Source organism: Terrimonas pollutisoli, assembly GCF_029360765.1.
GTDB lineage: Bacteria > Bacteroidota > Bacteroidia > Chitinophagales > Chitinophagaceae > Terrimonas_B > Terrimonas_B pollutisoli.
In genome coordinates this window covers 114,365-229,707 of record NZ_JARKNA010000005.1, presented here as the reverse complement: position 1 = coordinate 229,707, position 115,343 = coordinate 114,365, and the positions used below count along the sequence as shown (strand labels likewise).

Below are 115,343 nucleotides of genomic sequence, written 5' to 3'. Positions count from 1 at the left end.
GGTGGTGGAAACCATCCCACGCAAAAGATGAAGTTGCGGATCGTTTATTCAAAAATTTAGTGGAAAACCTTTAAATATTGAATAGTATCGGGTGCTATCTTTGCACCCGATTTATTTTATAGACTAACCCATATTTTAAAACTTAAAGTTTATCTATGCCTTACTTGTTTACTTCTGAAAGTGTTTCTGAAGGCCACCCGGACAAGATAGCCGACCAGATCTCAGATGCTTTGATTGATAATTTTCTCGCTTTTGATCCACAAAGCAAAGTTGCCTGCGAAACGTTGGTAACTACCGGCCAGGTTATGTTGGCAGGCGAAGTAAAGTCGAGGGCGTATTTGGATGTCCAGGAAATTGCCCGTGAAGTTATTCGTAAGATCGGTTATACCAAAAGCGAATATATGTTTGAGGCCAGTTCCTGCGGCGTGTTATCCGCTATACATGAGCAATCGGCCGATATCAACCAGGGTGTTGACCGTAAGAAAAAAGAAGAACAAGGTGCAGGTGACCAGGGAATGATGTTTGGCTATGCCAGCAATGAGACAGCAGACTATATGCCTCTCGCATTAGACATTGCTCATAAATTGTTGATAGAACTGGCTGCGTTAAGAAGAGAAAATAAGCAGATCAAATATTTGCGTCCTGATGCTAAAAGCCAGGTCACGCTGGAATATGATGATAATAACAAGCCCGTTCGTATTGATGCGATTGTTGTATCAACCCAGCACGATGATTTTGATTCTGAATCAAAAATGTTGGCAAAGATTAAGGCGGATATCATCAATATTCTGATCCCCCGTGTAAAATCGAAGTATAAGAAGTACGCCAAATTGTTCAATGATGATATCAAATACCACATCAATCCTACAGGAAAGTTTGTAATTGGTGGACCGCATGGTGATACAGGATTGACAGGTCGTAAGATCATTGTAGATACCTACGGCGGTAAGGGTGCACATGGTGGTGGTGCTTTCAGCGGTAAGGACCCCAGCAAGGTAGATCGCAGTGCGGCATACGCCACAAGACATATAGCCAAAAACCTGGTAGCTGCCGGTCTTGCTGATGAAGTATTGGTACAGGTGTCATATGCAATTGGTGTGGCTCAGCCTACCAGTATCAATGTAAATACGTATGGTACTGCAAAGGTTGAAATGACCGATGGACAAATAAGCAAAATAGTAGAGTCCATCTTCGACATGCGTCCTTATTTTATTGAGCAGCGTTTGAAATTGCGCAATCCTATGTATAGCGAAACAGCAGCCTATGGACACATGGGCCGTGAATCTAAAATTGTTGAGAAAACGTTTGTTTCTCCCGATGGTAAGAAAGTCACAAAGAAAGTTGAGTTGTTTACCTGGGAGAAACTGGATTATGTTGCAAAAGTTAAAAAGGCCTTTGGATTAAAATAAGGCCCCTCTAAATCTCCCCCGGAAGGGGAGACTTAAAGACCCTGCAGATTTGAAAGTTCTGCAGGGTTTATTTTTTATTTTTATCAAATGGAAACACAAACAAACCCCTGGCAGATCATTTCAGAAAATGAAATCTATGATAACAAATGGATCAACGTGACACAGTATGATGTCATTAATCCGAATGGAGGCAAGGGAATTTATGGAAAGGTGCATTTTAAAAATTTAGCCATCGGAATAGTTGTACTGGATGAGGGCCTGGATACTTACCTCGTCGGCCAATATCGGTTTGCCATAAACGAATACAGTTGGGAAATACCGGAGGGTGGAGGGCCATTAGAGATGGACCCACTAGACTCGGCTAAGAGAGAGTTGCTCGAAGAAACCGGGCTTATTGCTCACGATTGGACCGTGCTCTTGAAAATGCACCTCTCTAATTCGGTTTCAGACGAATATTCGATTATCTACCTTGCCCGCCAATTGGAACAGCATACGTCTATGCCTGAAGAAACAGAGCAATTAGTGGTAAAAAAAATCCCCTTTGAAGAAGCATGGAAAATGCTGGAGCAAGGAAAAATAACAGATGCTATGTCAATAGCAGCTATCCAAAAAGTAAAATGGATGTTATCATCAGGCGAACTCTCCTAAAATATGAATATGCATCTTCTATAACTCTTTTTCTCTTTTGAGCTCTTGGCCTTTTATGCTTTCTTTGCTTTGTGAAAAATTTCAGACATCAGCAGCGTCCTAAAAAAAGTTCGTTAATCATTGGTCAAAGGCAGGTAACAGAGGCTTTGAAAAGCGGTCAGCAACTTGATAAAATCTATCTTGACTCCAAAGCACAGGGCCAGGATATTGCTGAGATAAAACGCCTGGCCGCACAGCAGGGGGTGCCCGTCAACCTTGTGCCGGCAGCTAAATTAAACAGTTTTAACGTCAGCAATCACGAAGGTTGCGTCGCCCAGATCGCAAGAGTTCAGTACTACGATTTGCAACAGGTAATTTCATTTGTTACGGACAAAGGAGAAGTGCCACTCTTTCTCATACTCGATGGGATTACAGACATTAGAAATATTGGTGGCATTGCCCGAACTGCATTTTGCACCGGTGTTCATGCTATCATTATTCCTGACAAGGGGGTAGGTGCATTAAATGATGATGCTATTCTTACTTCTGCCGGCGCATTGGAAAAAATACCGGTTTGTCGTGTTAATAGTTTAATGAAGGCGGTAGATGAATTGCACCTGAATGGCATAAAAGTTTTTGCCAGTGAGATGACTGCAAAAAAAAATATTTACGACTGTGATTTCACAGAACCGTCTGCGATTGTAATGGGAGGTGAAGAACATGGGATCTATCCTGCCTTAATGAAAATATGTGATGAAAAAATTAAGATTCCCATGAAAAATGAATTTGAAAGCCTGAACGTGTCGGTAGCAACCGGCATGATTCTATATGAGGTCATGAAACAGCGACTTTAATTTTGTATTAGTAGTATAAAAGATCCAATTTGTTTTGTTGCAGGTTGCTCCTGCTTCCATTTATTCTGAATTTCTTTCTCCTTTTTTTGTTAGAGAACAAACCGCTTATGAGTCCCGCTCCACCGAGCACGGCACTCAAGATCACGGATGCTCTAAAGTCTTTTGTTTCGAAAAGACGGTCAGCAAAATTACAGTCGCCATTAGGGTCATCACAAGCTGCCAAACCAATCGAAAACCCAATAAAGCCTCCCACAAGTGCGCCAAGGCCCATGCTTGCTGCTGTGGAAATGTCGCCATGGTTTTTTCTTTCAATAGTTCTGATTTGCTCAGCAGGTATTAATTGCTGATAATAGACCAATTGATCATTGAGGTTTTTTCTTTTTACTAGAATTACGAAGCTGTCGGTCATCCCTAGAATATGTCCCCTTATTTTATCGCCATTGCCATAATAGATAGTACTAAGTCTTTTTTTGCCTGGCAAGGTATCAATTGATGCGGCACTTGTTTCCTGAAACAGGAAAATATACAAGCAAAGTAAAAATATCCGAACGACGCACCGCATGTGACCAGGTTGTTTTAAACTTTTCAGTCGTCTTTGTTTTTTTCAGGCGTGTACAAGAGCCCGGCAAAAAGACCATTGCTGTCGTGTGTGGGATTTCTTTTGATGCCAGCAATATTTCCATTTGAAACATGAAAATGCCTGATACCGGACTGGAGTGTAAGTGTAGGCGATAATTTTATTACTACACCGATTCCGTACTTAGGGGTGAAATTAAAACGGGTTCCCACCCTGGCAGTATCTGCCTTCCAGCCTGTTCCCGTCAACGGGAATTTTTCAATGCTGTATACTATTCCTGCTCCGTATTCAAAAAACAACTTCGTCTTTGATGTTACCAGCGGATACCATCTTGCAAATGGCCGGAAGCCGAAACCGCATGTACTATTTATTCTATCTTTAAAATAAACCGCATTCCATCCAAAACCTGCGGACAGCCATTTCCGAAGATCATACAACACACCAATTTCATTTTGAATAACACGGGTGTACGGAAATTTGTAGCCAAAACCATATCCGGCTTCCTGGTAGAAAGCAATTCTCTTTTGAAATGACGGATCTTTTTTTGAAAAAATAATACTGGCGGCCAGGCCGGCAGAACCCCAAACAAAACCAAACGCCGATGATAATTCAAGTGGCTTTAGCCCTAAGGGATCCTGGTACCATTTTGTAAAAGGAGGGTAAAGCGATTGGCACTTTCCCTCCCGGATGGTTAATGATAGTGCAACAAGTACATACAGAACTGTTGTTTGGCCATATTTAAACAAAGAGAACATCACTTTAATTTGGTATTGCCCCTGACTGAAATTCCAAATGAGAAATTATCTGAAGATCGGTGAAGCGAAGAATTTGTCAGGTCAGAGGAATGACTGTATTGCAGGGTAAACATAATATTCTTCCAACCCGCCCGAAACAGTAAGGCAGGTTCCCACATCAAATGAACAGGTTCATCGTACAAACTTCTTAATTGTTTACCACTGAATTGTTCCCTGTCGGTGATAAACAGCGTATCAGTAACATTGAAATTTACCCCGGCAAACCTTGAAGCAAACACCAATTGAACAGTCTTGTCATCATTACCGACGGCTATAGCCGGTTGAATAAAATAATGGCCAGGTTTTATTGTGGAGTGTCCTGTATAGTGATAATTGGTAATTTTCCCGGTTCCCAGCCCGGCATAGGTTTCAAAGGCCCAGAGCCTGTCAATTTTTTTGATATACCCCCACATCAATTCAAATCGATTATACTCCATCATTTTCAGTCCTCCCTCTTTGTGTCTCCCGGTGGACACACTTACTCCAAGCGCCATCTTTTTCCATGGCATATAGGCGGCTTGTGCTTCCAGGCCATTGAACTTATTGCCCGAAGCTCTTAGTAAATTAAAATTCAAATCCTGTTTTTCTAAAACCATTGGCAAATGTGGCGCAGCAGGAACATAGTAGGTGTTTTCCCTTTGCCTGTCCTCGTTTACATAATAAGGATCATCAATAACACCACCTGGAGAACAGGAACAAAACAGTGTAAGAAGTGTCATTGCCAGGGCAATAGTATTTTGCCAGGTTATTACCTTTTTCATAATAAAAAGTTTTAGGAGATCGCTACTTTTTTTGCGGTTTTCGGCACGCCCCGTTCTGATACGATAAAGGATTATTTCTTTGTCAACCGCATCATCAGCTCAGCCTGGAGATCGCGGAATTTTTCTTTTTTGCCCTCAATGATGAATTTCTTTTTGACTAATGCCCCAACTATGGTCCCTACAATGGCCCCTGTGACGCCGAGTCCGATGCCACCGCCGACAGCTTTTTCCCCGGCAGTCATTGCAAAAGAATTTTGGATGCCGGCGGCCAAGGTTCCAAGGCCCAAAAAATCTGTGGAAGGATCAGGATAAGGAGCAATAGGGTCGTCTCCACTTGCCAGTCCTATTACTACGCCCGTTACAGCACCAATGCCAAGCCCAATCAATGCTCCCTTCAGAACACTATTTTTCCGCTTGATGGTGAAGGATTGGATGTTTTCGGCAGGTATGCTCATTGTTTCAGCCGGAGACAATGAGTTGACATTTGTTTTTGTGAACCGGCTTATTGCCAACCCATCGGTGGTAATGATGGGATAGACAAGACCTTTTATGGACCTGTTATCCGTGGTTTTGATCTTTGCAATGAAGTGTTTAAACTTTTTTTCGGTTTGCGCTGAATCAGTTTGCGCCGCGGCTATGATTGAAGAAAGACCGGCGATAAGCAGAAGAAGCTTTCTCATAACTGGGTGGTTTAGGTTACTAATGGTTTGCAGCATAAAGCTATTTTGCTTCTTTGCAGCTTCCTAATTGAGAAATAAGTGACCCGCCATCGGCTTTTGCTAAATAACACATAGTGGGTATGTTTTGAAAATCGGGAATTGGATTTTGCTAAAATTGAGGTTACATTTATATAAGAGTCGCACAGTTTGCAAAACAAGAAACACCCGGTTTGCAATTTTTACTAAAAAAGCCACTATGTCACCGGAGGCTGTTCAACAGGTTTTTTTTAATCACATTAAAAGCATTCTGCCTCATCATCTGTCAATAGTAGATGAAGTCGCCAGTCTTTTAGATATAAGCAATGACAGTGCTTACCGGAGAATGCGAGGAGATAAGCCATTAACATTCGAAGAGGTTCAAAAGCTCTGCGTCCATTTCAACATTTCACTCGATAGCATTTTCCATCTTGATACAGACACCTACATTTTTTCCGGCAAATTGGTGAGCCCGGGCAATTTTCATTTCGAATTATACCTGAAAAAGATGTTGGCGGATATCGAAATGATTAAATCCTTCGAGGGAGCGGAGTTCTTTTTTTTGAATAAAGATGTGCCGCTTTTCTATCTGTTCCAGGTACCGGAATTGGCTGCGTTTAAATTTTTCTTTTTTATGAAAACCATACTCAGCTATCCCGACCTGGTGACTGAACGGTTTTCGACCAGTAAGATTCCAGAATCACTCAAGACGATCGGCAAAAAAATTACGGAGACTTATTGCCAGGTATCATCCACAGAAATCTGGAACCTGCATGCGATTGATACTACGCTTCAGCAAATCGATTATTACCGTGATAGCAGGGTTTTTGAAAAAAAGGAAGACTTGTTGTATACGTACGATTGCGTAAAAGAAGTAATAAAGCATGTTGAGAAAATGGCTGCCATTGGCAAAAAATACCCCTTATTTCTGAACGAAAATTGGGGTGGGGCATCGTATAAACTTTACAATAACGAAGTATACCTCGGCGACAACACCATATTAGTTGATGCCCGGCGTTTCAAAATTGCTTTTATCAATCACAGTGTCATCAATTATCTTGGGAGCCGAAATGCTGAATTCTGCAATCACATCTATCACTCTATTCAGAATATAATGCAGCGGTCAATGCTCATCAGTTCTACCGGTGAAAAAGAACGGGCAAGATTTTTTAATCAAATGCGGGAGAATATAGATCGCCGGCGGAGGATCGCTGAACAGATGGACTACTGATCTGTTTCTCAAATAATCGTTATTGATTTATCATGCTTGGGCTAAAGAAGTATGCTGCGCCAAAAAGAGAATCTCCGATGCCCGGAGATTCTGTATCGATTACGGTTTTTTGGGACCTAATCATCGGATGTTATGCCCCGATCATTTTAATGTCAGGTCCAGCAATTCGGCCTGAAACTGTTTAAATGTTTCTTTTAAAAAGCTGTCGGCATCGGTTCCGTAATTTACCAGCAGGGAGTGAGTAACTGCTGCCCTTCCGTTTACAGGCGGGAAGTAAAAGAGGTTAGCTGTATAACCAAGATCTCGGCCCGAATGACCCCATCCCGCATGAGGCTCCCTTTCAATAAATTTTTTCATTATTCCATAACCATACCTGTTCGTTCCATCTGATTTGCCAGTACGCATCATAGTATTTAATGAGGCCTGGGATAACAATGTTTTACTTATCAACAGGGCATCCAGAAAGTGATATAGGTCCACTACATTGGAATAAACCCCGTTATAACCCGCTCCGTTTCCGGTCATAAAATTCGATACATTGATGAGTGTATGATTTCGATACAAATCATAATAGCCCTGGGCTGTATAATCAGGTAATGCATCATTGGGATGGTAAAAAGTGCTAGTCAACCCCAACCTGTCTATTACTCTTTCCCGTAATAAATCGGCGTGATTTCGTCCGGAAATTTTATCAATAATCATCGCTAACAATAAGGTGTTGGTGTTGGAATAGATGGCTGTGTCACCTGGGTTAAAAACAGCCGGAGTGCCGCTAACAAATTTTAATAATTCTGTTTGTGTCCATAGTTTATTTGGCTTATTCAATACCTCAAGATAAAAATCATTTTCTTCGGCAACATCGGGAATACCCGATTCATGATTCATCAATTGCCCAAGAGTAGCCAGGCTGCCGTTCGGAACATTTTTTAGGATCGATTCCGGAAGCCAATTGCTTATTTTTCGATTAAGATCACTATACCTCAAATTTGTATTTACGGAATCTTCCATCATTAGGAAAACCAATGAGCCTATCATCAGTTTGGTTATACTGGCTACTTTTGAAACCTGGCAAGGGGCAAAATCTATATTGTTTTTTATATCGGCTTTTCCCACCGAACCTATCCAGGTGCCGTATCGGTCATTAATCAGAAGTGCAATCCCTGGCAATCCTAGTTTGTTGTACTTAACAATAAGCTTTCTATAGGCATCATTATTCGGGTGTAGTGTACTGCTGTCTATCCATGGAATTTGCGAAGTACCAAAGCCAGTAGGTGGAATTAAAGGTTTTTTACACGAGCTGATAAAAAACAATAATAGCAGTGTATATGTAGTTGGTTTCATAATTAGTTGTTTTTATTTTTTAATGGTATAGCCAAACCTGCCTTCATGATATTGTAAGGAAGAAGAGGAACATAAGAATGAATAAATGGGGTTTGAACACGCTGCTGGTAATGCAGGAAAAGAGTGCAGCCAGAAAGACTATTGAATTTTTTGCCAATTCCAAAACAGAGAGAAGCAGTAGCTTGTGATCGGCCAGAGCTAATTTTACTATACTGTTTGCTGTCTTCGATGCCATCAGAAAAAGTCTGGGTGGCAACAATTGCCCTCATATACCCGCCTCCCAGTTTTGATTCGATTGAAAAGCCAGCCGGAAGTTTGTACCGATAGCCCAACTCGGTATATAAGGTAATACTATGTTGTACCCATCTGTGGTATGAATACCCGAAACTGAAAGTTTGTGTCCAATCATGCTTTGGTCTTGTTTTCCAGTTAAAGCCGGTAGATAATTCAATCCCCGGGTGGTAATTGCCGGTGACTAGCTTCGTGAGTTTGCTAAATGGCATGGAGGGTTGTGAATTGGTAAAGGCAATGCTGACCGTGTGAAGTTTTCGGTTTTTAAATGGCGCTGGTTTTTGTGCAGCACTGGCGATGCTTAAAATTGTTACAAGCACCCACATTGATACAGGTTTTGGTCTCATGGTCGTTGGTTTAGTGGTGAATGATCTTGTTAATTTTAGGGTATTTAAGGGAGGCTATCGAAGCTATTTATAAAGCCCTGGCTCCAGGTGACCCAGTTTTTTGATTATATCTTTTTTTACTTCTTCCTTATTGGCATAGGAGCCTGCCCGGATCAAAAGGTTTCCATACATGTCCATCGTTACGGGATTAATGCTTGCGAAGCAGTTGGTAAGGGCATTATATTCATTCCATTTTCCCATATTCCTCCAGGCAGGCTGATAACAAATATCCCTGAACAGTTTACGACGCGGATATCCTGCTACTGCAGCTCTTTTCAAAAAAAGACCTGGTTTTGTCATTACCCAACTTTCACTGCCATAGATATTAGCTGCTTTTAGAATTCTTCCCAACGCAATCATCAGGGAGTCTCCATTCATTCGGGATTTATCATTGTAATCAACCGAATAACGATAGTAGGTCGCTCCTCCATAGCAGGAACCAATTACAATTTTTGTTTTATTACCTGAGTAAGCAGCAAGCTGCTGCAAAGGCTTAACTAGAGTGGAATCTTTCAGGGTATAATAACTTATTTCGTCCTTGCCTATAAAAAACAGAGAATATCCCTTTTTATACATTCCATGTGAGTCGAACCAGAGGGTACCAATGCGTGCATCAAGCTTTTTTAATTTGCGTTGCATCTTTGCACTGGCATGTTTTGCATCCCTTGCAACGATAGCTACAAACTTCCTTTTCCGAAATAGGCCTTTCAATTTTCCCCTGAGTATATTGAACCGGGAAGCGAGGTCGGGTTTCCCTTGTTTAGGCTTGCTTATGACAAAAAAGTTGAGTTTTCTTTCTCCGCCTGAGGCGACGATTTCTTTGTCAATGTCGGTATCATAAGCACCGGCTTGTAATTGACAATAACAACTATTGTAAATAAGGATACAGGTAAGCAGGGGGAAGATGGTTTTGGCTACTTGCATGGTTTTGATTTTTGTTCATTAATAATTCTTGATCAAAAATCAGTTGCTTTATGAGCGATACCTAAATGAAAATAGCGACGGTGCGATAGTGAGTTAGCAGTTTTTCGTTGTCGCCTATATCAAAAGGAGCATTAACCCAAAAATCAATAGCGAAATCATAAACATGAACAATGAGTTGCAGATGTCCGTAAATGACCTTTATAGTTTTACGGATTTTCCGTAATTTCCAATAAGCATGGAGACCAACGAACTGCAACAACAACTCTTCACTTATCTGAAAGAGAACATACCGCCGCATATTTCACTGGTGGATGAATTGTGTGATCTTCTTGACTTAAGTACCGACAGTGTCTATCGTCGCATACGAGGGGAAAAACCCATTTCATTGGCCGAATTAAAAAAAATATGCGAGCATTACCATCTTTCTATTGATCAGCTATTACAATTGCAGAACGACTCCGTACTATTCGATGCTCCGGGTATGAACACTGTGCCGGGAGAGTTTGTCGAATACGTAAAAGGGATGCTGAAGCAGTTCACCTATTTTAATTCTTTTAAATCAAAGGAGTTCTTATACCTGTGCAAGGATGTGCCCATCTGGTACTTTTATCTTTTTCCCGAAATGGCGGCTTTCAAGACTTTTTTCTGGTCTAAAACCATCAATAATCATCCGGCGCTCACACATAAGTCATTTTCACTGAAAGAATATCCTTATGAGGATTGTTTTGCTGTCGGGCAACAGGTATTGCAACTCCATAACCTGATTCCTTCGATCGAGTTATGGAACCTCGAAAGTATACACAGCACCATCAACCAGGTATCATATTATAAGGACGCCGGAAATTTCACAAGTTTCGATGATCTTAATGCGGTAATAAACTCATTTCATCAAATGCTCGCTCATTTGGAGTTGCAATCTGAAAAGGGAGTGAAATTTATGCCAGGGGCGACGGATGTTGCCTATAAAGCTCCAATCCAGTTTTATGTAAATGAATTGATTCTTGGCAATAATACCATGCTGCTACACCTTGATGATAAAAAGCTATCTATGGTCTCGTATAGCGTTTTCAACTATCTTTTTACAAGAGATGAACGGTTTTCGAATAAAATTGCAAATACGTTCAACACCCTGTTAAGCCGCTCCACTCTGATCAGCAAGACCGGTGAAAAGGACAGAAACCGTTTTTTTAATGCGCTTCGGGACAAGGTGAATTCCCTGAGAAAATAATCTTGCTGTTTCAATTATTACCTTTGTGTTTTCATGGATAACTCATTCATTAAACTTATTGAATGCCCACGGGATGCTATGCAGGGCTGGAAGACATTTATTCCCACCGAAAAAAAAGTAACTTATATCAACTCACTGTTGAAGGTAGGATTTGATACCATTGATTTTGGAAGTTTTGTTTCGCCAAAGGCTATCCCCCAAATGGCTGATACTGCTGAAGTGCTAAAAAAATTGCAGCTGGATGATAGCAAATCAAAATTACTTGCCATTGTAGCAAATCAACGTGGAGCCGAAGACGCAAGCGTATATAATGAAATAACTTACCTGGGGTTTCCTTTTTCCGTTTCTGAAACTTTTCAGCAACGCAACACAAACTCGTCTATCGCAGAATCACTCAGCCGGGTAGAAGAGATGCAAAACCTTTGCATCAAAACGGGAAAGGAGCTGGTGGTGTATATATCTATGGGCTTTGGCAATCCATACGGCGACCCATACGACGAAGACTTTGTTTTTGAATGGGTCAACCAGTTGGTAGCATTGGATATTAAAACCATTTCACTGGCTGATACGGTTGGAATTGCTGAAGTGGGGCAGGTGTATGATATGACCAATTACCTGGTTGAGTCGTTGCCGGGGATAGAGATTGGTGTTCACCTTCATTCTACTCCTGCTAATTGGGAGGAAAAATTACAGGCCGCTGTTAATGCAGGATGCAAGCGCTTTGACGGCGCTTTGAAAGGAATAGGAGGTTGTCCCATGGCGGATGACGAGCTGGTCGGCAATATGAATTCTGAATTAATGATTGAATATTTCAGGCAAAAAGGTCTGCTACCTCCATTGAATGAAGATGCATTAAAAGAAAGTTTGCGGATAGCAGGCGAGATCTTTGTGTAAGGAACAAGATACAAGGTACAGGACATTTAAACTTATCAATCACGATGGATTTCATGTTGAATTTTGAACCTAAAAAGCTATCAAGGCCGATCAATTACCAGGATAAATTACTGTTAATAGGATCCTGTTTTACGGAGCATATCGGTAATGCATTAGGCGATGCAAAATTTTCATTGTTGCAAAACCCCAATGGTATTTTATTTGACCCGGTAAGTGTTTGCAACAGCCTTATTTCTTACATCCACAATAAAAAATATACCGGGGCTGATCTGTTTCAACTAAATGAAGTATGGAATAGTTGGCAACATCATAGTCGGTTTTCTCATATAGATAAAAACGAAGGATTGCGCATAATTAATGATTCGCAACAAAGAGCCCATGAATTTTTAAAGCAAGCAGATTGGGTGATTATAACATTGGGTTCTGCATTTTACTATTTGCTCACAGACCAGGCGCAAAAAACAAACGAGGTTTCGAAAAGCGGGGTTGGAGCGATGGTGGTCCCGACAATATGTCGGGATCGGGAGGGGGTTGCCAATTGTCACCGGGCGCCGGCGCAATGGTTCAATAAATATTTGCTGACCATTCCGGAGATCATTGAGTCCCTCGACCTCTGTATGCACCAGTTACTTCAATTTAATTCAAAACTGCAGATCATTTTCACTATCAGCCCGGTCAGGCACTTGCGGGATGGCGTGGTAGAGAATAATCGCAGTAAGGCGAGGTTGATCGAAGCTGTCCATCACATGGTTAATAAATTTGACAAACTGCATTATTTTCCGGCTTATGAACTGGTGATCGATGTATTGCGTGATTACCGCTTTTACGATATTGATTTTGCTCATCCTAATTATTTGGCGACAGATTTTGTCTTACAAAAATTTAGTGCATCCTGTCTTGATGATGAGGCAAGGCAAATAATGGAAGAGTTGAAAAAGATCAGCATTGCCAGGAAGCACAGACCTGTTCAACCGGCGACTAATGCACATAAGCAATTTTTGAAGTCACAGGCTGATAAAACAAGGGAGTTGCAGTCAAAATATCCTTTTCTTGATTTGAAAGAAGAGCTGGAATATTTTAGCTCTTAGTATCAGGACTCAGTTACTTTGTACATCGTGCTGGTATGATATGTTTCTCCCGGTCGCAGTATCGTACCTGGAAATGCGGGAATATTGATTGCGTTCGGCTGCTTTTGTGTTTCAAAACAAAATCCACTAAAAGGCCCGTAACTTTTAGTGGTGATACCGTTTAATTGCGGTATCCATTTACCGGTATAAAAATGAACCACAGGTTCGTTAGTGTACACTTCAAGTTTCAGCCCGGATTGATTGGAGTAAGCAGTTGCAGCAAGTGTTAGCTTATCCGCATCTTCATTATCTAATACAAAAGTTTGATCATATCCATCAGCAGCAATCCAGTCCTTGTCTATTTGCTTAAAATTGCGAAAGTCATATTGCGTGTTAGCTACAGCTATGCTTTTACCGGTCACAACAAAGTTGTCATCCTGCTCCAGTATTGACCCAGCATTGATCTTTACCATATGTTTACCGATCGTACCCTCTCCATTGTCAAGATTGAAGTAGCTATGGTGAGTCAGGTTAACAGCGGTTGGTTGATCTGTTTTTGCAGTATACTCATAGATCAGCTCATCATTATTTGTAAGTTCAAATTCAATTGTCACGTCAAGATTGCCCGGGTATCCTTCTTCGCCATCGGCACTCCGGTATTTTAATGCAAGCTTGTTGTCCGTATGGGAAAGAGGTGTCCATACTTTCTTGTCGAAACCTTCATGCCCGCCATGCAGATGATCGGTGATTTTATTTTTTGCCACCGAATAGGTTTTCCCGTCAATGCTGAATTCACCACCCTTGATCCGGTTGGCATACCGGCCGATGGCAGCGCCAAAATAGGGATAGCCATCCAGATATTCTTTTGATAAATAATCTTCGACCTTGTCAAACCCCAATACAATATCATTAATGGTCCCATCCGTTTGTTTGACTTTGAAAGAGGTGATGATGGCTCCATAGTTGGCAATAGAAACTTCCGTTCCTTTAGCATTGCTTAATGTAAACAAATAAATATCTTCACCCCGCGAATTTGTGAAACAATATTTCTTATTCGGCTTTTTCATGGCTTAAAAATAACGCAAGACAGATGACAAAAAGTGAATTGCAGGAAAACTTCCGCAATCGTTTCCATAAAGATGCTACTGATTTTTTCTTTTGCCCCGGACGTGTTAATTTAATTGGCGAACATATCGACTATAACGGTGGGAAAGTGATGCCCTGTGCTATTTCAAGAGGAACTTTCCTGGCTATTGCAAAGAATACTGACAAAAAGCTGAGATTGCAATGTCTTAATTTTCCTGAAACGGCAGAGTTGCACCTGCAGACTTCCTATGCAAAAACAGGAAAAGAATGGTTTAATTATCCGCTGGGCTCTCTTAACCAATTGTTGCAGGAAGGACATACCATTTCCGGATTGGATATGTTGTTTTACGGCAACCTGCCTATCGGCGCCGGGCTTTCTTCATCGGCTTCTATCGAAGTGCTGACGATGTTTGCGGCAAATGAGCTCTTTCAGCTCGATATTTCCAATATCGAAATTGCAAAGCTTGGTAAGAAAGTAGAGAATGAGTTTATTGGTCTTAATTCCGGTATTATGGATCAGTTTGCCGTTGCAATGGGAAGGAAAAATAAGGCGATCTTGCTAAACTGTGATTCACTGGAATACGAATACCTTCCTTTTGAAATTGGCGATTATGTGTTAGCTATTATTAATAGCAATAAGCCCCGGACATTAGCCGATTCGAAATACAACGAACGATTCAGGGAATGCGGTGCCGCTTTAAAGCTTTTGAAAAAGGAACTTACGGTTACTCACTTATGCGATATTGATTCCAGCACTTTTCATACGCATAAACATTTGATAAACGACGCCGTTCTCGAAAAAAGGGCGTTGCATGTTATCACTGAAAACGAAAGAGTGAAAGAGGCCAAAAATGCGTTGCAATTAAATCAGCTGGATCGGTTTGGGGAGTTGATGTATGCATCCCATCAGTCTTTGCAAGAGTTGTACGAGGTATCCGGAAAGGAGCTAGATACTATAGTTGAATTTTGCAAAACTCACGATGGCTGTATTGGTGCAAGGATGACTGGGGCAGGGTTTGGTGGTTGCGCTATTGCCCTGGTAAAAAAAGACAGCTTCAATGATTTTTCAAAAAAACTGGTTAGCTATTATAAAGAGAAGATAGGATATGAACCGGAAGTATTTGCATCAGTGATCGGTGATGGAGTGAAAAGTATATAATTTTAATGTATCCTGTCGCCCCTTACTTCCAGGCTGCTCATTATTGCCGTTTCATAGTCCAGCCACTCCGTCCAGCGACGACGAACTTTTTCTTTGTCAATATAGGTTTCGGCAAGGTCTATAAAAAGGGTATAATGTCCTGCTTCACTTTCCATGAAGCGACGATAGAAGTTTTTCAGATATTCATCATCCAGTCCCTCGCTAAGGCGTTTAAACCGCTCACAGCTCCGGGCTTCAATCAGGGCCATCATCAGCAACTTGTCAAGAAATCGTGACTCTTCGCTGCCACCCTTGGCTTCAAATTTCAATAGCTCGTTTACATAAAGGTCCTTGCGTTGACGCCCCAGTTTGAGCTTACGTTTATGTAATTCAGCCAGCACCAAACGAAAATGCCCCCATTCTTCGGTCACAATCGGAGATAGTTCTACAACGAGCTTTTCCTTTTCGCTGTAGCGTTGAATTAGAGAAATACAGGTTAATGCGGCCTTTTGCTCACAATAGGCATGGTCGGTTAATATCTCTTCCAGGGATTTTTCGGCCAAGTTCACCCACCGCGGGTCGGTAGGAAGCTGAAGACCAAGGATGTTTTTAGTGTCTTGCGAAAGCTCCATCCGGCAAAAATAAGCAGGAGAAGGTAAAAAGGCTTTAATTTACGGGTTCCAGGTCAATTTTTGCCATCCTTTCTTTTGCCATTAAATTTAGTTGCCTTACCTTTGCCGCCACAAAATATTTAGGTTACTAATCGGATGAAAATTTAAAAAAGACAAAGATGCCTTTAACAAAAGAAAAAACAGCCAACATTTTCAAAGAATTTGGTGGTTCTGCTACAAACACTGGTTCTATCGAAGGACAGATCGCTCAATTGACCGAGCGCATCAGCCAGATCAGTGCCCATCTTCAGCAAAACAAAAAAGATTTCTCTACTCACCGCGGTTTGATGGTAATGGTTGGAAAACGCAAGAGCTTGTTGAACTACCTGCAAAAACACAACCTGACTGGTTATCGTCAATTGATTGAGAAACTTGGAATAAGAAAATAAGACGGCCGATCCCCATTGAAGGGGAGTTAGGATGGTCTTTTATTCTGAAGTTTCTTTATCCAAAATATAAAGAACAGAATTATTATAAATGATTATTCCCAACCTCTTCAAGGATGTTGGGAATAACTGTTTTTGGTACACAGGTGTTTTACCGCCTTGTAGCTTCAACAAATTGCAAACTTTATCCTGAAATCGTTTGACTAATTCTATGTCAAACTTCAAACTTCACAAACTATGTTACAACAACCTATTCGTAAAACATTTGATATAGGCGATGGCCGCCAGGTTACTATTGAAACAGGCAGGCTGGCCCGCCAGGCTGATGGCGCCGTCACAGTTTCTATGGGCAACTGTATGTTATTAGCTACCGTGGTAGCAACTCAGGAGCCAAAAGAGGGGCAAAGCTTTTTCCCTTTATCTGTAGACTACCAGGAAAAATTTGCTGCTGCAGGCCGCATTCCCGGTTCGTTCTTTAAAAGAGAAGCTCGCCTAAACGACTATGAAGTGCTGGTAAGCCGGTTAATTGACCGTGCATTAAGACCTTTATTCCCCGAAGATTATTTCTGCGAAGTACAGGTATTGGTATCACTGATATCAAGTGATGATCAAATCTTGCCTGACGCTCTTGCTTGCCTGGCAGCATCTGCTGCTTTAGCGGTTTCAGATATTCCCATTAAAGAAATCATTTCAGAAGTAAGAGTGGGAAGAGTAAACGGGCAGTTGAAGATCAACCCCAGCCGTGAAGAGATGGAGAAATCAGATCTTGATTTTATAGTGGCGGCTACTGATAAAAACCTGATGATGGTGGAAGGTGAAGCCAAAGAATGTAGTGAGGCTGAATTGGTGAGTGTGTTACAAGCAGCCCACGACGCCATTCGCATACAGGTAAAGGCGCAGGAAGAACTGAGAGCTCTAAAAGGAATTACAGCAAAAAGAGAATATACCAAACCTGAAACTGATCCAGCTCTTGAAGAAAAAGTGTATGCTTTTGCGAAGCAAAAAGTTTATGAGGTAGCAAAAGCTAAATTCAGCAAACACGAACGTAGCGACAAATTCGCTGCCATCAAAGATGAACTGATGGAGCATTTGAAAGCAGGTTTGGCTGAAGGAGAGGAAATGCCTGATCTGACAAAAAAACTCGCAAATAATTATTATAACGACCTGCAATACTATGTTGTTCGTGACATGATATTGGATGAAAAAGTTCGTCTCGATGGACGTGGACTTGAAGATGTTCGTGCCCTCGATATGGAAGTAAATGTGTTACCATCACCCCACGGTTCTTCTTTATTCACGAGAGGCGAAACACAATCATTAACCACTGTCACTTTAGGTACGGCGTTAGATGATTTGTTGGTGGAGAGTGCCGCAAAATCGGTTGACTCAAAGTTCTACCTGCATTATAATTTCCCTCCTTTCTCTACCGGTGAAGTGAAAATGATGAGGGGGCAGAGCCGTCGTGAAGTTGGTCACGGAAATCTGGCCATGCGTTCATTAAAGCAAATGATGCCTTCTGGCGATTTTGCATACACCGTTCGTGTTGTGAGTGATATCCTTGAGTCAAATGGTTCGTCTTCGATGGCGACAGTTTGCGCCGGCTCATTAGCGTTGATGGATGCGGGTGTTCCTATTCCGAAACACGTTTCCGGTGTGGCAATGGGTTTGATCACTAAAGGCGATAAATATTCTGTTTTAACAGATATACTGGGCGACGAAGATCACCTTGGTGATATGGATTTTAAAGTAACCGGTACCCGTGATGGTATTTGCGGTGTTCAAATGGATATCAAAGTGGATGGCCTTAGCATGGAAGTAATGAAGCAGGCCCTTGACCAGGCACGCCGTGGTCGTTTACATATTTTGGATGCGATGTATAATTGCATTCCTGCGGCTAACGCTGAGGTGAAAGAACATGCACCACGTATGGTGAAAATGTTTATTGACCGTGAATTTATCGGGGCTGTTATCGGACCAGGCGGTAAAGTGATCCAGGAAATGCAAAGAGAGACAGGTACTACTATCAATATTGAAGAAAAGAATAACAGGGGAGAAGTGAGTGTGTTTGGTGTGAATAAACTAGGTGTTGAAAAAGCCGTATCAATCATCAAAGGCATTGTAGCCATACCAACCGTCGGTGATGTTTATGATGCAACGGTAAAATCAATTATGCCATTCGGTGCGTTTGTTGAATTCCTGCCTGGTAAACAAGGATTGGTTCATATCTCTGAGATAAGCTGGAAACGATTGGAAACATTGGAAGGAATCGTAAAAGAGGGTGATACTTTCAAAGTTAAGCTGATCGGAACAGATCCAAAATCAGGTAAATTCAAATTATCAAGGAAGGCTTTGATCCCAAAGCCTGAGATGAAGCCGAGGGAAGAATCGCCAAAAGGTGAATAACAAAATAAAAAATAAAACCCTGACTAGTTCAGGGTTTTTAATTTTTCATAAATGGGGCAGTATATCCAAATCGAATTTCAACATATATCGCAGGAACAATCTGATATCCTTATTGCCCAATTGAGTCAAATCGGGTTCGATGGATTTGAAGAAGGTGAACATGTGCTGAAAGCTTTTATCAGCTCTGATGACTATGATGAAAATTTGCTTAAAACAATTGCAGCGTCAGGAGGATTAAATTTTTCAAAAACAATTATTGAAGAAACCAACTGGAACCAACTTTGGGAATCTAGTTTTTCACCCGTGGTTGTTGGCGACTTTGTCGCTGTACGAGCCGATTTTCATGAACCAATTGAAGAGGTAAAGTTTGAAGTGGTCATCACACCGAAGATGAGTTTTGGGACAGGCCATCATGCAACCACCTATTTGATGATGCAACAGATGGAACAACTGGATTTCGCAGACAAAAACGTTTTGGACTTTGGCACAGGTACCGGTGTGCTGGCAATTCTTGCCGGGAAATTGGGTGCAAATAAAATCGTAGCGATCGACAACGACAAATGGAGCATAGAGAACGCAGCCGAAAATATCAAACGAAATACCTGCTCAAGAGTTGACTTGCAGTTGAGGGATAGCGCAAGTTTGCAGGACAAGTTTGATATTATATTGGCCAATATCAATAAGAACGTAATACTCGACAACCTTGAGACTATTGCCAGGCAAATTAATCCCGGTGGAACTATTCTTCTCAGCGGATTATTGACTGATGATGAGCAGGATATTTTGATACAAGCCCGCAATTTTGGCCTTAAGTTTCGCCAAAGAGCTGAAAGAGATAATTGGTTGCTTCTTAATCTTTCACCGTAATTTCTGCAGATTTTTCTGTTAAATTAACGTTACCTTCTTGGTGATTTTGTTGTATTTTCGTTATTCAACATCAACACCAAAGATTCTATGAACGAACTATTAGTCATCGTTCTCGCTTATTTAATTGGTAGCATTCCTACATCAGTTTGGGTTAGCCGATCTTTTTTTGGAATTGATATTCGTGAATATGGTAGCGGCAATGCCGGCGCTACTAATACCTTTCGTGTTTTGGGACCCAAATGGGGTACGGTGGTCATGATCGTTGACATGCTCAAGGGCACAGTAGCTGTTAATCTTGTTTTATTACTTCCTCAATACGCAGATAGCGAAACGCTTTCTTTAAATCTTCAGATCTGCCTTGGTCTTGCAGCAGTTCTGGGGCATATTTTCCCTATTTGGGCTGAGTTCCGCGGGGGTAAGGGTGTGGCTACATTATTTGGCCTGGTGTTGGGCATTTCTCCATGGACTGCATTATCCTGTTCAGGAGTTTTTCTTTTGGTCCTGTTTCTTACACGCTTTGTTTCTTTAAGTTCTATAATGGCCAGTATAGCATTTCCGATTTTCATATTGGTGATTTTTAATGTCGATAATCCCGTCTACAGGGTATTTGCGATTGCAGTTGCCCTGATGGTAATTCTCACCCATCAAAAGAACATTGGCCGTCTCCTCAGAGGCAGTGAGAGCAAAGTACCGGTGTTAAAACATCGTGATCGTCGCCGGCAGCGCCGCAGGGAAAATGCTGCTTTTCGTAATCAATAAGTAAGTCCTTAAAAAAAAATCTTAACATCTTAACGAAGTAGTTGCGTTGTATTTTGGTACAATGATTGAATTTTGTACTATAAACAGTTTAAAATGCTAAAAAGAATAAGCTATTTTTTATTAATCAGTACTGTTGTTATTGCCTGTTCAAAGAATACGATAACAGGACGTAGCCAATTAAAACTTTTGCCTGAATCACAGTTGCAGGCAATGGCTACAGAGCAGTACCAGCAATTTTTGAATACCAACAAAGTAGTTAGTGCTTCATCTAACCGGGATGCTGAAATGGTAACTAGAGTTGGCCAGAGAATTTCTAGAGCGGTGGAACAATTCTATGCTTCTAAAGGATTGTCGGGTGAGTTAGAGGGTTATAAATGGGAATATAAGTTGGTAGAAAGTAAAGATGTAAATGCATGGTGTATGCCAGGCGGTAAAATTGTCGTCTATACAGGTCTGCTGCCAATTACCCAAAATGAAGCTGCTTTGGCAGCGGTTATGGGTCACGAGGTTTCACATGCTATTTTTAACCATGGCAATGAAAGAATGAGCCAGGCAATGGGAGCCGAAGCGGTCGGCATGGGTTTGCAGGTTGCTCTCGCTAATAAACCAGCCGCCACTCAAAATCTTTTTCTGCAGGCTTTTGGTCTGGGATCACAGGTTGGAGTATTGCTACCCTTTTCCCGTAAGCATGAACTCGAGGCTGACCGCTATGGATTAATTTGGGCGGCTATGGCGGGCTATAATCCCCGTGAAGCCATTGCTCTTTGGGAAAGAATGGAAAAGGCCTCAAATGGCCAAAAACCACCTGAGTTTTTAAGTTCCCACCCCTCTGAAGGAACCAGGAGAGAACAGCTGGAAAGGTACATGCCGGAAGCGCTTAAATATTATAAACCGGTTAACCGATAAAATAGATTTGCATCAAGTAATCCCGTCCAAATTCAGTCTGGACGGGATTTTTATTTGATTCAGGCTGGTTAAACCGGCCATTTTCACCTATCTTTGCACTCCCGTTAATGAAAACTCTGACAATGGGCACTATGCGTAGTGTAATTGTCTGAAACTCTTTAAAATAACTTGAAAAGTATGTCTCAAACAGTATTTGAAAAGTTACAACTGGCAGACGAAAAGAATTTATTGATTCAGGGTTTGCCTTCCTCCATCGAAAAGCAATTCAGCAAATTATCCTTCGCCAAAAACATGACCCCGCTTCTGAAAAACAGGAAGATTGATTTTGCCTTGGTGTTTGCTGTGAATGAAAATCAATTAAATGGTATTTTAAAAGACGTAATGCCGTCATTAAAAGGAGAAAGTAAGTTTTGGGTAGCCTATCCAAAAACTACTTCAAAAATCGTTACCGATCTTAATCGTGAGTGCAGCTGGAACAGGCTCACCTGCGAAGGTTATGAAAGTATTGAAAGAGTTGAACTTGATCATGTTTGGAGTGCTATGCGTTTTGTGAAGGGGGAGGATACAACTGAAGTTACCCCTGCGAGAAAAAGAAAGGCGGCCGCACTAGCAGAATAATTTATTCGTTAAAACTTAATTAGGTTTGTTGTTTATCAGCAAACCTTTTTTTATGCCTTTTTTGAACGTAGAAATAAAAGCCAGATGTAGTAACCCAGGAGCTATTCGAAGCTATTTAAACCAACAGAAAGCTGATTTCAGGGGTATAGACGAACAGGTAGACACTTATTTTTCGGTCCGAAATGGCCGGTTGAAACTGCGTGAGGGAAATATCGAGAATAACCTGATCTTTTACGAACGGGAAAATCAATCAGGCCCCAAACAATCTCATTTTGACCTCGTGAAAATCGGGGATGTTGCCGGGCTAAAAGCGGTACTCACAAAATCAATCGGTGTAAAAGTGGTTGTTAAAAAAATCCGGGAAATCTATTTTATTGACAATGTAAAATTTCATATTGACGAAGTGCCGGGACTCGGATCATTTGCAGAAATAGAAGCCAGCAATATCAATGCTGATCTTTCCAGGCAGCAACTTCAGGAGCAATGTGATTTCTATATGAAAGAATTTGAAGTAAAGCCGGAGGACCTGCTTCAGTTTTCTTATAGTGATATGCTGTTGGAGAAAGATACAATTATTGAAGACCAAACATATTAATAGCGTTTTAAAGTTATATACCTGTTTTTATTCTGGTTGGATCAATGCGATGGCGCAGGATGCCTGCTACTGAGATACAAGAACAATAAGATACCCCATCTATATCTTTCGATTTGGGTCTTTCCGGTTTGGTAAAATGAGTTTCTTTCCCCTTTTTTGTTATAACTAAATGATCAATTCAAGCCGGGCCGTTTAGCATTATCGTTCATATCATGATCTTGCATTTTGTTGAGGTGCTGATATAGCTTTTTTATTCTGTCATACAAAACGGCGGAGTCATTTACAAGCACGGTTTGATGTTTTGCCCAATCCGTGTATTGATCCAGACACGTTTCCTGCAGGTTGGCAATTGCCATCCATTTTGCACGAAACTCATTCATATCTTCATCAAAACAGCGGATATCAATTTCCATGATTTCACAATTGCTGAAAAGTGGCTCCGTAAATTCTTTTTCAAAAAGCTCGACTTTATCATCAAAGTCTGTGAATCTTTTGTATACCACGTTGAACTGGTTATGCATCGGTAGCATAATGCCCCAATAGCTACTGCGTATGTTTTGAAATTCATTCAGCACTTTGTTGATTTCCTCCGGCCGGATGTTGAAAGGACCTGGAGTAACTTCATTTTCTGCTCCTATGCCGATCATGCATTCAGTTCGTATGATCTTCTCACGAAGTTTATCAAAGGCCTTTTTTACATTTTTGAATTCTGCAGCTACTATTTCAATTACGGGGTTCAGTTGCAGCAACTGGTTTTTAATGGTGGCCAATTCATCGTGCAGTTCCTTATATCGTTCAATGAATATGGTTTCGAATTGGCTGAGGGTGGCTTCAGATTTATAGCTGAAGTGGATCCGTTTTAGCGGATGGAGGATAACGGTGGGTTTCATAAAATATGGTTTTTAAGAATTGGATATTTAAAAATAACTAATATGAAAATCTAAATTGTGAGTATTACTACGTGATTTTCCACGATAATGTTACGCTTGATACTGCGTAGAAATAATTGGCAATGCAACCGGCTGGGAAAATATCGCATCAGACTTACAAACAGTGGGGTTACTACAAATTGCTCTAAAGCACCTCATTATTTACATTGACACGGAAAATGAGTATGTTTAAATTAAAAAAATAACTATGCGCAGTTTTCTTTCTGTACTGCTATTATTAATGATAGGCGATGCTGCCGTCTCCCAGCAATTAAGCCAGGCTAGTTTTTCAGGCGCCAGCACCTTAACTTATTTTAGTTTTCTTACCGATCAGGATGTGCTTATACGTGTTTCTGAAGATGGTAGATTATTGGAATGGGGGACAGAACTGAGATCAGAACGGAACAATAATTATTATGCGCCCAAACTACAGCCATTTATGGGGAGGGTTGACTACTACGGCAATGAATCTGATACGGCTTTCAAAGGCAAGGTAAAAAATATCGGCACCTGTACGATCACTTATTACGGGCCATTGGAAACACCCGGTAAAGCCGGAAAATTAAAAACAATTGGCCGGATCAGTCTTGATTATTATACCAATTATGACAACGCTGCATTAAAAGGTAAACTTAGGTTTATAGGTACGCAGATTTTAGAATATTATTCATCGGTAGAAAATGAGGCCATCAGGGGAAAGTTAAAATCGATTGGGAACACGCCTATTACTTACTTCTCGTCATTTGATGATAAAATGTTGAGAGGAAAAATAAAAAGCATCGGTACTCTCATTTTGCAATGGTATACGTCGCTTGATCGCCAGGGACTCGGAGGTTCGCTGAAGTCAGGATTGTACCGGCAAAATGTAAATGGCATAACTTATATTCTGCGATAGCGGACCTTGGCCGAATCCAATCTCAATAGGTTATTTTTCTCTGTTCAAAATATAACTGAAGTCCTCATCGCCGGTTAATGGGTGTCCATTTTCATCGGTAAAAAGAAGGATGTTTTCATCCGCTTTTAAAAGCTTTAGAAATATTTTGCTGTTTTCATCCTTTAACTCGTATATGAATTGTCCATCTTTTGTCGAACGAATTTTCCAGCGGCCTGTTTTGCCATCTACTTTTCGCCAGGGTGTTCCCCATACCTTATAGGTCGTCGGTTTATGGTTGGCTGCATCAGCATAGAACACAAGTTTCCATTTCAGTTTATAACATGAAGTTCCATTGGGAATGATACCAGGCACGGCACATGGCGTTCTTCCGGTGTACAGCATTGAGTCCGGTAAGCTGGCTGTTTGGGCTGTTATATTGAGTTTGCTGGTTTCGACCGGTGATAAGCTGTTTAGCACATAACTCCAGCCTGAGTTTCCGATTAAAAGATTATTGTTGAAATCTGCGAGATGAAGTAAGTTCTCATTCAATTCCAACAGTTTTAGTTCCTTTCCATTTTTTAAAAGGATATAAAAATTATTATCGTGCCTGCATTCGCCTGTAAACTGTACCGACTTGCCACCGCTTATAAACCCATTGGTATTGGGCTTGCCCACTCCATAGTTACAAATCAGGGTATAATTGTTTTTATCAATTAATAATTTCCACCGCATAAAATCAATCGAGTCTGCTGGAGGGATGCCGAAGAAAGATCGGACAACAGCACCAACAGGAGTGCTTCCTGTGTACGATTTTTCTTTGCTGTTTACGCAGGACGAAAACAGGATCAAAACAAACGCAAGAATGAATCGCATACTATTGAATTTAGGTCTAAACTTCGGATTGTTTTCTTGATCTTCTACGCTAAGTTCCACTAAGGGACCGGTTTTCTTGACGAAAGGAATAGTATGGTTGCCATGTTGTCGCAAACAACCTTTTTATTGTCGCTTTCACACAGCCGATAGAACATACGGTTGCCAGATATTTGTAACGTAAAACGAAATAATAAAAAAAATACAGCAATGGAAACACAAGAAAAAACCATCATCACAGTAGAAAATACCGTGAATGCACCGGTACAAAAAGTATGGGAGTACTGGACAAAGCCTGAGCATATTACACAATGGAACAACGCTTCGGATGACTGGCACACACCATGGGCAAAAACCGATCTTCGGGAAGGTGGAAGTTTTAGTGCCCGTATGGAAGCAAAGGATGGTAGCATGGGCTTTGAGTTTGCAGGTGTTTACGACGTTTTGCGGATCAATGAGTATATCGAATACACGCTTGGCGATGGCCGGAAAGTGACAATTAGCTTTACACCTGCCGGCAATACGACCAAAGTAGTAGAAAGTTTTGAAGCGGAAGGCACTCATTCCATTGAAATGCAAAAAGGCGGCTGGCAGGCGATTCTCGATAATTTTAAAAAATATACTGAAGCGAATTAACCTGAGCCTTTGACTTCGTTTGTATAAAGTATGTCTTGATGCGACATACTTTATTAGTTTTCCGAATAATCATTGCATGTCAAATTCCCATACAGTTCGATAAGTTCCATGCTGCTCTACATAGGTCAAAAACGCATTATAAAAAGCGTCGGCGCCAATTGTTGCGCTGTCACCAATTACAAAGAGCTGCTCCTTGGCCCTTGTTATCGCTACGTTCATCCGGCGATAATCTTTCAGAAAGCCGATATCACCCTCATCATTACTACGCACCAGTGACAGAATTATGTTTTGTTTTTCCTGTCCCTGGAAACTATCAATGGTGCTGATGCGGATCGTTTTTGGCAGCAGTTCCCTGGCGGCAATAACCTGTCCTGAATAAGGAGAAATAAAAGCTGTTGATAAATTGTCCAGTGCTTCCATCTGAATTAATTGGTTGGCAATACTCAATTCGCCTTCGTTTTGCAGGCTGGTGCCATCGGGACCATGCTTCTCGTTATAACCAGAACCGGCTGTATCAATAAAGGTGAGATGTGTTCCTGTATTGATTAAATGCGCAGCGGTTTGCAACAAGCCGTTATAAAAATAATGACTACTAAAGCCGGCAATGGCCTGCCGCATTCTGTATTGAGTATTCAGCAGGAAAATTGCATTCACGGCTGATATAGCTATTTCAAGAATAGACCTGTTAAAGCCAAGCTTCGCAGCCTCGTCACTTAATACAGTAGGTGGCAACTGCCAATGATCACCGGCTAATACAATTTTATTGGCTAATGGGAAAATGCACCATGCCAATGGTTCGATGCATTGCCCCGCCTCATCTATCACCAGGGTTTGAAAATGTAAATGGTCTATACCTGCATCATACAAACCAATTGGTGTGCCTGCTATGACGTCGGCTTCTGTAAAAAGTTTTTCTTCGTTATAGGCTTGCAGCTTTTTTATTTCGTTACGGATATTTTTTACTTCTTTAAATAAAAGATTGCGTTGTTCCCGTTCCGCTTTGCCAAAACTCCGTTTATACTTCAATGCCATTTTGCGGAATTCTTCGGCTCTTATCTTTAATTGTTTGATTTCTTTCTGTTGTTTACTGTTGGCCAGCCGGCCTTCAGGCGTATGAGAAAAGATCGTTTGGTCTACTTTACTCATATTCCCAACACGCAAAACATTTATACCATTTTCAATTAATCCTTTGGCGATATTATCGACGGCCGTATTACTGGGTGCCGACACCAACACTTTTTCACCATTGTGAACGAGTTGTCCAATTGCTTCCACCAACGTTGTTGTCTTTCCTGTTCCCGGCGGACCGTGCACAATCGTGATTTCTTCATTTTGTACAATAGCGGCCACTGCATCCTGCTGGCTTTGATTCAACTGCTTATTTCGAAAAGCTAAAGAAAATGATTGTATGTTGGTCGTTCCGTTTGTTAGTACTATCCCGTCCCTGTGCAGTTGTTCAAAAAGTTTGAACAGCCTTTTATCCGATTCCAGTTCGTTCAGTACTTTTTTCATGATGCTGGTGGTACGTGTATCGGGCGCCAATTTGATGCCCACACCATCATCTTCGATCCAATCAGGAAAATCAGGGGCAAATAACCTGAACTCACCGGTTTTCCCATCAAGGCTCATCAGTATACCTTTTACAGGTTCTTCGCCGGCAATAAAGCATTCGATTGCGGCTCCATCTTTAAATAGATTAGCTTCCGGTGGAAAACCTAGTTTGAAACTGATCTCGGGATAATCAGCATAGCCAAAACTCTTGCGGGTGACAATGATCGGGTGCAGGGCAAGGCCTTCAGCTTTCAAGGCTTTAAGGGTATGTTGCTGATCTAAGCTAAATTTCCTGACCTGCTCTTTTTCTTCCAGGTCTATACATTTCAATAGCGTCTGTACATGCGAATGCATGCGGTGAAAATAGTCAGTAATTATCGCTTAAAAAAAATAGTTGTTCCTGCAGATCTATTGCCAAACCAATACCATAATGACTACGATTCATTCAGGTCTATGTTTGGAAGCAGCGAAACATTATGGAAATTGATCGAATAGGAAGAAGCCAACTCAGTTATCTCACTAAGACGGCCGTTCCCTTCTCCCGGTACACTTTATTATCTACGCCGACACCTTCGGCTATCCATACAAACACCTGGGAACTTTGTGGCTTACCTCCAACAGTGCCATCCCATCCCCGGGGGTTAGAACGAATATCAAAAATAAATTGTCCCCAGCGATTGTATATTCTGAAATACTTCAGCTCTTTGAAGCCCATGGGGATGGGTTTTAAATAATCATTCAGGCCGTCATTATTGGGCGTAAAAGCAGTCGGCACATACACTTTTAACTCTTTTGCAATTTTTACCATTTGGGTATCGATGGTTACGCAGCCACCTTTTGTTTCAATGGTTACGGTATACAAAATATCTTCTGCGCCATTGAAAACAGGAGTAAAGCTAAATGAGTTATCCAGGTAAGTAGCAGGAGTCCATTCGCTTTTAACACCAAAATCTCTTGCGGTTAACTGCAGTGGATATTCTACAATCGCATACTGTACCGGGTACGTAATACCGGGAATGGGGTTTTCAATCGCGATATTCTTTTCGCCTGTTTCAATGCTGCAACCATCATCATTAATGAGCAGCGCTTTGTATGCTCCAGATTTAATGACCTTATAGGTAGGAAGAGTGGCTCCGGGAATAGCTGTGTTGTCTTTATACCATTGGATGCGCTGTGTTGGTTGAATGGAAAGTACAGCGCTGTCGCCGCTGGTGACACAAAAGGCCTCCTTTCCCAATACCGATATCGCCGTATCAATAATAGAAGCTATGACAAGGACCGTATCATTATTTGCACAGCCTCCTCCCAGGCTCCTGGTAGTAAGAACGTAATTAGTAGTAGCAGAGGGTGTGGCCATCGGGTTAGAAATTGAAGGATTAGATAGCCCTTCCGGCGGACTCCAGCTATACGAAAAGCCAGGCTTGGGGTTTAAGCCGATCTGCACTTCTTCGCGGTTGCACGAGAGTGTGTCTTTCCCGGCTTGAGAAATTACTTTTAAGGTATCCACCATAGTTGTGTAGAGTGTATCTAAACAGCCATATCCATTGTACGGGACTACTTCAACAGCCACGGTTGTGCCAAGCGGTGGAGGTGGTTCGATGCGAAGCGTTTGATCCGTTCCAAGTTTTTGAGTAAAGCCGCTGTTAAACCAGGTGTAGTTTTGATACCCCCATGGCGCCGTTATTTGTATAGCCGTATCCTGCGGACAGTATACGTCACCTACAAACTCACTGCTGCATTCGGTGTTAACGTCGACATAGGCATATCCAAAATGGCGGATAAATGTGCAATCAGCTGTTTTAAAAAAAAGCCGGATCGTTTTGCCCGCATTGCCATTTAAATTAATCGAAACAGCGGACCAATCTTTGCACCAGATATTGGTTGTATCCCGCTGGATCGGTGAGATAAAGAAGCCGGGAAGAAGAGACCCATAAGGAATAAAAGTAAAAGATGAGCAGAGGATGAGCTGGTTGTCTGTGACGTTGGTGATTTCCAATTCCAGCCGCGGTTGCTGAAATTGCTGGTGATTGGGATCCTGGAACACGACGGCATAATGATATATGAGCGAATAATTATTTTGATTTGGTGGAATAGTAAATTCATATGAGATACCTTCTGCTTGCCCGCCAGCTTCATCATTTCCCAACCTGATAGAATAGCCACTTCCATTGGGACAGACTACAGGAAAATTACCATAAGGATCTCTATCATTTCCATTTTGTTGCCTGGAATACATGGTGTGTTGGTTAAAGGCAGGTCCATTTGACGGGTAGATATTAATACGATTTTGACCAGAGACCCCCGAAACAGATCCGGCATAACATGTCCAGTTGGCAAATGTGCCTGTTTCAAAATCGATATTGGGTGGGCAAACTTGTGCATCCAAAACATTCCATCCCGATACAGCAATTAGAAGGGGTAAAAATCGTACGGACAAATAAAAAGAACGATTCACATTTATATGAAATCCGCCCGGGTTTTGCACATGTGTTTGTTGAATGTATAAGTTACGAAAAACTTGCGTTAGTCAAAACGGTATTCTTCATTTTTTGGTTGTCTGGGTAAAAACAATTGTTGAGACCCGGATATCCGGAAGTAACGTACAAATCCCATTTGTCTCCTTTTGATAAATGGTCGGTATTTTAAAACCATAGAAACTAAATTGCTTTAGCAGCACATCTATTCAAAAACACAGTTTAAGCTATAATGATGACTAAGAAAATTTACGTTTTCGCTTTGCTCATTTTGACAGATTATAGCTGTACTAATGAATGTCGTTTCAATAAAGAGAGGGACACAGAGGCAATAACTGCATTATTACAGCAGGAGCGCAAAGCACATTTCGACCGGAACGCAGAACTCTTTATGTCGGAGTTCGCGGACAGCATGCTATCGGTTAATAAGGGAAAGGTTTCTGTAGTAAGCCCGGATGAAAACAAAAAAAGGATCACTTCTTATTTTGGAAGTGTTCAATTCATTAAATGGGATGATTCCGCTGCACCTATTATCCGTTTTTCAGATGATGGATCTCTTGCTTATGCAATTGTTCAAAAGCAAGTCATATTAATCCGTCCGGACAGTCTCGGAAAATTATTAACTGATACCACTGATTATGCCTGGGTGTCGATCTATCGGAAAGAAAAAGAGGGATGGAAAATCGAATGTAATGCATCAACCAATAAGTAAGCTATGGTCATGCTTATAAAAATTTCTTCCTGGGTTTAAAAGAGTGAAAAGCCGGCTGGCTTCGGCTTTTCACTCTTATCAAAGAATAGTTATTTAGAACTAAGATCTGTGCGGTAAAAAAGAATTTCACTCCATCGCTTTTCTACATTTTTGGCAAAATCTTCCTGAAACACATCCCAGCTTCCTTCGCCGTTGGCAGCTGTATATCTTTCAGGGAAGGGTTTGCGATAACCGGCTCCTAATTCTTTGAGTCCGGCCTTTAGCCTTGTAACAACAAGAATCTCCGGGGCACCTGAATTACGGGCCTCATACACGGCGATCGATTGTTTACCATCGGTCCATGCTTTTTTCATCTTCTTACCCATATCTAAAACATTTTGAATTTTACCGGGTAATGGCAGGATATGATTAATGATAATCTTTTCCGAATAATCTGTTATTCCTACTGTGCTCAACTCTTCATTGAACTCGGCATAGGAAGAGGTGCCGCGATCTGCCGTGTAAGGCATTACATTTTTTGCCCAATCAGCGGTATGTTCTGCTCCAAGGTTACCGCGGGTATCAAACTCGTCCCAGCTTAGCGGGCCCTCCACTACCATAAATCCGCCTGCATCCGGGCCTGATTGTATATCAAACACACGCCATTTCCAATTACCCACATGATACTTTTGTGCATGCGAGATAAAAGCTTTTTCAAATTCAAGTGACTTGTCAATTTTGGGAAAAACCCGGAATGTGCTTACAATAGTTTTGTTCTGGCTCATTCCAACTGCAGGAATAAGCAGGCAGAGAAGAAAGAACTTTCTCATGATCTGATTTTTTTAAATGATTAAAAAATTAGAGGGTAGTGTTGGGATAGGGGTGGAGCAGAGACAAAAGTTAGCAATAATTGCGAATCTTACCATAATTTTTTTCAGTGCGACTTTCGCTAATATTAAATAGATTGCTTCAATGATTAGTATTCGTTTTGCAACAGGCGGGGATGCCGAATTAATCGCGGATATGAGCCGGCAAACTTTCTATGATACGTTTGCATCTCAAAACACCGTGGAGGATATGAACAAATTTTTGAACGAACAATTTACCCGGGAAGCTTTGATACAAGAGGTGAATACAAAAGATAATATTTTCCTGTTGGCTTATGACCAGGAAGAGCCTGTTGGTTATGCGAGGTTGCGTGAGAATAATAACCCGCCATCTTTGGGAAGTGCCAATGCCATTGAGTTGGCAAGAATTTATGCCACTTCCAACTCGATAGGAAAAGGAGTCGGAAAGGCCTTAATGGAAAAGTGTATCGGGTTGGCAGAAAGAGGTAAAAAAGATTTTATCTGGCTGGGTGTTTGGGAAAAAAATCAGCGGGCCATCGATTTTTATATCAGATGGGGATTCGAAAAATTCGCTGACCATGATTTTGTGTTAGGTAATGACGTGCAAAAAGATTGGCTGATGAAAAAGAAAATTTAGTTATAAAGCGTAAACACATGACTACGAAAATAAAGATATGTTGTATTGCTTCAGTTGAAGAAGCAGCGATGGCCATTGCTCACGGCGCCAATGCCGTTGGTCTTGTCGCAAAAATGCCGAGCGGGCCTGGACCAATAGCCGATGAATTGATAGCAGAGATTGCTGAAACAATTCCTGCGGGGATTGAATCATTCTTATTAACAAGTGAACAGTCTTCACAAAAAATAATTGACCATGTAAACAGAGCCGGTACAACGACAGTGCAGATAGTAGATGAATTGTCGGAAGGGAAATATGAGCACATCCGCGAAGCATTGCCCAAATTAAAAATTGTGCAGGTCATTCATGTGATGGATGAAGAGGCTATCGACCTGGCTGTGCAGCTACAGGAATATGTCGATTATTTTTTGCTGGATAGTGGAAACCCCAAAGCTGCGATCAAAACATTGGGCGGCACAGGCAACACTCATAACTGGGATATTAGCCGGGAATTAGTAAGGGCCGTGAAAGTTCCTGTCTTTCTTGCTGGTGGGTTAAATGCCGGAAATGTAAGCGAAGCCATTCAAAAAGTGCAGCCCTATGGCGTTGATATTTGCAGCGGTGTAAGAACGGAAGGCAAGCTGCATAAACAAAAGCTGGTTGACTTCATTAGGGCCGTACAATCAAACTGATTGTCTTTTTGTTTTTATATCAGCGATTATCCTTTCGGCATGTTCTCTTGAGTTTTCAATAAAAAGACGGTGAGTGTTCATTCCGCCGCAGATCACTCCTGCGAGATATATGTTTTTAATATTTGTTTCGTGGGTTGCTTCGTCATACAGAGGTTTCATCACCTCATCCTGGGATAAACTTATACCGATCCTTTTTAGAAAATCAAGATTAGGTTGATAGCCAGTCAGGGCAATTACCCAATCATTGGCTATCGTAATCATTCCATCAGGGGTATTAATATCGACTTCATGTTCGCGGACAGCAGCAATGGTTGAATTAGTATAAGCAGTAATAGAGCCTTCTTTTATCCGGTTGACAATGTCAGGTCTAACCCAGTATTTTACCCGCTCACCAATATCCTCTTTGCGGATAATCATTGTTACTTCAGCTCCTTTGCGCCAGGTTTCCAGTGCGGCGTCAACGGCCGAGTTTTGTGCGCCCACAACCAATACTTTTTGAAAGGCATAAAAGTGCGGGTCTTTATAATAATGGGTGACTTTAGGGAGACCTTCTCCCGGCACATTTAATAAATAGGGGATGTCATAAAAGCCGGTTGCAATGATTATGTGATCAGCAGTGTAATTTCCCTTACTTGTAATTACCGAGAATGCTGCTCCGGGTTTATTGGTACCAGCAGCGAGTTGATTTACTTCAAGTACTTCCTCAAACAAGTGAATATTTAAATGATGAGAAGTGGTTACACGCCGATAATATTCTAACGATTCGGACCGGGTTGGCTTCGCATTATTGGAAACAAAAGGAACGCCGCCTACTTCAAGCCGTTCTGAGGTAGAAAAAAAAGTCATGTTGACGGGATAGTTGTACAATGAGTTAACCAACGATCCTTTTTCAATAATTAAATAATCCACACCAGCCTTTTTTGCTTCAATGCCACAGGCTAATCCAATAGGTCCACCGCCGATAATAATAATAGGAAAATGAGATGAAGACATAAGCAAATATAAAGAAGACGGGAGTCTGAGACCGGAAGTCAGAAATCCATCGAGGATTAATTTAATCCGTGGACGCATCTTTGAAATTCAGCCTCTTGAATTCCAGCATCTAACCACATTCCTTTTTAGGTTTTATCCGTTCACTCACTTAAATTTGCCCGACTTTTAAAAAGCGTATATACATGGCAAGAACAATCGCATTTCGTGATGCACTTCGTGAAGCAATGTCGGAAGAGATGAGAAGAGATGATAGAGTTTTTTTAATGGGTGAAGAAGTGGCGGAGTACAATGGTGCTTATAAAGTAAGCCAGGGTATGCTAGCCGAATTCGGACCAAAAAGAGTGATCGATACACCCATTGCTGAGCTTGGTTTTGCGGCAGTTGGTGTGGGAGCTGCTCAAAATGGCCTTCGTCCTATTGTTGAGTTTATGACCTGGAATTTTGCTGTATTAGCCTTGGATCAAATTTTAAATACGGCTTCTAAGATGCTGGCAATGAGCGGCGGACAAGTGTCTTGTCCCATTGTTTTTAGAGGAGGAAATGGTTCAGCCGGACAATTGGGTGCTCAGCACTCTACAGCGTTTGAAAGCCTTTATGCCAATATTCCCGGTATTAAAGTAGTATCGCCAAGTAACGGTTATGATGCCAAGGGCCTTCTAAAACAAGCGATCCGTTACGAGGAAGACCCGATAATGTTCATGGAAAGCGAACAGATGTATGGAGATAAAATGGAAGTACCTGAAGAGGAATATTATATTGAGATCGGCAAAGCTGATATAAAGAAACAAGGAAAAGATGTAACAATTGTTTCCTTTAATAAAATGATGAAAGTGGCCATGGCTGCAGCAGCAGAGCTGGAAAAGGAGAATATCAGCGCTGAAGTAATTGATTTGCGTACCATCCGCCCGTTAGACTGGAAAACCATCCTTGAAAGCGTAAAAAAGACTAACCGGCTTGTAATTGTAGAAGAACAGTGGCCTTTTGCATCGGTATCTTCAGAAATCACTTACCAGATTCAAAAAGAAGGCTTTGATTACCTGGATGCACCCATCCGCCGTATTACTGCTGCCGATGCTCCTCTTCACTATGCGCCGAATCTTGTTGCCGGAGCTTTGCCCAGTGTTCCCCGTACAGTAAAAATGGTTAAAGAAGTGATGTACCAGAAAAAATAGTTGACCTATTAAGAGTAAGCCAAGCCCGACAGTCAAGACTGCCGGGCTTATTTTTTGGGACACGTAGTTTTACGCATAATTTTTTTTGCTAATCATGCAGCGTTTTGGGTCTAAATGTGCATCTTTGTTATGGTTTTTCATAGGATATTGGATTTTAAAACGAGGCTGGATTTCTATCCGGCCTCTTATTTTTTACAAACCCCAACCCCTAAAGGGGAGTTAAGAAAACATTCTCTACTATAAGAAATCCCTGACCGAAGCTCGTAGCTCACAGCTGATAGCTCGTAGCTTCTCCCTATTTTTGCCCCCTAAAATCTTTTTGAATGGCTGATATATTGATCATTGACGATGAAAAGGCGATCCGTAAGACCCTTACCGAAATTCTTTCTTTTGAAGGATATAAGCTCGAAGAGGCAGCAGATGGTGAAGAGGGATTGAAGAAATTTAAGGAAAAGGCTTTTGACCTCGTATTGTGTGATATTAAGATGCCCAAACTGGACGGCATTGAGTTTTTACAAAAAGCTGGAGAAACAAATCCCGATGTTCCCATCATTATGATCTCGGGTCATGGAAATATAGAAACGGCAGTGGAAGCTGTTAAGAAAGGAGCGTATGATTTTATTTCTAAGCCACCGGACCTTAATCGTCTACTAATTACCATTCGTAATGCTATGGAACGTAGTAGTCTTGTAACCGAGACTAAAGTGCTGAAAAGAAAAGTGAGCCGTGTGCAAGAGATGATTGGGGAATCGCAACCTATTCAGCGAATAAAAGATACCATTGAAAAAGTAGCACCCACGGATGCCCGCATTCTTATCACAGGTGAAAACGGTGTGGGAAAAGAGTTGGTAGCTCGTTGGATACATGAGAAAAGTAATCGTGTAAGTGGACCTTTGGTAGAGGTAAACTGTGCAGCCATTCCGACGGAGCTGATAGAAAGTGAATTGTTTGGACATGAAAAAGGTTCGTTTACATCAGCTGTAAAACAGCGGATCGGTAAGTTTGAGCAAGCTAATGGCGGCACTTTGTTCCTGGACGAAATTGGTGACATGAGCCTCAGTGCACAGGCCAAAGTATTGCGGGCTTTGCAGGAAGGAAAGATCACCAGGGTAGGTGCCGATAAAGATATTAATGTAGATGTACGGGTGATTGCAGCTACCAATAAGGATCTGCTGAAAGAAGTAGATGAAAAATTATTCCGTCTCGATCTCTATCACCGCCTAAGTGTAATATTGATTCATGTGCCGTCATTAAATGAAAGACGTGATGATATTCCTGTTTTGGTTGACCAGTTTTTGCAGGACATCTGCAGCGACTATGGTATTGCCAAGAAAAATATTGATGAGGATGCCATTCGTTTATTGCAGGATTATGATTGGACCGGTAATATTCGTGAATTAAGAAACGTGGTAGAACGACTGGTTATTCTTTCCGCTAAAACCATTACCAGCGAAGATGTCAAAAGCTATGTAATGCCGAGATAAGTTTTGATGTTTTAAAGTTCTGAGTTGCAGATGCCGGCCGAATTTTCTGAAATAAAAACTGTTGACGTCTTGACATAAACAGTTCAGGACTTTAAAACTACCTTTCACTCTCTTTCACAAAACTTTCATCCACACAATTTTGATGAGCCAATTATTATAATACTTTTGACCCTTAAATAAAACCAGGCTCATGCCTTTACAACATTTACTCATTATTTATCTTATCGGTACTTTACTTGTTTTCCTCCCTTCATTTGGTTTGGCAAAGCTGTTTACAAAAGCAGGTGAGCAATCCTGGAAAGCTTATGTGCCTTTTTATAATACCTGGGTGATGCAGGATATTGCTAAACGTCCAAAGCACTGGGTTTTCTGGCAATTTATTCCCGTAGTTGGTTGGTTTATTTCTCCCGGTATATTTATTGAATTCGCCAAGGTATTTGGAAAGTTTTCACTGGGTCATCATACGATGGCGGCTTTGTTAGCTCCTTTTTATTTTCCCTGGTTGGCAAATCATAAAGACACGAGGTTTGTCGGAGCTGAAGTGGCAAGAAAACAGAAGAAAGCCGTGTGGAGAGAGTGGGTGGATGCAGCCATTTTTGCGATTGTCGCCGCTACCTTGATCCGTACATTTATTTTCGAAGCCTATACCATTCCATCCGGATCAATGGAAAAAACGTTGCTGGTAAGAGATTTCCTTTTTGTCAGCAAATTGAGTTATGGGCCCCGTATTCCTAACACACCATTATCGGTTCCATTTGTACATAATTACCTGCCTGTTACAAATGGTAAATCTTATTCAGAAATGATCAAGCTTCCTTATACCAGGTGGTTTGCGGCAATGCCAAAAAGAGGAGATGTGGTAGTATTTAATTTTCCTGCGGGTGATACGGTGATCCATGCCGAAGGGTTTGAATCAGCTTACCCATATTATGATATTAAGCGTAAAGCTGCAGCGGGTTCAAGGGATGATCAAATGATTCTTGCTGATCCGCAAAACTTCCCCATAGTAGTTCATCCGGTTGACAAAACGGATAATTATATTAAACGGTGCGTCGGCGTTGCTGGTGACACGTTGGAAGTAAAAGAAAACATTGTATATATAAATGGAGTGAAGCAGGAACTTCCGCCACATTCAGAAATGTATTACCTGGTGACGCTTAATGCAACTTCGCTTGACGAAGATGTGATGCGGGATGAGTATAATCTTGATATAGATAAAGGCGATTATGGCCTTACAGGAAGGCCCGGAGAATATCGTATGCTTCTTACTGCAGCTGCCAAAGAAAAAATGCAAAAAAATGGGTTGATAAAAACAATTGTCACTGATGTTAATTATCCTGGCAGCGCTGGTGTTTTTCCGTATGACACAGTTGCGTCGCACAATGCGTGGACAAGGGATAATGTCGGCCCGATTTGGATCCCTAAAAAAGGAGCTTCATTGAAACTTACGCCGGAAAATTATTCGATCTATGAACGAGCTATTCGTGTGTACGAAAGAAACGATTTTGTCAGCAGGGATGGCAAATTTTTCCTGAATGGAAAAGAAGTTACAGACTATACTTTTAAAATGGATTATTTCTGGATGATGGGAGATAACCGGCAGGGATCGCAGGATAGCCGTTACTGGGGATTTGTGCCAGAGGACAGGATTGTTGGAAAAGCCTGGATGATCTGGTTTAGCTGGGAAGGCGGCCCCCGATGGAGCAGATTCTTCAATATTGTCAAATAACAATTCGAACCCTCTGGCATACCAGAGGGTTTTGTTTTAAATACTTAGTATCTTAAAGCCATGAGCGAACACAAATTCGAATTTGCTTACGAGGTATATAACAACATAGGTGAATTGACAAAAGAAGATGCTGATCTTTTAATGAAAGCGAGATCGGTAACGAAACAGGCGTATGCTCCTTATTCTAATTTCTTTGTTGGTGCGGCTGCCAAATTAATGAATGGAGAAATTGTATTTGGTACCAACCAGGAAAATGCTTCTTATCCTGTTGGCATTTGTGCCGAAAGAGTTTTATTGGGTAATGCAGCAACCTTATTCCCCAACATCGCTATTGATACGATAGCTATCAGCTATGATAGTAAGGAAGTAAAAAGTGATCACCCCATTTCTCCCTGTGGCATGTGCAGGCAGGCTTTGCTGGAGTATGAAACGAGGACGCATAAATCGATACGATTAATTCTTGCCGGCCAGGAAGGAGAAATTTATGTGGTTAAAACTGCTGGTTATTTGCTGCCATTCGCTTTTAATAGCAGTGAGTTGATATAAGACGTTTGTGGCTCTTTGTTTATGCATCAATTGATACCTGATAGCTGTAAGAAATATTCAATCGTTTATGAAACAAAAAACCATAAACTAGAAAAGCGTTTGCACCCCATATGCCACTTTCATCTCGTGTTCCAATAACCATTTCTTTCGCCATAGACCACCACCATATCCGATCAACTCCCTGTTAGCGCCAATTACCCGGTGACAGGGCACAACAATGGCGATGTTATTTTTTCCATTAGCACTAGCTACGGCTCTTGTGGCTTTTGGGTCGCCGGTCTTGATAGCCAGTTGGAGATAGCTAATCGTTTTGCCATAAGGAATCGTCATTAAGCAGTTCCATGTTTCCTGTTGAAAGGCTGTGCCGGGTTGGTTGATAGGAAAATCAAAGACTCTTCTTTCACCATTAAAATATTGAATCAACTGTTCAACGCATTGTATCAGCAATGGAGGCATTTCTTTTTTGCTGCCGGGCTGTTTTTGGGTGGCGTCATGAAAACTTATCTCACTGATATATTCAGGAGTGCCGGATATTTTTAATATACCGACCGGAGAATGATAATATGTGGTATAGGTTTCAGCCAACTTTCATCCCGTTTGTAACAGGCTTTCCGGGTTGTAATAAAATTACATTTTTGTTTTCATCATACACACCCAGCACAAGACATTCACTGACAAAATCCGCAATCTGTTTAGGCGGGAAGTTGACCACTGCAATCACTTGCCTGTTCAATAGTTCTTCCCTGGTGTAAAGGGCAGTGATTTGAGCAGAAGATCTTTTTAACCCGATCCCGTTTCCAAAATCAACTACCAGTTTATAAGCAGGTTTACGGGCTTTAGGAAAATCATTTACTTCTACGATCGTGCCTGCACGCATATCAATTTTTTCAAAATCATCCCAGCTTATCATGGATTGTTTATGGTTTATTTATTGAATAAATGAAGTCACTTAAACTAACAATAGTTATCTTAAAAAGATTATTAAAATCACTTCTTTCACGAAACTAAAAACACTAAACTAAAAGGGATAATCATTTTTATATTACCTTAAAGCCCAAAATTTTTGCCGTATGAATAACAGGAAGAAAAAGATTTCCCGCCGTGATTTTCTCCGTAACTCTTCAGTCTTCGGCGCCGGTGTTCTTATTCTTCCCCGCCACGTTTTAGGAGGCAAAGGTTTTATTGCCCCCAGTGATAAATTAAATATTGCTGCCATTGGCGCAGGAGGAAAAGGCTCCTATAATATTCAACAAGCATTTAATAAAGGCGCTGAAAATATCGTGGCCCTATGTGACGTGGATGATCGCATGGCCGCAGATAGCCGCAAAAAACATCCTGGCGCAACCTATCATAAAGATTTCAGAGTGATGCTCGACAAGCAGGCGAAAGAAATTGATGCCGTCATCATCAGCACACCCGATCATATGCATGCTGTCCAGGCGCTGCCCTGTATGCAATTGGGAAAGCATGTGTATTTAGAAAAACCTTTGACGCACGACATCTATGAAGCCAGGATATTGACACAGGCCGAAAGGAAATATAAAGTGGTTACGCAAATGGGTAACCAGGGAAGCAGTGGTGATGATACAAGAAATATTGAAACATGGGTTCAGACCGGATTGATTGGGAACGTTCATACCGTGGATGTATGGACCAACAGACCGGTGTGGCCTCAAGGTATTTCAAGACCAACGGGCCAATTTGAGGTGCCGAAAGAATTAGATTGGAGCCTATGGCTTGGTACAGCTCCTGTGAGAGATTATAATCCCATTTATGTACCGGCTAACTGGCGTGGTTGGGTTGACTTCGGTACTGGTTCACTCGGTGACATGGGTTGTCACTTTATGGATGTTCCTTACAGAGCGCTGAAACTTGGTTACCCGGTATCAGTTGAGTGCAGTGTCAGTTCTGTATTTACTGGTTTTTTCCAGGAAGTATTTAATACCGATAGTTACCCTCCGTCCTCTAAAACACATATACAATTTCCAAAACGTAATAATTTACCAGCAGTCGAGATGATCTGGTATGATGGCGGCATCAAACCCAAGCGGCCGGTTGAATTATTGCCTGATGAAGAAATGGGAGAGTGGGATGGCGGCATCATCTTCGAAGGAACGAAAGGAAAAATCATGGCAGGTCTCTGGGGAAGAAACCCAACCCTGTTGCCAACCCGCAAGATGAAAGAAGTTAAACTGCCATCCTCCAAAAGGCCCAAAGTAGAACGTGGTGTAGAAGGTCATCAAACACAATGGACCAATGCCTGTAAAAAAGGATATGGTGCCTATACCAGTTCGCCCTTTTCCGAAGCCGGACCGCTGACTGAAACGGTATTGATGGGCAATCTGGCTGTGTTAAGTTATAACCAGGTTGTGAAAGATGCAAAAGGAGATAATAAATTTCCTGGGCGGAAAAAACTCTTATGGGACGGGGCCAATATGAAGATTACCAACTTTGAACCAGCTAATCAATTTGTAAAAAGAAATTATGCCCATGATTGGAAGCTGGAATTATAAGCAGGAAATGTTGATTTAAACCAGCCATGGCAATCAACCTTAAGCAGACCCTGAACTTTTTAATTCACAGAACTCCTAGCTAAAACCTTATAGCTTTGTTTTTTCGAACAATTTCTTAGTTATATTGCATTTCATAAACTCTAACAAGAAAAAATAACAATTGCCGATGAAAAAGAAAAACAATGTTTCGGATTCCCGTCGCAGGTTTATCAGGAACACCTCTGTAGCTGCTGCCGGTTTTTTTATTGTGCCTCGTCATGTATTGGGAAGAGGATTTGTTGCACCGAGTGATAAACTGAATATCGCCGGGATAGGTGTTGGCGGTAAGGGTCAAAGCGATTTAACTGAATTTGCCAAAAGCCCGAATGTAAACATTGTTGCTTTGTGTGACGTAGACGACAGGCAGGCAGTGAAGTCTAGAGAAAGATTTCCCAAGGCAAATTATTACAAAGATTTCCGTGAAATGCTGGCAAAAGAAAAAAATAATTTCGATGCCTGCTCTATTTCAACCCCCGATCATACTCATGCCGTGGCAACATTAGCTGCTATGCAACTGGGTAAACATGTGTACACGCAGAAGCCACTCACTCACGATATTTATGAGGCCCGGATATTAGCACAGGCTGCAAAAAAATATAAAGTAGTAACCCAAATGGGTAACCAGGGTGGTTCTGGTAATGGTGTTAGACAAGCGAAAGAAATGTATAACGCAGGAATGATTGGTGATATCGTTGAAGCACATGCATGGACCAACAGGCCGGTTTGGCCACAAGGTCTTCCAACTCCAACGGGGAAATTTGATATTCCAAAAGAACTGGATTGGGATCTGTGGTTGGGCACTGCAAAAGCAATGGATTTTAACCCTGCTTATCTTCCATTTAACTGGCGTGGCTGGTGGGCTTTTGGTACCGGTGCTTTGGGTGATATGGCTTGTCATATCATGGATCCTATTTATCGCATCCTGCCAATTGATTATCCTGATTCTGCTGAGTGCAGTGTAGCCAACATTTGGAAAGATATGTGGGCCGAGGGAAACTATGTTGATAGCTGCCCTCCATCATCCATCATTCATCTGAACTATCCACGGAAAGATAAAAAAGGAAATATCAAAGTATCCTGGCATGATGGTGGTTTATTGCCGCAACGCCCTGATGAGTTATTACCCGGTGAAGCATTCGGCAACTGGGATGGTGGTGTATTGCTGGTGGGTACCAAAGGAAAAATGTTGATGGACTGCTATGGTGCAAATCCAAGGCTACTGCCGACTATGTTGATGAAAGAAAAAACAATGCCCAAAGAAACCATCAAACGTGTGCCTGAAGGACATTACCTGCAATGGGTAAATGCTTGTATCGCCGGTTATGGAAAAGGTGAAACCAGTTCACCATTTGAATATGCAGGACCATTTACTGAAAGTATTTTGATGGGTAACCTGGCTATCCGTAGTTCAATGATGGTGAATCCTAAACTGAAAGGTTGGGAAGACAAATATTTGGGCCGTAAGAAATTGTTGTGGGATGCAAAAAATATGAAGATCACCAATTTTGATGAAGCCAATCAATTTGTAAAAAGAGAATACAGGGACGGCTGGAGCTTAACCTTGTAAAATGTAATAAGAAATGAAAGCCCGGTATTGAAAAATGCCGGGCTTTTTATTTAGTCACTCACGATCTTTTTTGATTTTTTCATGTACCGTACAAGCAAGTAGAGAAAGAGCAGAAGCACAAGTAACATAATAAATGTTCTGACATTTCCCTGGAAGTCGAAGCGGTCATCATGATTGTAAAAATGTTTTGCTACAATTAGTACGGCTCCTGACATCCAAATATAAGTGGACGTGTATTCCCTGATCACAACCCGCTTCCATTTGAATTCCATGCTGGCCATTGTTTTTCCAATACCAGAAAGATTGGGTATCCATCGATTCACCCTGCTGCAATAATCGTCGAAATCCTGGCCAAATTTATTTCGCAGAAAATTTTCTTCGGCTAATACAATGGCCTGGTAAAAGAATAAAAAAAGCGGTGTGGCAATAGCCATAAAAATTAGCGAGTTAGAAGCAACGCCCAGACCTGCGAGAATAAGGATATTGCCTACATACAAGGGATTGCGGCAATGCGAAAAAATGCCGGTTGTCACTAATGTCTCTGCATGCACCCGGCGATTTTTTCCACCGCGGATAATATATACCAGGCCGATGGTGATGATGCGAATCAACTGGCCGATTAGCGTTATAGTAAATCCGATCGCCATAGCAGTTACAGGGTCACTAAAAACTTCAGGTGAGGGAATAAAAAGAATTAAATAAAAAAGCGGGAACAACCAGTTGCGGTTGTGAAAAAGTAAGTTACCGAGCTTAACCATTGTTGTTGAATTTCTATTTTACGGCGATCATGCCGCAGAAGTTATACCATTTAAAAAATGTTTCGACATGGCGGAATCCTTTATTAAAAAGCAGCTCGCGGTTTTCCATCAGCTTATAGGGGATCAGCACATTTTCAAGTGCCTCCCGCTTCTGCGCAATTTCCATGTCATTGTAATGATTTCTTCTTTTGAAATCATAATAGTATTTAATAAACTGGCGGTTGAAAAGCGAATCTTCACCCAGCACTTTTTCGATTAAAATAAAGCAACCATTATCATTCATTTGCCGGTGAATTTCTTCTACCAATTTTTCGCGGTATAAAGGTCGTATGAACTGCAAGGTGAGACACATGATCACTACTGAGGCGTTTTCAATAGTAACTCCTTTGTTGAGGTCGGCATACTGTAACTCAAAATTTCTTTTCACTCCATTAGATTCAAAATTGGTCCGGCACTTTGCCAGCATTTCTTCGCTGTTATCGAGGCCGATAAAGTCGATATCAGGTGGCATTACCTTATCAAGATTGATCAATGTAGTACCGGTAGAACAGCCGAGATCGTAAATGCGGGTGCCAGGGACAGCGAAATCAGCAGCTATTTCGGTCATCATCCTTTGCATCTCCAGGTAAAAAGGAACTGACCGGGTCACCATATCGTCAAATACCTGGACTACGTTGTTGCCAAACTTAAAATCTTCTGCCTCTTTTGGCCGTTTAAAAATATCATCTTGCATGTAAATACAATTTCAGGAAACAATGGGGCGAAAGATACAGTATATCATTGAAAACTGCGCGGCGTATGGTCAATTTCTGTTCTTCGTATCGACAGCAATAGTTAATCCAAAAGCGATGCCAGCTCCAATAGTTCTTTTTGTTTATAGAATTCCTTTTCGTTATCGAAGCATTTAGCAAACTCTTCCAATAATTGAATGATGACCTGCTTGTTCATTTGGGGTTTGAAATAGGCGTCTACCGGGTGAACAGATATTCGTTTAAGATAGCTTTCAACATCCTGGTGCGTAAAAACCTGGCCAGATGTTGGATCGATAAAGAACTCAACTTTATGTAACGGGTCAGGGAGATTTTCTTCAGAATAACCGGGTTTGAAATAGGCGATCACAAATTGTTTGGGTAAATGAATTGCCCTCACCGGTATATCCAGTAATTCGCAGAGAAGAAGATAAAGGATACCATTACTGATTTGATTGCCTCTTTTTGCTTCCAATGTTTTATGGAGCAAAAATTCATTAGGCTCGGTGTAATTTGTTTCACTTCCCTTCAGCCCATAATAGCTGTAAAGAATACTTGTTACAATATTTACCTGTTCCAGCGGCGTCAGGTAATTATTTAATTCAAGCCAGATATTGCGGCGGATCTTTTCGATTTCCTGCAGCACTGGTGTAGTAGAAAGATCAGGATATTGAAACTTGGCCACCAGCAATGCGCCTAGCATTAAATCGTGATGCCCGGAAATATTCCACTGCCGAAAGTCCTCGGTAAGATCTTTAAAGTGTAACCGATGTATTAATAATTCAATTCTTTCCTGCGTATGTTCCTCGGGGGTTGTTTCCCACAAATGTTCCAGGTTGGGAATGATGGGTTTGCCATAGTCGACGATCTTTTCCGATACAACATCAAAAACCTCCTGGTCGGGGTCATCCAACAATTGAAGCAGTGCTGTTATCTCATTATTTGTATCCATCGCCGTTTACTGCACAAGGTCTCTATTGCCGATGAAAATTAATAGTTAAACTTTTCCACAGGGGTGAAGAAGGTTTATGATGATAATAAAAATCTTCATACTCTTCAAATGTCCTGTGGGGCTATTAGCATTAATAACAACCTTTAGTCAATGCAAAATTAACGCCACTCATAAAAATCGTCATTGCCATCAAAATATTCAATTATAAGCCCACATAAGGGTAAGACATATATTCAACAACCGGCAATGCATTTCCTTTAAAATCAAAAAAAGCATTGTTTTCCCAGGATGAACCCTTTCCCCAACCGTCATTCAGATTGGAACTTATCCAGGCCGGCTCCCAATACATGATCCCGGTTCCTCCCCCGTTGATGATTGCCTGCACAAGGTCCTTCATATATCGGTATTGCTCCTCCGGAGAAATATTGTATCCTGCAGCTTTGTCATTCGCCGAGATGATGTTGTTATAACTATCGGCATTATCTCCTGACCACGGGTAGGCTGTTTCTACCACCATTACCTGTTTGCCATATTTCGTTTTCAATGCCCTGATATTTTTTTCTACCTCATCCATTGTTTGGATTGTTGACCATTTTGCATAGTGGGAAAGCCCCAGGATGTCAAAATCAGTCACGGCATTTATAGTAAGGTTATTGGCCCAATACTCCGCATTTTGTAGTTGGGCTACGTGCAATATGATCTTTGGCTGAATAGGGGAATGACGGGAAAAATCTCTTACAGCTTTGATCCCGCTATTAAGCAAAGCAGCAAAATTTTTAAAATTATTGTTGTCCGTTTTCCCAACCGGCCAAAGCATGCCGTTATTTGTTTCGTTGCCTACCTGTACCATTTCGGGAACAAGATTTTTATCTTTCAGATAGTTTAAAACAAAGAGTGTATAGTTGTAAACCGAATCTTTCAGCGTTTCAATTGGAAGGCCTTTCCAGGCTGCCGGAGTTTCCTGGTGAGCCGGATCAGCCCAGCGATCAGAATAATGGATGTCGAGATTGACGGCCATTCCGTTTTCTTTGGCCCGCCGTATTGTTTTTTCTACGCCGTTGAGGTCATTATAGTTTTTTCCGTTGTTAAGGTCAGCCACCCATTTCGGATCATGCCACAATCTCACTCTCACCGTATTAGCACCCCGATCTTTTAAAAGCTTAAATGGGTCCTTCATTTTCCCGGAATCCCGGTATATGCCGCCATAATCTTCCACCTGGTTCACATACGAAAGATCGACCCCCATGCAAAACTGTCCCCATCGATAAAACTTCCGGTTGGTATCCTTATCCGGCACATTTTTTTTACAGGTATTAGCCGATAACAACAGGGCCAAAACCGTAATAAGATAAAAGGGATATTTCATCCGTATATTTTTTATTGATTTTGGCTGGTACCTGTCCCGAACTGGCTTCGGGATGGAACGCCCTATCAATCCCCTCCATGTTTCCAAAACTTTATATGGACGTTTCATGTTGCAGGTATTGCGAACGATTTAGAATCCGAAAATTTTATCCACAAAATACATTTTTGGTTCGTTTTCTGAGGCTTTTATACAACCCACTTGTAGTCCAGCCTTCATCCACCTTCCACCGCACGGTGTACTCATGAAGCTTCTCTCGTACCGCGAACTATTTAATTGGTTTATTCAAAGAACTCATCAGGAAAAAGGTTTCTATACAATATTCCATACTTTATTTATACCTGTGAAAACAAACCCAAAAAAGCCCCGCATTTACGGGGCTTTGCTATTATTAAAATACTACACAGAACTTTATTGAGAGGCTTGCTGGTACAATACCAGTTTCCAAAGTTCTGACATGACCATTTCCCTGTTCTTGTCAATGGACGAAAATAGCTTATCAACGCTTACTTTGGGAAAAACTTTTTTCAGCGCTTCAGGATATTTGCCATCCACCATCATATCGAGATTGTCATAAAAATTGGCACAAACGAAATTGTAAGGAGTACTGGTATTGTACGGCATCCAAAGTGAATAAAAACCCCATTGACTCATCGCATTTAATTTGATTCGTTCTTTATGGATGAGCCGGAAAGTATCCATTTCCATTTTGACATATTGATTTTCCCGGTTTGGTTTTGATTTCATAAATGCCAGTTCAATGTATTGATTGGGCGGAGATTTCTGCAAGGCCGCGGAATCAGCAAAGCCAATGGCGCCATAGATTTGGCGTTTAACGAATGTGCGGTTTTCCCTTGACTGCGTATAAAAATCATCGAAGAATTTTTCGTCACGGCCGGCAAATGCTTTGTGCAGGGCGCTATCAAAAGGATAGGGATCTTCGAAGAGATTTTTAAATTTATTGGTGATACTAACAGTTGCATAGTCATATTCAGTTTCACTACCCGTAGGCATTAATACCCGGTAAAAATACCACGCAAGCCAATGGCCGCTTTTGCATCGTTCCTGCTGTACCTTACTGTTTACTTCTCTCATTTGTTTTAAGAACTGGTCATTTTTTCCCGGGTTTACTTTAAAAAACATGACACTGGTATACACAGCCTGTCCTTCCTGTGCATAAACAATTTTGAAATGAAATAGCAGGAAAACAAAAAGAATGAGGGACGCCCGGCGAATGGCAGCAAGTGATAGCTGTACGCCTCTGTGAGTTTGTTTCATAATAATTTGTTTTAAAACAGTTAACAAATGAAACACTTCAGGACCGTAGATTTTGACGGGGTAGAGGTTGTCGGGAGGATTGGCTACTAATTCGAAGTATTAAACCGGGAGGATTGATAGATGTGTGTTAAGTTACAGCTTTATCATTTGCTGAAAAACTTTTTATCAGATTTTGTTTGCAATCCCAAAATGGATCTATTGACAATTACTTTTCACAAAATAATACCCCGCTGTATTTGTAATGCGGTACTCATTATTACTTTCGGGATCTCTTTTGAACGTAAATCTTTGTTTTGGCCTGTCTTGATAAAAAAGAGTAAGTATATTTTTATTTAATTCATATCGGCCGGTGAGTAATTCGATTTCTTTTAATTTTGAATTATAGTCGTAAAATTCGAATGTACTATCTTTCGAGAAGGAGATTGTAATATTTCCTTCCCGGATTGCCGCCCAGCAGCCTGCCAATGTATCCAAAGTAGATTCAAGATTTTCAAAGTAATCATCTGATTTTACTGATGCACCTCTAAGGTCAATCGTGTCGTAATCAGTTAACGAATCTTTGCTGGCTTGGCCAACCGGTTTTTCGTCCATGTTATTGCAAGCAACCAGGCTTAAGATTGCCAGGAAGATCAAAACACCAAAGTGAATTTTCATATTTGTTAATCCTATGGGGGTTAGCTGTAAGTAGTTTTTGGCAGAATAATTTTCAAAAAACCATTACTTTTTTTTCTTCGCCGCCTTCTTCGAAGCTGCTTTTTTAGCAGCAGCGTTCTTCGCTGCCGGTTTCTTTTCTTTTTTTGCAAAAGCACCCGGTATTTCCGTTTCAATCATTTTTTTGACATCATCAAGGCTAAGTGCTGCAGCTTCTTCCGCTGTGTATTTACTTTCATCTGCTTTGCGTCCCATCTTCACCATCTTTTTACCAAAGCGGATAAAAGGTCCCCAGCGACCATTTTCCAAAGCGATTTTTTCGTCCGGCCATTGTTGTATAAACCGGTTGGCTTCCTTTTTTACTTTAGCATCGATCAGCTCATTGATGTCAGCTTGTTTCAGGTTATCAAAGTCATAACGACGGGGCACGTTAATAAACATTCCTTCCCACTTGATGAAAGGTCCAAACCTGCCTTTTCCTTTTGTGACCGGTTTTCCATCGTACATTGCCACCGGGGCATCTGCTTTTTTCTTTTCTTCGATTAATTCAATAGCCCGGTCGATGTCAACAGTTGCCAGGTCTGTTCCTCTTGGTATTGAAATAAAATCGTCGCCCCACTTTACATACGGACCAAAACGCCCCACGTTCACTGAAATGTCTTTATCCTCGTGTTGTCCCAGCGTTCCCTGTATCTTGAACAGGTCCATGGCCTCGTCGTATGTAATAGTCTCAATGCTCTGGCCGGTGGGTATTTTGGCAAAGCGGGGTTTTTCCTCATCATCCGCATGGCCTATTTGTACCATTGGGCCGTAACGTCCCATCCGGGCAACAACAGGTTTACCGCTTTCAGGATCGGTGCCTAATTCTCTTTCCCCTTTTATCCGCTCGGCTGTTTCAATTGTTTTTTCTACATCTTTTTTAAAAGGTTTATAGAAATCCTTCAGCATTTCATTCCACTTCATCTTTCCTTCAGCTACCTCATCAAACTCTTCCTCGATGCGGGCAGTGAATCCATAGTCCATGATATCATCAAAATACTGTTTCAAAAAGTCGGTCACTACCAACCCAAGATCGGAAGGGAAAAGTTTTGATTTCTCTGCTCCCGTATTTTCGTGTTCAATCTCCTTACTGACGTTATCTTTTTTCAGTTTCAAAACACGATACTCCCGGCGAATCCCTTCCTTGTCCCTTTTTTCAACATAACCTCTTTTTAATACCGTAGAGATAGTGGGTGCATAAGTGGAAGGACGACCAATACCCAACTCTTCTAATTTCTTTACTAACGATGCTTCCGTATAGCGGGGTAGCGGTCTGCTGAAACGTTCAGTTGCTTTCATTTCTTTTAAAGGCAGTGACTGGCCAACTTGTAATGGTGGCAACATACCTTCCTGTCCTGAGCCTGCCGAAGGATCGTCTTCATTATCATCATCATCCCTGTCCTCACGATATACTTTTAGAAAACCATCAAACTTCAATACTTCTCCTGATGCGGTTAATTCCTCTTTATTGGTTGAAATAGAAATTTTTGCAATGGTTTTCTCCAATTCTGCATCAGCCATTTGGCTGGCCATTGTTCGTTTCCAGATCAGCTCATACAATCGTTTCCAATCGGCCTCTTCCACGGTAGTATTGCTCATGTAGGTAGGGCGGATCGCTTCGTGGGCCTCCTGTGCACTTTCATTTTTGTTTTTATACTTCCTGAACTGGTGATATTTTTCACCGTACATGGATTTTACATTCTTGGTAATGTCACCCAAAGCCGTATCACTCAGGTTCACACTATCGGTACGCATATAGCTGATATACCCGTTCTCATACAGTTTTTGAGCGATCAGCATGGTTCGGCTTACACCGTAGCCTAGCTTTCTCGAGGCTTCCTGCTGCAATGTAGAAGTGGTAAAAGGCGGGGCAGGAGAACGTTTGCCTGGCTTCACCTGTATATCGTTGACTTTATACTCAGCACCGACGCAGCTTTTCAGAAAAGCTTCTGCATCGTCCGCCGTATTTTGTTTTTTTCCCTCAACCACAAATGTTACTGGCTTATCAGAAAGATCATGTGCAGTAAAAAGCCCCTCTATTTTAAACGTGCTGGTAGGAACAAAGGCGTTGATCTCTCTTTCTCTTTCCGCAATCAAACGTACAGCTACGCTTTGCACCCGCCCCGCACTCAGGTTATTGCGCATACTCATTTTGCGCCATAGTACGGGACTAAGTTCAAATCCTACAATACGATCGAGTATCCTGCGGGCTTGTTGCGCATTCACCAGGTTCATGTCCAATCTGCGTGGATTCGCTACGGCTTGTTTTATCGCCGGCTTGGTAATCTCATGGAAAACAATCCGCTTTGTTTTATTTGGATCAAGACCTAATACTTCGCATAAATGCCAGCTGATGGCTTCACCTTCACGGTCCTCATCCGTGGCGAGCCAAACTTCGTTCGACTTGCCAGCCAGCGTCTTTAATTCTTTCACCACTTTTTCTTTGTCCTCGGAAACTTTATAGCGTGGTTCGAAATTTTTTTCCAGGTCAATGCCCATTCCCGCTTTTTCAAGATCACGTATATGACCAAAACAGCTTTTTACCTGGAAATCACTTCCCAGGATTTTTTCAATCGTTTTTGCTTTCGCAGGGCTCTCTACTATTAACAGGTTTTTCGCCATAATCACTCCATTATTATATATATGCTACAACACCAAAAACAAGGGCTTCAAAAATCAAAAAAACCGCTGTCCGGCGGCCGCAAGTTAGAACAAGAATAATAATTTTTTCTGGAAACCAGCTTTCGCAGCATTGTGCATCGCCTGTTGCGTCGCCCTCTTGCACGTCCCAAACGCTTATCAGCTAAGAATTTCAGGCAATACAGAACGACCGTTAATTCATTGTAAATGATTTTTAAAATAAATTTTCGTGGGACCCGCTCATTACAAAAAATCTATAATTCTGATTTTATTATCTCAGCTACGGCTTTGGCCCATTTTGCGTACTCTTTAGCCGAAGGGTGGAGACCATCCCCTGCGAGCAATGTAGTATCAGTAGCAGCTTCCCGTGTGCCCGGTGTAATATCAACATAATAGACCCGGTATTGTTGGGCAATTGATTTATTGGCAGTATTATAAGCATCAATTTCCCGGGCAATTTGATTTCTATCTCTTCCTTGTGCAAACGGAGTAACTCCCCAGTCCGGAATCGATAAAACGATGACATGGTCGGCCTTGTCGCCAGCAAACTGAATGGCTTTTTTAAGCAAAGCTTCAAATTGTGGTTTATAATCTTCAACCGACCGGCCGCGATATTGGTTATTTACACCAATTAATAATGAAACAAAATCATAGGAAGAGAGCAGCGGATCAGCGACGTTTGCCGACACGATGCCGGCTTCCAACTCATCCGTTGTCCAGCCTGTTCTGGCAATAATCCTGGCTGGTTGGAAACTCGTTTGACCATTATTCAGCAGGCTTATTGTTTGATTCGGAAAATTATTGGCGGCCGGCACACTTTCTCCAATAGTATAAGAGTCCCCTAATGCCAGGTAAGAATATTTTTTTTCCGTCGGCGGAGAAGTCGGAATTACAGGAACTGAAGGCATGGTCTCATTATTCTTCTTTTGACAGGTACTACTGCCTGCAACAAAAATCAATATTAAGAAAATTAACCTCATGCAGTGTGAACAAAATAGGTGGTTGGTTGAGCCCGGTAAATCAATAGGAAAGTTACGTATGGAATGGTCATACGGATTTAAATAATGCAAGCGGTCATTATTTACGGTAGTCACTCATCCGATGATTGACACACATCAAACAAAATCTGTAATGGTTTTGGTTACCTGTGAATCCCGATAGATGCGTCTATGTCCAAGCCCTTTTGTAATAACAAACCGGATATTGGGATGCGATTCCTTTTTGATCGGGTACACATCTTTTAATGGAGTGATTTTATCGTCCTCATCGTGTAGCCACAAAATCTTTGCTTTTATTTTTTGCAATGTTCGCCTGATAGAAAACCAGGATACCTGCTGGCCGCTCATCTTCACAATTATTTTTTCAAACTCGTCCCTTACGGCTCCATCATTGATATGTATAAATTTAAAAAAATGATCCAATGCCGTACTCGTTTCCGAAGCAGGAGCGATCAATATAACCCGGTAGTTGGCGTCATGTTTTATTTCGGCTAAAGCCATCATCACTGCCAGACCGCCAAAAGAATGGGCAATGAAAGTTTGTATCGGGCCATATTTCTGGTGAATATATTTGATAAAATCCCGGTAGATAATGGCGTTTATTTGTTTGCCGGTACTTTTTCCATGTGCCGGGGCATCAAATGCCAATACTTCATATCCTTTTTTAACCAGGGCATTTACATATCGGTCAAAATTAACCGCCGAAGATTCAAACCCGTGGGCGATCAAAGCTGTTCGGCTGGCGCCTTTATTCCAACGATATCCCACAATGGAAAACTGTTGAAATTTGAATTGCAACTTTTCTCCTTCTTTAAAAACAGCCGGCAATTCTTTAACATGCCTGGATTGCGGGGTGCAAAAAAGTTCGAATGCGTTCTCAGCAGCTTTCTTTTTGGAGATGGAAGAAAGAAGTTTGAATTTTGTCCGGATATAACGAAGGGCTACTCTTTGTGTAAATTTCATAAACAAATTGTTGATAAACGATTGACCCGGGTTATAGCCTACAAATCTATTTAATCATTTGCTAAAACAAGCAGCGGAGGCATCGGCATGGATATCGCAATAATCGGATCAGGAAATACAGCAGCAGTATTAGGACGAAAATTCATCTCAGCAAAACATAAGATCGTACAAATCGTTAGCCGCAATGCAAGTGCTGCCAGCCAGCTTGCTTATGAGTGGGACACCGAGTCGGCTAATTATATGAGCCTGGTTGCAAAAAATGCTGATGTATACATCATAGCTGTTTCTGATAATGCGCTGCAGGAAGTAGTCAGTGATTTAAAACTACCCGGTAAAGTAGTTGCACATACGGCAGGCTCTGTATCTAAAGATGTATTGCAACATGTTTCCAAACATTATGGCGTTTTTTATCCCCTGCAAAGTCTGCGAAAAGAAATAGCAGGTCTGCCGGATATCCCCATATTTTTCGAAGGAAGTGATGACAAGGCGACAAAAACTTTGCAACGTCTCGCCGAATCAATTTCGTTTGAGAAGCCAGGTCTCGCGGCGAGCGAAGACAGGTTGAAATTACACGTAGCAGCGGTTATTGTAAATAATTTCACCAATCATCTTTATGTTTTGGCGGAAAGATATTGTCAAAGCGAGGGTTTGGATTTTCACCAACTGCTACCTCTGATAGAAGAAACTGTAAAACGTTTGAAGACAATATCACCTGCTGCTGCAATGACAGGGCCAGCTGTCCGGCATGACCAGGATACTATTCAAAAACACCTGGAACTGCTTGCGAAGCATCCGCAACTTCAAAAGATTTACCGCTTGCTTACAGAAAGTATCCAGGAGACCAGGCAGTAGATGCAATTAAGAATAACCTTTTATGAACTATTTTGATCAAAGGCCATATTGTTTTTACAATACATTTGCAGCCTGAAGGGAAATAGATGTATGCGGTTAGTTTTAGATTTGCGCAAGAATTGGAACGCTGAAAATGGCATGAAATATTTTGAAAAGATGAACAGGAGAGAGGAGAATTATCTAAAAAGAGTAGAAAATGCCAAGGCAGATTCAAGACTGGGCTGTCAATCGTTGTTATTGGAAGGCGAAGATGATATTGACATCCTGGTACCGGTTCAAACATAAAACGGCGCCAAAAAATAAAGTTTGATTATTGTTAACTGTCTTTAAAAAGATAATAACTATCCTGACGTAAAAGATGAACGCTACTGATCTTTTTGAAAATATTACCACTTTTATTTTTGACGTTGACGGCGTGTTGACCGACGGTACAGTGTTGGTTTTGGAAAATGGCTTGCAGGCCCGGCGAATGAGTATTAAAGATGGATATGCCCTTCAGCTTGCTGTCAAAAAAAAATACCGTTTGTTGGTGCTGTCGGGTGCCGCAGCGTCGCCGGTTACGGACAGGCTGCATAAATTAGGTATTACAGATGTCTTTATGGGTATTGGCGATAAAAGAACTTTTATCAGTCATTATATTGCCAACCACAGCTTAAGTGCAGGGCAGGTTTTATATATGGGCGATGATATCCCAGATCTGCCAGCGATGAAATTAGTTGGTTTGCCAGTCTGCCCCTCTGATGCTGTACAGGAAGTAAGGGATGCGGCAAAATATATTTCACCAGCATTCGGCGGCAGGGGCTGTGTCAGGGACGTTATTGAAAAAGTATTAAAAGCACAAAATAACTGGCAGCATATTGATGACCTTGCTTCCAGGTAAAGAGTGGTTCGCAGTTGTTATGTATCTTTCCAAAAAATAATTCATGAGATTGATCGCAGCATTTTTTAAAATGATCCGCCTGCAAAATCTTGTGTTTATTGCACTGACCCAGGTGCTCTTTCAGGTTTGCATTTATTACCCGCTCTATGAAGGAAACATACCCCCACATGACACCCGCAATTTTATTTTATTGGTGATTGCCTCATTGGTCATTGCTGCAGCCGGTTATATTATCAACGACTATTTTGATATCAATATTGACGAAGTGAATAAGCCGGAGAAAATGGTAGTTGATAAAGTGATCAGCAGGCGTTGGGCCATAGCCTGGCATTTTATCCTCAGCAGCGCCGGTATAGTGGCTACAGCGCTTGCATTACCGGTGTTTGAAAAGTGGTATTTACTGGCAGGGAATATTCTTTGCGTGATCTTATTGTGGTTATATTCTACCACGTTCAAACAGAAGCTGCTGATTGGAAATATTATCATCTCTCTTTTAGCAGGCTGGACTATCCTTTTAATATTTTTTTCCAAGGTTTCAATAGCAGATGCTTTTACGACAGATCACCCGGGGCAGCCAAAATTGTTTCGCTTTGCATTTTTATACGCCGGTTTTGCTTTCATCATATCATTGATCAGGGAAGCGATAAAAGATATAGAAGATATGCCGGGTGATGCCCGCTATGGTTGCCGTACCATGCCTATAGTATGGGGAGTAAATGCAACGAAAGTCTATGTTGCCGTTTGGATGATAATATTGCTTGCCATCCTGGTGGTAATCCAGGTATATGTGCTGCAATTCAGATGGTGGTGGGCTGTGGCGTATTGTATATTATTTATCATATTGCCACTGACATTAATTTTTTTAAAATTGTTTAAGGCATCTTCCACCGCCGACTATCATAAACTTAGTAGCCTTACCAAAAGAGCAATGCTTACCGGTATACTTTCCATGGTCTTTTTTTATTTCTACTTATGAACTCCAGGATAATTCTTGCATCACAGTCGCCCAGAAGAAAACAATTGCTCGAATGGGCCGAAGTGCCTTTTGAAATTGTAGTGAAGGAAACAGATGAGTCATATCCAAATGGTTTAGCCACTGAGGCTGTAGCGGTGCATATAGCCCGAAACAAAGCAATAGCCGTTCAGTCGATCGTAGCGGCTGATTCTGTTATCCTGGCTGCAGATACAATCGTGGTATTAAATGACCGTATTATCGGGAAACCCAAAAGCAGGGAAGAAGCTATATCGATTCTTCGTGATCTTTCCGGTCATAAACATGCCGTGATAACAGGAGTAGTTATCCGGCAGGAGCAAAAGGAAATTGCATTTGCCGATACAACAGATGTTTATTTTCATGAACTATCAGATGGGCAAATCGAATTTTATGTAGATAAGTATAAGCCATACGATAAGGCCGGCGCTTACGCAATCCAGGAGTGGATTGGTGTTGTAGGTATTAAATCTGTAGAAGGGGATTTTTACAACGTCATGGGACTACCGGTAAGCAGGGTGGTCCGGGAATTGCAAAAATTTTAAGCCGTTAAGTTTGGCGGATGAGTTGTTCAAATTGAAATGGTTTCATAACTTAAGGAAGTCAAAACCATTAAACCTTGCCTGTCACCGAACGTTTACTACAATTCATCTGGCGGTTCCAATACTTTAATAAGGCAGAACTAATCACTGCAGAGGGCGAAAGATTGCAAATAATCTTGCCCGGGCAGTATAATAATAACCAGGGACCTGATTTCACCAATGCAAAGATTGTTATTGGCAATACTACCTGGGCTGGCACGATAGAACTCCATATTAAAACATCCGATTGGCGAAAGCATAAGCATGAACGTGATAAGAACTATGATAGCGTTGTCCTGCATGTAGTTTGGGACGATGATAGCCCTGGCCACTCACCTGAAGAAGTAAATACTATTCCTGTGCTGGAACTCAAAAACCGGGTGGCAAAGGTATTGCTGGACCGGTACGAGGAGCTGATGCATTCACCGGCGTTTATACCATGCGAAAAAAGCATACATCTTGTTCGGGATATTACCTGGAACAGCTGGAAAGAAAGGCTATTGGCGGAACGTTTATTAAGAAAAGCCGCTATTGCAGAAAATTATCTTCAGCAAAATAACTCTCATTGGGAGGAAGTTTTTTGGTGGATGCTTGCAAAAAACTTTGGAATGAAAGTAAATGCCGAAGCATTTGAAGCAATGGCAAGGTCACTCTCATTAAACATACTGGCAAAACATAAAAATCAAATTCACCAGGTTGAAGCGTTGTTGATGGGACAAACGGGTCTTTTAGACAAAAATTTTGAAGATGATTATCCCGCTCTTTTAAAAAGGGAATATAAATTCCTGAAATCAAAATACAATCTTGAGCCCATTCATATCTCTTTATATTCTTTGCGCATGAGACCGGGAAATTTTCCTGTCATTCGCCTGGCTCAACTGGCGATGCTTGTACACCAATCATCGCATTTGTTTTCAAAAATTAAGGAGACTGAATCTGCAAAAGAAATCCGGGAATTATTTGATGTAACTGCAAATGATTATTGGCATTATCATTACCAGTTTGATGAAGCATCTTCTTTCAGAAAGAAAAAAACCGGGGTGTCCATGGTCGATAATATAATCATCAATACGGTAACGCCGATACTTTTCGCGTATGGTAGCTATCACAATGAAAATAAATATAAAGAAAAAGCCCTGCATTGTCTTGAACAGGTTTCACCGGAAAAGAACGTCATTACAAAAGGCTTTGAGAAGTTGAACGTTGAAAATAAAAATGCCTGGGATTCCCAGGCACTGATTGAACTAAAGAATGAATACTGTTCTAAACATAAATGTCTTAGCTGCGCTACCGGCAATGCAATTCTTAAACAGCCGGCATAAGAATGGTTAACATTTATTGTTTAAAGATTGTCTGGGCAAAATGGTTTGTTTTGGTCATCATGTGAATAATATAAACACCAGACTCAATATGATCCAGCACTGATATTTTTAATTGATTAGCAGTATCCAGCCGCGATTTTGTTATGCTAATATTTCGTCCAGCCATATCTGTTAGTATTATCTTTTCAGGACACATCCCAGCAGCATACGTGATAAAAAAAATATTGTCAAAAGGTATTGGATGAACCGTAATTTGTGAGTGACTTCTGTTTTGGATTTTCGCGGCTTTACTATAAAAAGTTCTGCCGGTTGTTGGATCTATATAGGTGATCATATAGTAATTATTTCCTGGTAAAGGTGTTTTGTCAATAAAAGAAAATGATGTTGCATTTGAATTGCCACCTGTCACACTATCGATAATGTGATAGTTAACTCCATTGGCCGATCGTTTTACAACAAATATTCCTACTGGTGCAGCGGCGGCTAATTGCCAGTTCAGCTTATTGCCATCAACGGTGGCAACTGTGTTAAATGACTTAAACTGTACCGGCAAGACGAAGAATCCATTACAGTTATTGCAATTGGAAAAAACCTGCGCAGCTCCCCAGTTATTAGGCTGGCATCCCCACGGAATACAACTTGCGTCAGAACTATGACTGGCTCCAAGACAAGCATATAAACCGGAGCTATTGGTCAACCTATTATAAAACTGCGAAAATTGGTATACCTGCAAACAGGCATTGCCAGAGGGAACAGTATAGGTGTCTATGACTTTATTTATCAATACAGCCATTCTGGTGTTGCTTCCATTACCCATACAAACGGAGCCAGTCGCAGCTTGGGGATCCGTTATAATTCCCCAGAACTCCGCATTGCCATTATTGACAAACCACGAGTAAGGGTTATTGATCACAAAATATTGATTTGACATTTTGAAAACCGATGACGGCGTCGCATTGATAACCAGGTTAGGATTTACTGAAGTTGCGCCATTATCCAGGGATAAGTTTCTTTGAATTTCACAAGTACCATAATTGTAGATGTAAGAATTTCCTCTCAAAACCAAGCCGGCGCCAATCCCCGAAGTAATGACTAGCCTGGCTCCGGGTCTTACATAAATAGTCCCGCTATTCATGTAAAATTGAGTAATAGAAAGATCGCCGCATACTACCAACGTGCCCCCGTTTAAAGTAAGGCTATTCATCATGACGGTAGCTCCATAATACCATTTTGTATTGCCGGTATTGAGTGTCTCGTTGTCCGTCAACAGCGGCTCTGTGCCATCACAAGCAGGCGGTGGTAATGCGGTCAGGCACTGGGCAGAAAGAAAAAATGGTTTTGTGAAAAGGAAAAAAAGAAACAGAAAGCTGGCTTTGTACATAGGGTGACTTTTAGGGTTCAATCACGAAAAAGCAATGCCGCAATCTTTGCTACTAAAAATTGTGGGTTTAAGAGCCTTAATGTGATCCGTGCAATTGGATGTTTACAATTCTAAACTATACATTGCGACAGGCCCGGTCAAGCAAGGCTGCAGTAACTAACCCAATTCATGCATGAAGTGCAAAAAAATCTGCATGAAATAACTATTGCCAGGAAGTCTTTAATTATTTATCAAGCCACTCTTTAAAATCGTGTACTCTTTTCCTGCTTACAATAATTTCCTTATCCGCTGCAGGTGACAGGTAAAGTTTTAAGCGGTTGCCAAAATAAGCATGTATCTCCTTCACCGTAGGCAGAGAGATAATATGCGATCTGTTGATGCGGAAGAAAGTATCTGGTGAAAGAAGTTTTTCTAATTGCTCAATACGGTATTCCACCAAAAATTTTTGATTATCAAAAGTCTTTAAAAAAATAAACCGTTCTTGCGAAAAGAAATAGGCAACCTGTCCGACAGGAATGGATAACAGGCGTTGTCCCTGTTTTACCAGGAATCGCTCTTTAAAAGAACCAGTAATAGTATCCTTATCAATACTGTTAAGATATTTTTTATTGGTTCCCGTGGCCTTGACTTTTTCATTGTTTGCGTTCAGTAGACGACGCATCGTTTTGTATCTATAGGCAGCGAAATTATACTCTTCAGAAATGGTCGAAAAAGTAACAACGGCCTTTACGTGCCGTGATCTTTTTGAATGCATGAATGGAACAACTTCTTCATTCGCTAAAATGATATCCGGCTCTTTATTCTTTGCAAGCCATGCCGCCGCTGTTTGCATGTTATCTGTTATACCGATTACCTGGATGGAATCATCGATTTGAGAAAGAAGATCTTTAATTTTTTGAGCCTTTGTTTTTTCGTACTCAATCACAAGGACATTCATATCAAGTGGATTAACCTTAAAAAGCAAATGTTAACCAGCAAAAATGATATTCAAAAGAATATAAGCATCAAGTGCTTAAAGAAGTGAATGAGTTGCCTTTGGGCTTAACGATCAGGAAAGATTGTTTGCTAAGGATTCCGCCGACAAATGTTATGTTATTTGGTTTTGGGAAAAATGCTTTCGGTCGCCGGGGGAACTTTTATAGTTTTCAAAGCCAGTAGTGAATTTCCGGTAAATCGGAGCCACCAGCAACGGTTTTAATTTCTTTTGATAGTGATAGGTTGCAGAGCTAGTCGGGACTGGGCTTATTCGTTGCTTTTGTTATTCACAGGGGCATCCGTTTCGAGGTTTGATCCGTATTGTAGATGGGTGCAGATAGATTTTATCTCGCCGTTTTAAACTACAACGGAGGTCATTTCAATTTTTGCCCTAAATTTACGTTACTAATATAAACAGACGATTTGTGAAGAAACTCAGCCTGACCATCATTATTGCCCTTATTGGTGTTGCCTCTTTTGCGCAAACCAACAGGGAACAAAAAAGAGAAAGAAAAGAAGCGAAACGTCAGAGGATAAACGAGATGGTCCGACAAGCGGAGGAGGGGGTTTTAGTTTACCAAAAGCAAAGCATTTTTGGTATTCAATTGCGAACAAATGGGTACGGTGCTTTCTATGAACTTGGCAAGATGAAAAGCAACCGCAAGACCAATATCTACCGTCTCGACATTACAGAAATTAAGAATAGCAAAGAAGAAAAGGGGCTTGGCCAAAATTTCATATTTGGCAATCCCTACATCTATGGAAAAATCAACAATTTCTACCAGGCGACTCTCGGTTTTGGACAACAGTATATTTTTGGCCAAAAAGGAAATAAGAATGGTGTTGCAGTAACCGGAATTTATAATGCGGGGCTTGCAATTGGATTATTGCGACCCTATTATTTAAATGTCAGCGAGGGTGGAGAAGAAAGAGCTATCAAATATACCACCGAGGACAGTGCATTATTTCTTGATCAAAGTGCCATCGTCTCTGGTGGTGGATTTGGTAAGGGTTGGGGAGAGATGAAAATAAAACCGGGAGCCTTTGCTAAAGTTGCCATGCGGTTTGATTACGGACGATATAATGAGACCGTGTCAGCTTTAGAAATCGGCATGAGCCTGGAAGCTTACGCCTCCAAAATCCCTATTATGGCGTTGCAGGAAGACAAACGAATGTTTTTCCAGGGTTATGTAGCCATACTTTTTGGCCGCCGAAAATGATCTAAACCCGCTAAATAGTTATCTTCCCGATTCCTCGTATTTTTGCTAAATGACAGAACTTCCAGTTGTTGCGATAAATGATGAAAAAGCTACCCGGGTGAAAAAGCCAGATTGGCTTCGTGTAAAACTTCCCATCGGCGAAAGCTATAAACATGTTCGCAATCTCGTAGACACGCATAAACTTCATACCATTTGTGAGAGTGGTAATTGTCCTAACATGGGTGAATGCTGGGGGGCAGGTACCGCAACTTTTATGATCCTTGGCAACGTATGCACCAGGAGCTGCGGTTTTTGTGCTGTAGCGACAGGGCGGCCAGAAGCAGTTGATTGGGATGAACCCCAGCGAGTGGCCGAGGCCATCCACTTAATGAAGGTGAAACATGCCGTTATTACCTCAGTTGATAGAGATGAATTAAAAGACGGTGGGTCTATTATCTGGCAAAATACTATTCGTGCTGTCAAAGCTCTCAATCCCGAAACGACACTTGAAACCCTGATTCCTGACTTTAAAGGAAAAAAAGAAGATATCGACCGAATTATCGAGGCAGCACCCGAAGTCGTTTCGCACAATATCGAAACGGTAGAAAGGCTGACTCGCCAGGTTCGCATCCAGGCAAAATATTGGAGGAGCATGGAGGTAATAAGAATTCTCAAAGAGGGTGGCAGAAGAACTAAAAGTGGGATCATGCTTGGCCTCGGGGAGAAAAAAGAAGAAGTAATTCAAACCATCAGGGACCTCAAAGATAACGGGTGCGATGTCATTACCATCGGTCAATACCTGCAACCAACCGCCAAACATTTACCCGTACAACGATTTGTACACCCGGACGAGTTTGCTGAATACCGGGAGATTGGCTACTCTTTAGGCCTTGATTATGTCGAAAGCGGCCCGTTAGTCCGGTCCTCTTATCACAGTGAAAGGCATGTTTACGCAGGGCTTGGCAGAAAAGAGTGGGAGATGAGTAAAGCAATCGCTTGATTTAAAAGTATTTACTTTCCTTTTATTCCTTTTGTTTTTCAAAGATTCTTCATCTTAGTAAAAACCCTAATTTAAGTGAGGGTAAAAATACCCAATTTTATTTTTAAGGGTTTTCTGGTTGTAGAATATTTTTCCGAACAAGTTGTTTGGCACAATTTTGCGTGTCTTAACAAAAAATTCATCCTACATGAAAAGGCTCGGTTATCCTTTAGCAGTGGTATTTGTTTCTCTTGTTTTTGTGGTTTTTTTTACTACAATAACAGCAATGACATTTGCATCGTATTCCAAGTCTGACAAGGCTAGTTCTGTTATTAAAGAACGGCTGAGTGGCTTTGGTGCGACCGTAAGAAGGTAAAAACGACCTGTACATAACCAAATTACCTGATCGTCGCTGAGATGAAAGGGGTAAATAATTGAGAATCCAATTCTATTAAACATCTTGAAAAAAAAGCCCGGCTAAACCGGGCTTTATCAATTTATAGCAAGACTTGTCTATAATAATGTTTCTTACAGGTGAACAATCTTTCTTCCCCGGGCTATTTTTACCTTATTAAGCGCTTTTAGCACTTCTTTCTTTTGCAGTTCCAGCGATTTCATTGTAACATCCGAATCAGGAATACAATTTTGATTAGCTTGTTTTAGTTCCTTTTGAATAGTGGAGAGATTGCTGATTGCAGTTGAGTAAGCGTGTTGAAGACTGTCTAGTTTTATTTCGGCCAGGGCGGTGTTTAACTGCTCATTGACTTTATTCCAATTGATTTCCTCGTAGGCTATTTTGAGTTTGTCCTGGATATTTTCCCAATCAATCTTATTTACAGCCTTTTTATATTCGCCTTTGAGTTTTTCTTTTTCATTTTGCGTCATGACTTCCGCAATGCTTTTTTCCACCACTTTCCATTGATCTTCCACCATTACTTTTTTGGACGCTGCAAGTGCTTCTTCTACTTGCTTCACAGCGGTTTCGTCCAACTCAGGAATGATCTCCTCAACATAGTTTACGTTGACAAACGGTGCACTGTTGATCGATGGATTTGAAACGGGAATAGCGATCGCATCTTGCTGGCCGCTGTTGGCTTCAACTACTTTCCCAACGCCCGGGAGAGCTGCGTGATTAACCACCGGGTCTTTGGCGATTTCAATTGAAGGCGTTTTCTCCTGGCTGTATATTTCTTTTTCCGGACTAATAAAAGCAAACGGACCTGAAGCATCCGTCAGTAAACCAGGATTAAGTTTTGTCTCTATGCCGGACTTGCTTAACAATAATACTGCATTCAAACTAACAAAGCAGAATAAGGCAGCCACAACGCCAGCTATCCTGTTAAATGAAAACACTGGCTTTTTATTTATACCGAGAATACACTCAATCCTGTTCAACAGCTCATTCTTTTTTCCTCCGGATGCTGCCACCGCCAATGATTGCGGGAGATGAGCAGCCTTTTCTAATGCAAGCAGAGCGGATGCATAGCCGTAGGGCTCATATTGAAACTGCAATACAATTTCATCGCAGTTTTTTTCCCTTTCCGTTTCAATAATCTTAGAAAAAGCTTTGACAAACGGGTTGAAATAAAGAACTGTTTGAATGATTCTTGTCAGAAGATTTACCAGATAATCGAAGCGCCTGATATGCGAGAGTTCATGCAGTAAAACAGCTTCAATTTGGTGAACAGTCAAATGGTTGACAGCTGCGGCTGGTAAAAGAATAATTGGCTTGAGATAACCAACGGTAACCGGAGATTTTACAAATTCGGAAACCCAGATATGCACTTTTTTCTTTATTCCCATTTGCGCAGCAATTTTCTGCACAAACATCCGCCAGCGAACCTCGGCCTTTAGAAGCCCTGAACTACGGATGGCTTGAACATAGCGGTAATTGCGAATAAAATTCAAAACAGGAAAGATCAGTAAAGAAAGATACAGAATGGATCCTATTGGCAACAACCTGGAAAACCATGAGCTTACTTCAGCATTTCCATTGATCGTAATGAACGCACTGACGCTGGCAACAGGACTTTCAATCAGTAGAACAAAAAAGGTGAATACAAACCAGCCAAAACCCATAAACAAAAGGAAAGCAGCCAGTGAGTTCTTTTGTGAGGAAGTTAATTTCCTGAATAAAGCAGTCGCTAATTGGTAAACCACCCACAACAATGCCATTTGCCACAAGCTGTTAATAACAGCCCATCCCAATGCCTGCAGAAAGTTGGATTGACCGAATGCAAACATTTTTATTGTTTTTTCAGATCATTTAATAAGGCTTGTATTTTTTCAAGCTCATCCGGGCTGGCTTTGTGTTCGCCCAGAGCCTGTATCACCAGTTGAGTAGGGGAGCCGCCAAACAGGTTGTCGATCATTTTACCCAGCAAATGTTTTTGTGTTTTTTCTTTATTTACCGCGGCCTGGTAAACATGTGTCCGCATTGAATCATCTCTTTTCACTAAGCCTTTTTCATTCATGATCTGCATTAGCTTAAGAGTAGTAGTGTAACCGACATCTTTGGTTGCGGCTAAGCCTTCATGCACCTCCCGCACCGTCGCTAATCCTTTTACCCAAAGTATCTGTAGTATCTCTAATTCACTTTCAGTTGGTTTTATACTTTTTATCGTTGACATGGGTTTTAAGTTTTACCTGTCGAATATACGACTATTTTCGTATTGACATAATTCTGTAACCTTTTTTAATTTTTTTTAACAGTGATTAACTATGAAACGGAGCTGCTTACAAAAGGTTACAGGCAGGTATAATTTTATTCGTTCAGCTTTTGTTCGATCGTTATAACTACTTCGGTAATGGTGCCATTTCCGGGTGAACTATTAATGATATAAGTACCGCCCATCATGATGGCCCGTTCACGCATACCGACCAGGCCCAACGTTTTTTTGTGTTCAACAAGAGAAGTATTAAATCCTTTTCCGTCATCTTCGATAAGCATGATAATTTCTCCTTCCTGGATATTTAAAGAGATGTCGACCCTTGTAGCTTCGGCGTGTCGGGCAATATTGGTAAGAGATTCCTGGAATATGCGAAAAAGACCTATACGCTTGTTATCTGCCAGGGTTATTTCTGTAAAGTCGGTTGTGAACGTTGTTTTCAACCCGGTTCTTTTTTCAAAATCCCTGCTATGCCATTCCATTGCCGGTACAAGACCTAGTTGATCCAGCACATTCGGTCGCAGTTCGTGGGATATTTTCCTTACCGCTTTTACCATCTCATTGATCAGGTCGAGTACTTTATTAAATTCTGTTGAGAGCCTGGTATCGTTCCCCGCAATGCTTTTATCGAGTAACGAAACATTCATTTTTAATACAGTCAGGTGTTGCCCCAGTTCATCATGAATTTCCCGGGCAATATGTAGTCTTTCTTCTTCTCTCACGTTTTCCAGGTGATTGCTAAGCAGGCGGAGATCTTCTCTTGATTGTATCAGTTCCATCTCCACTTTCTTTGCTTCTGTTGTATCTCTTACAAGGGCCAATACATCATCTGTTTGATGGGGTACAAATCTCGCTTCATAACTTCTAATGGACCCATCAACTTCTAATTGATAACTATAACTCAGTACCTGGCCTGTACGCAAAACTTTGCCAACAAACCTCATGATATTAGACGCTACGGGCTGGGGAAGCACTTCGGCTACCTTTCGCATCATAAATTGTTCAGGGCTCATAAGCGTTTGCAGCCCGATAGTGTTACTATAATCAACAATGCGTCCTTCCTTATCGATTACATACAGCATATCGGGAAGCGCATTGACGATCGCTTTATTTCTTTTTTCGCTTTTATCCAGCTCAGCTGTTCGTTCGTCCACCAATTTTTTTAATCGCAAAGGTGTCTTGCTGGCATAGCTGGCGAATATGCTTCCCAGTATTGATAATATAAGACCTAAAATGGCTACGGGCATAGCTGCCAGGAAAGCCTTGTGACCTTTGACCGGTACAACCGACAGTCTCCATTCCCCGTCAGGAACTGATACAGACGCTTCATATTGGCTTGTTGAAAAACCTCTCAGCGGAAGAAAGAATTCTTCCTTGTTGGTGTCCGGGTTGATTTTGGATAGCTGAAAATAGTAACCTGACTTCCCGGTAGTATCTATGCCCGCCGCGTTTAGCAGCGTTGTCAGCCGGATAACAACAGCCGAGAATCCCCAGAAATTATTATTAATAAAAACAGGCAGTCTGCCTACTACACCAACTCCACCTTGTTTTAACTCAAGCGGACCGGCAAAGAATAATTCTTTTTTTTCGATGGCTTTATAGGCTTCTTTATTGCGTGTCAGATCTTCCAGTATGTTATACCCGATCACCTCCTTATTCTCTTCTGTTGGATAGACATATTTGATAATACCACCAGGAACAAGTTGTAAGGCATCAATGTTTTTATGTGTTTTATAAATAAGAGGAGCAATAGAATCAAAATTGTGTACAGTACCATTTTGATCGATTAATAAAGACATGGCCTGTGTAGCTGACAAACTATATTGAAGTCCTGTTGACAAACGGCTATGCACTGACTCTGTTACATCATATGCCTTTTCCCTTTCCTCATTTGCAACAATTTTATACCTCTGATAGGTGAGGAAGGCGGTAACGGAAGCCAGTAAAACAAAAGTTAGTAACCCGGCCCAAAAAGGCTGGATGAACAATCCTGTTGATGAAGCATTCCTTTTTCCCGGACTCATTTTGCTGGAATTAAGCGAATCAATGCTGTAAAATTGCGGCAGGCTCGTTATCTATTGTAAGCTACAACAATTTTGTGCTTCATTATAAAGCAAGTGTTGTGCGGCAGTTCCTATAAAAAAATAGCCCCCCTGTAGAAACAGCGGGACTATGTGATAATGGTTCTGATTAAGATCTTCTAACTATTTATACTGAACTGCATTTTCTTTTTTGATCATAGCAGTTTCGCTTTCATTTTTTAATTCTACTTTTTTAGCTTCGGCATGTGTTTGATGTGTTCCGCTTATTTGCGACAATGTCGGAGCAATAACCAAAGATACAATAGACATCAATTTAATAAGAATATTCATTGAAGGCCCTGAAGTATCTTTAAATGGATCTCCAACCGTATCACCAGTTACAGAGGCTTTATGCGGCTCTGATTTTTTGTAATACATTTCACCATTTATTTCCACGCCTTTTTCAAATGACTTCTTTGCATTATCCCAGGCACCACCGGCATTGTTTTGAAACATACCCATCAACACCCCGCTTACAGTAGCACCTGCAAGGAAGCCACCTAATGCTTCAGCACCTAAGCCAGGAACAAAACCAATAATAAGAGGAGAGATGATAGCGATAGCACCTGGCAGCATCATTTTTTTAATAGAAGCCTGGGTTGAAATGGCAACGCATTTGTCATATTCAGGTTTACCTGTTCCTTCCATGATACCGGGAATAGTTTTGAACTGGCGTCTTACTTCTTCCACCATCGCCATAGCAGCTTGTCCAACCGCACGAATAGCTAAAGAAGAAAAGATAAATGGAATCATGGCGCCGACAAACAAACAAGCCAATACATTCGCTTTATAAATATCGATGCCCGTAATTCCGGCAACACCAACAAACGCTGCAAACAAAGCCAACGCTGTTAAAGCAGCAGAGGCAATGGCAAAACCTTTACCTGTTGCAGCGGTTGTATTACCTACTGCGTCGAGAACATCGGTTTTTTCACGCACATCAGCAGGCAGTTCACTCATCTCGGCAATGCCACCTGCATTGTCAGCAATAGGTCCAAAGGCATCGATTGCTAATTGCATAGCTGTTGTGGCCATCATACCGGCCGCAGCAATAGCTACACCATATAAACCGGCACACTCATAAGAACCCCAGATACCACCAGCCAAAACCAATATTGGTAAAAAAGTCGATTCCATGCCGATAGCCAAACCTCCGATCACATTCGTTGCATGACCTGTTGATGATTGGCGAATAATGGATAATACGGGACGCTTACCCATGGCAGTATAGTATTCAGTAATGATACTCATCAATGCGCCTACCAAAAGACCCACGCCGATAGCACCCATTACACCCCATTTGGTAAACAAGGTGCCACGCAGTTCCATTGTTTCGGGAAGCAGCCAATAAACAAGGCCAAAGGCTGCAAAAGCTGTTAATATTATCGATCCCCAGTTACCCATGTTCAATGCTTTTTGAACGGTATTGGTATTGATACCGGCAGAGTCACTGATACGAACGAATAATGTACCTATAATAGAAAACAAGATACCGACACCTGCAATCAACATTGGCAACACAACCGGTGAAAAACCGCCTAAGGTATCTTCATCAATAATTCTTGTTTGTTGTCCCAAAACAATTGTAGCTAATACAGTAGCAACATAAGAACCAAAAAGGTCAGCACCCATACCAGCAACATCACCCACATTATCACCTACGTTGTCCGCGATGGTAGCAGGGTTTCTTGGATCATCTTCAGGAATACCGGCTTCCACTTTTCCTACGAGGTCGGCGCCTACGTCAGCGGCTTTTGTATAAATACCACCACCTACACGGGCAAAAAGAGCAATAGACTCTGCACCTAATGAAAAGCCAGTCAATACTTCGATCGTACGGATCATTTCATCCGAGTTGAGCGCCGCATCAGGAGCAAAACAATATTTTAATACGATATATAAACCTCCCAAACCAAATACCGCAAGACCGGCAACACCTACGCCCATTACAGCACCACCCGTAAAAGATACATTCAATGCTTTGCTTAAACTTGTACGGGCAGCCTGGGCCGTACGTACATTAGCCTTCGTGGCAGCTTTCATACCTATATATCCGGCGGTAGCGCTTAATACGGCACCAATCACAAAGGCTATTGCAATCGCCCAATGAGAATGGGGATTAGCAGTTGCCATTACTGCCAGCAAAATGCCAACTATAACTACGAAATAACCTAATACTTTCCATTCAGCTCTTAAAAATGCCATTGCACCTTCAGCAATATAATTGCTGATTTCTTTCATACGGTCTGTTCCCGCATCCTGCTTTTCAACCCACTTAAACTTGGCAAGGGTATACAACAACCCGATAATGCCCATAATGGGAACGAGATAGATCAGTTTGTCCATAAGCGTAGCTTCTTAATAAAAATTTAAAGGAGGGCAAAGATAGGGGTTGGGAGCTTAATTTGGGAATTTGCATTTTGGGAATTTGCTAGCCCTGCAACCTGTTGCAACGCCTTGATTGGGCCTTGGTTGCGACGCCTCATTCAGGGTCCTGTCCGCTATTGATTAAGTTTATTTAGTAGTTGAATCTAAAGCGATGGTGTTTGAAGGCTCGAAGATTAGTTGTCCACAGTCACAATCGCATCCTTTTGGTTTAAGAGTTTCTGTTTTTTTTATTTCCGCATCAATATTCTTTATTTCAATATCGGTTTGTCTTATGGCCCTGGCATTTTTTGAATCTGATACGCCAATATAAAGCCGGCCAAGGCTGATATTCTGAATAGCCGAGCGGAATTGTTCTTTTGTTGCAGCTTTTAAGGATATATCGAATTGTTGTTGTCGTCCTGTTGTAAATTCCTTTAAAGCAAATGCTATGCTTGATTCCGTTTCTGTTACAGCCATTATATATGCTTTGACATTTTGAGGTAATGGCAGCTTACCATTTTTATAAAAGAACGCAAACTCACTTGGGCTTCTTTCCGCCGGCCCGCCTTCTCCGTAAACTTTGGCGGATGGAATAATCAGAAAGACTTTGACCTTTTCATAGTACTCACCAATTATTCTTACAAATAACTCACTTTCCTCTACGCCATTTACATCTTTTAATAATACATCAATATTGAACCAACCGAAACTTTCAATGGTAAATTGGTAGTAAACTGCATCATAATTTTGAGGAGAAACCTTTTCTTCAAAATCAATGGGAAGAGGTGAAGCCATATTTGAAGTATCAGGTATTGTGGAATCAGGTGTTATATCAACGAGAGGGCCATTATCCTTAATAAGACCTTTTCTTTTTTGCTCAGCAATTTGCTTTTCGTATTGAAGGTTGCTGACCCTTTCTTTATAAAGTTTGCAACTGTCAATGCAATCATCCAAAACCACATGGGATGGCATTGGCAAATCCCTCTCATTGCTTTCATTTTGAATATATCTATATACTCCGAAAATATTTTCATATGTTAAGTCGGGAAAAAGAGTAGCGATTGAGCCATACCTTTTCCACATGTTACAATTGTACAATGCCCCATAACTAAAATGATAATACCGCTCTCCTGATTCAATAGTGAAGAATTCGCCGCTATTACTGTGTTTTGAAATGCTAAAATGAAAATTAGGGTAGCCATCTTCGGCATCAATGTAAGGTCTTTTTAGAATGTTGGCAAGATCAGGTCCTGTACCATCCTTACCAATTGAATGGCAGGAGGTGCATTTGGTTTCAAACAAAAATCTCCCTTGTTCAATTTGATTCATTTGCTTGTTTTCCGGTAGAGTTATGGGGTTATTCCAATTAATTTCCCCATCTCCCGCTTGTTCACCCTTAAATAACTGCATGTTATTGGCAAGATAGTTTGTAGGTATGGCAACTTTTATTGCCTGTTTGATGGTCACATTTTGTCCGGCTGCAGCATTTATGTAGATCATACCGCCGCTTGAAAGCGGCTCGCCGTTCGATTGTGTAGTAAGTCCTGCCTGAATCATTTGCTGAATTGAATAGGCTTCCCTTATTTCCAGTGTTACAGTATTTCCTTCATTAGTAGCTAACGAACCTTTTGGAATTTTAAAAAGTGCTCCATTCTTTGTTACAAGCGTCGTGTCCCTATCTATATTGATGACATATTCATCAGCAATCATATCATCCGGTTTCGAAAGAAAATTTGTTTTTCTATCAGTATTGCAGCTAGTAATTAAGGTTAAAAAGGTAAGGAAGGTGATAATGTATTTCATAAATAGTTTTAGGAAAGAGAGTCTTTGTTTACAATTTTACACAAAAATTGAATCTGTAGATAGCTTTTCATGAGGAACTAGTTCCCCATCAAGATTTATTTCTTACTCAAAAACAGTTGTTTAAATCATGTTTTCTGCTTAAAATTTCGGTGGCACATAGCTTGTGCTTTCAATAGTATGCGGACGTGTATTATAATCTCAGTACTCTTAGGACTCCACCTATCAGGAATCAGCCAGGAGACAGACAGTAGTCAAATTGTAGCAGATAGTATAACGGTGTCGGTAGATAACACACAGCCAGTCGTGGCTATACCAGTTGCCAGACAAAGTCCCGTCTATAAATTAAGAGCCGGCTCTGATATTCCCATAACAGCAGTCGGTACCGGATGGAGCTTATATGCCTTTGGCCAGATTTACAGCAAGGATAAGTCGACTGAAGAAAAAATACTAAGTCTTGACAAGAGCAATATCCCTTCTTTCGACAGGCATGGAGCAAGTGTATACCACGACAAGGCCAATGATGTGGGAAACATGATATTTTATGGTTCCATGCCACTACCGGTAATATTGATGTTTGACAAAAAGATTCGCAAAGACGCTTTTAAGATTGCTACGCTGTATCTTGAATCAATGGCTGTAACCGGGTTGTTATATACGGGTTCCGTTTATTTAACCGACCGGTACAGGCCTTATGCTTATAACCCGAATGTGGATATGGCCACAAGAATGAGAGGCGGCGCTAAGAATTCATTTTTTGCCGGGCATGTAGCCCTTGTTGGAACCTCCACTTTCTTTATTGCAAAAGTTCTGAACGATTATCATCCTGAGTCAAACGTAAAATGGTTGCCATTTACACTCGCAGGAATCACAACTGGTACTACCGCTTATTTACGCTATAGAGGAGGGCAGCATTTTCTTTCTGATATTTTAATTGGTACTGCAGTTGGTACGCTTTCAGGCATTTTAGTTCCGCATGTACACAAGAATAAAGACCTTGCGGAAAGGAGGTTGTCGTTTACCGCATCTTACCTGGGAAACACTCCACAATTTGGCTTTACATATAAACTTACTAAATAGAGAGCTGGAGGAAAGCTTCCGGTATTTGTTCAATAATATCGCCGGCGATCATTGCTTCCATCGAATACATTTCGGCAGCCATATCGCCGGTCAGGCCATGCAGGTAAACACCGAGTATTGCTGCTTGTTCGGCAGTATATCCCTGGGCCAGTAAACCGGTAAGTATTCCTGTGAGCACATCGCCACTGCCGCCGGTTGCCATGCCTGCATTTCCCGTGGTATTAAAAAAAGTCTTGTCGCCAGGTGTTGCAATGAGTGTATGATGACCTTTTAAAACAATTATCACTTTAAGTTCTTTGGCTTTTTGGATAGCCAGTTCTATTCTTTCAAATTCATCGGCAGTTTCTCCAAATAAACGTTCAAATTCTTTTGGATGGGGTGTTAATATCGAACCAGCAGGAAGAAGATGTAGCAGTTCTCTATCAGCCGCCAGGTTGTTGAGGGCATCTGCATCCAGCACCACCGGTTTTTTGTAAGCGGATAAAAATTCTTTCAGCATGTTTCTGGTTTCCGATGCGGTACCGATACCCGGGCCTATTCCTATTGCCTTGTATTTTGACAGATCGTCTTCCAGCTTTGTAATAAACGAAGAATTGAAATCCGTCATGACCATTGCTTCCGGCAATGCCGTTTGTATAATATCATAGCCACATGTAGGAATATGACAGGATAGTAGCCCAACACCGCTACGCAGGCAGGCTTTTGAAGATAGAACTGCTGCACCCATTTTACCATAACTGCCCGCTATCATCAATGCATGACCAAAGTTTCCTTTGTGGCTAAAACGATTTCTTTTTTTATAAATCGACCGTACATTGTTATCATCAATGGTTTCCTGTGTAGAAGATGTCGATTGATAGAAACCGGTATGTAAACCGATATCCAGTATATGCACGTCGCCAATAAATTCACTATTCTCGGCTACGAGAAATGCTTTTTTATAACATTGAAAGCTTAAAGTAAGGTCAGCTTTGATTATTATTTGCCCCCTGGATGAACGATCGGTAAATAAGCCGCTTGGGATATCGATTGCAATAATTTTACAACCTGACTGGTTGATGTGATCGACGAGCTTTGCTGTGACCCCTTCCAGACCCCGGTTTAAGCCAGAACCAAATAAGGCATCAATAATAATTTCATCAGGATTAATGGGATGAAATTGTTCTTCTGTTTGAATAAACCGGATTTCGACTTCAGGCTGTTGATGAAGCCTCGCCAGGTTGATTTGAAAGTCGTCTGTTCCTTTATGACCAAACTCGAGAATGTAAACGGTAACGGGACATTGCATCGCGGCCAGCAGGCGGGCGATAGCTAATCCATCGCCACCGTTATTGCCTTTGCCACAAAAAATATGAACCGGTTTACCAACAAAGTCATTTCGCTCCAGCCAATCTACACATTTTGTAGCGGCTCTCTCCATCAGGTCAACGGAAGACACAGGTTCATTTTCGATTGTGTATTGATCCCATTGGCGTATTTGTTCTGCCGAAAATAGTTTCATCCGTTTATTTTTTATTGTTTTTGGACCGGATGTCTGTCCCGATTTTTGTCGGGAGAACGCCAAAAGCATTCACTATGTTTTCAAAAATCTTACATGGCGTTTCATGTATCCCGTTTTACAGGATGAATGACACATGTAATTGCTTAAATTTTTTTCGTTAAAATTAATTTACGAAAATACTTTATGGCGCCTTTAAGCGCTTTAAAGGTGAGAAACTATTTTCAAAAAAACAGGTGATTATTTTGCAGCGTGTTTAGCGATGGCCGCCGATTTACCGGGGGATCCTAAGTTGTCGTCATTTTCTGAATCATATTCCTCCTTATCATATTTTTGGTCGTAGTTCCCAAAAATATCATAGGCCTTGTTGGCTACACGGTAAATATTACTGTTGTATTTATTGCCGAGAATAATAATGGTTACTCTTTCGTCGGTTAACCTGGCGAAGGCGGCATTGAAACCATGCCAGCGGCCAAAATGATAGATCACCTTTTTGCCATTACGAAAATTCAGCATTCTCCAGCCCAGGCCATAATTGTGAACCGAGGGTCTTTCATTACTGTTTGGCTGGAAGGCGGAATCCAATAATGCTTTGCTTAAAAATTGTTCGGTATATAGTGCCTGGTCCCATTTCAACAAATCCTGTGGTGTTGAATAAATATTTTTATCCCCATAGGTAGCTTCCATCATATCATTTTGCCAAACGCCACCATAGTGATTAAAAGAATGAACGGCTTTCGCTGTATCCGCCATTGAAAAAACGTAAGTGTTAGTCATTTGCAGCGGCGTAAATATCTTCTCCTTCATAAATGCTGAAAAAGTTTGGCCCGATATCTTTTCAATGATTAATGCCAGCAAGACAAAATTGGTATTGCTGTAGCTGAAACGACGATTAGGGGTAAAGCTGCGGGCAGGTTTTTTATCGTACAGATAAGCTAAGACATCATTATTAGTCACATATTTATCCTTGTACTCTTTCACATTTGCCAAAAAATAAACATAGTTGGGCATTCCGCTGCGATGGTTCAGCAACATTCTTACAGTAACTCCGGGATAGGGGAGATCAGGGAAGAATTTTTGAATAGAATCGTCTAACGAAAGTTTGTTCTCCTGCACCAATTTTAACACAGCCATTGCTGTAAGTGTTTTTCCGGTGGAGGCGATATGCAAGGGGGTGTTGCTGGTCAGTGAATCTCTTTTACGGAGGTCTGCAAAACCGGCATATTTTTCATAAATAACCGCCCCGTCTTTGGCCACCAATATACTTCCGTTAAACCCACGTTTCAGTAAGTGCGACTCAAAAAAAGCCGATAACTCACGTTGATACTGGCGAAATTCCTGCTGACTTAATCTCTTGGGGGTAGGGGGATAGTATTGCAGAGAATCTTCCTCCAACGCAGCGATGTTTTTAGAAGATGCATCGTTACAACCATAGATAACTACCAACAGGCCAAGAATGTAAAAAATGGTTTTCAATAGAGATCAGTTTAAACGAAATTATCTTATGCAGAAATGAGGCCAAACCCCAAGTTTTCCACATGCGCTAATTTATCTTAATAACGTGATAGTTATATTTGCAGTATGTCAATAAAAGAAAAAACTAGCTATCCAAAAGAAAAAATACGCATACTCTTCCTGGAAAACATCAGTGATCTCGCCGTAAAAAACTTTAAACAACAGGGTTATACGCAGGTAGAAAAGATTACCAAAGCGCTGACCGAAGAAGAATTAATCAAAGAAGTAAGTGATGTTCATATTCTTGGCATTCGATCCAAGACCCAAATCACTCCCAAAGTACTGGAAGCCGCTAAAAAGCTACAGGCAATCGGCTGCTTTTGTATAGGGGTAAACCAGGTAAACCTGAAAGCTGCCACCAAACAGGGGGTAGTAGTGTTTAATGCTCCCTATTCCAACACAAGATCGGTGGCCGAACTGGTCATCGGTTTATCTATCATGCTCATCCGCCGTATTCCCGATAAAAACAAAGCTGCGCATGAAGGCATCTGGATGAAAGATGCAAAAGGCAGTTATGAATTGCGGGGAAAAACCTTAGGCATCATTGGTTATGGTAATATCGGCAGCCAGGTGAGCGTACTGGCTGAGGCATTGGGTATGAAGGTTATTTTTTACGATGTGGAAACCAAGCTGCCATTGGGCAACGCTACCGATGGAAAAACATTGAAAGATGTATTGTCAAAATCAGATGTAGTGACCCTGCATGTGCCTGAAACCAGCCAGACAAAAAACCTGATCAATAAAACAAACCTGAAATACTTCAAAAAAGGCTCGATACTTATCAACTACGCAAGAGGTGAAGTAGTTGACCTTGATGCTTTGCGAAAATCAATTGAAGAAGGAGCGATCAGTGGCGCTGCCATCGATGTTTTTCCCTGGGAGCCTGAAAAAAATGGTGATCGTTTTCAAACGCCGCTGCAGGATCTTCCCAACGTCATCCTGACACCCCATATTGGTGGTTCTACCGAAGAGGCACAACAGAATATCGGCGAGGATGTGAGCATCAAACTATTTAATTATCTCGAAAAGGGTATCACTTTTGGCTCGCATACAGTGCCTGCACTGGCCTTACCACCGCAGGAAGGCTCGCACAGGATATTGCATATACATAATAATGTACCCGGCGTTTTATCAGCTATCAATACCCAACTATCCAAACATAATATCAATATCGTTGGTCAATACTTAAAAACCAATGAGGATATTGGCTACGTGGTATTGGATGTCGATAAACAACTTTCTAATAAGGCCCTCCAACTTTTAAAAGAAGTAAAGGAGACAATCAAGGTAAGAATGCTGTATTAGTCCGTCTATGACAAACGAGATCATAAAAAATTTACTGGAGGCCCTGGCTGTATCGCCCGAGAATGTGCCGTTGCGTATTCATATTGCAGAGTTGATGCTGGCAGAAAATATGTATGAAGAGGCCGGTGAACAATTCAGGGAGGTTCTTAATAGAAGCTACGGAAATACAAAGGCCCAGTTGGGATTGGCGAGTTGCTATTTTCATACAAAAAAATATTCTGCAGCTATCATTATTTATGAGCAGTTGCAGCATCAACTTCCACCAACCGACCAGATTTATTTTATAAAATGCCTGGTCAGGGAAAACTCCCTTCAGCAAGCTGTTGAACTATACCAGCGGGTGATTGCAGTCAATCCTGAATTCAAAGACGAGGAAATTGATTCGCTTCTGCGAATGCCAACTATGCAGCATGCGGGTAATGGCGATTGGGAGGACGAAAGTGATGACAGCAATGCTTATTTCATGGAAAAACCCAAAACAAAATTTGCCGATGTTGGCGGCATGCAGCGGGTGAAGGAAGAAATTTCCATGAAGATCATTCAGCCAATGAAAAACCCTGATCTGTACAAGGCATTTGGAAAAAAGATCGGCGGCGGTATTTTAATGTATGGTCCGCCGGGTTGTGGCAAGACTTATATTGCCAAAGCAACGGCCGGCGAAATAAATGCAAAGTTTATTAATATAGGTCTGCATGATATCCTTGACATGTGGATCGGTAATAGTGAAAAAAATCTTCACGAAATTTTTGAAACGGCCCGGCGCAATGCTCCTTGTGTATTGTTTTTTGATGAGGTAGACGCCATGGGCGCCAGTCGCAGCGACCTGAAGCAATCAGCCATGCGACATGTCATCAACCAGTTTCTGGCGGAAATGGATGGCGTAGAGTCAGACAACGAAGGCGTATTGATATTGGCTGCTACCAACGCACCCTGGAGCGTCGATCCGGCCTTCAGAAGGCCAGGTCGTTTTGATCGTATCATATTTGTAGAACCACCCGATACGGCAGCAAAAGAAGAAATCCTTAACTCGTTGTTACAAGGAAAGCCTGTTGGCGAGGTTGATATAAAAAAAGTAGCACAGGCCGCCACTGATTATTCCGGTGCCGATTTGAAAGCACTGCTGGACATTGCGATAGAGGAAAAACTCCGGGAGTCCATGTCAAAAGGATCAATACAGCCGCTTGGTACAAAAGACTTATTGAAAGCATTAAAGCAACATCGTTCTACGGTGACGGAATGGTTTGGCTCTGCCCGTAATTATGCATTGTATGCAAATGAATCCGGGTTGTATGATGATATTCTGAGGTATTTAAAAATCAGGAAGTAAATATGGTGGATGTAAGTATACTGCTTGATCGTGCCGATCTTTTATTGCAGCAAGACCGTCATCGTGATGCGGAAGCAAGCATCAAACAGGCATTGGAACAGGAGCCGGAAAATGATTATGCTTTATCCTTGCTGGCCCGTTGCTATTTTGATCAGAAAAAAATTGAAGAAGGGATTGAGGTAATACTACGTGCCATTGCGTTGGATCCGGATAACAGCTTTTATTTCTATCTGCTGGCTTTTGGATATTATCAAAGCAATAAGTCCTTTGCTGCCATTGATAATTTAAACAAAGCGGTTCAGTTAAATCCATGGGTCGCTGAATACTATGGTTTGCTGGCTTATGTATTAATTGATGAAAGAGAATTTCAAAAAGCACTCGATAAGGCGAATGAAGGCTTAGCTATCGACGCCGAAAATATTACCAGCCTGCAAGCCAGGTCACGAGCATTAAATAAGCTCAACCGGACCGATGATGCGATTGAAACCATGCAGAATGCACTGGCGCAGGATCCGGATAATGAATCAACGCATGCCACCGTTGGCTGGAATTACCTGGAAAAAGGCCGGCACCAGGAAGCTGGCAAACATTTTCGTGAAGCCCTGCGACTGGACCCTAATCACGCCTCATCCAAACAGGGATTAAAAGAAGCGTTGAAATCGAAACTTCCACCTTACCGCTGGTTACTACAGTATAGTTTTTGGGTGCATAACAAAGGCAAAAACCTGCAGACCATTTTGCCGGTTGCATTATATATTGTTTTTCGGGTATTGATCAGCCTGACAAAAGGAAATGAAAGCACGGCGGGCCTGGCATGGATATTATTGGCTGTTTACCTGCTGTTTGTCGTTACGTCATGGACAATTAATTCTATTGCCAACTTTATGTTGCTCTTTCATCCGGATGGAAAATATGCAGTAACCATCACCGAACGCTGGTCATCTATCGCAGTAGTAACAGCTATGATAACAGGGCTTGCCATACTGGTCCTTTCACAGGCAAGTGGAATAGTGATGGGTACCGTGTATGCAGACAATTTTTTTTATGCCGGTTTGCTTTGTTTATCACTTGCATTGCCATTGAGTGAAATGGAATTCCCGGTGCAGGTTAAGAATGGCAGGGGATGGAGAGAATGGTTTACTTTGGCACTTGTTGCATTTGGTTTGTTCACTTTACTATTATTTATCGCATCACCAGTCATTTCATATGGATGCTTCGTCGCTTATGGAATAGCTTTTATTATTTATAACTGGACGGGGCTGGGGAAATAATTTTCAGGGTGTGCTGAGCAGCTGTTTGTACAATTCCATTTTATTACTTGTGGTTAAAGCTTGCGACTCATGGTCAGGGACTTTTAAAGTTCGGGCAAAACTTCAATGAATGAACGGATGGATAATATTCACTACAAAACCGATACACCACACTTATTCGTCACAGGTTAATACAATGTTATTTGCGCAGGTATAAAAAATAGTAGTAAGGCCGGAAATATTTTCCTTTTTGTTTTACTAAAATTAACTTAACTTAATAGTGTTCTAAAGCCATATGATATGGGTACTGTAAGAAATATTCTGCAAACCAAGGGTAATGCAGTCTATACTGTCAGCCCTGAAAGTTCTGTGTACGAAGCACTGGAGGAACTTGAAAATAACAACCTGGGTTCCCTGGTTGTAGTTGATAACGGAAAGCTAATCGGCATTTTTACCGAACGTGACTATGCCCGCAAAATCATTCTCAAAGGACGCTCCTCCAGAGAAACACATGTAAAGGACATCATGACTGAACGCCCCTTGTTTGTAAGTCCTGATACCAGCATTGATGCATGCATGCAATTAATGAGCAGCAAATTTGTTCGACATTTACCCGTAATCGATAATGATCAACTGGTTGGTGTTATATCCATTGGTGATGTAGTAAAATATATTATCAATGAAAAGGATTTCATTATTGAAAACCTGGAGCATTACATCGTCAGTTAAGCGGGATTATAGCAAGCTGCTTGTACACTTCGTTATAGTTAGTAGTTATTGCATGTTTCACAACATGGCCCAAATGTTGTGGAAAGTGACAGGTTGTACCTGTGTATTTGTCAATAATGAAAAGTATTTTATGATGCCGGGAAACAATATTCTTAGTATTCCCTTATGGCCTTTGCTGCTGTATGCAGCGTTGGTCGGAGTGCTGCTTACAGTCATTCTTTCACTGTCATATATATTGGGTCAGCATCACAAGGACAGAGCCACCGATGAACCTTATGAAGGAGGCATTTTACAGGCCGGTTCTGCAAGGTTGAGATTCTCCGCTCAATTTTATCTTGTCGCCATGTTATTTGTGATTTTCGATGTAGAAACAGTATTTATTATGCTGTGGGCACTCGGCTTTTATGAATTAGGATGGCCGGGTTATATCGGCGCTGCCATTTTCATCGGGCAACTGGTTGTGGTTTTAATATATGAGTGGGGTATAGGAGCATTGGATGTTGGGCCAAATGCAAAAAAAATACTGAAAGCCTATAAAAAGAAAATAATGAAGTAGTATATGCAAACAGGCAAATGTGAAAATATGCGAATTAATCTTATCTAAGGCGACTATTGGTATTCAACAATTATTAACCATTTGCCATTGTTGATGGTTAATATTTGACATTTATAAATTAAAAAATTCCCCTTTAGGGGATAGGGGTATGAAATGGTGGCTTAGCAAACCAGGCGATTCTGCCGGAAATATAAAAGGCACAGGCAGCATGGAAGATGCAGTCAGCAAAAGTATTATGCTTACATCGATGCAGAGTCTGCTGGCATGGGGCCGCAGAAATTCTATGTGGCCTTTTCATTTTGGGTTAAGCTGCTGCTTTGTAGAAATGGCCACCAGCATTACGAGTAAATATGATGTGGCCCGCTTTGGTGCGGAAGTGATAAGAGGAACACCGAGAGAAGCCGATGTAATGGTAATTGCCGGAACGGTGTTTATAAAAATGGTTCCGGTCATTAAACGACTTCATGAGCAAATGATGGAACCACGCTGGGTGATCTCCATGGGCAGTTGCGCAAACAGCGGTGGCATGTATGATATATATAGCGTAGTGCAGGGAGTTGACAAGTTTTTACCAGTAGATGTATACGTACCCGGTTGCCCGCCCCGGCCTGATGCCTTTATGCAAGGGCTCGTGTTATTAAGTGAGTCAGTGGGAAAAGAAAAACGTCCCCTGAGCTGGGTTATCGGTGAGCAGGGTGTTATCAAACCACAACTCACGTCAATGAAAGATCGTAAAAGAGATGAGAGGATGGGTATGGTGGATTTCAGACCGGTGGATGAAATTTAGATATATTGATGATGCAATATATAGTGTTGGTATGCTAAGAGGGGAATATAAAAATTAAAACGGTTCTAAAAACTCAACGATTATGATCGAAGTCTGAATGACTTAATAGTAAGTAATCACATCCGTAGTTTTTATTAACTATGGGCCATTCAAGATTGGCGACCCGGGCTTTACGATACTCAAGATATGCAGGATGCTACCAACATATTATTACAGCACTTGCAACAGCGCTTCGGTGCTGAAACATTTTCCCAGCAGCAAACTGTTGATGGAATTCCGACATTTTGGATCCCCGAGGACAAATTGGTAGCCATTATCCGGCATCTTAAAACAGGCATTGATCAGCCTTTTATTTCACTCTATGATATTTGTGGTATTGATGAACGTGACAAAGCAAAAAAAGAAGAACCTGCCAAAGATTTTACCGTTGTTTATCACCTGCTGTCATTTGAACGCAATCTTTTCATTCGCCTCAAAGTTGCACTGCAGGGCGAGTATCCATCGTTATCCTCCGTTACTTCAATTTTTAAAAATGCCAACTGGTACGAACGTGAAGTGTATGACATGTTTGGTATTCGCTTTGAAGGTCATCCGCATTTGCAGCGAATCCTGATGCCAATTACATGGAAGGGACATCCGCTTCGAAAAGAACATCCGGCAAGAGCTACAGAAATGGGGCCTTTTCAATTGTGGGATGAAAAGCAGGACCGGGAGCAGGAAGCATTACAGTTTAAACCTGAAGAATGGGGCATGGAGCGCCAAACAGAGGATACTGACTTTATGTTCCTGAACATTGGCCCGCAACACCCCGGCACTCATGGCGTGCTTCGCATCATACTTCAATTAGATGGTGAAGACATTGTGGATGCTGTGCCCGAGATCGGGTTTCATCACCGCGGTGCAGAAAAGATGGGAGAACGGCAAAGCTGGCATACGTATATTCCTTATACTGACCGGGTAGATTATCTGGGCGGCGTAATGAACAATCTCGCCTATTTATTGGCGGTAGAGAAATTGGCTGGCATTGAAGTGCCGGATAGAGTGAAAGTGATTCGTGTCATGTTATGTGAATTATTCCGCATCAACAGCCACCTTGTTTGGTTTGGCACCTTTGCACAGGACCTGGGACAACTATCTCCCGTGTTTTACATGTTCACTGATCGTGAAAAGGTATTCGATATCATTGAAGCTATCTGTGGTGGACGCATGCATCCCAACTGGTTTCGCATTGGCGGTGTAGCGCAGGATCTGCCAAAAGGCTGGGATAAGCTTGTGCGGGATTTTGTACAATATTTCCCTGGGCAACTCCGCGAATACAATAATATGGTAATGCGCAACAGTCTCTTCAAAGCCCGTACAAAAGGTATTGGTATTTATACTTTGGAAGAGGCATTTGAATGGGGCGTCACCGGTCCTGGCTTGCGGGCCTGTGGCTTTGATTGGGACTTCCGCAAAAAGCAACCATACTCCGGTTATGAAATGTTTGACTTCGCAATTCCTACTGCACAAAACGGCGATTGCTTCGACCGTGCCGTTGTGAGAGTAGAAGAAATGCGGCAAAGCCTTCGTATTGTAGAACAATGTCTCAATAATATGCCGGAAGGAAATTATAAAGCTGATCATCCGCTCACGACACCACCACTTAAAAAATACACGATGCAGGATATAGAAACACTGATCACACATTTTCTCAATGTGAGTTGGGGACCGGTGATACCAACTGGTGAAGCGATGAGTTGCATTGAAGCTACCAAAGGAGCCAATAGTTATTACTTAATTAGTGATGGAAACACGGCTGCATACCGGGTTCGCATCCGTGCCCCATCGTTCCCGCACATGCAGATGGTACCGTATATCAGCAAAGGATACACCGTAGCTGATCTGTTAGCGATATTGGGTAGTGTGGATTATGTATTGGCGGATATTGATCGTTAATGTGCTGATGTGCAAATGTTCGGATTTGCGAATTAAGAAACTATAAAATTGAAGTGACCAGGGTGGGTTTTAGTAATTGAGAGTATATAATGTTTGAAAAATTAATGTCGGATCAAAATCAAAATATTAATTCAATGCCATTGTCTGGAGTAACAACAAAACTTTCAGAGCAAGAATTACATTTAATTGATCATGAAATACAACTGGTGCCCTATAAAAAAGCAGCCGTTATTGAAGCATTAAAGATAGTTCAGCAACATCGTGGCTGGATCAGCGATGAGAGTGTGGAAGTCATTGCAGATTATTTGGGAATGAGCCCGGCAGAAGTAGACAGTGTGGCCACATTTTACAATCTTATTTTCCGTAAACCTGTTGGCCGTCATGTGATCCTGCTGTGTGACAGCATTTCTTGTTATGTAATGGGTTATCAAAAAATTTATGAGGCATTGCAACAAAGGCTTAAAATAAAATTTGGTGAAACTAATAACCCCCCTTTAGGGGATGGGGGCTTCACTTTGCTGCCCAATTGCTGTCTTGGTTGCTGCGATCATGCACCCGCATTAATGATCGATGAGGATTTATACCAGGATATATCAATAGAAATGCTTGATGATATTTTGAAGCGATACGAATAATATGCAAACCTGTCTGCCGACAGGCAGGTGTGAAAATGTACTGATATGCTAATTGATAAAATAAAGAATGAGTTCAAAAATTAATATTTCAAAACTCCCCTTTAGGGGCTGAGTATATGGAACGGCCATTAACTAAACATATCAATTTAAACGAAGCGCCACCTGATTTGGCAGCTTATAAAAAAACGGGTGGTTATGAAGCCCTGCAAAAGGCATTAAAAATGTCGCCGCAGGAAGTTCAGAAACTTGTGCAGGATAGTAACCTGAAAGGTCGTGGTGGTGCAGGATTTAGCACAGGTATGAAATGGAGCTTTGTACCGATGGGTGATGATGCGCCGCATCCAAAATATATTATTGTCAACGCAGATGAAATGGAACCGGGAACATTTAAAGACCGGCTGTTACTCGAAGGAAATCCGCACCAGTTGCTCGAAGGAATGATTGTGGCTGCCTATGCCATCCAGGCTGATATCGGTTATGTTTTTTTGAGATGGGCTTATCGCAAAGCCGCTCAACTGATCCGGAAAAGTATTGATGAAGCATACGCCGCTGGTTATCTCGGAAAAAATATTCTCGGCAGCGGCTTCAGTTTAGAAATGTATTTACACACCGGTGTTGGCCGCTATATGTGTGGCGAGGAAACTGCTTTATTAAATGCACTGGAAGGCAAAAGAGCTACCCCAAGGGCCAAACCTCCTTTTCCGCAGGTGAGCGGATTATTTGGAAAGCCCACCATCGTGAATAATGTAGAAACCCTCTGTTGTGTTTCGCATATTATAAATAATGGCGCCGATTGGTTTAAAGGTTTAAGTAAAAGTGAAGATGGTGGTACAAAAATTTATGGAGTAAGTGGAAAGGTAAACCGTCCCGGTGCATGGGAACTTCCAATGGGTGTTACCATGAGAGAGTTAATTGAAGAACATGCAGGAGGAATGAAGAATGGTTATAAGTTAAAAGGGGTGTTGCCTGGTGGCGCTTCCACAGATTTTTTAACGGAACAACATCTCGATGTCAAAATGGATTTTAAATCTGTAGCTGCTGCAGGCAGCCGTTTAGGTACTGGCACTATGATAGTGATGGATGATGCCACTTGTCCCGTTGGTTTTGTACACAACCTGCAACATTTTTTTGCGCAGGAAAGCTGTGGCTGGTGTACCCCCTGTCGTGAAGGATTACCGTGGGTAGAAAAAATTTTATTAAGCATTGAAAAAGGAGAAGGGAGAGCGGAAGATCTTGAGATATTAGAAATGCATGGTGAACTGCTTGGTCCCGGCAATACTTTTTGCGCATTAGCTCCCGGAGCAATGGAGCCGTTGCAAAGCGCATTGAAATATTATAAAGAGGATTTTGAAAGACATATAAAAGAAAAGGGGTGTCCGTACGATCATTAAGGCCTCATCCCGACCTTCTCCGAACGAGAAGGCCATCAATGCACAGTCCTCGCTTTTCGGAGACTCCAAATCATATTGGAGTCTTTGAAAATGGCGGGTAGCGATATGAAGCCGATGTGGTAGATATGAAGTTTGGATTTGTAATGCACCGCCGCTCCCTCTCTTTTTGGAGAGGGAGAAGGAGGGAGAGGTTGAAATAGCGGACAGAAAGTTGGAAATGTGCGGCGCAACGAAGCCGATAGCTGTATTGCAGCTCGTATCATAAAAAACAAAAAGATCACAGTGCCAAAAATTTTTATCGATAACAAACCTTACGAAGTAAAAGCTGGTAAAAACCTGCTGGAGTCCTGTTTGAGCCTGGGTTTTGACCTGCCTTATTTCTGCTGGCATCCTGCATTGGGTAGTGTTGGTGCGTGCCGGCAATGCGCAATAAAAATTTTCAAAGACGAAAATGATACCCAGGGCAAATTGATGATGAGTTGCATGGAATCAGTGAAAGATGGTTTGCGTATGTCAATCGACCACCCGGGAGCGAAAGCTTTTCGTGAACAGGTTATTGAATGGCTGATGACCAATCACCCGCACGATTGCCCCGTTTGTGACGAAGGAGGCAGTTGTCACCTGCAGGACATGACCGTGATGACGGGCCATGATTACCGACGCTTCAATTACAAGAAACGTACTTATCAAAATCAATATCTCGGTCCGCTTATTCATCATGAAATGAACCGCTGCATACAATGTTATCGCTGTGTACGCTTTTACAGGGACTATGCCGGTGGCGATGATTTGAATGTTTTTGCGGCGCATAATCATGTTTACTTTGGAAGAGAAAAGGATGGTGTATTGCAAAGCCCGTTCAGTGGTAACCTGGCTGAGGTTTGTCCAACCGGAGTTTTTACTGATAAAACGCTTAAAGAACATTATACCCGTAAATGGGATCTTACATCAGGTCCATCTGTTTGCCAGCATTGCAGTCTTGGGTGCAATGTTATTGCTGGAGAACGCTATGGACAATTACGTTGCATCACCAACCGGTACAACAGTGAAGTGAATGGCTATTTTCTTTGCGATCGCGGAAGATTTGGTTATGAGTTTGTGAACAGTGAAAACAGAATTACTCAACCTCTCATACGTAACCGTGCGGGCGAAGCTGTGAATGAAATTGTTTTAGAAGAGCACCTGGAAACTATTCTTAGCAATCATTCTATAATTGGGATTGGCTCACCCCGGGCATCTGTTGAAACTAATTTTTCCCTGATGCAGTTAGTGGGCGAAGAAAATTTTTACCAGGGGGTGAATGCGGATGAAGCTTACCTGGGTAAACTAGTTGTTGATATTTTAAGTAGCGGCACTGTGCATAGTCCTTCTCTCAAAGAAATAGAACAGGCCGATGCGGTACTGGTATTGGGAGAAGATATCTGGAACACAGCTCCCGTTATGGCATTGGCCGTTCGACAATCAGTAATGAAAACCGCGGCGGCTGATGCAACGCAGCAGGTGCCCATACCTGTATGGAACGATGCGGCCGTAAAAGAATTAGTACAGGAAAATAAAGGGTTTCTTGCAAATTGCACTGTTGTTGCTTCGCCACTGGATGAAATAGCAACCACTGTGTATCGTGCTGCGCCGGATGATATTGCCCGGTTAGGTTTTATCATTGCTCATCAACTTAACCCTTCTTTGCCGCCGGTGGAAAATGCTGATGAGGTTTTGTTATCGAGAGCAAAGATGATTGCTGATGCTCTGCAAAAAGCCAAACACCCTGTAATTATTAGTGGCATTTCCTCTTACAATGAAGCGGTCATCCGGGCAAGCTTTGATGTTGCTGCTGCATTGGATATTGCAGAAAGAAGATCAGGGCTTTGTTATATTTTACCGGAATGTAACAGTATGGGTCTGGCCATGATGCAGGCTTCTTCATTTGATGAAGCTATTACCAGGGTGCAACGGGAAGAAAACATAACCGCCATCATTGTGGAGAACGATGTTTATCGTCATATAACTCCTGACAAAGCCAATACATTTTTTAACCGGTGTAAAAATATTGTGGTATTAGATTCCTTGCACAACCGTACAACGGAAAAAGCTTCGGTGCTCATTCCTGTTTCCACTTTTGCCGAGGCAGATGGGACATTGATCAACAATGAAGGACGTGCCCAACGTTTCTACCAGTCATTTATGCCTTCAGCAAAGTATATAAAGGAAAGCTGGAAATGGTTGGGACAAATGAAAACATCGCTGACAAAATTGGTTAATGGCCAGCCACATCACCCGGATGAATGGCTTGAAAAACTGGAAAAACTATTGCCGCAATTTGAAGGTATTGCCCAATCAGCGCCGCCGCATGATTTCCGTATACGCGGGCAACTCATTCCAAGGGAACCTCACCGATATAGCGGCCGCACCGCTATGCTTGCCAATAAGAATGTTAGTGAACCAAAACCTTTACAGGATGGTGATTCACCACTCACCTTTACTATGGAAGGATATAAAGGAATCCCACCTGGCCCCGTGAGCCCTTTCTTTTGGTCGCCGGGATGGAATTCGGTACAATCAGTTGCCAAATACCAGGAAGAGGTTGGCGGGTCATTACGAGGCGGTAGTTCCGGTGTGAGATTATTCAAAGAAAAAAAAGAAACAACAGTTTCATTTTTTAAAGACAGGCCCGAAGCATTTATGTCAAGAGTTCAAAAATGGCTGTTGCTGCCACAGTATCATGTTTTTGGTTCCGACGAATTGAGTGTATATACCAGGGCTATCGAAGAACTTTCACCGGAGCCCTATATCGCGTTGTCAAAAGCGGATATGGATCAACTGGGAGTAGCAGAAGGTTCTGCTGTTGAGATAGTAGCTGAAGAAAGAAAATATTCATTGCCGGTAAAAATGAAAAAAGAATTGTGTAATGGAATTGCTCTTGTATCCGCCGGACTAAGAGGAGCAGAAGCAATGAATTGGGGAAGCTGGGTGAGAATTAATGTGCAGAGATGAAATGTGCAAATATGAAAATGAGTAAATGTGCAAATAACATGACATGCGAATTATAATAACCAATGATCAATTGAGTGAAAGGTTCATGGCTCGAAGCTATTCACATTGACAACTCACGACTATGACGGTCATGCAACACATATGGATTGTTCTCGGCGTATTGTTCGTGCTGTTAAATATAGCGGCAGGACTTATCTGGGTTGAACGAAGATTGTTGGCCTTATGGCAGGACAGGTTGGGACCTAACCGTGCGGGACCATTAGGGATTTTTATTGTATTAGCTGATACGTTGAAACTATTTTTTAAAGAAGACTGGATACCACCATTTGCAGACAAATGGGTATTCATCACGGCGCCGGCCATAGTAGTTGCCAGTGTGCTGATGAGTTTTGTTATTATTCCCTTTGCTCCCAATATTGTAGTAGCTGACTTGAATATTGGCTTGTTATTTTTCCTGGCCATGTCATCATTAGGCGTTTATAGTATTGTGCTGGGCGGGTGGGCATCGAACAATAAATATTCACTGCTGGGAGCATTGCGTGGTGCCTCGCAAATGATCGCTTATGAAGTATTCATGGGATTGTCGCTGATGGGGGTGGTGATGCTTACCGGTTCGTTTAATTTGAGTGAAATTGTATTAGCTCAAAAAAACATGTGGTTCATCGTCACACAACCATTGGGCTTTATCATTTTTTTCATAGCCGGTATAGCGGAAACCCACCGTTTGCCCTTTGATATTCCTGAAGCGGAAAGTGAATTGATTGCCGGTTATCATGCAGAATATTCCGGAATGAAATTCGGGATGTTTTTTATTGGTGAGTACCTGGGGATTACATTGATCTCGGCAATGACGGTTACCATGTTTTTTGGCGGATGGTTGGGCCCTTCATTTTTACCGCCGTGGGCATGGTTCTTCCTGAAGACATTTGGGTTCATTGCATTGTTCATATTGCTGCGGGCATCGCTTCCCCGGCCACGTTATGATCAACTGATGGAGTATGGCTGGAAATGGTTATTGCCGTTAGTTCTATTGAATTTATTGGTAACGGGTGCAGTGGCATTGTGGATGAAATAAAACCCATGTCTCCGCCGCGGTGGAGAACTTAGGGTGAAAAGTTCTTATAAATAAAATCAAGCTTCAAAGTTGAAGAGTGAAATGAAACCTCAAATGACCGTTCCGAATTTTTAGGTATGATAGGCTTGATTATAGTCGTTGAAAAAGATATAAGGCCAGGTCTCTATTTTTTGATAAGGAAATTAATAAATGATTTACGATAGATGTATTTCGAATAAGAAAATCGAAATAAATAAGTAGTTAGGAAAACAAATTTATTCATTAAAAAAACCGCCTAAAGATGTGAATTAAAACTCCTCTTTAGGGGATGGGGGCATTAATTATGATAAGTCATATCAGAACAATGTGGTTGGTTTTTTTACACCTGTTTCGTAAAAAAGCTACCATTGAGTATCCCGAAGAAAAAGTGAAGCTGCATCCCCGTTATAAGGGGCGTATTGTATTGACAAAAGATCCCGACGGAGGTGAACGTTGTGTAGGTTGTTATTTGTGTGCGGCAGCCTGTCCCGTTGATTGCATTGCATTGCAGGCCACCGAGGATGAGAACGGTCGGCGGTACCCTGAATTTTTCCGCATCAATTTTTCCCGATGCATTTTTTGCGGCTATTGTGAAGAAGCATGCCCTACTTATGCAATCCAGTTGATTCCTGATTTTGAAATGGCTGAATACAACCGCCAAAACCTCGTGTTTGAAAAAGAAGATTTGTTGATTGACAGCCAGGGTAAATATCCGGGATATAATTTTTATAAAGTGGCAGGAATGGATGCTGGCGTGAAAGAACCGGGCACTGGGGACAATGAGGAAAAGCCTGTTGATATAAAGAGTTTGTTGCCATAAGAATCCAATGTGCCAATTATGCAAATGTGCGAATTTGAAAATTTGAAAACGGGTACAATAATTAAAATGAGAGGGGCTTTGCTCACGGCTCGTAGCTCATAGCTCACAGCTTGAACATTTAACTTTTTTCTTGTCAATCCTTTTCTACATATCATCCCTCGTTGCGATCGTCGCCACTATCATGGTGATAACCCGTTACACACCTATTCATGCTTTGCTGTACCTGGTTGTTTCGTTTTTGGCAGTCGCCATGATCTTTTTGTCATTGGGCGCACCATTTGTCTCGGTACTGGAGGTGATCGTTTATGCCGGCGCCATTATCGTATTGTTCATTTTTGTCGTAATGATGCTAAACCTGGGCAGGGATACTGCCCTGCAGGAAAAACAATGGCTGCAGCCAAAAGTGTGGATAGGTCCATCAATCCTTGTAATGATATTGTTAGCAGAGATGATCCTATTACTGGCAAAAGGAAATGATTCTTCTTTTGCTGGTTCAGTGGTGAATCCAAAAAAGGTGGCGCTTTCACTTTATCGTGAATACATTATTGCACTGGAATTAGCCGGTTTCCTCCTGATGGCAGGGATAGTAGGAGCTGCACATATCGGACAGCATAAGAAAAGAACATTGCATAGGTTTTTGGAAGAGGATGAAGAGTCAGGAGTCATTAGTCAGGAGCTGGGAGTAGAGAAAAAGGAAAATGTGCAAATGTGAAAATGAAAAATAACAGGTATTAGATTTTAGTGAGATAAAAATGCAGAATAAAAAATGAGAAACTGTGAAATTCTTAATTTAAAAACACTCCGCCTGCGGCGGAGATGGGGGCATGAACTCTTTTAGCGCAGATACTGTATTGATTGTTGCCGCCATTCTTTTTGTATTGGGGCTTATCGGGGTGCTGACACGAAAGAATATCATTTTTATTCTGATTTCAATAGAGGTGATGTTAAATGCAGCAGGCCTGGCATTTGTAGCGGCCGGATCAAAATGGCAACAACCCGATGGACAGGTGATGTTCCTGTTCATATTAGCGATGGCAGCGGCGGAAGTTTCTATAGGATTGGCGCTGGTGCTGCAGGCTTATCACCAGCACAAGACGCTGGATGTAGAACAACTAAAGGAATTGAAAGATGCCCCCATCCCCTAATGGGGTGTATTAAATTTTAAATACAGGTGTTCCGGTATTTAAAATCCTGGCATTGAAAATTTCGGCTTGACGGCAGGTCGGAAATATTGTTTTTTTAAAACCTGAGTCTAACAATTCACTCATGAATAACTTGCTTGCATTAATCCCCGCATTGCCCCTGGCCGGCTTCCTGGTGCTGGCGCTGGCAGGAAGAGCTTTGCACAAAAATGCGATTGCATGGATTGGTGCAGGTAGTGTTAGCATTGCGGCAATTATCGCAATGATTGCGGGTGTTGAGTTCTTACAAACTCCCCCTGACGGTGGTGCATACACACAGACTCTCTGGCAATGGATGAGCACTGAAAATTTATCTATCGCTATCAGCTTGCGGTTAGATGCATTGTCGCTGGTGTTTGTATTCATTATCACATTTGTTGGAGCTCTAATTCATATTTATTCTACCGCTTTTATGCGCAGCGACCGGGACTATTCCCGCTTTTTTGCCTGCATGAATCTGTTTGTATTTGCGATGCTGTTACTCGTATTGGCTGATAACCTGGTGCTGATGTACCTGGGATGGGAAGGGGTGGGGCTCTGCAGTTATTTACTCATCGGTTTCTGGTATGAAACACCTGCTAATTGCCGGGCTGCCAATAAAGCTTTCTACATTACACGTATAGGTGATACAGCTATGGCTATCGGACTGTTCCTTTTATTTAAAGAATTAGGAACCCTGGATATTCCTGGTATTCTTCAACAATCTCCACAGCATTTTGCAAACAGTTCTTCAAACATTACGCTTATCGCATTATTACTGCTTGCAGGCGGCATGGGTAAATCAGCGCAACTACCATTGCAAACCTGGCTACCGGATGCAATGGCAGGCCCTTCACCGGTGAGTGCATTGATACATGCAGCTACCATGGTGACAGCCGGTGTTTATCTTATTGCACGGATGCATACAGTATTTCAACTTTCGCCAATGGCAATGGATGTCACAGCTATTGTTGGCGCATTGACTTTACTCATTGCCGGCTGCAGTGCGATGGTGCAAACAGATATCAAACGAATATTGGCTTATTCTACAATCAGCCAGATCGGGTATATGTTCCTGGCATTAGGAATAGGCGCCTGGAGTGCAGGCATCTTTCATTTTTTCACCCATGCTTTTTTCAAAGCGTTATTATTTCTTGCCGCAGGAGCAATTATAGAGTCCCTGCATCACGAACATGATATTTTCAAAATGGGAGGACTTAAAAACAGAATGCCCGTTGTGTTTCGTTGCTTCCTTGCGGGTGCAGCCGCATTGGCTGCATTGCCACTGATCAGTGCAGGCTTTTTTAGTAAAGATCAAATTTTGTGGTATGCCTGGAGTGCGGGTAATGGAAATGCTATGCTTTGGATAATTGCTTTGATGGGTGCGTTCATCACTGCTCTTTATACCACCCGGTTAATGCTGGTTGTTTTTTGGGGTGAATTGAAAACCCCGGTCAGTGCATATCCCGGGAGGTTAATGACTGTTCCATTGATCATTCTTGCGATCTTATCCATTGTGGCAGGATTTATTGAATGGCCTCATAACCTTATCCACCTGACGCTATTTTCAGATTTTGCTCAAAAGGTTTTACCTGCAACTGTTCTAAAAGACGGTGTTCCCCCTGAGATCATTTTTCAATTGATTGCTGCTGTTCTTACACTCCTGGCGGTGTATACCGGGTATGTGTTGTATTACCGCAACAGAACATTGATGGAAAAATGGAAGGAATTACCTGGCATGATGGGCATGCGGAACTTTTTCTTTAAAGGTTGGGGATTTGATCAACTATATGAGACCCTGTTTGTAAAACCATTTGTATTTATAACAGGCATTAATAAGGCTGATGTATTTGATAAATTATATAATGGTATCGCAAAAGCAAATCAAACATTGAATCGTTTATTATCGGTGTCGCAAAACGGTTCTTTGCGCTGGTATATTGCAGGGGTGTTGATCGGGATCTTGTTTATTTTGACTTTGCAATTGTTGTCATAAGACCTCACCTAACCTCTCCAAAGGAGAGGAACAACACACAGCCCTTGCTTTTCGAAGTCTCTACAGTTTTCGGGGACTTCAAAAGTGATGAACAATGAGCTAAAGCTGATGTGGTAGTTATGAAGTTTGGATTTGCAATGCAGCGCCGTCCCTTCTCCTTGGGAGAAGGGGAAGAGGGATGAGGCCGCGATCAGAACGATGAAGTGTGCCCTTCGACAAGCTCAGGGTAAACTGCAACAGACGATGACCAAGGATACAAAAGTTGGGAACATAAAAACAATTGATTCTATTTTATGATACTCGCATGGATGATATGCATATTGTTAATTGGCGGGCTGCTGTGCTGGCTGATATCACGCTGGAACAACCAACTGGCAAAATGGATTGCTTTGATTGCCGTAATCATTGACTTTATTATTATCTGCAATTTATGGATACAACAGCAGGCATCAGTAACCGGTGCTGAAAGCTGGTTCATCAATTACCAGGTGAGCTGGATCCCTTCTTTCGGTATCAGTTTTCATTTGGCAATGGATGGATTAAGCACTGTATTGCTGTTGCTGACTTTTTTCCTCGGTATATTATCGGTGCTTTGTTCATGGAATGAGATCAAAGAAAGAATTGGTTTTTATTTTTTCAACCTGCTATGGACGCTGGCCGGTATTGCTGGTGTATTTGTGGCGATGGACCTTTTCCTGTTTTATTTTTTCTGGGAAGTGATGTTGGTGCCCATGTATTTTTTGATTGCTCTCTGGGGCGATAGCAACCGTCGTTATGCCTCGTATAAATTTTTCATTTTTACGCAGGCGGGAGGTCTGCTGATGTTACTGGCCATTCTTGCTCTGTATATCATCCACGGCCAGCAAAGCGGAACGTATACATATGATTATTTTAGTTTGCTTAATACAACGTTGGAGCCTTCTACCGCCAAATGGATCATGATGGGATTTTTAATTGCGTTTGCAGTGAAGTTGCCGGTAGTGCCGCTGCATAATTGGTTGCCCGATGCACATAGTGAAGCGCCTACAGCCGGCAGCCTGATATTAGCGGGTTTATTGTTGAAGACCGGGGCTTATGGTATCATCCGTTTTGTGCTAACATTATTTCCGCAGGCAGCTGTAGAGATTGCCTGGTGGGCCATGTTGTTTGGTGTAATAGGGATTGTGTATGGCGCCATGCTTGCTTTTGCACAAACCGACCTCAAGCGGCTGATCGCTTATACTTCAGTAAGCCATATGGGGTTTGTGCTGCTCGGCATTTTTGCTTTCCGTGAAATGGCCATGCAGGGCGTGGTGATGCAAATGCTTACTCACGGTATCAGTACAGGAGCCTTGTTCGTTTTAGCCGGAATGCTGAAAGAAAGATTGCATACAAGAGATATCAATCAAATGGGTGGATTATGGACATCCATACCCGCCATGGGTGGCGTGGCGATTTTATTTACGATGGCTTCACTGGGACTACCAGTGCTGGGCAATTTCGTTGCTGAGTTTTTGATTTTGATGAGTACGTTCTCAGTAAATAGTACACTTACTGTTATTGCCAGCCTGGGATTGGTATTCTCAGCCTTGTATTCACTGCGTATGATGCAGAAAGTTTTTCTTGGACCACCTGCTGCTACCGGGCACCTGAAAGATTTTAGTGCAAGAGAATTGATTGTGATGGCGGCGCTAAGTATCAGCATTGTAGTGTTGGGGTTGTATCCGCAACCGGTGATGGAGACGGTAAAAGGATTTATTCAACAGTTAGTGATGAAGTAATAAATAATAGAAAACCTGAGTTGAACATTGAGCATTGAAAATTGGAAATTGAACATTTTCTTCAGTAGCGATAAATGTTCATTACTTAACGCTCAATTTTCAATGTTCAATAAAAAAAGCTTATGTAAACGACATTAAGACACTATTCACCACATGACCCACGATCAACTTCTTGCGTTTCTTCCTTTTATTGTACTGGCGACAGCTTCGATAGTTGTGATACTGCTGACTGCTTTTCGCTTAAGTCATACGGTAATACAGGTGACAGGGTTCCTGATGATGTGTATGGTGATATTTGCCATGTGGTATGTAAGGGATGTTTTGCCGGAATCAATAATGCCTTTGTTTATAGTGGACGGATTTGGCGCTTTATTCACGGGCTTGATTATTTTTTCAGTATTGACAATCGGCTTGTTTTCCTTTATTTATTTTGAAGAAAAAGAAGAAAATCCAAAGGAATATTATATCCTCTTATTCCTCGGAACACTGGGTTCAGCGTTGCTTACCGTCAGCCGGCATTTTATTTCTTTCTTTCTGGGATTGGAATTATTGAGTGTCAGTTTGTATGCGTTAATCGCCTACCTGCGCAACCGCAATAACGCCGTGGAAGCCGGAATGAAATACCTGGTGCTGGCGGCGCTGACATCGGCTTTTTTATTATTTGGTATGGCACTGATCTATATGGATACGGGCAGCATGGAATTTGCGGCCATTGCGCAAAAAATAAATATTTCATCTGCACTGTTTATTACCGGGGCAGGCATCATGATAGTAGCTATTGGCTTCAAGTTGGCTCTTGTACCTTTTCATCTTTGGGCGGCGGATGTATACCAGGGGGCGCCTGCACCTGTCACCACCTTTATTGCTACGGTTTCTAAAATAGGTGTGTTTGCAGTATTGTTACGATTTGCCCAAGCCATCAATTTGCAACAATACCCCGTTGCCATTACCATCTTTTCGGTGTTGGCTGTTATCTCCATGTTGTTTGGAAACTTGCTGGCTCTTCAGCAGCAAAACATCAAGCGCATCCTGGCATATTCCTCTATTGCACATTTTGGCTATTTGCTTGTTGCGTTCTTACCCGGCAACAAGGCAGGAGTGGAGGCATCTGTATTTTATTTATTCGCTTATTCTATTACCCTGCTGTCAGCGTTTGGTGTTATCACTGTATTATCCACCCGCCAAAAAGATGCAGAGGACCTGGAAACCTATCGTGGGCTTTTCTGGAAGAATCCCGTAATGGCTCTTGTATTAACGATTGCATTATTATCATTGGCCGGTATTCCATTAACCGCTGGTTTTATTGGTAAATTCTATGTGTTGATGTCGGGTGTAGAACAAAATTTATGGTTCCCGGTAATCATGCTGGTGATCACCAGTGTGATCGGGCTGTATTATTACCTGCGGATTATCAGCACACTGTTTGCCGCATCGCATGTAACGGTGGCGGAAGAAAAAACACTTCATCCCCTTTTTTATACTGCTATGTATGCCAGCTTGATTGTGTTGACCTTACTATTGTTTTGGGTGGGAATTTCACCTGCCACCATCATTGAAGCTATCCGGCAATTTCTGGCCATTAGTTGAGACTATTTTGATTCAATTTTGTTCGAAACACTGCTAAGAGAATCTTGACAAGGAAGTTGTATTATTTGCATCTCTTTTTTTTTGACACCGAGATCTATTCCTTCGATTTGTTTAGAAAAAAGTACTTCTTTTATATCACCCTCTGTTGTTTCTTTTACTTTTAATTCAATTGTCTGTTCCCCCCGAATCCGAAACTCTTTAACGGCATAATACATTTTTTCCCCTTTACTGCCAAAGGCAAACAGGATGGCTCTATCGTTTAAAAACAGGGGAATCCCGTCATTGATTTTATTAAAAAAGAATTTCCCGTTCCTCTTGTCATTCATGACGGACAGCATTTTGTTGCGTGGACAAAATAGATATACATGCATGTCGATATCAAATTGAACTTGTAGTTGCACCCATAGCTTAACATTAGTGCTTCCTGCGTATCCTTCGACGTATGCATCTATATTATACCAACCAAAAGTTCTGACTTCAAAATCGTACATGCCCGATGTCGGATTTGGATCATTGAAACCATTGCGCAGACCTTCCAGTTCATCTGCTTTTCGCGGTAAGCTATCAGGTGAGGTAACCGAAGAATTATCCTCAGTAAAAAAGGATTGCTCTGCTTTTTGACGAGGGAGATATATAGTATCTTCTCCACATGGCCTTTCAGATGCAATAAAATCTCCTGCATTTATGTCTTGTCCGTTAATACTGTCAAGGCGGAGGCGGGTGTTTTGTACAAGGCTATCCCAATATTTTTTTTCTTCTTCCATTGCCCCGGGTCGTTTCGATTCATTTTTGATATAAGCCAGTATAGCGTCCATGTCATTTTCTGACAAATCTGGAAAACCAGTCATCATTGAGCCAAACTTTCTTTTTAATTCTTGAGTATACCAGTTTCGTGACATGAAGCTGCCAGGGTTTGCTACAAAAGAGTAGATGTTTTTTCTATTCGTCCAGGGTCCTCTAAATTCTAAGTCTTTCATTGCCGGCCCTGTACCGTCTGTAAAAATGTTATGACAACTACTGCATTTTGCTTTGAAAAATGTTTTCCCAGCTATCCACTGTAAGGCTTGATCGGTGGTGTCTAATGGTTGCGGGTCCTTCCAGTTTATAACACCACTATCGCTTTCCTCTCCCTTAAACAGTTGCATAGAATTGTCAAAGTATTGATTGGGCACTGAAATTTTAATGGGCTTTGTAATTTTTACTTGCTCTCCATTTATAGTTCCATTCAAATAAATCATACCGCCACTCTTCAATAATCGTCCATTGGATTCCGTTGAAAGTCCTGCAGCAAATATTTCGGCAGGAGTGAGGGCTTCTTTGATTTCAATTTTTACTTCTCCTGTTATATTAAATGTGCCTTTCAAAATTTTTATGATGGAACCATGCAATGTCTCAATAGAAGTGTCTCTACTTGCATCGATATTAAACGTTTGCAGTTGCAATATATTCGTTGTGAAGGGGTCTGCCGATCTGGGTTTTTCGGATTGGCAGGCAAAAAGACAAATCACTACTAGGTAAGAGATGATATTTTTCATAGGGGAGTTGATGTTTAACTGTGGCATAATAATTTGGAAGATTCATATTTCAATGTCCAAGATAACACAGAAAGAAAAATAGGGAGATTAATTGTTTTATAAATATTTCAAAAAATATTGAAAATTTAGTAAGTTTGTGTCGTTAATAGATGAAATATGAAAGTTGTAATTATAGGCGCAGGTTTCGGCGGGCTGAAGCTGGCCCGCAAGCTCAATAATAAGCCCGGCTTTGAAGTGCTGCTTATTGATAAATTCAATTATCACCAGTTTCAGCCCTTATTTTACCAGGTAGCTACGGCCGGGCTGGATGCGAGTAATATTTCTTTTCCGCTGCGAAAGGTTTTTCAAAACAGTAAAAATGTCCGCATCCGTTTAGCTGAATTAAAACAGGTTGTGCCTGCTGAAAACAAGATCCTCACTGATGCGGAAGCGATCAGTTATGATGTGCTGGTATTGGCTACCGGCGCCGATACCAATTTCTTTAATAATGCGCAGCTGGAAGCAAAAGCCTTTCCGATGAAGTCAACGGTGGAAGCCTTGCAACTTCGGTACAGGCTGCTCCAGAACCTGGAGAACGCTTTAATCATTAACGATACCGCAGAGCTGCAAAAACTAATGAATATTGTAGTAGTGGGTGGCGGACCAACCGGCGTGGAAGTAGCAGGAGCATTGGCCGAAATGAAGAAATACATTTTGCCCAAAGAATACCCGGAGCTTGATTTCAGTAAAATGAACATTTACCTGCTGGAAGGCACCGGTAAAACATTAGTTGCGATGAGTGAAAAATCAGCCGCTCAATCACAACAGTACCTGGAAAGGCTGGGTGTAAAAGTATTGACCAATACCCTGGTCAAAGATTATGATGGTGAAGAAGTGTTGTTGCATGATGCTGGCAAAATTGCAACCCGCACGGTGATATGGGCAGCGGGGATCAAAGGCAACGTGCCGGAGGGCATCGACAAAAATTTAATTGCCCGAGGAAACCGGGTTAAGACAGACAGGCGCTGCCGGGTGCAGGGATTTAAAAATATTTATGCGATCGGTGACCTGGCTTATATGGAAACGCCGCTTTATCCAACTGGTCATCCACAGGTAGCACCCGTAGCCATGCAACAGGCCAGGATGCTTGCTTCCAATTTGATCAAGGAGCAGAAAAACGATACAAGGTTTTCAGCATTTGAATATAAAGACAAGGGCACTATGGCCACTGTTGGCCGCAACCTCGCCGTCGTAGACGTTCCAAAACCCAAATTACATTTTGGTGGTTTATTGGCCTGGATGATCTGGATGGGATTGCACCTCATGTTGATTCTAGGGGTCAAAAACAGGTTCTTTGTCTTTTGCAACTGGCTCTATAATTATATTACGTATGATCAAAACCTGCGTTTAATATTTAAGGAATTTAACCGGCACCCTGGAAAATGATAAAGCAAACAAAATTTCTGACTGCAGAATGGCGTAAACTGATCAAGAAGGTCCTCAAAGCTTTTTGAGAATTTTCCTGGCTCGTGAATGAAACGCTGCGGTTTCATAATCCCAGCGATCTTCAATAATGGTTTTTAACTCTGGTTTTATTTCAGGGTATTGTTTAGATAAATTATCTAAAACAGTCAAAGCGAAAGCTTTAACGGCAGCATTTTCTGCCGGGGAGTTAATGTAATTGAAACAGATATTCATCACCTGTCCATGAAATTTTTTGGGGATAGAGATATCCTGTAGCAGCCGGATGGTATTGCGTTTTACCGCATCATGAATGCCTGGCTTTTGAAGATTTTTGAACAGCTTTGAAAAATGTTTGACTATTAATTTAGGATGAGCAATCACGGCATAGCTTAATGGCCACGCAGCTCTTTGCACGACACGATATTCATCATTGAGGAAAAGATCAAACAACTCATCGAACCGCTGTTGAGAATCGCCAATCCAATTAACGATGGCAGTACAGTTGGTTTTTGAATGTTCTTTTAATAGCCGTTCACGAAGTTTCATACTGACAAATAAATAACTTTAAGCGAAATAAAATAAGATATGAGCCGCTATATTACAATACTGTTACTATTATTCGCTACCGCCTGTCAGCAAAAGGATCATTCAAAAGCTGCTGTAGTTATACAAACTGATTTTGGCGTGAAAGACGGGGCCGTGGCGGCTATGAAAGGCGTTGCTTATGGCGTATCAGATGATATTAATGTCTATGATCTCACGCATGAAATACCGGCCTATAATATCTGGGAGGCGGCGTATCGTTTAAACCAGGTGATGCCATTTTGGCCCGCCAATACGGTGTTTGTTTCTGTAGTGGATCCGGGAGTCGGCACAGCAAGAAAATCAGTAGTCGTAAAGACAAAACGGGGACATTATATTGTTACGCCTGACAACGGCACCATTACACTAGTAGCCGAATCGGAAGGAATTGATGTAGTACGACAGATAGACGAAAACTTAAACCGGCGGCAGGGTTCAGACAGTTCTTATACATTTCATGGCCGCGATGTCTATATGTACACAGCCGCTAAATTGGCGGCAGGTATCATCGATTTTGAACAGGTTGGGCCATTGCTGAAAGATTCCCTGCAAATGATTTCTTACCAGCGGGCACAAAAAGACAGTGCTTTTTTAAAAGGAAATATCCAGGTGCTGGATCCGCAATATGGGAATGTGTGGACTAACATTCCCGATGATATGATCAAATCAGCCGGCATAAAATCCGGGGATTCGCTGGAAGTCCGGATTGCTTTTAAAGACTCAACAGTATTTACCGGTAAAGTTCCATTCGCTAACACGTTTGGTGACGTGCCTGAAGGGAAACCTTTAACGTATATCAACAGCCTTATGAATTTTTCTGTGGCAATTAATAGGGGAAATTTTGCGCAAAAGTATAAAGTGAGTTCAGGGCCGGACTGGACGCTGAGTATAAAAACTGGCCGGTAAAGCTATTAGTGAAAGCACCAATAATGCCGACCGGCCAGCAATCTTAATCCGCTACAAAATTAAAACATTTTTCCTATAATTTATATTATGTTAAATGGCGCACGGGGACTGGTTTGAAAGAAAAAGCCACGCTGCTTTCGTGAGAACTAAGACAACTCCTACTGATTGGTTCTGCGTACCTTAAATCGGTATATTCGGAGGATAAACCGAAACTACTGATGATTACAGCCATTATTATTATGTTTGGAATTTTTACGGCTATTGGAGCTTTTATATCAGCAACCCACGAAATATATGATCGCTCAAAAACCGGGTTAAAAAGAATAACAAAACCAGGCGTTTGGTTCATTTTCTGTGCAGCAATACTTGTTGTACTGCCGGCATTTCAAAATTATTTGTCTGAAGAGCAACAAAAAATCGATCAAGATAAGCGGGATGAAAACCTAAAGCTGAAATACGATAATTCAATATTGTCAATGAAAAAAGAATTTGACAGAAGCAACAGTTCATCCGCTAAACTTATTACTGAAACATTAGGAAAATACGGATACAAAGTTGACTCTCTAAATGAGGTTTTGATTAACATTCGGGATTCGGCTAAAACAAGAGTAATAGAAACAGAGCCTCCCGTTTTCGGAATTTGTAATCAACCTTGTAAAGGGGTTGAACTTGTCGACACTTCAAATGGCTCGTATAAGTTTCGAATATCTTTTCAAAGCGAAGATGCTGGATCTTCTTATTTTAAATTAAATATAAGCACTGTGATAGAAGATACGGCAGGAAGTATTTATCAAGTGGAAAAATATAATTCTAGCTTAATTCCATTTAATCTCAGAATGAGTAAGGACGCCGTTATTAGCACAAATAAGACGCTGATAACAAAAATAAGGATTGCCAAAATTTATTTTTGGGTAAAAGGGTCGTACAAAAGAATTGATGGCAACGGGAACTACCCTATTAATGAAGTGTATATTTATGCGTTGAAGGAAAAATTTACTCAGATAGCCTCTAAGCCTTCTTTGAAACAGAGAATCGTTGATTTGGTTTCAAAAAACGAAAGATAAGTCCTATGGATACAATTTCCGGGAAGTTGAATGAATATGGATACCCTATTTTAAACGATGTATCCATATTTAACTTCAATAATGAGTTAATAGAATGTAGTGCCATTGTAGACACGGGAGCACACGGATTTTATTTAAAACAATATTTAATTGATTTATTAAAGCTGCCGGTAATTGGAACAATCGCACAGCACAACCCTATTGACGGAGAATCTGAAGGAAATCTGTATTTAGGCAAACTTGTAATTCAAAAGCTTGATTTTGGAAACATCGAAATTGCAACTCTTCTATCCCATAGTTTTCCTGCCGATTTCATCGTGGGAAATAAATTTCTTATCGACAAGACCTTTAATTACTTCGGGAAAGCAGGTGATTTTAATATATCCTTCTGATAACTGGTAATAGAATGAAATAATAAAAATCGAATACCACAGTTCCACTCAAAATAATATCAGTCGACAAAGACTCTTTTGCCAACATCTTGTCATAACACAGACTTGCATTAAATTGCAGTTCGCTTCACCAGCACAGATCCATTTCTATTATCAACCACCCATCCCAATTTGTAGAGAAAGCAAAAGCTGCCCATGACACCGGAATTACAAGCCGCCTGCGAAGCAATTTTCCAGGAACATAAAAGCCATCCTTTTTCATGGAACAAGGATGTATTTCATGGCCGTATATCTACCGGTATGCTCGACCTGGCAAAGGAAGTACTGATCGAAAAGAATATCATCTACTACCAGCATCCCGGCAAAAAACTGGTCACCCTGTTAAACCCTGAAGTGGCAAAGGCCGGCAGTTTCACCGAAGCGTTGGGAATGGTTTCCGGCAAACCTATTGTATTCACCGTGGCTGAAAAGCCGCTGCCACCTGTCATCAAAATAAACCATCAACCCAAGGAATCTCCGGCCCCGGTTGTTCAAATTAAGCAACCGGAAATTATAAGGGAGCCGGTTAGCGAAACTCCAGCAATCAAATGGTATCTGCGGCCGGTATTTGTGTATTTCATCTGGCCCTTACTCGGGGCTGTTGTTTTCTGGCTGATCGCTTATTTCATCAGCACCGGCTATGATGAGTTATTTTTCAAAAAAAAGAAATAACCCACCGGTAATAATTTACGCAGCGAACGCAAAGAAGAATGAGTAGTTTTCAAATCACTGCGATCCCGGCCTATTGTCAGCTAATCGGGAATATTCCAGCGCCTTGTTTTTCGCCGATTTATCGGCCACCTAATTTCAAGAGACTGCAAGCGAAAAACACAGCGCATCCAGAGGCTACTCATGACACGCAGCGGAGTCTTGTGCCTGTAAGTTTTTAAAATTTCATGTTGTTCTCATCGGCCAATTCTGCAGTGGAAATTTTCACATAAGAAAATGTACTGCATAGAATTGGCCTTGAATTTTCTTTGTTACTTTCTTTTTTTTTAAGAAAAAGAAAGTAAACAGAGTCTGCTTATCCGAAAGAAATAATCGGGAAACAGGTACATGTTTAAACTATAATGTAATAAGCACGGATAAAAATTTGGGCAAGGATAAGCTATCGTCAGGCAGGTTTGCTTTTCTTAGCCGTCTTTGCGAGAAAATACTTTCGGCAAACCCTGGCTATAAAAAAAGCCGCTTCGTAAAGCGGCTCTTTCATAAATATATCGTTCAGCTTATTTAATGCTCAGGTAAAGGTCACCCCATTTCTTAGCCTCTGCCGTATATTTTGCAATCTCAGCAGGTTTGCCTTTAGCCTGTTCCTTTTTATAGTTGTAAATATCTTCCAGGAAGCCAGCAGCTTTTTTGTATTGTTGTTTATCGCTGCCATTAAGATTGGCAAGCCCTTTTTTTGCGAATATGGCAGCCGCCTTTTCATAAGGCTCTCTACCTGCTTCCAGGTATTCGCCATACTTCTTGTCTGATTTTTTTACTTTTTCAGCTTTTACCATTACGAAGTAGTCGCCGATCACCAGGTAAGGAAGTTGCTCATCGGCTTTCGCTTCGGCAGCAGCAGTGAAAGCAGCCACCATTTTTTTCTCAATTTCTTCTGCATTAGCCGGAGGCACTGCTCCTTCTACTTTTGAATTCAATGTATCATACAATACCTGGCCGAGTGATAAATTGGCTTTGTAGTTGGTAGGATCTTTGGCCAGCACTTCTTCCAGTGATTTTACCTTTGATTCAAAGCTTGACTCCAGGCCTACAGCGAAATCAGTTTTATCATACGTGAAAAATTCGCTGCCGGGATAAAGCTCTTTACCCAACGCTTTATATTTTTCAAAATTGGCCATATCCTTTTTAGTGAAATAATGTGTGACCAGGAAGCGGTAAATGCTTTCATAGTTAGCACCGGTTATTTTTGCATCGGCCAGCTTTGCATAGTATTTAGCTGCTTCATCTTTTTGATTGCTGTTTTCAGCGGTGATGGCGGCAAGAATAACGGCATTGGTATCCAGCGGGCTGGTCAGCAATTGCTGGCTGCTCAACAGGGATGAATAATCATTTACCTTCTTGAATGATTCATAAGCCTCAGCAAATTTTTTAGCCTCGTACTCTTTATAACCAACATTGAAATAGCCGGAATAAATATTGACCAGCGAATTTTTATATACCGGATCTTTTAACAAGGCAAGGCCTGGTTCCATTTCCTGGTATTTTTTAAAGGCGGCTTCGGCTTCTGCTCTAAGTGCAGCACCTTCAGGAGTATGCACAGTTGCACTGTCTGCTGCAAGACCGGCATAGATAGTAGACTTTAAAATAAAAGCCTCAGGCTTGCTGGCAAATTTTGCATTGGTCATTCTTTTATCTACATCCTCTTTTGCTTTTTTATATTGGTTAAGCATTACAAATTGTTTGATCTCATCGTAACTCTGTGCTTTTACCATAAAAGCAGCCATGAGCATCAGTAAGGCGAATGTGACTTTTTTCATTTGTTATTTTTTATTGTTTTTAGCCAAAACTTGTCCCGAACTTGTTTCGGGATGGAATTCGTCCGACTATAAACGTCGGGACTCATTTCATATGTTTTTTGTTATTGTTTTTGAGCCATTGGGCAATTCCACAGCCGGCTCATTTTTTCAAATTTAAATTGATAAAATTTCTTTTACTGTTCCGTTGTATCATCCAAAGATGAATTTTCATTTCCATTCGTTGCGTCAGGCAGCCCATTTCCTTCGCCGTTCGCCGTTTCATTTTCGGGTTGATCCTGGTCATCCAGCTGGGTAATGGCGGCAATTTCATCTCCATTATCGAGACGGATCAGCTTCACACCCTGTGTGGCCCTTCCCTGTTCACTGATATCAGCCACCTTCATCCGGATGGTAACGCCGCTTTTACAGGTAATCATCATATCCTGGGATTCGTCCACGGCAAGCAAGCCTACCAGCTTACCTGTCTTTTCTGTTACACTGATAGTTTTGACTCCTTTTCCGCCGCGGTTGGTGTAACGGTATTCATCCACTTTCGTTCTTTTTCCATAACCTTTTTCACTGACCACCAACACCGTTTTTGATGCATCCGTTTCTGGATTTACACAAATCATACCAACTACTTCATCTGTAACGTCCTCTACTTCAATACCGGCAACGCCAATAGCTCCACGGCCTGTCGCTCTTACTTTTTCTTCGGAAAAACGGATGGCTCTGCCACTCTTCACTCCCATCATGATCTCGCATTTGCCATCAGTCATTCTTGCTTCGAGCAACTCATCGCCTTCTATGATATTGATAGCATTTACTCCGGTTAAACGGGGACGGCTGAAATCCTGCAGCTCTGTTTTTTTGATAATACCTTTCTTGGTACAAAGTACGATATTATGCGAGTTGACGAATTCTTCATCTTTCAGATCCTGTACATCAATGATGGCTCTTACTTTGTCGTCGGATGGAATTTGAATCAGGTTTTGTATGGCTCTGCCTTTACCAGCCTTCTCTCCTTCCGGTACCTGGTATACATTCAACCAGTAACATCTTCCTTTCTCGGTAAAAAATAAAAGGGTGTGATGCGTAGACGCTACAAAAAGGTGTTCAATATAATCCTCATCTCTTGTTCTTCCACCCATAGCTCCGCGGCCACCACGTTTTTGCGCCCTGTAATCTTCAGCCGGTGTACGTTTGATATAACCCAAATGCGAAATGGTGATCACCACATCCTCTTCTTTGATCAGGTCTTTGAGACTCATCTCATCATCGAGATAAGTGATTTCTGTTCTTCTTTCGTCACCAAATTTATCCTTCACTTCCAACAATTCGGTCTTGATGATATCAAAACGCATTACCTCGTTGGCCAAAATTTCTTTTAAATGTGCAATGAGTTTCATCAGTTCATCATGCTCTTCTTTTATCTTTTCTCTTTCCATTCCTGTCAACCGTTGCAGGCGCAACTCCAGGATGGCTTTGGCTTGTATCTCATCCAGTCCCCAACCAGCGTTGATTAAATTATCTTTAGCTACGTCAGGTGTAGCCGAAGCACGGATCAGGGCTATCACTTCATCGAGGTGATCCAGGGCTATCAAGTAACCCTTTAAGATATGGGCTCTTTTCTCTGCTTCTCTTAATTCATATTGTGTACGGCGAACGACCACTTCATGACGAAACTCCACGAACTCACTGATCATTTCTTTTATGTTCAGTGTCCGCGGACGTCCTTTTACGATCGCTACATTGTTGATGCCATAGGAAGTTTGAAGATCGGTATGCTTATACAGCTGGTTGATGATCAAATTAGGAACGCCATCTCTTTTCAAATCGATTACAATGCGGGTTCCTTCTTTATTGTTTGATTCATTGTTGACATGAGCAACGCCTTCAATGACTTTTTCATTTACCAACACACCAATGCGGTTAGTGAGTTCATCCCTGTTTACCTGGTATGGCACCTGGGTGATAATGATTTGCTCACGGCCACTTGGTTTTGCATCTACATGCAACTTGCCACGCAATACCACACGGCCACGACCGGTTTGCATCGCCGCTTTAACACCTTCCATTCCATAGATGATGCCACCTGTTGGAAAATCAGGAGCCTTTACATGCTGCATTAACTCTTCTACCGTTATCTGCCGGTTATCAATAAATGCAACGCAGCCATCTATTACTTCAGACAGGTTGTGCGGCATAATATTCGTAGCCATACCGACTGCGATTCCACTGGAACCGTTTATAATCAGGTAAGGAATACGTGTTGGTAAAATCGTGGGTTCTTTCTCTGAATCATCAAAGTTGAGTTGGAAGTCGACAGTGTCTTTGTCAAGATCTTCCAACATATACTCGGCAATCTTCTGTAGTCTTACCTCTGTATAACGCATAGCCGCCGGGCCATCACCATCTTCATTACCAAAGTTACCTTGGCCGTCTACCATCATGTACCGCATGTTCCATTGCTGGGCCATACGTGCCATAGCGTGATAAACAGACATATCGCCATGCGGGTGATATTTACCCAACACCTCTCCTACGACACGGGCTGATTTTTTAAACGGGCGGTTGGATCGCAATCCCAATTCATTCATCGCAAAAAGAATCCGGCGATGAACAGGCTTTAAGCCATCTCTGATATCAGGCAATGCACGGCCCACAATTACCGACATCGAATAGTCGATATAGGCCGTCTTCATTTGCTCTTCTATATTAACGGGGATGATCCTGTTAATGTCGCTGGTTTCCTGGGGTTCAAAATTATCTTCCATGTGCTCTTTTTCGTGACTGTTTAAACGATTGTTTTTTTGTAATAAGTCCTTATGAATAAAGGGTTTTCAAAGGCTGGCAAATCTACCTTTTTTGAAGCTCAAAACCTGATAAAAGAAACTGTTTTTTACCCTATTTTTCCACCCTTGTGGATTATTGTTGAACTGTTAGAACTCTTGATTTATAACAAGCCTTTGGCACTTGGCGGCATAAATTTTCGTTTACTTAGCACTACCAAAGAGAACCCATAAATGGCAAGCTATTTATTGCTTCGTGATAATAAGGAATCTGGTCCATTCTCGGTGGAAGACCTAAGAAAAGCCGGATTAAAACCCTATGATCTTATCTGGGTGGAAGGCAGAAGTGCTGCCTGGCGTTATCCCTGTGAAATCGAGGAGCTGAAACCTTTTGCCCCCGTGGTTGAAGAACAACCCTTCGATCGTTTTTTTAAAAGAAATGAACCGGAAAGTGAACCAAAGGCTGAAATTAAAGAAGAACCACCCGTCAAAGAAGAGTATTTAAAATATGCCCCGATAGAAAAAAAAGAAGAGCCGGCATTCTCACCTAAACGTTCCGTGTTTGTAACACTTCCCAATCAAAAGCAAGTTGTAACCGAAAGGCCGGTAGTAGCTGAAAGACCAGCGAAAAAAGAGCCTCAAAAAGAGATGACTCCCCCGCCTGTTATTTCCATTACGGAAACAGCCCCTGTTGCAGAAATAAAATACTCACAACCTCTTGATGAGATCAAAGAAATGTATGTAAAAACGCTGCAGGATCGTAGAAGCAGGATGGCCAAAAAAACCATCTGGTTAGGTTGGGCAAAAAAAGCGGGTGTTGTTGTTGGGCTTATAGTCGTGGGCGTCCTGGCGGGCCTCGCCATCCGTTCCAATAACGGGAAAGAAGATAAGGTTACCAATGAAATGGTGAAGACAAATACAGCTGTCACCCATACTGCGCTTAGCCAGCCGGCTGAAGAGCAACCGGGAACACAAAATGAACCGGCGAACGAATTGTCTCCTGCTACCGTTATCAAAAAAAATGAGGAGGGTGTAGCGAATTATAATCAGCCCGGCAATACGGGTGAAGAAAAAACTACGTTAAGGATCAGGAAGGAAACGATGCTGATTGTTCCCAAACAAAAACCCGTTTTTGATAACCGGCAAACTCCGCCATCATCCGGGGTTGATGAAATCACCGGCGAGAGAAGCAGGAAACTGAGAATTGCCGATGAAAACATCGCCGCTGTAACCGAAGAAAAATCAGCACAGGTAAAAACAAACAAGACTAGTTTGCGTGACCAGGTTTCAGTATCCAGTAATGATTATAAAATAGTAGCCTTTGGCGGCATCCGGAACCTCTACCTGACGGTCACCAACAATTCGAAATACGAATTGGATCATGTGATTGTAGAATTGCAATACCTGAAACCAAGTGAAGAACCTTTACGCACAGAAAATATCAACTTCAAATCCATCGCCGCGAATTCTTCCGCTACTATCCGGATACCAGATACCAACCGGGGTATAAAAGTTTCTTACAAAATCATCAACATTGACAGTAAGCAAAGTGCCGGTGATGTTGCCGGCCGTTACTGATAAAAATTAAACGATGAAAAAGTGATGTTGTTAAACACATCGCTTTGTTATCTCTTCCCTTCGGTTTGTCTATGTAAAATTTATTTGTTCTGGTCAAAGCTGCTAATTGCTTAAAAAAAGAGCCAACGGATATTCATTGTACCGTTGACTCATGGATTAAAAAAAGGAAATTACTTAATCTATTTTCCCAGCCCGATGGAAAGACCCACCTGTATCACACTGTTTTTAAAATCAGGATCAATACCGGATGAAGGTTCAAAGTCACCTACCTTGGACAGCCCTACCAGGTAACGGGCCCCGATACCAAGACCACCTTTTGTTTGAAAACCTAATCCCGCGGCGGCAGACAGGTCAAGGTTTTTGGCGAAATCACCAATGGTTTCATCGCTTACATTTTCACTTAATTTAAAACCAACCTGTGGTCCGGCTTCCGCATAAAAGCCAGCCGGCGATCTCAGTTTCAACATAACGGGTACGGTGAGATAAGTCAGCTTCCAATCATAGCTTCTGTTTGCGCTATCAATTCGGGCACCCTGCGTTGAGATCAATGCCTCCGGTTGTAGAGATAATGCCCCAAACGAAAAGTTTAAAAAGCCACCACCGTGAAAACCAACGATTGCTTTTTTCTTTACTGCATCAAAATCTCCGCCGCTGAAGTTGGAAATATTAGCTCCTGCTTTAATACCCGCCGTCACACTTTGCGCATATGTAGCAGAACCAGCCAAAAGGAATAAGAACAAAATTGTTTTTTTCATAAAAGGGTCATTTAATCATTAATTCTTTTTAATAATAGTACCTGTTATAAACTCCCAAATAAAGTGCCAACGGATTTATCCTGATATTTGTCGCATGAAGCAAATCATGTTGTTTGGAGCAGGAAAATCTGCAACAGTGCTAATCGATTATTTATTGGCCAATGCAAAAAAAGAAAAATGGCATGTAACCGTAGCCGATGCCAACCTGCAACTGGCTATCGACAAAATTAACGACTCTCCTTTTGGCACGCCTGTTTCGTTTGATATAATGGATGGGGAGCAGCGTCGAAAAAAGATCGCTGCTGCTGATATTGTCATTTCTATGCTACCACCCGTATTGCATAGCGAAGTTGCGCATGACTGTGTTCATTTTTCCAAGCACCTGCTTACTGCATCCTATGTTGATGAACATATTCAAAGACTGAAAACTGCAATAGCAGGCAAGCAATTGATTTTTTTGTGCGAAATGGGGTTGGATCCCGGCATCGATCATATGAGTGCCATGAAAATTATTGATGAAATTCATGCAAAGGGTGGAAAAATCATTTCATTCAAATCACATTGCGGCGGATTGGTAGCGCCTGAGAGTGATGACAACCCCTGGCATTATAAAATAAGCTGGAATCCCCGCAATATCGTAATGGCAGGAAAAGCCGGTGCGGTTTACAAACAGGATAATGAAGTGTGTAAAGTGCCTTATGAGAAACTTTTTGACAATGATGAAATGGTAACGGTTCCAGGTTTGGGTGATTTTGCTTTTTACCCCAACAGGGATTCACTCTCTTATATACCGGTTTACGGTTTAGAAGAAACAGCCACTTTTATGCGGACAACATTGCGACATCCTGATTTTTGCAAGGCATGGAATTACGTAGTGAAGGCGGCATTAACAGATGAAGAGAAATCAGCCGTATTAGCTAATGAAAAGAATTGTAGTTTTAAAAATTGGCTCGACAAAACCATTGCACTGCATACTGATGCAACGAGCTTTGATGATTTTTTAAAACGATATGCACCGGCGGAAGAGGAAGCATTGATCAAAAAAATGTTTGCATTTATTGGATTGCTGAGTAATGACAGAGTTCCTTCCAATCTTTTCAGCGCTGCGGATATAATGCAATATGCGTTAGAAAACAATCTCGCCCTGCAACCTCATGACAGCGATATGATCGTAATGCTTCATGAATTTGTTTATGAAATAAATGGCGTTCAATCGGCAATAAAAAGCTCACTGGTAGTGAAAGGAGAAAACAGTTTGCGTACAGCCATGGCCAAAACAGTGGGGTTACCATTGGGAATTGCAGCTAAACTGATATTGAATGGAACTATAAAAACGCCGGGCCTGCACATTCCAACAATAAAAGAAATTTACGAACCCGTGTTGAAAGAATTGGAGCTGGCAGATATAAAATTTGACGAGCAGTATTCTTAGATCAATTGGTTTAGTAATAACTGTAACTCCTTTATACCTTCCGTTGCCGGTTTTTCGATAACGGTTAGGTTCCTGACGTGATTGGTGTCAGGTACACGTTTGTCAATAATAAATTTTGGAGTAAAAGCAGGTACATAGTTAACCAGGCCTGCTGCCGGGTAAACAACCAATGAAGTACCTGCCACCACAAAGATGTCGGCACTGTTTGCCACTGGTATTGCTTCTTCTATCATGGGGACAGGTTCTTCGAACCAAACAATATTAGGTCGAAGTTGGGCGCCGTCTTCAGCCTTATCCCCTAATTTCATATCGGTGCGGATATCATAGATGAGACCGTGGTCCCGTTCGCTTCTCATTTTAAATATTTCACCATGCAAGTGCATCACCTTAGTAGAACCTCCTCTCTCGTGCAAGTCATCAATATTTTGCGTGATGATCGTTACGTCAAAATCTTTTTCCAATGCGGCGAGACCAATATGCGCCGCATTAGGCTTTGCTGCTGCCACATCCCTGCGGCGCATATTATAAAAATCAAGGACTAACTGCGGATTTTTTCTCCATGCTCTTGGAGTAGCCACTTCTGTGACATCATAGCCTTCCCAAAGCCCGTCGCTGTCACGAAATGTTTTTAAACCACTTTCAGCACTGATGCCGGCACCGGTAAGAACAACTAATTTCTTTTTTGTCATGAATCAAATTTAGTGACAAAAATTGGAGACATGAGTTGACACATGTCTCCAATTTAAAAAATCAAAACGATCAATTTTTGGCTAGAGAAACTGCCGACTGCACCAATTGTACAAACTCTGAACGATAACCATTTATGTCATTTCCTTTTGCACTTTTAGCTAAAGCAATTACCTGCTGGTAGTTTGATTGTTGCTTGAAAGCTGAATTTCTCAGCAGCAACCCGAATTCAGCAACCGCGGCAGCAAATCTAAAATTGTCGGAAGTATTGTTCAAGTTAATATGGTTGTCTCTTACTGTACTTGAAATTAACTTACTTATATCTCCATTTGGTTGTTTATAACGAAGTTTTATGGTCATGACCTCATTGCTATTGCCAGTTATTCTTTTTTCATTGCTTTGATATTTTAGCGAATCAATCGATTTTGTAAAATCATCTTTTATCCCCATAGGTATCACTTCATAGAGAGCGGTAACAGTATGTCCCGAGCCTAATTCACCGGCGTCTTTTGTGTCGTCATTAAAGTCTTCATCAGCTAATATCCTGTTTTCATAGCCTATCAGCCGGTAAGCCTGTACATTAATGGGGTTGAACTCGATTTGGATCTTCACATCTTTTGCGATGGTGAATAATGTGCTTCCGAATTCGTTTACCAGCACCTTTCTTGCTTCATTTATATTATCGATATAAGAGTGATTGCCATTCCCTTTATCCGCCAATTGCTGCATTTTGCTGTCTTTGTAGTTTCCCATTCCATAACCCAATACAGAAAGAAAGACTCCGGATTTTCTTTCAGTTTCTATTAATCTAACCATTTCATCATCGCTGCTTACCCCTACATTGAAGTCACCATCTGTTGCAAGTATGACGCGGTTGTTACCTTCTTTCAAAAAGTTTTCACGGGCTACTTTATAGGCCAGCTTTATCCCTTCACCACCGGCAGTTGATCCACCGGCTTCCAGGTTATTAATGGCTTCTTTTATTTTCACCTTATTAGTGCCGCTGGTAGACGGCAACACTAACCCTGCACTGCCGGCATATACTACAATTGCCACCTTATCTTTTTCACGAAGCTGGTCGGTTAGCATGTTCATGGACGCCTGTACTAGTGGCAGCTTATTGGGTTCATCCATTGATCCGGATACATCAATTAAAAACACGATGTTGGCAGGCGGTAGATTCTCAACAGGAATTTCTTTTCCCTGTAAGCCGATATGTATCAAACGGTGCTTTTGATTCCACGGGCAATCTGACATTTCCGTATTTACAGTGAATGGTTCATCGCTCATCGGCTTGGGATAGGTGTACTCAAAATAATTAATCATTTCCTCTATCCTTACTGCACCTGCAGGGGGAATGGAGCCATTTTGTAAATATCGGCGTACGTTGCTGTAAGCTGCTTCATCCACATCAATGGAGAAAGTAGAAAGCGGATTTTGTGTAGCGGCAAAAAATTTATTTTCAACGATATTGTCATATTCTTCGGTATTAAAATGTTCTTTCTCTTCTTCAATTTTCATAAAAGCGACTCCTTCGTCAGCTAAACCATCCTGCCTGACCTCAGATATTTCCCTGTCTTCTACAATCATTGGAGGTGCAAGTTTTGCGTCCTCATTTTTTGGAAATGGTTTACCGTCTGTTGGAGGTTTTTGGAGATGGTCTATTGTCACACTCTTTATTGTCACCTTCTCTACGTGGTCTGCTTTTTCTTTTGAAGAATTTGTATTTGCCCGTTCATTACAGGCAATAAAGATCAGTAGCAGCAATGCTGCCAATACAGTAAGTAATATTTTCATGGCAAAAAGTGTTGTGTTGTAATTAAGAGATGCTTTGTCTTTGTTTTTGCATAAAAGAGTAAACCTTTATTTCACTTTCGTGAATTGCAAAACAACGCTGTCAGCAGAAAGCAACCTGAGGTTATTGTTGTTCAGAAGAGATATAGTAAACAGCTCGCCGCTTGTATCAGCAGGATGCTCCATCCAGGTAAATTGATCGTTTTTATTCCATTCGTAGCGGGAACTATCTGCTGTTAACGAATCTCCAACTGAAAGTGTAATGGCGCCGTCTTTTTTAAATTCATACTTATACTTCTTTAGATCCGGCTCAATAATCCCGATAATGCCTAACATGGAATTATTTGCAGAATCCTTCAAGGTATATAACGAATCCAGTTTCCATTTGCCAATGATTTTTTCCTGTTGAATAGTATTGCTGGTAGCAGGATTGTTTTCCTTTTGCAACAGGTAATAGGTTGCTGCTCCGGCTGCTACTATCAGCAGCCCGATGAATGCTTTTTTCATTTTATTATTTTTAAGGGTTGTTGAAGAAGAGACAATAAAAACTATTGCCGGTGTTCAACGGCCTGTCTTGAACATCGAACCTTTAAGAGGTCTGCAATAATTTTTATGGCTTAGTTCATATGGTATTGAGGTGAGACTTCAACCATTGATTCCACAACCAGGAAAAAAGTAACCCTTGTTTGTAAAAAAATATTTGACTGGTGATAGCACTTAACTTTTTATTATTAAAAAAGGTTTGTCCTGTTCGAACAAACCTTTTTCCAAGCCCATTTTATTTATAAGTCAACAACTCATTTTTCTCCGGCCATTTCCATCACTATTTTCCATTCTTCTTCAGTAACCGGCTGAACGGATAGCCGCCCCAGTCTTACCAAAGCCATATTCGCTAATCGTTTGTCGGCTTTTACCTGTGTCAGCGTGACTGGCTTTTTCAATTTTTTATATGGCTTCAGATCCACGGCTGACCAATCGTCCTTTGTTGTGGGATCCTGGTATGCCTCTTTCGCCACTTTGGCAATCCCAACAATCTCGGTTCCTTCATTGCTGTGGTAAAACAAAACCTCATCGCCTTTCTTCATAGCTCTCAGGTGAAGTCTTGCAGCATAATTACGAACGCCATCCCAAACAGTTTGTTTGTCTTTCTGAAGTTGATCCCAACTATAAGTAGAAGGTTCAGATTTTGCGAGCCAGTATGCCATACGTTTAATTGTTGTGTTTAGATTTCAAAAATAAACCGAAGTGAATAAATAAAGAATGGAAT

The 115,343-nt window shown here is 41.5% G+C and carries 106 protein-coding genes (1 of these 106 cut by a window edge); 62 read left to right on the top strand and 44 right to left on the bottom strand.

All coding sequences use genetic code 11. The features are described from left to right. The 4 genes from P2W73_RS11610 to rlmB form a co-directional block, all read left to right on the top strand. Positions 1-60, top strand: partial view of a DUF4270 domain-containing protein gene (locus P2W73_RS11610; RefSeq protein WP_276502209.1) — the end only. It extends 1,404 nt beyond the left edge of the window; only the last 60 of its 1,464 coding nucleotides appear in the window; its start codon lies off the left edge, out of view; its stop codon occupies positions 58-60. A 95-nt stretch (positions 61-155) separates the two neighbouring features. Continuing rightward, complete coding sequence (gene metK, locus P2W73_RS11605) at positions 156-1,409, top strand: methionine adenosyltransferase (protein ID WP_276502208.1); 1,254 nt, start codon at positions 156-158, stop codon at positions 1,407-1,409. A gap of 87 nt (positions 1,410-1,496) precedes the next feature. Next, the gene (locus tag P2W73_RS11600; RefSeq protein WP_276502207.1) at positions 1,497-2,057 is read left to right on the top strand and encodes an NUDIX domain-containing protein; all 561 of its coding nucleotides are present in this window, start codon (positions 1,497-1,499) and stop codon (positions 2,055-2,057) included. A 71-nt stretch (positions 2,058-2,128) separates the two neighbouring features. Beyond that, a complete protein-coding gene (gene rlmB / locus P2W73_RS11595; protein ID WP_276502206.1) occupies positions 2,129-2,890 on the top strand; it encodes a 23S rRNA (guanosine(2251)-2'-O)-methyltransferase RlmB in 762 nt (253 codons plus the stop codon). A gap of 7 nt (positions 2,891-2,897) precedes the next feature. Here rlmB and P2W73_RS11590 read toward each other — a convergent pair whose 3' ends face one another. The 4 genes from P2W73_RS11590 to P2W73_RS11575 form a co-directional block, all read right to left on the bottom strand. Then, positions 2,898-3,452, bottom strand: coding sequence for a hypothetical protein (locus P2W73_RS11590; protein WP_276502205.1), 555 nt, complete (start codon positions 3,450-3,452; stop codon positions 2,898-2,900). 23 nt (positions 3,453-3,475) lie between these two features. After that, positions 3,476-4,222 carry an acyloxyacyl hydrolase gene (locus tag P2W73_RS11585; RefSeq protein ID WP_276502204.1) on the bottom strand — a complete coding sequence of 249 codons (747 nt, stop codon included), beginning with the start codon at positions 4,220-4,222 and terminating at the stop codon, positions 3,476-3,478. Then, positions 4,222-5,022 carry a hypothetical protein gene (locus P2W73_RS11580; RefSeq protein ID WP_276502203.1) on the bottom strand — a complete coding sequence of 267 codons (801 nt, stop codon included), beginning with the start codon at positions 5,020-5,022 and terminating at the stop codon, positions 4,222-4,224. The genes P2W73_RS11585 and P2W73_RS11580 overlap by 1 nt, the downstream gene beginning before the upstream one ends. A 71-nt stretch (positions 5,023-5,093) precedes the next feature. Then, a complete protein-coding gene (locus P2W73_RS11575; protein WP_276502202.1) occupies positions 5,094-5,702 on the bottom strand; it encodes a hypothetical protein in 609 nt (202 codons plus the stop codon). 235 nt (positions 5,703-5,937) lie between these two features. Between P2W73_RS11575 and P2W73_RS11570 the strand changes: the two genes are divergently transcribed. After that, the gene (locus P2W73_RS11570) at positions 5,938-6,948 is read left to right on the top strand and encodes a helix-turn-helix domain-containing protein (protein ID WP_276502201.1); all 1,011 of its coding nucleotides are present in this window, start codon (positions 5,938-5,940) and stop codon (positions 6,946-6,948) included. Positions 6,949-7,089: 141 nt separating this feature from the next. On the opposite strand, the gene P2W73_RS11565 is transcribed toward P2W73_RS11570, so the two are convergent. The 3 genes from P2W73_RS11565 to P2W73_RS11555 form a co-directional block, all read right to left on the bottom strand. Further along, positions 7,090-8,289 (bottom strand): serine hydrolase domain-containing protein, encoded by a 1,200-nt coding sequence (locus P2W73_RS11565; RefSeq protein ID WP_276502200.1) that lies wholly within the window; start codon positions 8,287-8,289, stop codon positions 7,090-7,092. 2 nt (positions 8,290-8,291) lie between these two features. After that, positions 8,292-8,927, bottom strand: coding sequence for a hypothetical protein (locus tag P2W73_RS11560; protein WP_276502199.1), 636 nt, complete (start codon positions 8,925-8,927; stop codon positions 8,292-8,294). A 63-nt stretch (positions 8,928-8,990) separates the two neighbouring features. Beyond that, positions 8,991-9,890, bottom strand: a complete 900-nt coding sequence (locus tag P2W73_RS11555) for a hypothetical protein (protein WP_276502198.1) — start codon at positions 9,888-9,890, stop codon at positions 8,991-8,993. Between the two features lie 235 nt (positions 9,891-10,125). On the opposite strand from P2W73_RS11555, the gene P2W73_RS11550 reads away from it, so the two are divergent. Genes P2W73_RS11550 through P2W73_RS11540 form a run of 3 tightly spaced genes read left to right on the top strand, consistent with a single transcriptional unit; the run spans position 10,126 to position 13,100 of the window. Then, positions 10,126-11,118, top strand: coding sequence for a helix-turn-helix domain-containing protein (locus P2W73_RS11550; protein WP_276502197.1), 993 nt, complete (start codon positions 10,126-10,128; stop codon positions 11,116-11,118). 33 nt (positions 11,119-11,151) lie between these two features. Further along, complete coding sequence (locus P2W73_RS11545; RefSeq protein ID WP_276502196.1) at positions 11,152-12,012, top strand: hydroxymethylglutaryl-CoA lyase; 861 nt, start codon at positions 11,152-11,154, stop codon at positions 12,010-12,012. Between the two features lie 44 nt (positions 12,013-12,056). Next, the gene (locus P2W73_RS11540) at positions 12,057-13,100 is read left to right on the top strand and encodes a GSCFA domain-containing protein (RefSeq protein WP_276502195.1); all 1,044 of its coding nucleotides are present in this window, start codon (positions 12,057-12,059) and stop codon (positions 13,098-13,100) included. A gap of 2 nt (positions 13,101-13,102) precedes the next feature. Here the strand turns inward: P2W73_RS11540 and P2W73_RS11535 are convergent, their stop codons facing one another. Further along, positions 13,103-14,146, bottom strand: a complete 1,044-nt coding sequence (locus P2W73_RS11535; protein ID WP_276502194.1) for an aldose epimerase family protein — start codon at positions 14,144-14,146, stop codon at positions 13,103-13,105. A gap of 23 nt (positions 14,147-14,169) precedes the next feature. Here P2W73_RS11535 and P2W73_RS11530 point away from each other — a divergent pair, with 23 nt between their 5' ends. Next, on the top strand, positions 14,170-15,324 hold the full coding sequence (locus tag P2W73_RS11530) for a galactokinase (RefSeq protein WP_276502193.1): 1,155 nt from the start codon (positions 14,170-14,172) through the stop codon (positions 15,322-15,324). Positions 15,325-15,326: 2 nt separating this feature from the next. On the opposite strand, the gene P2W73_RS11525 is transcribed toward P2W73_RS11530, so the two are convergent. Continuing rightward, positions 15,327-15,935, bottom strand: a complete 609-nt coding sequence (locus tag P2W73_RS11525) for a MiaE family protein (RefSeq protein ID WP_276502192.1) — start codon at positions 15,933-15,935, stop codon at positions 15,327-15,329. Positions 15,936-16,093: 158 nt separating this feature from the next. Here P2W73_RS11525 and rpsO point away from each other — a divergent pair, with 158 nt between their 5' ends. The 7 genes from rpsO to P2W73_RS11490 all read left to right on the top strand — a co-directional run bounded on the left by rpsO (position 16,094) and on the right by P2W73_RS11490 (position 22,508). Beyond that, positions 16,094-16,363, top strand: a complete 270-nt coding sequence (gene rpsO / locus P2W73_RS11520; protein WP_276502191.1) for a 30S ribosomal protein S15 — start codon at positions 16,094-16,096, stop codon at positions 16,361-16,363. Positions 16,364-16,597: 234 nt separating this feature from the next. Then, positions 16,598-18,763, top strand: a complete 2,166-nt coding sequence (gene pnp, locus P2W73_RS11515) for a polyribonucleotide nucleotidyltransferase (protein WP_276502190.1) — start codon at positions 16,598-16,600, stop codon at positions 18,761-18,763. 51 nt (positions 18,764-18,814) lie between these two features. Then, positions 18,815-19,630 (top strand): 50S ribosomal protein L11 methyltransferase, encoded by an 816-nt coding sequence (prmA, locus tag P2W73_RS11510; protein ID WP_276502189.1) that lies wholly within the window; start codon positions 18,815-18,817, stop codon positions 19,628-19,630. 87 nt (positions 19,631-19,717) lie between these two features. Next, the gene (gene plsY / locus P2W73_RS11505) at positions 19,718-20,389 is read left to right on the top strand and encodes a glycerol-3-phosphate 1-O-acyltransferase PlsY (protein ID WP_276502188.1); all 672 of its coding nucleotides are present in this window, start codon (positions 19,718-19,720) and stop codon (positions 20,387-20,389) included. Between the two features lie 93 nt (positions 20,390-20,482). After that, positions 20,483-21,295, top strand: a complete 813-nt coding sequence (locus P2W73_RS11500; RefSeq protein WP_276502187.1) for a M48 family metallopeptidase — start codon at positions 20,483-20,485, stop codon at positions 21,293-21,295. A 177-nt stretch (positions 21,296-21,472) separates the two neighbouring features. Next, on the top strand, positions 21,473-21,913 hold the full coding sequence (locus P2W73_RS11495; RefSeq protein ID WP_276502186.1) for a hypothetical protein: 441 nt from the start codon (positions 21,473-21,475) through the stop codon (positions 21,911-21,913). 52 nt (positions 21,914-21,965) lie between these two features. Further along, positions 21,966-22,508, top strand: a complete 543-nt coding sequence (locus tag P2W73_RS11490; RefSeq protein ID WP_276502185.1) for a class IV adenylate cyclase — start codon at positions 21,966-21,968, stop codon at positions 22,506-22,508. A 173-nt stretch (positions 22,509-22,681) separates the two neighbouring features. Here P2W73_RS11490 and P2W73_RS11485 read toward each other — a convergent pair whose 3' ends face one another. Next, entirely contained in the window at positions 22,682-23,398 is a 717-nt protein-coding gene (locus P2W73_RS11485; protein WP_276502184.1) for a hypothetical protein, read from the bottom strand. A 247-nt stretch (positions 23,399-23,645) separates the two neighbouring features. On the opposite strand from P2W73_RS11485, the gene P2W73_RS11480 reads away from it, so the two are divergent. Further along, complete coding sequence (locus tag P2W73_RS11480; protein ID WP_276502183.1) at positions 23,646-24,332, top strand: hypothetical protein; 687 nt, start codon at positions 23,646-23,648, stop codon at positions 24,330-24,332. Between the two features lie 30 nt (positions 24,333-24,362). On the opposite strand, the gene P2W73_RS11475 is transcribed toward P2W73_RS11480, so the two are convergent. Further along, positions 24,363-25,184, bottom strand: a complete 822-nt coding sequence (locus P2W73_RS11475) for a hypothetical protein (RefSeq protein ID WP_276502182.1) — start codon at positions 25,182-25,184, stop codon at positions 24,363-24,365. A gap of 207 nt (positions 25,185-25,391) precedes the next feature. Here P2W73_RS11475 and P2W73_RS11470 point away from each other — a divergent pair, with 207 nt between their 5' ends. After that, a complete protein-coding gene (locus P2W73_RS11470) occupies positions 25,392-25,817 on the top strand; it encodes an SRPBCC family protein (RefSeq protein WP_276502181.1) in 426 nt (141 codons plus the stop codon). 69 nt (positions 25,818-25,886) lie between these two features. Here P2W73_RS11470 and P2W73_RS11465 read toward each other — a convergent pair whose 3' ends face one another. Beyond that, entirely contained in the window at positions 25,887-27,722 is a 1,836-nt protein-coding gene (locus P2W73_RS11465; protein ID WP_276502180.1) for an AAA domain-containing protein, read from the bottom strand. 157 nt (positions 27,723-27,879) lie between these two features. After that, a complete protein-coding gene (locus P2W73_RS11460) occupies positions 27,880-29,823 on the bottom strand; it encodes a T9SS type B sorting domain-containing protein (RefSeq protein WP_276502179.1) in 1,944 nt (647 codons plus the stop codon). A 254-nt stretch (positions 29,824-30,077) separates the two neighbouring features. Here P2W73_RS11460 and P2W73_RS11455 point away from each other — a divergent pair, with 254 nt between their 5' ends. Continuing rightward, a complete protein-coding gene (locus P2W73_RS11455) occupies positions 30,078-30,554 on the top strand; it encodes a Cif family virulence factor (RefSeq protein ID WP_276502178.1) in 477 nt (158 codons plus the stop codon). Between the two features lie 89 nt (positions 30,555-30,643). On the opposite strand, the gene P2W73_RS11450 is transcribed toward P2W73_RS11455, so the two are convergent. Beyond that, on the bottom strand, positions 30,644-31,363 hold the full coding sequence (locus tag P2W73_RS11450; protein ID WP_276502177.1) for a hypothetical protein: 720 nt from the start codon (positions 31,361-31,363) through the stop codon (positions 30,644-30,646). Between the two features lie 142 nt (positions 31,364-31,505). On the opposite strand from P2W73_RS11450, the gene P2W73_RS11445 reads away from it, so the two are divergent. Together P2W73_RS11445 and P2W73_RS11440 are read left to right on the top strand one after the other, a co-directional pair. Continuing rightward, positions 31,506-32,018 (top strand): GNAT family N-acetyltransferase, encoded by a 513-nt coding sequence (locus tag P2W73_RS11445; protein ID WP_276502176.1) that lies wholly within the window; start codon positions 31,506-31,508, stop codon positions 32,016-32,018. A 17-nt stretch (positions 32,019-32,035) separates the two neighbouring features. Beyond that, positions 32,036-32,689: a phosphoribosylanthranilate isomerase gene (locus P2W73_RS11440; protein ID WP_276502175.1), complete on the top strand. Its 654-nt coding sequence runs from the start codon at positions 32,036-32,038 to the stop codon at positions 32,687-32,689. On the opposite strand, the gene P2W73_RS11435 is transcribed toward P2W73_RS11440, so the two are convergent. Then, entirely contained in the window at positions 32,681-33,682 is a 1,002-nt protein-coding gene (locus P2W73_RS11435) for a YpdA family putative bacillithiol disulfide reductase (RefSeq protein WP_276502174.1), read from the bottom strand. The two genes, P2W73_RS11440 and P2W73_RS11435, sit on opposite strands and share 9 nt — an antisense overlap. A gap of 182 nt (positions 33,683-33,864) precedes the next feature. On the opposite strand from P2W73_RS11435, the gene P2W73_RS11430 reads away from it, so the two are divergent. The 4 genes from P2W73_RS11430 (at position 33,865) to P2W73_RS11415 (ending at position 38,613) form a co-directional block, all read left to right on the top strand. Continuing rightward, the gene (locus P2W73_RS11430) at positions 33,865-34,854 is read left to right on the top strand and encodes a pyruvate dehydrogenase complex E1 component subunit beta (protein ID WP_276502173.1); all 990 of its coding nucleotides are present in this window, start codon (positions 33,865-33,867) and stop codon (positions 34,852-34,854) included. A 323-nt stretch (positions 34,855-35,177) separates the two neighbouring features. Next, positions 35,178-36,338, top strand: a complete 1,161-nt coding sequence (locus P2W73_RS11425; RefSeq protein ID WP_276502172.1) for a sigma-54-dependent transcriptional regulator — start codon at positions 35,178-35,180, stop codon at positions 36,336-36,338. A gap of 190 nt (positions 36,339-36,528) precedes the next feature. After that, positions 36,529-38,067, top strand: coding sequence for a S26 family signal peptidase (locus tag P2W73_RS11420; RefSeq protein ID WP_276502171.1), 1,539 nt, complete (start codon positions 36,529-36,531; stop codon positions 38,065-38,067). A gap of 60 nt (positions 38,068-38,127) precedes the next feature. Next, positions 38,128-38,613 carry a cytidine deaminase gene (locus P2W73_RS11415; RefSeq protein WP_276502170.1) on the top strand — a complete coding sequence of 162 codons (486 nt, stop codon included), beginning with the start codon at positions 38,128-38,130 and terminating at the stop codon, positions 38,611-38,613. Positions 38,614-38,700: 87 nt separating this feature from the next. On the opposite strand, the gene P2W73_RS11410 is transcribed toward P2W73_RS11415, so the two are convergent. Continuing rightward, entirely contained in the window at positions 38,701-39,198 is a 498-nt protein-coding gene (locus P2W73_RS11410; protein WP_276502169.1) for a methylated-DNA--[protein]-cysteine S-methyltransferase, read from the bottom strand. Further along, complete coding sequence (locus P2W73_RS11405) at positions 39,191-39,523, bottom strand: tRNA-binding protein (RefSeq protein ID WP_276502168.1); 333 nt, start codon at positions 39,521-39,523, stop codon at positions 39,191-39,193. Before P2W73_RS11405 ends, P2W73_RS11410 begins: the two co-directional genes overlap by 8 nt. 160 nt (positions 39,524-39,683) lie before the next feature. Between P2W73_RS11405 and P2W73_RS11400 the strand changes: the two genes are divergently transcribed. Continuing rightward, the gene (locus P2W73_RS11400; RefSeq protein ID WP_276502167.1) at positions 39,684-41,126 is read left to right on the top strand and encodes a Gfo/Idh/MocA family protein; all 1,443 of its coding nucleotides are present in this window, start codon (positions 39,684-39,686) and stop codon (positions 41,124-41,126) included. A gap of 166 nt (positions 41,127-41,292) precedes the next feature. Further along, the gene (locus tag P2W73_RS11395) at positions 41,293-42,732 is read left to right on the top strand and encodes a Gfo/Idh/MocA family protein (protein WP_276502166.1); all 1,440 of its coding nucleotides are present in this window, start codon (positions 41,293-41,295) and stop codon (positions 42,730-42,732) included. 50 nt (positions 42,733-42,782) lie between these two features. On the opposite strand, the gene P2W73_RS11390 is transcribed toward P2W73_RS11395, so the two are convergent. The 9 genes from P2W73_RS11390 to P2W73_RS11350 form a co-directional block, all read right to left on the bottom strand. Then, positions 42,783-43,490: a methyltransferase family protein gene (locus P2W73_RS11390; protein ID WP_276502165.1), complete on the bottom strand. Its 708-nt coding sequence runs from the start codon at positions 43,488-43,490 to the stop codon at positions 42,783-42,785. 13 nt (positions 43,491-43,503) lie between these two features. After that, positions 43,504-44,223, bottom strand: a complete 720-nt coding sequence (cmoA, locus tag P2W73_RS11385) for a carboxy-S-adenosyl-L-methionine synthase CmoA (RefSeq protein ID WP_276502164.1) — start codon at positions 44,221-44,223, stop codon at positions 43,504-43,506. Between the two features lie 101 nt (positions 44,224-44,324). After that, positions 44,325-45,191, bottom strand: coding sequence for a transglutaminase family protein (locus P2W73_RS11380; protein WP_276502163.1), 867 nt, complete (start codon positions 45,189-45,191; stop codon positions 44,325-44,327). A gap of 202 nt (positions 45,192-45,393) precedes the next feature. Next, positions 45,394-46,557, bottom strand: a complete 1,164-nt coding sequence (locus P2W73_RS11375; protein ID WP_276502162.1) for a glycoside hydrolase family 53 protein — start codon at positions 46,555-46,557, stop codon at positions 45,394-45,396. Between the two features lie 408 nt (positions 46,558-46,965). Further along, positions 46,966-47,832 carry a hypothetical protein gene (locus P2W73_RS11370; protein ID WP_276502161.1) on the bottom strand — a complete coding sequence of 289 codons (867 nt, stop codon included), beginning with the start codon at positions 47,830-47,832 and terminating at the stop codon, positions 46,966-46,968. Positions 47,833-48,027: 195 nt separating this feature from the next. Further along, positions 48,028-48,486, bottom strand: a complete 459-nt coding sequence (locus P2W73_RS11365) for a hypothetical protein (RefSeq protein ID WP_276502160.1) — start codon at positions 48,484-48,486, stop codon at positions 48,028-48,030. A gap of 63 nt (positions 48,487-48,549) precedes the next feature. Next, the gene (gene topA, locus P2W73_RS11360; protein WP_276502159.1) at positions 48,550-51,144 is read right to left on the bottom strand and encodes a type I DNA topoisomerase; all 2,595 of its coding nucleotides are present in this window, start codon (positions 51,142-51,144) and stop codon (positions 48,550-48,552) included. Between the two features lie 272 nt (positions 51,145-51,416). Further along, the gene (locus tag P2W73_RS11355; protein ID WP_276502158.1) at positions 51,417-52,070 is read right to left on the bottom strand and encodes an SGNH/GDSL hydrolase family protein; all 654 of its coding nucleotides are present in this window, start codon (positions 52,068-52,070) and stop codon (positions 51,417-51,419) included. Between the two features lie 207 nt (positions 52,071-52,277). Continuing rightward, positions 52,278-53,123 carry an alpha/beta hydrolase gene (locus P2W73_RS11350; protein WP_276502157.1) on the bottom strand — a complete coding sequence of 282 codons (846 nt, stop codon included), beginning with the start codon at positions 53,121-53,123 and terminating at the stop codon, positions 52,278-52,280. Between the two features lie 87 nt (positions 53,124-53,210). Here P2W73_RS11350 and P2W73_RS11345 point away from each other — a divergent pair, with 87 nt between their 5' ends. The 6 genes from P2W73_RS11345 (at position 53,211) to P2W73_RS11320 (ending at position 57,749) form a co-directional block, all read left to right on the top strand. Beyond that, complete coding sequence (locus P2W73_RS11345) at positions 53,211-53,975, top strand: Rossmann-like and DUF2520 domain-containing protein (RefSeq protein WP_276502156.1); 765 nt, start codon at positions 53,211-53,213, stop codon at positions 53,973-53,975. A 90-nt stretch (positions 53,976-54,065) separates the two neighbouring features. Next, entirely contained in the window at positions 54,066-54,260 is a 195-nt protein-coding gene (locus P2W73_RS11340) for a hypothetical protein (RefSeq protein WP_276502155.1), read from the top strand. A gap of 73 nt (positions 54,261-54,333) precedes the next feature. Beyond that, the gene (locus tag P2W73_RS11335) at positions 54,334-54,855 is read left to right on the top strand and encodes a KdsC family phosphatase (protein WP_276502154.1); all 522 of its coding nucleotides are present in this window, start codon (positions 54,334-54,336) and stop codon (positions 54,853-54,855) included. 43 nt (positions 54,856-54,898) lie between these two features. Further along, complete coding sequence (locus P2W73_RS11330; RefSeq protein ID WP_276502153.1) at positions 54,899-55,831, top strand: geranylgeranylglycerol-phosphate geranylgeranyltransferase; 933 nt, start codon at positions 54,899-54,901, stop codon at positions 55,829-55,831. Beyond that, positions 55,828-56,391, top strand: coding sequence for a Maf family nucleotide pyrophosphatase (locus P2W73_RS11325; protein ID WP_276502152.1), 564 nt, complete (start codon positions 55,828-55,830; stop codon positions 56,389-56,391). The genes P2W73_RS11330 and P2W73_RS11325 overlap by 4 nt, the downstream gene beginning before the upstream one ends. Before the next feature lie 74 nt (positions 56,392-56,465). After that, positions 56,466-57,749: a DUF2851 family protein gene (locus P2W73_RS11320; RefSeq protein ID WP_276502151.1), complete on the top strand. Its 1,284-nt coding sequence runs from the start codon at positions 56,466-56,468 to the stop codon at positions 57,747-57,749. A 13-nt stretch (positions 57,750-57,762) separates the two neighbouring features. Here P2W73_RS11320 and P2W73_RS11315 read toward each other — a convergent pair whose 3' ends face one another. Together P2W73_RS11315 and P2W73_RS11310 are read right to left on the bottom strand one after the other, a co-directional pair. Beyond that, complete coding sequence (locus P2W73_RS11315) at positions 57,763-59,130, bottom strand: T9SS type A sorting domain-containing protein (RefSeq protein ID WP_276502150.1); 1,368 nt, start codon at positions 59,128-59,130, stop codon at positions 57,763-57,765. A gap of 223 nt (positions 59,131-59,353) precedes the next feature. Then, positions 59,354-60,067, bottom strand: a complete 714-nt coding sequence (locus tag P2W73_RS11310) for a LytR/AlgR family response regulator transcription factor (RefSeq protein ID WP_276502149.1) — start codon at positions 60,065-60,067, stop codon at positions 59,354-59,356. 463 nt (positions 60,068-60,530) lie between these two features. On the opposite strand from P2W73_RS11310, the gene P2W73_RS11305 reads away from it, so the two are divergent. The 3 genes from P2W73_RS11305 (at position 60,531) to P2W73_RS11295 (ending at position 62,659) form a co-directional block, all read left to right on the top strand. Continuing rightward, complete coding sequence (locus P2W73_RS11305) at positions 60,531-61,325, top strand: hypothetical protein (protein WP_276502148.1); 795 nt, start codon at positions 60,531-60,533, stop codon at positions 61,323-61,325. Positions 61,326-61,374: 49 nt separating this feature from the next. Beyond that, positions 61,375-62,304, top strand: coding sequence for a lipoyl synthase (lipA, locus tag P2W73_RS11300; RefSeq protein WP_276502147.1), 930 nt, complete (start codon positions 61,375-61,377; stop codon positions 62,302-62,304). Between the two features lie 187 nt (positions 62,305-62,491). Then, entirely contained in the window at positions 62,492-62,659 is a 168-nt protein-coding gene (locus P2W73_RS11295) for a hypothetical protein (RefSeq protein ID WP_276502146.1), read from the top strand. Between the two features lie 152 nt (positions 62,660-62,811). On the opposite strand, the gene P2W73_RS11290 is transcribed toward P2W73_RS11295, so the two are convergent. The 5 genes from P2W73_RS11290 to P2W73_RS11270 form a co-directional block, all read right to left on the bottom strand. Continuing rightward, positions 62,812-64,527 (bottom strand): M56 family metallopeptidase, encoded by a 1,716-nt coding sequence (locus tag P2W73_RS11290; protein ID WP_276502145.1) that lies wholly within the window; start codon positions 64,525-64,527, stop codon positions 62,812-62,814. A gap of 2 nt (positions 64,528-64,529) precedes the next feature. After that, positions 64,530-64,913, bottom strand: coding sequence for a BlaI/MecI/CopY family transcriptional regulator (locus tag P2W73_RS11285; protein ID WP_276502144.1), 384 nt, complete (start codon positions 64,911-64,913; stop codon positions 64,530-64,532). 134 nt (positions 64,914-65,047) lie between these two features. Beyond that, positions 65,048-66,976: a histidine kinase gene (locus P2W73_RS11280; RefSeq protein ID WP_276502143.1), complete on the bottom strand. Its 1,929-nt coding sequence runs from the start codon at positions 66,974-66,976 to the stop codon at positions 65,048-65,050. Positions 66,977-67,156: 180 nt separating this feature from the next. Next, entirely contained in the window at positions 67,157-69,379 is a 2,223-nt protein-coding gene (locus P2W73_RS11275) for a sodium-translocating pyrophosphatase (RefSeq protein ID WP_276502142.1), read from the bottom strand. A 168-nt stretch (positions 69,380-69,547) separates the two neighbouring features. Continuing rightward, a complete protein-coding gene (locus tag P2W73_RS11270; protein WP_276502141.1) occupies positions 69,548-71,203 on the bottom strand; it encodes a c-type cytochrome in 1,656 nt (551 codons plus the stop codon). A gap of 177 nt (positions 71,204-71,380) precedes the next feature. On the opposite strand from P2W73_RS11270, the gene P2W73_RS11265 reads away from it, so the two are divergent. Next, complete coding sequence (locus P2W73_RS11265) at positions 71,381-72,280, top strand: phosphatase PAP2 family protein (protein WP_276502140.1); 900 nt, start codon at positions 71,381-71,383, stop codon at positions 72,278-72,280. Here the strand turns inward: P2W73_RS11265 and P2W73_RS11260 are convergent. Then, a complete protein-coding gene (locus P2W73_RS11260) occupies positions 72,273-73,781 on the bottom strand; it encodes an NAD(P)H-hydrate dehydratase (RefSeq protein WP_276502139.1) in 1,509 nt (502 codons plus the stop codon). The genes P2W73_RS11265 and P2W73_RS11260 overlap by 8 nt on opposite strands. Before the next feature lie 237 nt (positions 73,782-74,018). Continuing rightward, a complete protein-coding gene (locus P2W73_RS11255) occupies positions 74,019-75,254 on the bottom strand; it encodes a serine hydrolase domain-containing protein (RefSeq protein WP_276502138.1) in 1,236 nt (411 codons plus the stop codon). A 105-nt stretch (positions 75,255-75,359) separates the two neighbouring features. Here P2W73_RS11255 and serA point away from each other — a divergent pair, with 105 nt between their 5' ends. The 17 genes from serA (at position 75,360) to P2W73_RS11170 (ending at position 96,615) form a co-directional block, all read left to right on the top strand. After that, positions 75,360-76,598 carry a phosphoglycerate dehydrogenase gene (gene serA, locus P2W73_RS11250; RefSeq protein WP_276502137.1) on the top strand — a complete coding sequence of 413 codons (1,239 nt, stop codon included), beginning with the start codon at positions 75,360-75,362 and terminating at the stop codon, positions 76,596-76,598. Positions 76,599-76,605: 7 nt separating this feature from the next. Next, positions 76,606-77,925 (top strand): AAA family ATPase, encoded by a 1,320-nt coding sequence (locus tag P2W73_RS11245; protein WP_276502136.1) that lies wholly within the window; start codon positions 76,606-76,608, stop codon positions 77,923-77,925. A gap of 2 nt (positions 77,926-77,927) precedes the next feature. Next, positions 77,928-79,196 (top strand): tetratricopeptide repeat protein, encoded by a 1,269-nt coding sequence (locus P2W73_RS11240; RefSeq protein WP_276502135.1) that lies wholly within the window; start codon positions 77,928-77,930, stop codon positions 79,194-79,196. A 279-nt stretch (positions 79,197-79,475) separates the two neighbouring features. Continuing rightward, a complete protein-coding gene (locus tag P2W73_RS11235) occupies positions 79,476-79,904 on the top strand; it encodes a CBS domain-containing protein (RefSeq protein ID WP_276502134.1) in 429 nt (142 codons plus the stop codon). Further along, positions 79,855-80,460: an NADH-quinone oxidoreductase subunit A gene (locus P2W73_RS11230; protein ID WP_276502133.1), complete on the top strand. Its 606-nt coding sequence runs from the start codon at positions 79,855-79,857 to the stop codon at positions 80,458-80,460. The genes P2W73_RS11235 and P2W73_RS11230 overlap by 50 nt, the downstream gene beginning before the upstream one ends. Before the next feature lie 148 nt (positions 80,461-80,608). Next, entirely contained in the window at positions 80,609-81,247 is a 639-nt protein-coding gene (gene nuoB / locus P2W73_RS11225; RefSeq protein ID WP_276502132.1) for an NADH-quinone oxidoreductase subunit NuoB, read from the top strand. 186 nt (positions 81,248-81,433) lie between these two features. Then, a complete protein-coding gene (gene nuoC / locus P2W73_RS11220; protein ID WP_276502131.1) occupies positions 81,434-83,182 on the top strand; it encodes an NADH-quinone oxidoreductase subunit C/D in 1,749 nt (582 codons plus the stop codon). 134 nt (positions 83,183-83,316) lie between these two features. Beyond that, complete coding sequence (gene nuoE, locus P2W73_RS11215) at positions 83,317-83,817, top strand: NADH-quinone oxidoreductase subunit NuoE (protein ID WP_276502130.1); 501 nt, start codon at positions 83,317-83,319, stop codon at positions 83,815-83,817. 116 nt (positions 83,818-83,933) lie between these two features. Beyond that, positions 83,934-85,208 carry an NADH-quinone oxidoreductase subunit NuoF gene (gene nuoF / locus P2W73_RS11210; RefSeq protein ID WP_276502129.1) on the top strand — a complete coding sequence of 425 codons (1,275 nt, stop codon included), beginning with the start codon at positions 83,934-83,936 and terminating at the stop codon, positions 85,206-85,208. Positions 85,209-85,490: 282 nt separating this feature from the next. Then, entirely contained in the window at positions 85,491-88,199 is a 2,709-nt protein-coding gene (gene nuoG / locus P2W73_RS11205; protein ID WP_276502128.1) for an NADH-quinone oxidoreductase subunit NuoG, read from the top strand. A 121-nt stretch (positions 88,200-88,320) separates the two neighbouring features. After that, positions 88,321-89,274 (top strand): NADH-quinone oxidoreductase subunit NuoH, encoded by a 954-nt coding sequence (nuoH, locus tag P2W73_RS11200; protein WP_276502127.1) that lies wholly within the window; start codon positions 88,321-88,323, stop codon positions 89,272-89,274. Positions 89,275-89,596: 322 nt separating this feature from the next. After that, positions 89,597-90,112: an NADH-quinone oxidoreductase subunit NuoI gene (nuoI, locus tag P2W73_RS11195; protein ID WP_276502126.1), complete on the top strand. Its 516-nt coding sequence runs from the start codon at positions 89,597-89,599 to the stop codon at positions 90,110-90,112. Positions 90,113-90,242: 130 nt separating this feature from the next. Beyond that, entirely contained in the window at positions 90,243-90,824 is a 582-nt protein-coding gene (gene nuoJ / locus P2W73_RS11190; protein ID WP_276502125.1) for an NADH-quinone oxidoreductase subunit J, read from the top strand. 112 nt (positions 90,825-90,936) lie between these two features. Further along, positions 90,937-91,257: an NADH-quinone oxidoreductase subunit NuoK gene (gene nuoK, locus P2W73_RS11185; protein WP_276502124.1), complete on the top strand. Its 321-nt coding sequence runs from the start codon at positions 90,937-90,939 to the stop codon at positions 91,255-91,257. Positions 91,258-91,378: 121 nt separating this feature from the next. After that, a complete protein-coding gene (gene nuoL / locus P2W73_RS11180) occupies positions 91,379-93,268 on the top strand; it encodes an NADH-quinone oxidoreductase subunit L (RefSeq protein ID WP_276502123.1) in 1,890 nt (629 codons plus the stop codon). Positions 93,269-93,561: 293 nt separating this feature from the next. Further along, positions 93,562-95,028, top strand: a complete 1,467-nt coding sequence (gene nuoM, locus P2W73_RS11175; protein WP_276502122.1) for an NADH-quinone oxidoreductase subunit M — start codon at positions 93,562-93,564, stop codon at positions 95,026-95,028. A gap of 153 nt (positions 95,029-95,181) precedes the next feature. Beyond that, positions 95,182-96,615 carry an NADH-quinone oxidoreductase subunit N gene (locus tag P2W73_RS11170; protein ID WP_276502121.1) on the top strand — a complete coding sequence of 478 codons (1,434 nt, stop codon included), beginning with the start codon at positions 95,182-95,184 and terminating at the stop codon, positions 96,613-96,615. Positions 96,616-96,617: 2 nt separating this feature from the next. Here P2W73_RS11170 and P2W73_RS11165 read toward each other — a convergent pair whose 3' ends face one another. Then, on the bottom strand, positions 96,618-98,150 hold the full coding sequence (locus P2W73_RS11165; RefSeq protein WP_276502120.1) for a c-type cytochrome: 1,533 nt from the start codon (positions 98,148-98,150) through the stop codon (positions 96,618-96,620). Between the two features lie 156 nt (positions 98,151-98,306). Between P2W73_RS11165 and P2W73_RS11160 the strand changes: the two genes are divergently transcribed. Beyond that, positions 98,307-99,575, top strand: a complete 1,269-nt coding sequence (locus tag P2W73_RS11160; RefSeq protein WP_276502119.1) for an NAD(P)/FAD-dependent oxidoreductase — start codon at positions 98,307-98,309, stop codon at positions 99,573-99,575. A gap of 54 nt (positions 99,576-99,629) precedes the next feature. On the opposite strand, the gene P2W73_RS11155 is transcribed toward P2W73_RS11160, so the two are convergent. Further along, positions 99,630-100,139, bottom strand: coding sequence for a HEAT-like fold family protein (locus tag P2W73_RS11155; RefSeq protein WP_276502118.1), 510 nt, complete (start codon positions 100,137-100,139; stop codon positions 99,630-99,632). Positions 100,140-100,178: 39 nt separating this feature from the next. Here P2W73_RS11155 and P2W73_RS11150 point away from each other — a divergent pair, with 39 nt between their 5' ends. From P2W73_RS11150 to P2W73_RS11135, 4 genes are all read left to right on the top strand, one after another. Continuing rightward, on the top strand, positions 100,179-101,081 hold the full coding sequence (locus P2W73_RS11150) for an SAM hydrolase/SAM-dependent halogenase family protein (protein WP_276502117.1): 903 nt from the start codon (positions 100,179-100,181) through the stop codon (positions 101,079-101,081). 218 nt (positions 101,082-101,299) lie between these two features. Then, complete coding sequence (locus P2W73_RS11145) at positions 101,300-102,145, top strand: hypothetical protein (RefSeq protein ID WP_276502116.1); 846 nt, start codon at positions 101,300-101,302, stop codon at positions 102,143-102,145. Between the two features lie 5 nt (positions 102,146-102,150). Beyond that, a complete protein-coding gene (locus P2W73_RS11140) occupies positions 102,151-102,537 on the top strand; it encodes a hypothetical protein (protein ID WP_276502115.1) in 387 nt (128 codons plus the stop codon). A gap of 195 nt (positions 102,538-102,732) precedes the next feature. Further along, on the top strand, positions 102,733-103,248 hold the full coding sequence (locus tag P2W73_RS11135; RefSeq protein ID WP_276502114.1) for a hypothetical protein: 516 nt from the start codon (positions 102,733-102,735) through the stop codon (positions 103,246-103,248). 554 nt (positions 103,249-103,802) lie between these two features. On the opposite strand, the gene P2W73_RS11130 is transcribed toward P2W73_RS11135, so the two are convergent. Further along, positions 103,803-105,059, bottom strand: coding sequence for a hypothetical protein (locus P2W73_RS11130; protein WP_276502113.1), 1,257 nt, complete (start codon positions 105,057-105,059; stop codon positions 103,803-103,805). A gap of 173 nt (positions 105,060-105,232) precedes the next feature. Further along, positions 105,233-107,815: a DNA gyrase subunit A gene (gyrA, locus tag P2W73_RS11125; protein ID WP_276502112.1), complete on the bottom strand. Its 2,583-nt coding sequence runs from the start codon at positions 107,813-107,815 to the stop codon at positions 105,233-105,235. Between the two features lie 51 nt (positions 107,816-107,866). Here gyrA and P2W73_RS11120 point away from each other — a divergent pair, with 51 nt between their 5' ends. Both P2W73_RS11120 and P2W73_RS11115 read left to right on the top strand, forming a co-directional pair. Next, positions 107,867-108,064, top strand: coding sequence for a hypothetical protein (locus P2W73_RS11120; protein ID WP_276502111.1), 198 nt, complete (start codon positions 107,867-107,869; stop codon positions 108,062-108,064). Then, positions 108,065-109,408 carry a hypothetical protein gene (locus P2W73_RS11115; protein WP_276502110.1) on the top strand — a complete coding sequence of 448 codons (1,344 nt, stop codon included), beginning with the start codon at positions 108,065-108,067 and terminating at the stop codon, positions 109,406-109,408. 179 nt (positions 109,409-109,587) lie between these two features. Here P2W73_RS11115 and P2W73_RS11110 read toward each other — a convergent pair whose 3' ends face one another. Further along, entirely contained in the window at positions 109,588-110,163 is a 576-nt protein-coding gene (locus P2W73_RS11110) for a porin family protein (protein ID WP_276502109.1), read from the bottom strand. A gap of 94 nt (positions 110,164-110,257) precedes the next feature. Here P2W73_RS11110 and P2W73_RS11105 point away from each other — a divergent pair, with 94 nt between their 5' ends. Next, positions 110,258-111,595: a saccharopine dehydrogenase C-terminal domain-containing protein gene (locus tag P2W73_RS11105; protein ID WP_276502108.1), complete on the top strand. Its 1,338-nt coding sequence runs from the start codon at positions 110,258-110,260 to the stop codon at positions 111,593-111,595. Here P2W73_RS11105 and P2W73_RS11100 read toward each other — a convergent pair. From P2W73_RS11100 to P2W73_RS11085, 4 genes are all read right to left on the bottom strand, one after another. Next, entirely contained in the window at positions 111,592-112,284 is a 693-nt protein-coding gene (locus tag P2W73_RS11100; RefSeq protein WP_276502107.1) for an SIR2 family NAD-dependent protein deacylase, read from the bottom strand. The two genes, P2W73_RS11105 and P2W73_RS11100, sit on opposite strands and share 4 nt — an antisense overlap. A 70-nt stretch (positions 112,285-112,354) precedes the next feature. Then, on the bottom strand, positions 112,355-114,079 hold the full coding sequence (locus P2W73_RS11095) for a vWA domain-containing protein (RefSeq protein ID WP_276502106.1): 1,725 nt from the start codon (positions 114,077-114,079) through the stop codon (positions 112,355-112,357). 66 nt (positions 114,080-114,145) lie between these two features. After that, positions 114,146-114,583: a hypothetical protein gene (locus P2W73_RS11090; RefSeq protein ID WP_276502105.1), complete on the bottom strand. Its 438-nt coding sequence runs from the start codon at positions 114,581-114,583 to the stop codon at positions 114,146-114,148. 290 nt (positions 114,584-114,873) lie between these two features. Then, positions 114,874-115,281 carry an EVE domain-containing protein gene (locus P2W73_RS11085; RefSeq protein WP_276502104.1) on the bottom strand — a complete coding sequence of 136 codons (408 nt, stop codon included), beginning with the start codon at positions 115,279-115,281 and terminating at the stop codon, positions 114,874-114,876. Positions 115,282-115,343 lie beyond the last annotated feature (62 nt).

Coding starts and splice junctions, on each gene's coding strand:
- metK (WP_276502208.1), top strand. CDS start 156: ATGCCTTACTTGTTTACTTCTGAAAGTGTTTCTGAAGGCCACCCGGAC.
- P2W73_RS11600 (WP_276502207.1), top strand. CDS start 1,497: ATGGAAACACAAACAAACCCCTGGCAGATCATTTCAGAAAATGAAATC.
- P2W73_RS11590 (WP_276502205.1), bottom strand. CDS start 3,452: ATGCGGTGCGTCGTTCGGATATTTTTACTTTGCTTGTATATTTTCCTG.
- P2W73_RS11585 (WP_276502204.1), bottom strand. CDS start 4,222: ATGTTCTCTTTGTTTAAATATGGCCAAACAACAGTTCTGTATGTACTT.
- P2W73_RS11580 (WP_276502203.1), bottom strand. CDS start 5,022: ATGAAAAAGGTAATAACCTGGCAAAATACTATTGCCCTGGCAATGACA.
- P2W73_RS11575 (WP_276502202.1), bottom strand. CDS start 5,702: ATGAGAAAGCTTCTTCTGCTTATCGCCGGTCTTTCTTCAATCATAGCC.
- P2W73_RS11570 (WP_276502201.1), top strand. CDS start 5,938: ATGTCACCGGAGGCTGTTCAACAGGTTTTTTTTAATCACATTAAAAGC.
- P2W73_RS11565 (WP_276502200.1), bottom strand. CDS start 8,289: ATGAAACCAACTACATATACACTGCTATTATTGTTTTTTATCAGCTCG.
- P2W73_RS11560 (WP_276502199.1), bottom strand. CDS start 8,927: ATGAGACCAAAACCTGTATCAATGTGGGTGCTTGTAACAATTTTAAGC.
- P2W73_RS11555 (WP_276502198.1), bottom strand. CDS start 9,890: ATGCAAGTAGCCAAAACCATCTTCCCCCTGCTTACCTGTATCCTTATT.
- P2W73_RS11550 (WP_276502197.1), top strand. CDS start 10,126: ATGGAGACCAACGAACTGCAACAACAACTCTTCACTTATCTGAAAGAG.
- P2W73_RS11545 (WP_276502196.1), top strand. CDS start 11,152: ATGGATAACTCATTCATTAAACTTATTGAATGCCCACGGGATGCTATG.
- P2W73_RS11540 (WP_276502195.1), top strand. CDS start 12,057: ATGGATTTCATGTTGAATTTTGAACCTAAAAAGCTATCAAGGCCGATC.
- P2W73_RS11535 (WP_276502194.1), bottom strand. CDS start 14,146: ATGAAAAAGCCGAATAAGAAATATTGTTTCACAAATTCGCGGGGTGAA.
- P2W73_RS11530 (WP_276502193.1), top strand. CDS start 14,170: ATGACAAAAAGTGAATTGCAGGAAAACTTCCGCAATCGTTTCCATAAA.
- P2W73_RS11525 (WP_276502192.1), bottom strand. CDS start 15,935: ATGGAGCTTTCGCAAGACACTAAAAACATCCTTGGTCTTCAGCTTCCT.
- rpsO (WP_276502191.1), top strand. CDS start 16,094: ATGCCTTTAACAAAAGAAAAAACAGCCAACATTTTCAAAGAATTTGGT.
- pnp (WP_276502190.1), top strand. CDS start 16,598: ATGTTACAACAACCTATTCGTAAAACATTTGATATAGGCGATGGCCGC.
- prmA (WP_276502189.1), top strand. CDS start 18,815: ATGGGGCAGTATATCCAAATCGAATTTCAACATATATCGCAGGAACAA.
- plsY (WP_276502188.1), top strand. CDS start 19,718: ATGAACGAACTATTAGTCATCGTTCTCGCTTATTTAATTGGTAGCATT.
- P2W73_RS11500 (WP_276502187.1), top strand. CDS start 20,483: ATGCTAAAAAGAATAAGCTATTTTTTATTAATCAGTACTGTTGTTATT.
- P2W73_RS11495 (WP_276502186.1), top strand. CDS start 21,473: ATGTCTCAAACAGTATTTGAAAAGTTACAACTGGCAGACGAAAAGAAT.
- P2W73_RS11490 (WP_276502185.1), top strand. CDS start 21,966: ATGCCTTTTTTGAACGTAGAAATAAAAGCCAGATGTAGTAACCCAGGA.
- P2W73_RS11485 (WP_276502184.1), bottom strand. CDS start 23,398: ATGAAACCCACCGTTATCCTCCATCCGCTAAAACGGATCCACTTCAGC.
- P2W73_RS11480 (WP_276502183.1), top strand. CDS start 23,646: ATGCGCAGTTTTCTTTCTGTACTGCTATTATTAATGATAGGCGATGCT.
- P2W73_RS11475 (WP_276502182.1), bottom strand. CDS start 25,184: ATGCGATTCATTCTTGCGTTTGTTTTGATCCTGTTTTCGTCCTGCGTA.
- P2W73_RS11470 (WP_276502181.1), top strand. CDS start 25,392: ATGGAAACACAAGAAAAAACCATCATCACAGTAGAAAATACCGTGAAT.
- P2W73_RS11465 (WP_276502180.1), bottom strand. CDS start 27,722: ATGCATTCGCATGTACAGACGCTATTGAAATGTATAGACCTGGAAGAA.
- P2W73_RS11455 (WP_276502178.1), top strand. CDS start 30,078: ATGACTAAGAAAATTTACGTTTTCGCTTTGCTCATTTTGACAGATTAT.
- P2W73_RS11450 (WP_276502177.1), bottom strand. CDS start 31,363: ATGAGAAAGTTCTTTCTTCTCTGCCTGCTTATTCCTGCAGTTGGAATG.
- P2W73_RS11445 (WP_276502176.1), top strand. CDS start 31,506: ATGATTAGTATTCGTTTTGCAACAGGCGGGGATGCCGAATTAATCGCG.
- P2W73_RS11440 (WP_276502175.1), top strand. CDS start 32,036: ATGACTACGAAAATAAAGATATGTTGTATTGCTTCAGTTGAAGAAGCA.
- P2W73_RS11435 (WP_276502174.1), bottom strand. CDS start 33,682: ATGTCTTCATCTCATTTTCCTATTATTATTATCGGCGGTGGACCTATT.
- P2W73_RS11430 (WP_276502173.1), top strand. CDS start 33,865: ATGGCAAGAACAATCGCATTTCGTGATGCACTTCGTGAAGCAATGTCG.
- P2W73_RS11425 (WP_276502172.1), top strand. CDS start 35,178: ATGGCTGATATATTGATCATTGACGATGAAAAGGCGATCCGTAAGACC.
- P2W73_RS11420 (WP_276502171.1), top strand. CDS start 36,529: ATGCCTTTACAACATTTACTCATTATTTATCTTATCGGTACTTTACTT.
- P2W73_RS11415 (WP_276502170.1), top strand. CDS start 38,128: ATGAGCGAACACAAATTCGAATTTGCTTACGAGGTATATAACAACATA.
- P2W73_RS11405 (WP_276502168.1), bottom strand. CDS start 39,523: ATGATAAGCTGGGATGATTTTGAAAAAATTGATATGCGTGCAGGCACG.
- P2W73_RS11400 (WP_276502167.1), top strand. CDS start 39,684: ATGAATAACAGGAAGAAAAAGATTTCCCGCCGTGATTTTCTCCGTAAC.
- P2W73_RS11395 (WP_276502166.1), top strand. CDS start 41,293: ATGAAAAAGAAAAACAATGTTTCGGATTCCCGTCGCAGGTTTATCAGG.
- P2W73_RS11390 (WP_276502165.1), bottom strand. CDS start 43,490: ATGGTTAAGCTCGGTAACTTACTTTTTCACAACCGCAACTGGTTGTTC.
- cmoA (WP_276502164.1), bottom strand. CDS start 44,223: ATGCAAGATGATATTTTTAAACGGCCAAAAGAGGCAGAAGATTTTAAG.
- P2W73_RS11380 (WP_276502163.1), bottom strand. CDS start 45,191: ATGGATACAAATAATGAGATAACAGCACTGCTTCAATTGTTGGATGAC.
- P2W73_RS11375 (WP_276502162.1), bottom strand. CDS start 46,557: ATGAAATATCCCTTTTATCTTATTACGGTTTTGGCCCTGTTGTTATCG.
- P2W73_RS11370 (WP_276502161.1), bottom strand. CDS start 47,832: ATGAAACAAACTCACAGAGGCGTACAGCTATCACTTGCTGCCATTCGC.
- P2W73_RS11365 (WP_276502160.1), bottom strand. CDS start 48,486: ATGAAAATTCACTTTGGTGTTTTGATCTTCCTGGCAATCTTAAGCCTG.
- topA (WP_276502159.1), bottom strand. CDS start 51,144: ATGGCGAAAAACCTGTTAATAGTAGAGAGCCCTGCGAAAGCAAAAACG.
- P2W73_RS11355 (WP_276502158.1), bottom strand. CDS start 52,070: ATGCCTTCAGTTCCTGTAATTCCGACTTCTCCGCCGACGGAAAAAAAA.
- P2W73_RS11350 (WP_276502157.1), bottom strand. CDS start 53,123: ATGAAATTTACACAAAGAGTAGCCCTTCGTTATATCCGGACAAAATTC.
- P2W73_RS11345 (WP_276502156.1), top strand. CDS start 53,211: ATGGATATCGCAATAATCGGATCAGGAAATACAGCAGCAGTATTAGGA.
- P2W73_RS11340 (WP_276502155.1), top strand. CDS start 54,066: ATGCGGTTAGTTTTAGATTTGCGCAAGAATTGGAACGCTGAAAATGGC.
- P2W73_RS11335 (WP_276502154.1), top strand. CDS start 54,334: ATGAACGCTACTGATCTTTTTGAAAATATTACCACTTTTATTTTTGAC.
- P2W73_RS11330 (WP_276502153.1), top strand. CDS start 54,899: ATGAGATTGATCGCAGCATTTTTTAAAATGATCCGCCTGCAAAATCTT.
- P2W73_RS11325 (WP_276502152.1), top strand. CDS start 55,828: ATGAACTCCAGGATAATTCTTGCATCACAGTCGCCCAGAAGAAAACAA.
- P2W73_RS11315 (WP_276502150.1), bottom strand. CDS start 59,130: ATGTACAAAGCCAGCTTTCTGTTTCTTTTTTTCCTTTTCACAAAACCA.
- P2W73_RS11310 (WP_276502149.1), bottom strand. CDS start 60,067: ATGAATGTCCTTGTGATTGAGTACGAAAAAACAAAGGCTCAAAAAATT.
- lipA (WP_276502147.1), top strand. CDS start 61,375: ATGACAGAACTTCCAGTTGTTGCGATAAATGATGAAAAAGCTACCCGG.
- P2W73_RS11295 (WP_276502146.1), top strand. CDS start 62,492: ATGAAAAGGCTCGGTTATCCTTTAGCAGTGGTATTTGTTTCTCTTGTT.
- P2W73_RS11290 (WP_276502145.1), bottom strand. CDS start 64,527: ATGTTTGCATTCGGTCAATCCAACTTTCTGCAGGCATTGGGATGGGCT.
- P2W73_RS11285 (WP_276502144.1), bottom strand. CDS start 64,913: ATGTCAACGATAAAAAGTATAAAACCAACTGAAAGTGAATTAGAGATA.
- P2W73_RS11280 (WP_276502143.1), bottom strand. CDS start 66,976: ATGAGTCCGGGAAAAAGGAATGCTTCATCAACAGGATTGTTCATCCAG.
- P2W73_RS11275 (WP_276502142.1), bottom strand. CDS start 69,379: ATGGACAAACTGATCTATCTCGTTCCCATTATGGGCATTATCGGGTTG.
- P2W73_RS11270 (WP_276502141.1), bottom strand. CDS start 71,203: ATGAAATACATTATCACCTTCCTTACCTTTTTAACCTTAATTACTAGC.
- P2W73_RS11265 (WP_276502140.1), top strand. CDS start 71,381: ATGCGGACGTGTATTATAATCTCAGTACTCTTAGGACTCCACCTATCA.
- P2W73_RS11260 (WP_276502139.1), bottom strand. CDS start 73,781: ATGAAACTATTTTCGGCAGAACAAATACGCCAATGGGATCAATACACA.
- serA (WP_276502137.1), top strand. CDS start 75,360: ATGTCAATAAAAGAAAAAACTAGCTATCCAAAAGAAAAAATACGCATA.
- P2W73_RS11245 (WP_276502136.1), top strand. CDS start 76,606: ATGACAAACGAGATCATAAAAAATTTACTGGAGGCCCTGGCTGTATCG.
- P2W73_RS11240 (WP_276502135.1), top strand. CDS start 77,928: ATGGTGGATGTAAGTATACTGCTTGATCGTGCCGATCTTTTATTGCAG.
- P2W73_RS11235 (WP_276502134.1), top strand. CDS start 79,476: ATGGGTACTGTAAGAAATATTCTGCAAACCAAGGGTAATGCAGTCTAT.
- P2W73_RS11230 (WP_276502133.1), top strand. CDS start 79,855: ATGAAAAGGATTTCATTATTGAAAACCTGGAGCATTACATCGTCAGTT.
- nuoB (WP_276502132.1), top strand. CDS start 80,609: ATGAAATGGTGGCTTAGCAAACCAGGCGATTCTGCCGGAAATATAAAA.
- nuoC (WP_276502131.1), top strand. CDS start 81,434: ATGCAGGATGCTACCAACATATTATTACAGCACTTGCAACAGCGCTTC.
- nuoE (WP_276502130.1), top strand. CDS start 83,317: ATGCCATTGTCTGGAGTAACAACAAAACTTTCAGAGCAAGAATTACAT.
- nuoF (WP_276502129.1), top strand. CDS start 83,934: ATGGAACGGCCATTAACTAAACATATCAATTTAAACGAAGCGCCACCT.
- nuoH (WP_276502127.1), top strand. CDS start 88,321: ATGACGGTCATGCAACACATATGGATTGTTCTCGGCGTATTGTTCGTG.
- nuoI (WP_276502126.1), top strand. CDS start 89,597: ATGATAAGTCATATCAGAACAATGTGGTTGGTTTTTTTACACCTGTTT.
- nuoK (WP_276502124.1), top strand. CDS start 90,937: ATGAACTCTTTTAGCGCAGATACTGTATTGATTGTTGCCGCCATTCTT.
- nuoL (WP_276502123.1), top strand. CDS start 91,379: ATGAATAACTTGCTTGCATTAATCCCCGCATTGCCCCTGGCCGGCTTC.
- nuoM (WP_276502122.1), top strand. CDS start 93,562: ATGATACTCGCATGGATGATATGCATATTGTTAATTGGCGGGCTGCTG.
- P2W73_RS11170 (WP_276502121.1), top strand. CDS start 95,182: ATGACCCACGATCAACTTCTTGCGTTTCTTCCTTTTATTGTACTGGCG.
- P2W73_RS11165 (WP_276502120.1), bottom strand. CDS start 98,150: ATGAAAAATATCATCTCTTACCTAGTAGTGATTTGTCTTTTTGCCTGC.
- P2W73_RS11160 (WP_276502119.1), top strand. CDS start 98,307: ATGAAAGTTGTAATTATAGGCGCAGGTTTCGGCGGGCTGAAGCTGGCC.
- P2W73_RS11155 (WP_276502118.1), bottom strand. CDS start 100,139: ATGAAACTTCGTGAACGGCTATTAAAAGAACATTCAAAAACCAACTGT.
- P2W73_RS11150 (WP_276502117.1), top strand. CDS start 100,179: ATGAGCCGCTATATTACAATACTGTTACTATTATTCGCTACCGCCTGT.
- P2W73_RS11145 (WP_276502116.1), top strand. CDS start 101,300: ATGATTACAGCCATTATTATTATGTTTGGAATTTTTACGGCTATTGGA.
- P2W73_RS11140 (WP_276502115.1), top strand. CDS start 102,151: ATGGATACAATTTCCGGGAAGTTGAATGAATATGGATACCCTATTTTA.
- P2W73_RS11135 (WP_276502114.1), top strand. CDS start 102,733: ATGACACCGGAATTACAAGCCGCCTGCGAAGCAATTTTCCAGGAACAT.
- P2W73_RS11130 (WP_276502113.1), bottom strand. CDS start 105,059: ATGAAAAAAGTCACATTCGCCTTACTGATGCTCATGGCTGCTTTTATG.
- gyrA (WP_276502112.1), bottom strand. CDS start 107,815: ATGGAAGATAATTTTGAACCCCAGGAAACCAGCGACATTAACAGGATC.
- P2W73_RS11120 (WP_276502111.1), top strand. CDS start 107,867: ATGAATAAAGGGTTTTCAAAGGCTGGCAAATCTACCTTTTTTGAAGCT.
- P2W73_RS11115 (WP_276502110.1), top strand. CDS start 108,065: ATGGCAAGCTATTTATTGCTTCGTGATAATAAGGAATCTGGTCCATTC.
- P2W73_RS11110 (WP_276502109.1), bottom strand. CDS start 110,163: ATGAAAAAAACAATTTTGTTCTTATTCCTTTTGGCTGGTTCTGCTACA.
- P2W73_RS11105 (WP_276502108.1), top strand. CDS start 110,258: ATGAAGCAAATCATGTTGTTTGGAGCAGGAAAATCTGCAACAGTGCTA.
- P2W73_RS11100 (WP_276502107.1), bottom strand. CDS start 112,284: ATGACAAAAAAGAAATTAGTTGTTCTTACCGGTGCCGGCATCAGTGCT.
- P2W73_RS11095 (WP_276502106.1), bottom strand. CDS start 114,079: ATGAAAATATTACTTACTGTATTGGCAGCATTGCTGCTACTGATCTTT.
- P2W73_RS11090 (WP_276502105.1), bottom strand. CDS start 114,583: ATGAAAAAAGCATTCATCGGGCTGCTGATAGTAGCAGCCGGAGCAGCA.
- P2W73_RS11085 (WP_276502104.1), bottom strand. CDS start 115,281: ATGGCATACTGGCTCGCAAAATCTGAACCTTCTACTTATAGTTGGGAT.